We start from the raw sequence: 115,343 nt of genomic DNA, 5'->3' as shown, positions 1-115,343 counted from the left end.
GCCTTCAACGTGCCCTTCAAGCCACCATCCGTCCGGAACGCTAAAGCTTGGCACGCCGTTCAACGCAGCTTTCATGCCGCTGGTGCCGGAAGCTTCATGCGGACGTTCAGGCGTATTGAGCCACAGGTCCACACCGCTTGTAATGAGCGATGCCCATCGCATGTCATAGTTCTCCACGTAGACCGATGGGATGATATCTTTCAACGCTGTCATTGCCGTAACAACATGCCGAATCTGTTCCTTTCCCGTTTCGTCCTGCGGATGCGCCTTGCCGCCGTAAATAATCTGCAATGGTCCCACGTTGCGGGCAATCGATCTGAGGCGCTCCAGGTCAGAGAACAAGAGATCTGCGCGTTTGTAAGCGGTCGCACGGCGCGCGAACCCTAAAGTCAATACATTCGCATCAAGTTGGACACCTGTCGCACGCGCTACCTCTGCAATCAGCGCACTCTTCGCCTCAGCATGAGCATCATGGATTTCTTTCAAGGGGATGCCAATGGCGTAACGGAAATAAAGATTGTCGCGGCGCCATTCCGGAATGTGCCGGTCATAAAGCTCCTGAAATGGCAGCGAAGCCCATGTTCCGGCATGCACGCCATTGGTAATTGCGCGGATTGAATATTCGGGAAACATTCCGCGCGACACTTCACCATGCTGCATGGCCACGCCATTGATGTAATGGGAAAAACGCAACGCCAGGTCAGTCATGTTGAGGACTTCCCCGCTCAGGCAGCCCGCGCGTTCCAGGGTGGCCGTGCGCTCGTCACCCAGGACGCGGCGCACAAGGCCGTTGGAGAATTGGTCGTGTCCGGCAGGAACTGGAGTGTGCGTGGTGAAAACGCATTTCTTGCGGACAAAGGCAGTCTCTTCCGCAGAACTCTCCGCCGGGGAGCGCCCTGCCACATGCTCTTCCAACAGAGCAAGCGCCAGCAGTGCCGCGTGTCCTTCATTCATGTGATACGTCATCACGTGGTGATGTCCCAGTTGACGCAGCATTGCGATTCCGCCAATGCCAAGAACAACTTCCTGGCAGAGTCGATAGTGTTCATCGCCGCCATATAGGTGGTCCGTTAACGTTTGCATGAATGGAGGATTTTCCTGAAGCGCCGTATCCAGAAGATAGACAGGCACAGTGTGTCCGTTAAAACCGCGAACCGTATATTGCCACGCCCGTATTGCAATCGTTTGGCCTTCAACAACAATAGAGGCCCGTGCCTCAAGCGGCTGCAAAACTCTTTCAGGTGTCCAGATTGACGGCGCTTCAGACTGATTTCCCCGCGCATCCAGATGCTGCTCAAAGTAGCCCTTGCGATGCAGCAGCGTGACACCCGCCATCGGCAACCCCATATCAGCCGCGGAACGGAGCGTGTCACCAGCCAGAATTCCCAGTCCACCCGCATAGGTGGGCAAGCCTGCTTCCAGCGCGATCTCCATAGAAAAATATGCTGCGCCAATTGGATGAGAATTCATTTTTGATCTACGCCCTGATGCCATTCCGGGTTGATGGTCTCCGTTTACTCTGCACTCGGCAAACGAACCCAGAGCAAGCGCCCACCCCTAAACATGGGACAAATGGCCTGTAACGTCTGTGACTGCTGTCACCTTGCGTAAGTCTTTATGCGGAAGCGCTTGTATTGAGCAATAAGCAAAAGGAGATGTGCGGTTGGCCCGCTGATTCGAAGCGGCAAAGAGCATCGGTGGCCACAGGTCTTCTGTAGCCACCTGCTTGCACGTTGATGTTTAGGCTGCTTTGCCCTTTGATGAAGCGACCGGAGCTTTGTTCACGCCGATGGTGATCTGCTTAGGCTTGAATTCTTCCCGCTTTGCGAGAGTAATATTCAACAAGCCATTCTCAAAAGTGGCATTTACCTTCTCTGCGTCCACGGTGGCGGGCAGAGTGAAGGAGCGGGTGAATTTCCCGTAGCGCCGTTCAATCCTGTGGAAGTTTTCCTTCTTTTCTTCCTCCTTGAACTTGCGTTCACCAGCGATGGTAAGCACATTGTTCTCAAGGGTGATGTTCAGGTCTTCCTGCTTCACGCCCGGGATTTCCGCCTGCAGCGTGATGTTGTGGTCATCTTCAGAAATATCGACTGGTGGCAGGAAACTCTCTGGCGCCAGTTGTTGCTCAAGTCCAAAGTTTTCAAAGCCGCCAAATGGCTGATTAAAGAGCTGGTTCATCCGGTCTTGAAGTGAAGTCAACTCAAAAAACGGGTTTCTGCGAATAATATTTGACATGATGGTATCTCCTTTTCTATGAGAGCTGTTCCCTGATGGGTTGCGGTTAATTCTTTGAAAATACTTCTGAAATAACTTTAAAGGCTGAAGTGCCGGGGTAACTGTGATAAGGATCACGGAAGATTGTGATTCAGTTGTGCGGGTTGAACATTGCAAGACGAACGCGCTCTTCCCCCCTGAGGCCGCATTTACGCGGCTTCAGGGGAAGAAACAATTCGCGATCGCAAGGCCCTGAGCTTTAAGCGGCTTTATCGGCTTCTACGTTTACGCGATCAGCAATGGACGTAAGCAGATGATCGGCGTGTCCTTCTTCCTGGACAGTCTTATCAAGCAGCGCGGCCTGCTCTGCTCTGCCAAGAATTTCGGCCCAGCGGCGGACCGTTCCATAGGAAGCAATTTCATAATGCTCCACCCGCTGCGCGCCAGCGATCAATGCAACATCGCGGACCGTCAAGTCTGTTGCGTCCTTAATCATGTCCTCGGCTTCAGTGACCAGAGCTGAGAGCACTTTGCATTTAATTGGCTCCGCATCGCGAAGCTCCTGCCGGAGAATGTCTTGTAATCTGGTTACATGGACACGCGTTTCCTGAAGGTGGGATTGGAAAGCCTGCTTCAGTTGAACATCAGTCGCCTTCTCGATCATGGTTGGCAACGCGTCAATAATTTGTTGCTCGGTGGAAAGCAGCATGCGTAGCTGGTTGCGATAAAGATCTCTCAGGGAATCAAGGTTGGCAGAGAATAATTTCATGTTTTGCTCCTTATGGTAGATTTCAGTACTCAATCATCTGGTGTTTTTGCGTTAAGCCGCACGTTCCTGTTGTTCGGTCGGATCCAGTTTTACCTTGATCCAGCCACGTTCATGCCTGTCAAAAGCGTGGTAGGCATCAATCGCTGAGCTAATGGGTTCCACTTGTGTAAGAAATTGCTCAGGATGAATCACGCCGCTTCTTACCAGTTCGATCATGTCCGGCATGTAGCGGCGATGGTTGCAGTTGCCGGCTCTCAGCGTCAGGTTTTTTTCCATGATTTGTTCAATCGGAAAATCCTGAAGAGGCGCGGGGTAAACGCCAATCACTGAGACAGTCCCGGCTTTGGCGACCGATTCGATTGCCCATTTCAATGCCTGGCTGGGTGCGCCACCCGGCTGGAAGTCTTTGCCTTTCGGTGTTCCCTCTTCGGCAATTTTCTTCAGCTCCTGCTTGAATTCTTTTTGCGCTTTCTTGTCGGCGGCCGGCCCCTTCGTGGCGGTTGCCGCGTCCACTCCAACGGCATCAATCACGCGGTCTGGGCCGGAACCATTTGTAGCTTCTTTCAGCGCTTCAATGGGATTTTCTTTCTGGAAGTTAATGACCTCTGCGCCATGCGCTCGCGCCATTTCCAGACGCGCCTCGACACTATCGATAGCGAAGACCCGGCCTGCGCCAAGATGCTGTGCGCAGGTAATAGCAAATAATCCAACCGGGCCACATCCAAAAATCGCAACGATGTTGGAAGGTTTTATTTCCGCCATGACCGCAGCCATGTAAGAAGTCGGAAGAATGTCAGACATCAGAATGGCCTGGTCGTCAGAGATCTCTTCCGGAAGTTTTACCAGCACCGCTCCCGCGAATGGTATGCGCGCATACTCGGCTTGCAGTCCATTCAGACCACCGGCTTCATCCGGGCCGCCAAAAAAGACAGTGCCGGCATCAGGACCATTGGGATTGGCGACGTTGCATTGCGAATGATAGCCCGCCCGGCAATACACGCAGCTTCCACAGCCGACAGTTGACGGCACAACCACACGGTCGCCTTTGCGCAGATTCCTGACTGACTTGCCGACTTCTTCCACAATGCCTACTGCTTCATGCCCCAGGATTCGGCCTTCTTTCATACCTGGCGCCGTCCCGCGAATGAAATGCAGATCAGTGCCGCAGATTGCGCTGGATGTAATACGAATGATCGCGTCAGATTGTTTCTGCAACTTGGGTTCCGGAACAGTTTCCAGTGAAACTTTGCCGATTCCGCCAAAAACGACTGCTTTCATAAAATTATTTCCTCCGGCGCGCATCGGCGCTCCTAAAGCTTGCGGGCAGGGTGGCCTGATTTCTCTAAATGCTCAGAGGACTCTGCCTTAGCCCGCCCCAATTGATTGTGAATATAAATTCCTACGCCTTCTTGGTGTCCGGAAGCGGATGCAGGAATTAACGCGCTTCCTAGTGTAGGAATGCCGAACGTACTATCGGGTTGCCGCGTAAGGGGATTCTTCGAGTTTGCCTCACAGTCCAGCAGCGCGGGCCAGCAACACCGGGGTGAGTTAAAGATCTCCAGACATCCAAATGCCACCTGCGCTCGCCGCTCAACATCTGATTGAAATATCCGCCGAAAACCGGAGATAACATTGGCCCAAAAGAAGAGGCAAGGAATAGCAAACCCGACCCGGCTTGCCGCCTTAGATAAAGATAAGAAGGTGCAGGTGATCATTGAAACCCCGAAGGGCAGCCGCAATAAATATGCCTGGGACACAGACCAGCAGATATTCGCGTTGAGAAAAGTCCTGCCGGAAGGCATGGCGTTTCCGCACGACTTCGGCTTCATTCCTTCAACTGAAGGTGACGATGGAGATCCCATTGACGTACTGGTGCTAATGGACCAGCCGGTGTTTACCGGATGTCTGGTGAAGGCGCGTCTGATCGGAGTGATTGAGGGCAGGCAGACAGAAAAAGGAGTCAGAGCGCAATGACCGTCTCCTCGCGGTGGCCGAATCCAGCCACACGCATTCCAATATCAACTCAATCAATGACCTGAATAAGGATTTGCTAAAAGAGCTTGAAAAGTTTCTGGTGAACTATCACTCCAATGATGGAGCGGAATTTAAGGTGCTCGCGCGTAGAGGACCTGATGCGGCGGGGACATGTCTCAAAAGAGCAAGAGCTTAGGCGCAGCTTGCGCATTGGCTTTCGGCTAAAGCACTTCACTTCTGCTGCCCTGGTTCTGCTGAGCTGACAACAAAATGCGCTAGAGCCCGGGCCTCCTCCTCAACCTCGAATTTTAACGCGATCTTCACCAATCTATGGGATGTCTCCTGTCTAATGCATCTGCAGGAAGTTTGTGTTATAAGTCGCATGGTAAAGAAGGTCCACAGAAAAAGGAGAGAGCATTATGCGTTGGTTCGGCATTCGCGTTGCACTTCCGTTCTTATTGTTTGCAATGTTGCTGGTTGGGATTTCAGCCATGGCCGAAGGCGATCCTCACCAGGCCAAGCACGTTATCGTGATCATGCAGGAGAACCATTCGTTCGATAACTATTTCGGCGCGCTGGCCTACGCGCCTGGCAGCCCATACCACAGCCCCAGGCATGAAGACGGTGACGGACGCAACGGCGGTTGCCCTAAAGGTGATCACTCCTGTGTGGATGGCCTGAGCTGCCGTGTTGACGCAGCGGGCAATTTCACCTGCCGCAATGCCAACAAGGACGATGACGGCAGCACGGTGTTTGCTTTCCATGATTCGCGCCGCTGCGTGGCTCCCGATCTCGATCATGGTTGGGCAAGCACCCATCGCGAAGCCAACTTCAACCATCCCAATGACACTCTCTTCCAGTCGCTGATGGATGGCTTTGTGCTGATCAATGACAAGACGGAACAGATAGATAATGGCGTGGAAAATGCCACGGACGACCAGACCATGGCTTTTTATAACCAGAATGAAATTCCCTTCTATTACGATCTGGCGCAGAAATTCGCAGTGAACGATCGCTACTTCGCTCCGGTCCTCGGCCCCACGTTTCCGAATCGGTCTTATCTGATGGCGGCCACATCCTTTGGCCATCTCACTACGAGTGACAGTTTTCCGCTTCCGGGAAGCGGCGGCTACAAGCCCATCACCGGCACGATTTTTGATCTGATGGAAAAAAATGGCGTGACCTGGGCGGATTATTTCCAGGACGTTCCGCAGGGCGGCAGCTTCCGTCCGTTCCCCAGCCCCATTGATCCACACTTTCTGCCGCTGCCAGTCTTCTTAGGACAGATTGCGGGGTCGCCAGCGTTGCCGCCGTTACCGCAGGTTTCATTCGTCGATCCGAACCTGGGCGTGCTGGGCATCACCAAAGAAAATGACGAGCATCCGCCGACCGACATTCAGCGCGGACAGGCTTTTGTGTCCTTGGTTGTGAATGCGGTGCGCAACAGTCCGTTCTGGAAAGATACGATTATTCTTTTCACTTACGACGAGCACGGCGGATTCTATGACCACGTGCAGCCTCCTCGCGCGCGGCAGGGCCATGCTCCGAATCCTGATGGCATCAGCCCAGGGCAGTGCGCCGATCTATCTAATCCTCCGCTGAGCCTGCAACCGGGCAAAGGTGCGGAATGCTCAAGCAATTTGCTGAGCGCTACCGATACAACCACGAATGACGCCGCTGATTTGTGCCCGCAATTCGCTCTCGATCCTACCGGGCCATATCCGGCTGCATGCGCGAACTTTGATCAATATGGCGTTCGCGTGCCGTTTGTGGCAATCTCACCGTTTTCGAAACCAAGCTATGTTTCGCACACCGTGGGCGACCACACTTCAATTCTGGCGTTGATCGAAACCATCTTCATGACGCCGGCAGGCAGCACGCAAGATGATGATAAGGATGAGCCGGCACGTCCACATCTCACCAAGCGCGATCAGCATGCCAATACCTTGCAGGATATGTTTGACTTCAACACGTCGCCATCACTGAACACAACGATTGGCGTGGCGCTGCCGCCCGCGCAGGATTGCACGCCGACGAAGTAAGTTCCCCCTCCCTGGGATCGGGTCCGGCTTAGGCCGGGCCCTTTTTTTTCCGGCACCTTTTCGGGCTTAGTTTCAACAAATCTAAACTTCTCGTTCACAAGCCGTTAACAGTCGCAGCCTAGAATCGCTCCTGGCTTCTTTGTCGATCACAATTCGAGTTCCCAGGAGGCTTTATGCGAATTCCCACCGTCTACTTATTCATCAAGCAACTTGCCGCAAAGCTTGAAGAAAAACTTGCCGTTCGCATCCTGTGCTTGTTCGTTCGATAGCAGTTCCTGCCCAGCAGCAACTCGGGCAGCTAAAAGTAAGGCAATCAAACACTAACCTTCCATTCACATTCCTTTAAACAACGCGGGCTAGATTGGCCCGTGTCTTTAATTGATCGCTTCATCGACGCACAATTCACGACTCAGGATGGCCGCTACGGCATGATTTGAACAATTCGGCGAAGTAAGTTGGGGATTGCAATCATGATTGCCTCCTTGGCATGGCGATCCACGTGTCAGGATGGCCTGTTTCTTAGTGCAGGGCCAACGGCAATCGTTTCATTGTTTGGCGCCAACGGAATCAGGATTCAAGCCATCTCGCGCTGGGCGCCATCCGCAAAGGTGTTCCACGTCACAGCCAAGGCTTCCCTTAAGCATCCATCATTCGTAGAAAAGGTGGAGTGTGCCCATGAGCGCCGCGCAACTTGCCGCCATACAGCCGCGGATTAAGTCCCCATTTTTTGAAGGGCTTTCCCCGCTAGAGGTGGAGACCATCCTGAGTGCGGCCCGGGAGTGTCATTTTCGCGCTGGCGCGGTGATCGCATCGCAGGGCACTCCTGCCAACTCGGTGTTTCTGTTGGTCAGGGGAAGGGCGCGCTTTTTTATCCTCACGCCGGATGGCCACAAGATTCTGCTCATGTGGCTTCCTGTAGGTGAGATCATTGGCGGCGCGGCAATGCAGTGCCGTCCTTCTGACTACATCGTCAGCACTGAAACGGTAAAAGACAGCACCATGCTCATCTGGGACAGGCCAACCATCCGGCGGCTCGCCGTGCGCTACCCTCAGTTAGTTGAAAATGCATTGATCACAGCCTCGGAGTATCTGACCTTCTATGTCGCTACTCATGTGGCGCTCACCTGCCAGAACGCCCCGCAACGCCTTGCCGCGGTCTTATTCAACCTGGCCCAGGGTATTGGCCGCAAGCGCCCCCAAGGGATCGAACTGGACGTGACCAATGAAGAACTGGCGGAGGCCGCCAACGTCACGCATTTCACCGCCAGCCGCCTCATCAGCCAGTGGCACAGGCAAGGAGTTCTGGTAAAGACGCGTGGCAAGATTCTGCTGCACTCTCCGGCAAAGCTCCTCACCACCGCTTGATTGCCCAGTAGCAATGCAACGTGCTCGCGCGTCTGCCGAATCTTTTCTGGTTCGTCGACCCGGTGCCCTCGCCTGCGCTGGAACGCTCGCCGAATTTCATTGATTGCTCCATCGCAATCACGGACTTGCTCTCGCGCAACGACTCCATTAGCTAAATCTGCGAACCTTATTCAGGCCAATGTCACGCCGTCAACCAACGCGGGCATTCGTCCTGTTGGGAGTAAATTGTGTTATCAACCACTAAGGTCCTTGTTGTTGACGATTACGCGCCCTGGATGCACTTCGTCTCCATTGCGCTCGCGTTAAAACCGGAAATCAAGATCGTGGGTGAAGCGCCGGACGGGCTGACTGCGATCCAAAAAGTATTGGAACTTGAACCTGATGTCGTGGTCCTCGATATCGGTCTTCCTGATATCAGCGGAATCCAGGTAGCAAAGCAGATACTGGAACTCGCGCCAAAAACCCGCATACTGTTCCTCACGGAAAACACGTCGCCCGAGATTGTGCGCGCTGCGCTCCTTACCGGCGCTCAGGGCTACGTCGTAAAATCCTTTGCTGCGCGGGAGCTCATGCCTGCTCTGGAAGCTCTTTTGCTCGATTGCTATTTTGTCAGCGCCGCTGCCGCGGCTCCCAAGTTGGAGAATGGCCCGGTCTTCAAGCGCGTGAGCGACGCCTAAAACCAGTCGAAGCCGCCAAATGATTGAACCCACCCTGAACGCCGGCAAAGCCGGACGGGTGGGTTAGCGTCAAAAATAAAATCGTTCTTCTTTCAAGCGTCGCCACAATCTCACACAGCAACCGGCAACTCTTTCGCTCGGGCAACGGCCGCCAACTTTTCCGCCGTTGCCCGCACCCGATACAGCGGAACCGAATTTGTCGCCAGCCGCATTTTGTACGGCTGCTCGCCAGTCATGTAATCGCAATCCAGGCCATCCGCAAGAGACTGCCGGGTAATTTCAAAAATCAGCGCCAGCGCCGGCGAATGTTTCTTATACTCGGCTGCAAACCATCCCGTGTAAAACCGCCGACAAACTCGATCCCTCAGCGTCACCAATGCAGCAGCCATCCTACTGCCATTCTCCAGCGTGAAGACTTCAAACACGTCTGGCATAAGCCCTGCGGCGCTTACCAAAAACTCGGCCCGCTCAGGATCATGAAACAAACTTGCCTCGCCCTGCTGCGCTTTTGCGGCATAAATCGAACGCAGAAGCTGCGGATTGTCGCCATCATAGCGCCGCAACTCAAACCCCAGCCGTTCCATCCGACGAAGATTGCGCGCCAGGCGCGTGTGGCCTGCCGCAAACTCTTCCGGTGACACTTGACGGCAACTTACACCCGGCGCGGCCGCAAATGGCGTCATTTCCAACTCATCGGTCATGCCATCGAGTTCGCCTTCCCGCATGGCCACAATTTCCAGCCGACGCCCAACCTCGCCCAACGCTGCCAGCGCGGCCCGCAAGACCTCGTCATCTCCCCAATGCAGAAACGCCCGATAGTCAAACAGCTCTTCCCCCAGCAATCGGATTGATCCGTCGCTTTGGCGCAACACAGCAGGGACAATGGCCGCGCCGCGCTCAGACTCCGCGCAAACTACATACGGCTCTTCTCTTTCGGCAAACCGCGCCGCCGCCAGCAGATTCAACTCAAAGTTCTGGAACACCGTGTACCGGCCATCCGCACAGAGTTCCTCCCACAACGGACGAATCCGCAGCATCTCATCAGGTGTTCTGCAAACAGTGATTCTGAGGCTCTGAGTCATCTAAGATAAGACGCTGCAATGGGAGTACCGGGATGTGTGGGCATCAAGTGTTAACTTGGCTAGGGGCGTTGTTGTGAATATTAACAATTAGATGTCAAACGGGAGCGAACGATGTCACTTCTGAGGCGCGAAAAAAACATTGTTGCAGCTGTGATGTTGCTATGCGTTGTTGCTCCACGCCTCCAGGGTCAACGCGAGAAGGATCCACATCGCCCGCCCTGTTCCAGCGCCCCCTGCCAAAAGATCGAGACGTTTCTAAGGTCTAAGTTTTGCGGCGCTTCACCGTTCGGAAATGGCCCCAGGAACGGCTGTGATACTCGTTATGCAAAACCATTGCTGACCGGCGTCAACGTAACCGCCGCCTTCGACTGCGAAACCGACGTAACCACCGGCCGGCCGAAATGCCGCCAGCGCAGTGAGCCCTCGCCGGCAGTCAGAAGCGTTCTGCTACGGGAGATGCGGCGACTCGGCTTACCCGCCAGAGCGGAAAAAGACATCTACGTTACCGTATGGCAGCCGCCGTCCGGGAAATGGCTCCTTGCCGCGGCGGACTACGGCCAGGCAACTGGCAGTCAACTAGCGCTCTGTCAGGTCATTCTTGTCGTTAGTCCGGGCGGCCACGTCCAGGCGCTGCGAAAAGTTCCGTTCCAAAAAACTAGCGCTGACAAGCCCACCGTCACCACGTGGTTCCCCATGGGCATAGCCGATGCGGACGGCGACGGTCAATTGGAAATCATCCTGGAAGGCGATGCCTATGAGGACCATTGGCTCGAAGTGGACAAGATGCAGGGCGGGTCCTTCAGGAAAGTTTTTTCTGGCCTTGGCTATTACCTGTAGTTGCCACCGGATGTAAACAGTTCTTAAGGGCGGAATGCGTCAACGAAAGCGAAGGCCATGTTATGCCAACGATCACGAGGCTGTTTGGAGGCGATGTCGAAGCAACTGCAGACTTTCAAAGATGAGACCAATCAGCGCATACGCGGTGACATTTGAAGCAATAAACCAATACCACTTCACGCCGAAATGGAAGCTGAGGCTGATAGGAAGAATCGGACAGGTCAACCTTGCAAGTCCCCACAAGACTGGCTGCGGTGATATGGGAATGGCGAAGCTGAGAACCACCCAAACACCTGCGACGATAAGGCCTACTAACGCCCATAGACCGATTCTGCGCTGCATCATATCGCACCTCTCAATCAGCACAATGCTATGCCTTGATGGCCAGCCAAGGCAATTAGTTCGTCTGCTCCGTAAGTTCGCAATAACACGCGTTTACGTTCACGCTTCACCATGATCGACGATCGATCTAATCGGGATTGAGCTCACCCAACTCAATCCCAAAAATTCCCATTTCGGTCCTGTATTTTCAAATTTGTTGACTGCTAACCTGCCCACTCGGTACAATTTCTAATTGAAAATGAAATTGAATTTCATTTTCATAATTGAGCCTTAATCCTATGTTCTCCGCCCTGGTGGTTACATTGCGGGAAGGCGTGGAAGCCGCGTTAATCGTGGGCATCACGCTGGTTTATCTCTCCAAGATAGGCCGCCCTGACCTGCGCCGCACCGTCTATTATGCGCTGGTTGCGGCCCTGTTTGGCAGCATCGCCGGCGCGGTCGCGCTTTCTTACGCCCCCATCAACCAGGATAAGGTTGAAGGCTGGGTCATGCTGGTGGCCGCCGTTTTCGTCGTCAGCATGGTCATTTTCATGATGCGCACTGCCCGCAAACTGAAGGGCGAGATTGAAAACAAAGTCGGCTCACTGGCCGGCGAAGGCTCCAAATTGGGTCTGTTTGCTTTTGTCTTCCTCATGGTATTCCGTGAAGGCATAGAGACCGTTGCCATTCTCGCTGGCGTCTCACTCAATTCCACCGAGCTCATGAGCTTTCTGGGGACGCTCCTCGGCGTCGCGCTCGCCGTCGTTTTTGGCGTGATGTTCGTCAAGGGTAGCGTGCGCATCGACCTGCGGAAGTTTTTCAAGGTCACCACGGTGATTCTGTTCTTTGTAGCGGCCCAGCTCATCATCTCCGGCCTGCATGAGCTATCTGAGTCCGGCGTGATCTGGTCCAGCAAGCGTGAGATGGCGCTCATCGGCCCCATCGCGCGCAATGATTACTTCTTCCCTCTTACTATGCTGGCGCTGGTCGCCATGATGGTGCTGCTGGAATACCGCCGCCGCAGGCCGGAAGCCGCAGTCGGAGTCCAGCCTGCAACCAAAGCTGAAGAGCGCAAGCTCCAGTGGACAGCCCGCCGCGAACGCCTGTGGGCAGTACTGGTCTGCGTGACTGCGTTTGTCTTTATCACCACCATCACAGCTGAAGTGATTTACGCGGAAGGCCCACCGCCGCTCTCGCAAGCCACGGAAGTAACCTTCACCAACGGGAAAGTCACAATTTCCACCAAAGACCTGGCGCAGGGCGAGCTGCAGCGCTACGCCGCCAACGTCAACGGCACGCGCGTGCGCTTCCTGCTCTATCGCAAACCCGATAACAAAATTGTTTCAGTCTTTGACGCCTGCCAGATCTGCGGCGGCATCGGCTTTTATAAGGGCGCAACCGGGCTCATTTGCAAAAACTGTGCCGCGCCTATTAACCCGCAGAGCGTGGGGCAGCCGGGCGGATGCAATCCCATTCCGTTGCAATCAACTCAGGATGGCGACTCCGTTGTGATATCCATCACTGACTTGGCGCAGCAGACTGGACAATTCTCAAAGTAATGTTCCTGCGATTGTTGTTTGAATCATTCCGGAGGCAAAAGCGGCGCAAGAGCGTGGCGCTGCTGGCCATTGCGCTGGGCATGAGCATTGCCACGGCCATGATCGCCGTCGGAAACGATATCGGCGACAAAATTAATCAGGAACTGCGCACCCTCGGCGCTAATCTCGTCATCACTCCCATTGAAGACACGCTCGATGTAAACATTGGCGGCGTCAATCTTAAGCCCGCCAGTGAAGGCGCTTTCATCAACGAACAGGACCTCGTCAAGATCAAGGGCATCTTCTGGGGACACAACATCAAAGGATATGCGCCATTTCTCAACGCGCCGCAGAAAATCCAGACGCGCAATGGCGAAGTCAATGCCGAACTGATCGGGACATATTTCGCCCAGCCTCTGCGCTATGGCAAAGAAGAATTCACTACTGGTGTCCGTAGCGTGAATCCCTGGTGGAAAGTAGAAGGCGCGTGGCCGCAGGATTATGGCGATTTCCCTGAGGAGCTTCCGCCGGACGTTCTCGCCGGCAGCAAGCTGGCGCAACAAGCAGGCCTCGCTATCGGCGATCAGATTGAAATTGGCGGGCGCAAGCTGCGCATCAGTGGCATCCTGAATTCCGGTGGCGACGAAGATCAGGCCATCATTGCCCCGCTTCACCTCGCGCAAACAATTCTTCGCCAACCCAACGCAGTGCGCCGCGTGACCGTGAGCGCGCTCACCAAACCGGAAGATGCGTTTGCCCGCAAAGACCCGAGCAAGCTATCGCCACCTGACCTCGAACGCTGGAGTTGCTCGCCTTACGCCAACTCGATTGCTTACCAGCTTCGTGAAGTTCTGCCCAACGCGCGCGTGGAGCAAATCCGTCAGGTAGAGCAGAACCAGGGCAAAGTTCTTTCCCGCGTCTCCGGCCTCATGCTGCTGCTCACTCTGGCCGCATTGCTGGCTGCTGCGCTTGCGGTCTCGGCCGCGATGGCTGCCACAATCCTTGAGCGACGACAGGAAGTTGGTTTGATGAAGTCCCTGGGCGCGGGAAACTCCGCCGTAGCTTCCCTGTTTCTGACTGAAGCCGCATTTCTGGCCATCGCCGGCGGCATCATCGGCTTCATCGCTGGCGCAATTCTGGCCCATCGCATCGGGCAAAGCATTTTCGGCTCCGCCATTATCGTTCATCCTGTAGTACTGGCGGTGGTGCTCTTTGCGGCCGTGCTGGTTACATTCCTCGGCAGCGCTGGCGCGGTGCGCAAGGCCATGCAGTTTGATCCCGCAGTCGTCCTCAGAGGCGACGCATGATCCGCACTCAACTTCTTCTCCGCTTGCTTCTCAAAGCTGCCTGGGTACGCAAGGACCGTGCATTCACCGCGCTGGTCTCTGTCGCCGTGGTCGCCACCATCGCCACTGCGGCGCTTACAATTTATTCCGATCTCGAAAATAAGCTCAGCCGCGAGTTCCGCGGCTTTGGCGCGAACGTGATTGTCGCAAAAAATTCCGGCGCTTTGACTCCCAGCGAATTGGCCGATATGCGCACTATCGTCGGCAACGGCGGAGAAATCGTCCCCGTCGGCTACGCCATCGCCACAGAAGCCGCCAGCAAATCCAGAATCGTAGTCGGCGGCGCCGATGTGGCTAAGCTTCGCCACCTCAACTCATCATGGTCTTTCAGCAATGCAGGCCAAGGCAGCGCTCTTGTCGGGTCCCGCGTCGATGAGACCATCTCTCACGGCGCGGATATTGAACTCTCATTCGGCAAAAGCTCTGCCGTCATCAAGCCGGCAGGGTTCTTCCATTCCGGCTCAGACGACGACAGCCGCGTCTATATTTCTCTCGACGAGTTCGTGCGCCTGACCGGCGTTCAGCCCAACACAGCTCTTCTTCGTGTGGAAGGCAAGCCACGCGAAATCCAGAACACGATCAATAACCTGCGGACCGGGCTGCCAAAAGCCGAAGTGAAACCAGTCCGGCAGATCACTCAGGCCCAGACCGCCGTTGTCGGCAAGACCCGCTCCGTCGTGCTCGCGTCCTCAGCCGTGGTCGTGATATTGATCATGCTTTGCATGGTAGCTACGTTTACCGGCTCCGTGCTTGAGCGCCGCAAAGATTTTGCCGTCATGAAAGCGCTGGGAGCTTCCAACCGGACAGTCAATTTCCTGTTCGCCTCTGAATCTGCCCTGCTGGCGCTCACCGGCTCTATCGCGGGATACATTTTGGGCTGCGGCATCGCGTTCTGGATCGGCAAGGCCAATTTTGATGCCGCCATTCTGCCGCAACCGCTGCTCCTTGTTCCGGTTTTGCTGGGAAGCGTCTTGCTGGCGTTGATCGCGTCCACAGCTCCGCTAAGATTGTTGCAGCAGATACAGCCCGCAGGGATCCTGCGAGGAGAATAATGCCGATTGAACTCAAGAACGTGACCCGTGTGTACAAGAGCAACGTCGAAGTCCGCGCGCTCGATGATGTCTCACTATCGGTGGCCCCGGGTGAATGGCTTGCCGTGATGGGCCCTTCCGGCTCGGGCAAATCCACGCTTGTCAACCTCATGGGCTGCCTTGATCAGCCCACCACCGGCGAAATCTGGATTCACGGCACCAACATTTCCAAAATGACCCCGGCGGAGCTGAACCGCTTCCGCGCGGAAAAAATCGGCTTCATCTTCCAGCAATTTCACCTCATCCCGTATCTCACGGCCCTTGAAAACATCATGCTGGCGCAATACTTCCACAGCATGACGGACAAAGTCGAAGCCCTGTCCGCGCTTGATCACGTTGGCCTCAAGGACCGTGCCCACCATCTGCCTTCGCAGCTTTCAGGCGGTGAGCAGCAGCGCGTCTGTATTGCCCGCGCCTTGATCAACGATCCGCACATTATCCTGGCCGACGAGCCCACCGGCAACCTTGACGCCGTGAATGAAGAAATCGTGCTGCGCAAGTTGCGTGAAATGCATGCGCAAGGACGCACCATCATCATGGTCACGCATGATCCTGTTGTTGCCCGTCTGGCTGACCGCCGGCTGGAGCTGCACCACGGCAAAATCGCGGCGCAGGAAATCTTTGCGCTTGCGGACGAAGAGCAGTTCGATGAAGTTCTGGAAGAGCTCTGGGTGCTGGCGGAAAACGGTGAGCCCGCCGAACTAGGCCGCGTTGAAGTTGAAGGCGCGTTGCCCATGCGGCTGGCTTTGGAGCGGATGGAGAGCATGGGGCTGGTCGATCTTACGGAACACGCCCTGGAGCCGCATACGCACAAGCAGGTGCTCAATCGATGCCATGTGGCGTTCCGTCCGGCTACTGAACATACAGGCCACGGCGACCACATGATCATCTTTACGGAAAAAGGCCGCAAGCGGGCAGAAGACGTGATTCGCCGCCACCGCCTCGCGGAACGTCTCTTTACCCAGACGTTTCATGTGCACGACGAAAAAGAAGTCGCGGAAGAAGCCTGCAAGTTCGAGCACATTCTTTCTCCGGAAGCAACGGAGCGCATCTGTACGTTCCTGGGCCATCCCCGCACTTGCCCTCACGGCAGTCCGATTCCCGCAGGCGAGTGCTGCATTGCGGCAAAGACCGCAAGCAGCCAACAGTCGGTTATGGACACACCCGTAGCAAAATAAGACTGCAGATTTTTGCACCTGAATTTGCATTGTTTTGCACTTCGCGGCATTGATGCATTTATCCGAAGTTCAGCGCAACATTATGCAATCTTCGGGGTTAGTTCTGGCGAGAAGATCGTTGCGTCACGCGCTTTATCTTGATGGCTTCTCCATCAGCGTGTAACAATATGACATTCACCCAAAAATCCATTGCGGTTGATTGCAAACGGCCTTGCTGGCCCTTGCCCGCATCCGCTGTGTCTTTGGTGATGCTCGAATCTAAAAGTAGTAGAGGTGTAATTTGCGGTTTAGCGGTAAATCTTCGTCTGTACGTTTGTTTGCAGCGGTACTTGCAGTTGCTTTTTCGTTTCCACTAATCGGCCAGACCAATCCAACCAGTTCCATCAAACACGCAAATGTCGCCCTTCCCAGCGTTCACATCAAGAACTTTGGGCAGATCAATGAAAATTACTATCGTGGCGCGCAGCCTGAAGGCCAGGACTATAACGATCTCGCGGCGCTCGGTGTGAAAACGGTTATCAACCTCATCAATGATGAGAAAAGCGAGGAAGTAGCGACTGTGCAGCGGATGGGCATGAAGTATGTGCATATTCCGATGACAACCGGCACGCCGCCCACCCCAGACCAGATTAAGCAGTTTCTCTCCCTGGTGGAAGATCCTGCGAACCAACCGATTTTCGTCCACTGTGTGGGAGGAAAACATCGCACAGGCGTCATGACGGCGATCTATCGCATGACGGAAGATGGATGGAACTCAGATCAGGCATTCAAGGAAATGAAGCAGTACAAATTCGGAGCGGATTTCATGCACCCCGAATTCAAGAGCTTTGTTTATCACTATCAGCCCGACCACACTCGCACCGCAACCAATACGGTACCCACGAACACAAACGCTGCCCCCAATGGCAACGGAAACTCGCGTCCCATTGGCTCAGACGGCCCCTAACCATTTGAACGCTCTGCCGGCGGCACAATCTTTGCAGGATTGTGCCGCCAAAGCCCCTTTCGAGCCGCGAATTTATCGCAAAAGGAATATGAATCAAAAATCAGAATATGATTCGCATCTTTCGGTTTGATTTGCGGCCAGTTTCTTTGCGAATTCCAATTAAATTGACATTTACTATTGCTTTTCCTGGATTGCGTATCCACTGCGGCCCATTTGGAGCAATTACAAAGCGCTTGGATATATGGATGACCTTCAAGAGCAGCGGAGCAGACCCTTTCGTCCTCGCGCCCTGAGCATGGCAATAGTGAGAACATGGCGCGCCTGGCTCAGGGTTGGCGTGGGATGCCGACAGAGATGCCGCTTGCGGGTCCTTCCTTTGCGTCCTTAGCGCCCTTTGCGGTGAAAATGGCTTTGCTGAATGCTGACGGCTGAGTACTGAATGCGCCGAGCAAACCAAAAAGGAGAGGCAGGTTCTCCTCTCCTTCTCAAGTGTGTGGATAAACGCAGTATTAAAACAGTCGGAAATCCACCTCAAAATTCATGGCTACAGCTACGGGCGTTCCGTTCTTTTTCCCGGGCTCGAACAGCCAAGTCTTTACCCGTTCAACAGCTTTTTCATCCAGCCCCATACCCAAACCGCGGACGACCCTGATATTGCGCGGGCGTCCATCCGGACCAACCACCGCAGCCAGAACCACGGTGCCCTGATACTTTGCTCTGCGGGCTTCTTCCGTAAAGTCCGGCTCAGGCGTAAATTTTGCTACCGGCGCTGTCACTCCGATATCGCCCAGCTTGTAAGTGCCACCGCCAAAACCGCCACCCTGTCCCGGACCGTGTCCCGGGCCAGTGCCGGAGCCAATGCCATTGCTGGCGCCGGAACCGATGCCGCCGCCTGTACCGCTTCCATTGGAAGCTGGTCCAGTCACGCGGGCTGACATGGGATTACCGAGGTTCGGCATGTTTGGATTGTCTGGCAGTTTCACATTGGCCGGTGCTACCACGGTCGCTTCAACCGCTAGCTTCGGTTTGTTATTCAGGATCTCAACCGTTGGAGGCGCGATCTGCTCTGGCGCAACCTTGGGCAAGTGTCCTTTGCTTTCAAAAATCTTTGAAGCGTTACCGCCGCCACCGCCGCCCGCCAGGGCTTTAGGGGCTTCAACCGGCTTCATCACAGGTTGATAATCGGTAAGAGGCGGAGCAATCAGCGTGACATGCTCTTCCGGTTTCACCACGGTCGCGGAACGTCCGCCCCAGATGGAAACCGCGATTAATCCCGCGATTGCAAACGCGTGCAAAGTAAGCGACCCTGAAGTCGCTTTCTTGGGGCGGGCAGTACTCCAGATTTCGCCCACGTTCACAGGACGCGAAGTGATTCGGAGAGGCGGTAATTTTTCCGGGAATATCGCTTCCTTGACGTTCAGGAACAGAGACGTCAGCATCGACTGATGCATCTGCGGAAGGCCGTTGAGCTTGGGAACATCCTTACCGAAGAACTGATTGGGAACGATTACGTGATTCGCCATTGGTCCGACCCGAGAAACCTTTTCACTAGCTGATTGTGATCTGCTTACACTCATAGCAGATGAGGGATTCGCCGTGAGAGTTGCATTTCTCAGGTGAAGTTTCTGTGCCTCATCTTCGCCTGAATGCGGATTTGCCGTCGGCGAGGAATTTTCTTTGGGCAATTCCCTGTCCTCATGTTCCCTGGGATTCAAAGTGGGCGCGTAGTTCATTAGATTCATATTGTGCCCCAGGGTCTGTAAAGAATTGGTAAATTACGTCGAAACGTTCGTAACGTCAGGGCTAAACGGTGATTGGTCTTTCGCGTGGGCAGGCAACCCGTGACTTTGACTGTTTATAATGAACAATTAACCCATTGGGAGTAAAAATGCGGCCGCCGCTTGAACTTAAGAAGACCCTGAATCTTCCTAAAACCGAATTCTCCATGAAGGCGAACCTGCCTCAGAACGAGCCCAAATGGCTTGAGCGCTGGGAGAAGATGGATATTTATCGGAAGATCCGCGAGTCTCGCCGCGGCGCGCCGAGCTATGTGCTGCATGATGGGCCTCCTTATGCCAACGGCGCCATCCATGAAGGCCATGCTCTCAACAAGTGCCTGAAAGATTTTGTGGTGAAGTCAAAAACCATGGCCGGGTTCGATTCGCCCTACGTTCCCGGTTGGGATTGCCATGGTTTACCCATCGAAATCAAAGTAGATGAGAAGCTTGGCCGCAAGAAGCTGGAGATACCGGCCATCGCAGTCCGCCGAGAGTGCCGCGCATACGCAGAAAAGTTCCTCAATATCCAGCGCGAGCAATTCAAGCGTCTAGGCATTCTTGGCCGCTGGGACCAGCCCTACTCCACGATGTCAAAGCAATATGAGTCTGTCATCGTCCGACAGTTGTTTGACTTCATGGAAAACGGCGCGGTCTATAAAGGCCTGCGCCCGGTGTATTGGTGCATTCACGATAAGACCGCGCTCGCGGAAGCTGAGATCGAGTACTCGAACCACACAAGCCCCAGTGTGTGGGTGAAATACCGGCTCACCAGCGATCCGGCAAAGATTGATCCTGCCCTGGCGCGCAAAAAAGTTTCAACCATTATCTGGACGACGACTCCATGGACGCTTCCAGCTTCCATGGCCGTGGCGTTTCACCCCGATCTTGAATACGTGGCGCTGGAGCACAATGGCGAGCTCTACATCGTCGCAGATGCGCTGGCCAAAGCCACCATCGATGCGTGCAAGCTCGAAAGCGCTTCGATCGCAGCGCGCTTCGCTGGCCAGAAACTCGAGTACGCAACATTTGCCCATCCATTTCTGGATCGGACAATCCTTGGGGTGCTGGCCAACTACGTGACCACGGAACAAGGCACAGGTGCAGTGCACACAGCGCCTTCGCACGGCGCGGACGATTTCTACACCGGCACAAAGTACAAGCTTGATCAGCGCACCAACGTGGATGAAGCCGGCCATCTGCAAAATGGCTTGCCGGACTATGAAGGCAAGACGGTCTTTCAGGCCAACCAGCCGATCATCGAATTGCTGAAGTCGCGCGGCGTGCTCATGGCAGATGCCAGGATTGAGCACTCTTATCCGCATTGCTGGCGCTGCCATAATCCTGTGATCTTCCGCGCCACCGAACAGTGGTTCATCTCCATGGAAGCGCCGGTGGATGGCAGCACGTTGCGCCAGCGCTCGCTCGACGAGATCAAAAAAGTAAAGTGGATTCCGGCCTGGGGTGAAGAGCGTATCAGCAACATGATCGCCACGCGACCGGACTGGTGCATCTCCCGCCAGCGCGTATGGGGTGTGCCCATCGCTGTGTTTTTCTGTGACGGCTGCGGCAAGCTGCTGGAATCAAAAGAGTCGCACAGCGCGGTTGTCGAACTCTTCGCCCGCGAAGGCGCGGACGCATGGTACACGAAAGAAGCCAAGGACATTCTGCCCTCTGGGACCAAATGCCCCGGCTGCAGCGGCACGGCTTTCCGTAAAGAAACTGACATTATTGACGTATGGTTTGAATCAGGTTCCAGCCAGGCAGCAGTGCTGGGCCATGAGCCAGATCTGCCCTGGCCTGCCGACCTCTACCTTGAAGGCGGTGACCAGTATCGCGGCTGGTTTCACTCTTCCCTGCTCGTTGCCGTGGGCACCCGCGGCCACGCGCCTTATCGCGCTGTGGCCACTAATGGCTGGACGCTCGATCCCCAGGGCAAAGCCACGTCCAAGTCTCTGGGTAATGGGATCGATCCAATAGATATTGCCAAAAAGCTGGGCGGTGAGATCATCCGGCTGTGGGTGGCCTCCGTCGATTTTCAAGAGGACGTTACGGTTTCAGAAGACCTGATGAAGCAGGTCGCGGAAAATTACCGCAAGGTCCGCAACACGTTTAAGTACCTGCTCAGCAATTTGCCGGACTTTAATCCCGAGCAACATGCGGTCAAGTTTGACGACCTTCAAGCTCTCGACAAATACTGGCTGCTGCGCACTGCTGAACTGGCCGATCGCGTGCGCGGCTACTATGACAGGTTTGAGTTCCACCGCATCTATCATTTGGTGAACGAATTTGCCGTGGATCTGAGCACTGGCTTTATTGACGTGGTCAAAGACCGTCTTTATACCTCCGCTCCAAACTCGCAGGGGCGACGTTCCGCCCAGACGGCGACCTGGCGCATTGCGGAAGCACTGGTGCGGCTGGTGGCTCCTATCATGAGCTTTACCGCCGATGAAATATGGGGGTTCCTGCCCAATGTTTCCGGGCGATTAGAAAGTGTGCATCTGGCGCAGTTCCCCAAAGCTGAAGAGATCACCGGAACCGTAAGCAATCCCGCCAGCGGTCAGACTGTCTGGAAGGATTTTGAGACCTTAATGAAGGTTCGCGACGCTGCCTTGAAAGCCCTGGAAGTGGCCCGTCAGGAAAAAACCATCGGCAGCGCACTGGAGGCCGTAGTCACCATTTCCGGTCCTAGCGAGATTGTCCCGCTGTTGCAGCGCTATCGCAATGACCTGCGTTTTCTGCTGATTGTCTCTGGTGTTGAAGTAAAACCCGGCTCAGGCGGGAACGGGAGCACGCCTTTGCACGTATCTATACAGAAAGCTCCGGGACATAAGTGTGATCGCTGCTGGAATTACTCGACTCACGTGGGAGAAAATGATCGGTACCCCACGGTATGCGAACGCTGCAGCGCGGCGTTGGCGGAAATTGAAAAAGAATTGGTAAGTTGACGGGGCACCCTGAATCGAGGGGCAGCCATGAGCGTCTAATGGAGACAATGCGGAAGTACCACATCATGATTGCCGCTCTCATCGTCCTCTGTGACAGGATGACGAAGTGGCTGGTGTCGCAGAAAATCACTCTGCATGACAGCATTGACATTGTCCCCGGCATATTCCGTCTCACGCATGTTCAGAACCAGGGTGCGGCATTCGGCCTGTTCGCCGAATCACCGGCTGAATGGCGTGTGGCCATGCTCATCCTGTTTTCACTGGCGGCTCTGGCCGTGGTTTCTGCGCTGCTATGGAAGAATGGCAATGCCTTAAACACCACTGCCATCGCTCTTTCGCTGGTCTTTGGCGGAGCGCTGGGCAATCTGTGGGACCGCGTGACCAGCGGTCGCGTAATCGACTTTATTGATTTTTATCTTGGCTCGCATCACTGGCCGGCTTTCAATATTGCCGATAGCGCCATCGTGGTTGGAGCTCTTCTGCTGTTGAGTGAGATCTTTCTCACCCCGCAAGAGGAAAAAGCCCGGGAAGAGAAAGTGGCAACCCAGTAAGACAACACCATGCCTAAGCGCCCTCTGCTGATCGCACTTGCTGTGCTGCTGCTGGATCGGATTACCAAGTGGGCCATCGCGCAGACCATCCCTCTGGAAGACGCCATTAACATTATTCCTGGCTTATTTCGTCTGACTCACCTTGAAAATACCGGCGCTGCCTTCAGTCTCTTTGCCGATTCCCCGTCGCCTTTCCGCACAGCTTTACTGATCGCTTTCTCCGTGGCAGCTCTGGTGGTGATTTCTTTTCTGCTATGGAGAGACCGCAGCGTTTTCCACTCCGGTACTCTGGCGCTCTCTCTGATTCTGGGCGGGGCCGTTGGCAATCTCTGGGACCGGGTGTCTGACGGCAAGGTCACTGACTTTCTGGATTTCTACATCGGCGTTCACCACTGGCCGCCTTTCAACGTTGCCGATAGCGCCATTGTTGTAGGTGCGCTGCTGCTTTTCATGCGCATGCTGCGCAAGGACCACCACTCGCAAGCTGCAGGTTGAAAACTGCATCGCCCGATTCTGCTGCTCTCTCCTGAGCAGCGCCTATTTTCGTGAGCTGCTTCCTATCTTGAACATCTCTTTATAAATCCCATTCATCTTATCCAGCAATTACGCGGTTATTCCGCATACACGCATCGGGGAGCCACTTCAACATGTTGCACAAAAAGTTCTGGATTCTTGTCCTTTGTCTCGGGTTTATTTTTCCATTGATGTCGCACGCGCAATCGCGTGATCGTGATGTTGACAAGCGCGACCTTCAGGGAATCAGCCCGAAATACCATAAATATATTTTCTCCGTAGCTGGAGGCGCAGCCGTAGGCGCAGGTCTGGGGTTCATCCTGCCCGGAGAAAAGACGCCGCTAAAACTGATGATGATCGGCGGCGGAGGAGCCAGCACGTGGTTCCTGCACACTCACAAGGCGACTCTTGGCCCATTTCGTGACTGGGGCATGATCGCCTCCAACACCGCGCTAGGATCCGGAATCGGGTGGCTGGGCTGCAACTGCCATGACGGCTTGATCGGCGGCGCGCTTCTGGGCGGCGGCGGAACTGCGGTCTGGGAAGCGCTTAAAAATGATCGTCCTGCGCGCAACACATTTAACAGCGCCAAAAACAGCAGCTCGCAGAAGTAACTTTCCTCCACTGAACGAAAAGAGCGCAGGCCTGTGAAAGGCTTGTGCTCTTTTTGCGAAGATTCTCTTAATCTTTGCCTCTTTATCCAAATGCAGTAGCCCTACAAAGAAAATGACGAGGGACTTTCTTGCCCTGTAACCAATCCGCCTCTAACTCCTCTATTCATGATGAGGCACTACATTTTATATCCATCACGAAAAGGGAGATAAGTACATGAATTGGAAGAAGCATTTAGCAGTAGGCACCCTGGCATTGTTCTTCGCCATGAGTTCTTCTGTGTTCGCGCAAGACAAAGGCAAGAGCAACGCAGCCAGCAGCAAGCCTTCTGATCCGCAGATTGTTGGCGTTGTCACGGCTGCGGACCAGATCGACATCGATACGGCAAAGCTGGCGCTCAAAAAAACAAAGAACGATCAGGTCAAGCAATTTGCGCAGCAGATGATTGACGATCACACCAAGCTGCAGAACTCGGTCAATGATCTAGGCAAAAAGCTCAACGTAAAGCCCGCGCCAAGTGACATCAGCAAGTCACTCAAGACGGCTGCTGCGGCTGAGACGAAGAAACTGCAGGGACTGAAAGGCAAGGCCTTTGACACTGAATACATCAACCATGAGGTGGCATATCACCAGCAGGTGCTTGACGCTGCCGGGAATGTGCTGATCCCGAACGCGCAGAACGCCGAGTTGAAGTCAGCGTTGCAAGGTGCAGCCCCCCTGCTTCAGGGCCATCTGGATCACGCCAAGCAGTTGCAGTCATCGCTGGGTTCCAGCGGCGGCTCACACTAAACCCGTGACGCCTTTTTTAACAGCGTGGCGTGTGCGGCTGGGGATTGCAGTTCTGGTACTCCTCAGCGGATCATGCATCTCAGTCGCACACGCGCGCTTTGGCGTCTCTGCCGTGCGGGGAGCAGGTTTAGCTCTCATTCTCCAAGCCTCTGGAACTGCATCCCAGAACCAGCCTGCTCAAGGATCTTCGGCAAGTGGCCAAGTGATCATGAAAGGCATCCGCTTTCAGCCAGCGGAGCTTGCGGTTCATCCTGGTGAGACCGTCGAGTTTAAAAATCAAGACATCGTCGCTCACACCGTTACCGCCGATGATGGAAGCTTTGATTCAGGGCTGATTCAGCCCGGCAGCTCCTGGAAAATGACCGTTCAGAAGACCGGAACGCTTGCTTACCACTGCACGCCGCACCCAAATATGAAGGCAACCTTGGTCGCCTCAAGCGGCACTCCACTGAAGGAACAAAATGGTGCAGCACGCGGTCTTCCTGGTTTTAGACCACCTCGATCGCCACAGGAACTTCATCCTATACTTGTCAACTTTACCGCTGCATTGTTGCCGCTCGCGCTGCTCAGCGATCTCCTGGGTCGCTGGCTGAAACGCTCATCACTACACAGCGCAGCAGCATGGATGGTCTTGTACGCCGCGATTATTACTCCGCTTACCGGCGCTGCCGGATGGTGGTGGAAGATCAAGTCTGCCGGAACACTTCCGCCAGAGTTAATCAGAGTCCATCAGTGGCTGGGAACATCGCTGGCGCTGGTCTTTATCGCCCTTGCCGTTTGGCGATGGCGTCTTTACCGCCAAGATGCTGCTCCCACTTTGGCTTATCTGGCGTTGGCCTTGGTTGCTGTGCTCGCACTCGTATATCAGGGGAGCCTGGGTGGAGCAATGGTTTTTGGCCATTAGCAGCGAGCGACATCGTTGCTTGCTCAGTCTTTAATCTCGAATGCAGCGTAGTCAGTTGGGATAAACGGACGTCCAGCCCTTCGAATACAGCAACTTGTAAATCACCGCATTGCGCATGATGGCCTGCACGTAGTCACGCGTTTCAGTAAACGGAATTGACTCGACAAATTCTTCCACATCGGCAAAGTTCCCGTTTTTGCGCCAGTCATTCACCCGATCTATACCGGCGTTGTACGCAGCCAGCGCGTATTCCACCTGTCCATCGTAATGGTCAACAATGTGCCGGAAGTAGCGCGTGCCCAGACGAAGATTCGTGTCCGCCACCAGCAGTTGGTCGGAAGAAAAATGCCTGATCTTCATCTCCTTGGCCATTCCCTTGCCCACAGTGGGAAGCAACTGCATCAGTCCCATGGCGTTGGCAGGAGAAATGGCTCCAGGGTTGAACTCCGATTCCTGCCGGATCAAAGACGCAACCAGATGCGGATCTAGCCGGTTGGCAGTTGAGTCACGCTTCAACTCTTCCCAGAACGGCCGGGGAAATAAACTCTCCCACACAGGGCGGGGAATCTGCGGGATCTCCGCGGCAAAATAGCCGGGGACCGCTCGTTTGAGCGTCTCAATGGCGCGAATGTAGCTGCCCTGCTCGTTGAATATTTCCGCCACTGACTTGGCTTCCCACGGAGGCGATCCAGCGCTGGCCGCCTGCATCTCCGCCACAGCAAAGTCATAGAGAGCGGCGTTCGCCAAAAGCTGCGCTTTTTGCGCCCGAATGTTTTCTGCTGGTGTCTCCCAATCGTGTGAAGGCGCCATAGGGGGCGGCAGATTTTCCAGCACAGGCGGATCGGCAGACTCATCACCCATTTTAGGCAGGCGTTCGCGCGCTAAATTTGCATAGTAGTAATAGCGGTAATTCTCCGCGAGTTTTTGATAGTAAGCGCGGGCCAGCTTCTTGTCGCCCTCCTCCTCAGCCATCCGCCCGCGCCAATAAAGGGCATTGGGGACCTCGGCTGAACTGGGATACATGGAAAGCTGCTCTTCAAAAAGCCGTTTGGCCTCATCTTTCTTTCCCATGCGATAGGTAAGCCATGCGGTCTTCCAATGCGAGTACGGTGAGGTCTTCCCATTTTTTTGCCGCTGATAAATCTCAGCATAAAACGGCGTAGCTGTCTCGTAATCACGCCGCAACAGGTACATGTTGCCGGCTGACAACAGCGCGCTGCCCATCCATGTGCTTTCCGGGGCCAGTGTGCGCAATTGCCCGATGTAATCCCGGTTCTTCTGTCCATCGTCTTTGTCGCGCGCTATCTCAGCCAGAAAATAAAGTGTCTGGGCCTTTGCATCCACTGAGGCCGACTGGTTCTGCAAAATGCTTTCAAACAGATGCTGCGCGTCATCGCGCTTGTGGTTGCGGTAAAGCGCAGCGGCAAACTCCACCTGCATGTCAATCATTCGCTCGGGCGGCGCTTGTTCCACCAGCGGACTCAACTCATTCAGCGCATCCTGGTAGCGTCTACCCTTCGTCAGCAGCAAAACGCGACCGTGGCGCTGATCAAATGTTCCCTCAGGCTGAGTCTCGCCCAGATTGCGTAGTTCAATTGCCGCAGCATCGGCTTCCGCGCTCGTCGGCATTTCAAAATAGAGCTTGTGGAAGACATCGCTGGCTTTGGTCTTGTCTCCTGCAGCAAGATAAGCGCGCGCCAGAGTAATTTCGATATCGGCCTTCACCGGCTGGCGATGCTTTTCCAGAAACGCGGCCGCGCGATCAGGAGCGTTCGTCGCCATCAGCGCTGAAGCATACAGCATGGCCGCATCGTGCGACTGGAGCGAATCCGGATACTTCTCGTCAAATCCATCCAGAGTTTCCAGCACCGCAGCGCGATTATTCTCTCCCTGATAGGCCAGGGCCTGCATGTAGGCAAGATAGTCACCCAGCAACGGCTCCAGTAATTTAGTGCGGCCCCATGATGAACGCGCAGCCACATAATCCTTATCTAGATAGTGCGCATAGCCGACCACTATCCACGCCAGTGGGCCGGCATCATCCTTCGCATGTTTGCGGGCATACGCTTCCACACCCTGGTAAGCCTGCGGGGTACGGTTCTCAAGAAGCTGTTGCGCCATGGGGCGCAGATCAGCCGACGCTACGAACGCGCGCTTAATGTGTCCAAGCTTGCGCTTTGCCAACGCTTTTTTATGGGCGTCAGCCGCAGCTTTCTTCGACTTAGCGGACGATGACTTGGCGGACGAGGATTTCTTCTTGGATGCTTGTAGGGAAAAGCCCGCCGGAACTGACACCAGCAGTATGAGAAATATGGATAAGAGACGTCTGACCTGCACTGATTTCAACTTCGTTGAAAACTGGCACCCATGAGCGAAGCATCATTGTCCGCCAGAATTCTGATTAGTTCCTGTGTAAAGTAGTCGGCTGAAGCGACAGCGGACTCCGCATAACGCTTGTCGTAGGTGGACCGGCTCTTCTCAATGTCCACCTTCAGGCGCTCATACAAATCTTTGTGCTGCCGGCCTTCTTCAACCCTGGGTTGATTGTACAGCTTAATTTCCTCCACCAGTAGCTTGGCAAAGCGCCGCGCTTTCTTGTGTAATTCGTCCTCTTCACTTCCCGCAACAGTCGGCGCCGGCGTCGGAGCGCTTGCCGCCATGGCAACCGCAGTAGGCTGAGGTTGAGCAACGTCTTCCGCGACCGCCGATCCGCCAGCCTTGCGCAAAGCCGCCAGTTCAAGCCAGATGGCCGCAAAGCGCGTAAGGGCCTGAAGACCAGAAGAATCCAGCGTGCCGCCCGGGACTGTGCCGGCATCGGCATAAATCACGGCCGCAACTTTATCTTTCACTACCAGCGGCAATACCAGACATTGGCCGTCGGCTGGCCCTTTCATTGATTTAACAAACCCAGCATCAAACTCCTGCGCAGTTCCCGCCGCCGGATTGCGTGCCTGGATGGCCTTCCCTACCAGGCCGGATCCGGTCTGAATGCTCAATGTCTTGATAGCGTCGTTTTCTTCAAATCCGATTCCCTGCCACCCGCTGATCGCGGTACCTTTTACCACGAACAGCGCCACGCGTCCGGCAAATCGGGCCTCACCTTCCAACAGATGGCGCAGTATGTCCGCCTGCGATCCCGACTCATGGATGGCAGCCGCCGCGGCATTCAGCAGGTCACTGGGAGAAGCGCCCGGCGCGGGGGCCAGGGATTCAACGACCTCCACGGCGCGGCGCACGATCTCCGAGCGCAGCCGGGGCAGCGCTGCGTCAAGCACCTCAGCAACCGCCTCTTCAATGATGTTTTGGATTTCTGTCGGACGTGGCATTCCTGGCCGCGATTATAAGGGTTCCTGATTCAGTATCAACCCGTTGGATTACTGATGTCTACACCTCTGGCATCTTAGTCGTTACCGCGGTAAGCCTAAAGGGAAAATCTGGTCTCACCCCCAGTATCGGCGCGGCGGAAGGAAGCCCAACGCGGCTCTTATTCCACTACCAGCTTGGCCACCATATCGTCATGGTGGGGACCGCAGATAATTCCGCAAACGACCTTGTATTCGCCCTTGGGCGGATGATTGAGGGTCACAATTGCCGGCTTTCCGGAGCGCACCGGCTCTTTAATGCTCAAGCCAGGCACGTCAAAGCCATGCTGGACATCGGCCGAGGAAACTTCCAGTTCCGTTACCTGGCTGGCTTTTACATGGATGACGGCTGGTTCTATCGTGTATTTCTTCATCACGACCTGAATATGGGCGTCCGCGGCTATTCTTGGCTGGTTTCGGCAGCCCAGCGTCAGAACGGCTAAAGTTAAGGCAAATAAAGGAAGTAATCTTTTATTCATATTTGAAATGAGGGACAGATGTAACAAAAAGTTACGCCGCCAGTCTCATATAAGTCCTGAATTTATTTCGTCCAATGGCCCATTTGGGGCGCAGAACATAGTAAATTAAATTTTGAGTCGGAGCGGCATGGAAACCATCCAAAAGAAGGCAGAGGAAGGTATCACCAGTGAACTGGCGCTCGTCCAGGCGGCCAAGAAAGGCGATCTGGAGGCATTCAGTGAACTGGTTCGGCGGTATGACCGCAATGTCTTCCGGATAGCCCAGCACATCACGCATAACGAGGAAGATGCCCAGGACGTGGTCCAGGACGCTTTCCTTAAAGCGTATCAGAACCTTGAGCAGTTCCAGGGAAACTCCAAGTTTTATACCTGGCTGGTTCGGATCGCCGTAAATGAAGCGTTGATGCGGCTGCGCAAGCGGCGCAATGACCGGACTGTCTCGCTCGATGAAGACGTTGAAACGGAAGACGGGTCAATCCCGCGGGAAGTCGCGGACTGGAGCCCGAATCCGGAACAGCTTTACGGCACGTCAGAGTTGGGCGATATCCTGAAGAAGACGATTCAGGGGCTTTCGCCAGGGTTTAGAACGGTCTTCGTGTTACGCGATGTTGAAGGACTTTCCACGGAGGAGACAGCAGAAATGCTGAATTTGAGCGTACCTGCGGTAAAATCCCGATTATTACGGGCGCGCTTACAGCTCCGGGAACGTCTGTCCAGGTATTTTAAGAATAAAAAGGGCGGAGACGGCCAACAGTGAAATGCACTGAGTTCTTACAAGAGTTGACCGATTATCTTGACGGTAAGATCAGCGAGAACCTAAAAATCGAGCTCGATGAGCACCTTCATTGGTGCAAAGAATGCCACGTGGTCATGAATACGACCAAGAAAACCATCGAGATTTACCGCGATAATGAGCTTTATGAGCTTCCAGAAAGCCTCCGGACCCGCCTGCACGATGCCATTATGACGAAATGCCGCGGCAGCAAGTCCGGAAAGAAACCCACCACCTAGAGCATTTTCCATTCATTTTCATCAACTTACGCTGGAAACGTGTATTTATTACATGATCTGGTGATGAAAATTAATGCTCTTTAGATAACGAACCTTTTTCAGGTACTCCGAATCTAATGTAACAGTACGGCGAGACATGAACTAATGTGTACATTTGGACATGTCCTGTAGTACACTACTGCCTGAGTCGGCAAGTTAACGCTATCCATGGGAGACCCGTAGTTTGGGGGTGGTGAATTATGGCGAGTCTGCTCGATGTGCTTTTCGGTTGCAGCCACAAGAATTTCAGCTTTCCTATTACCAAACGGCCCGGCCAGCGGCTTTCACCCGCGGCGCAGCTTACCGGAACGTATGTGGCCTGCCTGGGCTGCGGTAAAGAGTTCCCGTACGATTGGCATGAAATGAAGGTGATTGATTCCATGCCGAAGAATTCAAAGGCTTTAGCTGCAAACGCCGCTGAGTCTTTCGCTGGGAAATAGGCCATATTTCCGTAAGTTTTGGGCCCGACCCTATATGAAGCTGCGGAAGCTCCCCATACCCTTCCGCCAGCATCCTCATAGGGCTTATGCCAAATCCGATTTTTCCGTTTTCCCTGTTTAGGGTCGCCCGTCTGTTCGAATGCAGGTTCTACCTGAAGTAACCACTATTGGTCCTTTCCAGCCACTTAATACTGTCATTCTGTACAGGTTTGTGTCATGATTCCATCCAAATTTGGAGGAATTCCATGAACGCTTCCGGTGGATCCAAAATGACTCGCGATTACGGGGTATTTCGACGGAGCCTCAATCGCCAGAATAATCGACTAACAGAATCGACCTGCAAGAATTGCCGCTCCTTTGTGGCTGCCAGTGTGCGCCCGGAACTGCTGGACTTCATTGAGAAGCTCCATTTCTGCATTATGCAAAGCCAGTTCTCCTCGACCCCGGCGATCTAGCTTACGCTGCAGGCCAGACAAGCTCTTATAAACCATTAAAACAGGCGGCCCGCAGGCCGCCTGTTAGCTTAAACGCTATAGCTGTTACTGGTCGCGACGCTTCAATGTTGGACGATCATCGTCCTTCTTGTCGCCGTCTTTTGAAGCTGTACTCTGTCCGCGACGCAGGCTCGGCTTATTGGGATTTGCGTTATCGTCCACTTTGTGGCGGTTTTCAATGGCCGCAAGGCGTGCCTTCATGTCATTGAATTCCGATGTGGTCTCAATGTACTGGTCTTTTGCCGGCAGAATCGTGGCAATCTCTTCCTGTGATTTGGTGATCCGGTCCGGAGTCTGCGGATGGTCGGTAAAGACCTTCGCCATTGATCCTGGTTTCTTCTTTTCCTGCGCCTGGATCTTTTCAAAGAAGTTCACAAACTCATTAGGATCGTAGCCTGCCTTGTACATGTACTGGATGCCCAGATAATCCGCTTCAGCCTCAAAGCCGCGGGAGAACTTGAGGAACGTCATGGGAATGCCAATCCCAGCCGCTTCCCTTGCCGCCAAACCAATGCCGCCGCCCACAAAGATCAGGGGCAGGCTGGCGTAATTGATGAACTGGTAACGCGTAAGCTGGCGGGTAGTGTGGCGAGCCGCTACGTGGGCAATCTCATGCGCCATCACGCCGGCCAGTTCAGCTTCATTATCGGCAGCCAGAATCAGGCCTGAATTTACGTAGAAAAAGCCGCCCGGCAGCGCCATGGCATTGATCACGTCAGAATCGACAACTTTGATTGTGAAAGGAACCTTTGCGTCTGAGTTCCGCACCAGGTTCTGGCCTACGCGATTGATATATTCATTGATCGTCGGATCGGTCACCAGCTTCAGGCTCGCTTCAATCTGCGTAGCATATTCCTTGCCCATGCGGATTTCGCTCTCGATTGAATACCAGTCCCATCCGGCGACTTTGCGATTGCCAATGGCATCCACGTCATCTTTGCCGCCGCTGTGCTTGTTTTTCGCGCTTTTCTTGTCCTTATCTTTATCTTTCTTGTCCTTCTTATCCTTGTCTTTATCTTTCTTGTCTTTTTTGTCCGCGTCCTTCTTCTTCTGGTCAGCCGCGGGCTGTTCCTGATCGGCTACAGGCTGCGTCTGGCTCTGGCCCTGATCAGCCACTGCGGGCTTTTGATCTACAGGCTGCGCCTGAGTTTGCCCAGCAGTGGTCGGCGTCTGATCGGCAGGCTGCGCCTGATTGCTGGAAGTCTGCGTCGTAGTTTTATCATTCTGGGCAAAAGCCGTTGAAGAGAGGCTGATACCAGCGACCAGCACTAACGCAAGCGATAGGGAACGGAATTTCATAAACACACTCCTGCCGAACGGGCCTTCTGGAGAGAACATCCTCATTATAGCGCCCGGACGAACCACACTGTAATAGTTTAGATTTCGCCCGTAGAAGATGCGATGCAAGAATCGTCAGGGTTGGTTACCTCACAAGAGGCGCCAAAAGGGGTAAAGTTTGGTAAAATCATGGCTGTCAGGCGCTTTCCGGTGCTCTGGACACCCATTTTCAGTATTTCAACCCGTTTCGCCCGCCACTCGCCCGATGCGTCCTGGTGGGCGGTAATCCGGACTTCCTGCCCTTTGATCAAGCAGTCAGAGTTGCACTTGTGCCGCTGGCTCGACGTCGGCACCTCTTCGCCGTACACAATTTCTGCGTGCGCCACTTCTACTCGCCGCAGCATCTGGTTCCGGCCTTCGACAAAGATCCAGCCCTTCACCGCAGGCTCGCTTGCCGGTGGATCAGCGATCTTGCCGCTGAAAGTTCCATCCACGGCAAAAGCAATGGGGCTCGATAGCAGCAATCCAAACCCGAGACTCACAAGCCAGAGGAGCAGCCTCATAATAAGTCTGATGCAGAGCTCCGCGGCGGCGTTCTCTGCTTAATCGTAATACTCAAGCCCAAGGTGGGTAATGAGCGGTTCGCCGCGCAGGTGGCGCAATGTGTTTTTCAGCTTCATCAGCTGGATAAAGAGATCATGTTCCGGATAAAGCCCCGGCACCGTCATCGGCGACTTGAGATAGAAGCTCAGCCACTCCTGCACACCTATACCTTTCAACGCTTCGCTGCGTTTGGCCAAATCGAGGAAAAGCACCAGATCAAGCACGATGGGCGCCGCCAGGATCGAATCACGGCATAGGAAATCGACCTTGATCTGCATGGGGTAGCCCAGCCAACCAAAAATGTCGATGTTGTCCCATCCTTCTTTATTGTCGCCACGCGGCGGGTAATAATTAATGCGGACCTTGTGGTGGATGTGCCCGTAAAGATCGGGGTATAGCTCCGGCTGAAGAATGCGGTCCAGCACAGAAAGCTTGGATTCCTCCTTGGTCTTGAATGAGCCCGGATCTTCCAGAACTTCCCCGTCGCGATTGCCTAGAATGTTCGTTGAAAACCAGCCGTTCATTCCGATCATGCGGGCCTTGAAACCCGGCGCCAGAATGGTCTTCATCAGCGTCTGGCCAGTTTTGAAGTCCTTGCCCGCGATTGGCGCATTGTTCGCCTTGGAAAGCTCCATCATCACCGGAATGTCCACAGTGAGATTCGGCGCGCCATTGGCAAACGGAACGCCTTCCATCAGCGCGGCATAGGCGTAAATCATCGACGGAGCAATATTGGGATCGTTCTCTTTCAGGCCGCGCTCAAAGGCGTCCAGCGATTCGTGGACCGCGCTCTGTTTGGTAAAAGTCTCCGTGGACGCACACCAGATCATCACCAGCCGGTCAGCCTTTGACTTCTTCTTGAAATCCTGAATATCCGCCCGCAACTGTTTTGCCAGCTCAAACTTGTTCTTACCTTTCTTCACATGTTTGCCGTCGAGCAGCTTCACATAATTGCGATCGAACACAGCCTTGCGCGGTTTGATGGACTTCATAAATGGCTTGATCTGGTTGAGCAGATCTTTTTCCAGCACACCGGCATTCATGGCGGCGGCGTAAGCATCTTCTTCAAAGATGTCCCAGGCGGTGAAAACCAGATCTTTCAGATTCGCCAGCGGAACAAACTTATTGATCTTGGGCGAGCGATTGTCCGTGCGCTTTCCCAGCCGGATGGTTCCCATCTGCGTAAGCGATCCAATGGGCTTGGCAATTCCCTTGCGAATGGCCTCAACGCCGGCGACAAACGTGGTGGCCACCGCACCCATGCCGACAATCATTATGCCCAGCTTGCCGCGGGCAGGAGCTATTTTGGTTGCAGTTGTTGTTTCAGCAGCAGAAGAAGCCATTAATTTACGGAACCGTCCTTGATGTGAGTGGAAACTTATTATCTTCTCGTATTGGAGGGTGTTTGTAAACTAGGGCTTCGGAAAAGATGTTGAGGGGGAAGGAGTGGATGGGACTTACCTTATCTGTAAGAAAGACTTGAAAATGTCCCATCCGTCGATCGCTGAATGTTTAATGCCTGTGTTGTGCAGCCGGATGTTGTTTGCGGGGGAATGGCCCATCTTTAGTGGGAAAAGGACCGTCTTTGCCAACAGCCATGGCCAAAAGGTCAAGGACGAGATCGGGTTTCTTCATGTCGCCGATTTGCTCCACCACGACTCTGTGCTCGCCTTCAGCATCCCGCACTACCACTTCTTTCACGGTATCTTCTGCATTAAAAGAAGTGAACTTTGAAAAAGGCGTAATCATTTCCAGCACTATGCCCGTCGGCTTGATATGCCAAAAGGCAAACTGCGGAGGGAAAATATCCAAAGGGCTTTGGGTGAAATGGACGGTATATCCGGATGTTACGTGTTCCTCTTGCGCCAAGATAAAAACTTGTCTGGCACCATCCGGAATGGGCACTTGCACAGCGCTGTAATAGGCGGAGCAAAGCTCAGGAACAGGTGGCTTTATGTCGCTCATTTGCATTATCTCCACAAGTAAATTTTTCAAATCAATTCCCATTAAGCTCGGCTGGCGAACCCTGGGTTATTTGGCTGCAGCAGACTTGGAGCAATTTTCCTTGACGTATTTTTCGCATTCTGCATGGCTTGCCGGTCCGAATACCTTGCTATAAATAGCCAACACCACGGCATCGGCGGGCCAGATGAAACACTTCGCCTTCCGCTGGGGCTCTCCTGTTAGAGCGTAGACGTTGTACTCGCGTGCTTCCTTGATTGGAACCGTCAATTCCTTCTGTTCATTGACGAAGATTTCCACTTCTTTGTGCGCTTCATCCACAAGATGCACCGTGGCATACCACGGGACTAACATTTCGAGGCAGGGGCCCGGTGACAGCTTGCGTTCAGAAATGAAAACCTGCGCCGCTCCAGGATCGACGAAGTACACCCGGTTCCCGCCTGGATATTTGTCGATCACATCGGCATAAATGCAGGTGTCGGCCAGTTGACCGGAAATATGAACCACCAGACGTCCATGAATTCGGTGCGCAGTCGCCTTCAGGTCATACATATTGTTCCTCCCATCCAAAGCAGGTAAATCCTGCTCTATCTGGGAAGAACGTGCTCTTCCTACATTTCCCTTTTGTGAAGCGGTATTTTCACGCTTCTGCCTTTACTCTTCCCTTCCAGTGCGACCATACGAACCACACTACCCCGGCCAGCAGCAGCAAAATAATCACCGCGTCCAAGCGGTGAAACCATTGCTTCAGTCGCGGATCTTTGTCCCAGTGCTCGCCCAGCTTCATGCCGATCCAGGCCAACACGAAGCACCACGGCCATGAGCCAATGAACGTGTAAATATGGAAGCGCAGACGCGGCATTCGGGCGACGCCTGCCGGCAGGGCGATAAACGTTCGGATCACAGGAAGCAGTCGGCCAATCAGCACGGCTACCGCGCCAAAGCGCTTGAAGAATCGATCGGCTAAATCCAACTCATGGCGGCCCATAAAAATATATGAGCCGTATCGCTCAATCAGCGGACGTCCGCCGTAATTGCCTATTTCATAGGCAATCACCGAACCAAGATTGCAGCCGATTGCGCCGGCCGTAGCGGCCAGCAAGAGGTTGAATTGCCCCTTATAAACCAGAAATCCGGCAAAGGGCATGATGATTTCTGAAGGCAGGGGAATACACGCAGACTCAATGGCCATCAGTAGCAACACGCCAAGATAACCAGCCTTGGAAATTACAGCGATGATGAACCCGGCTAGGGTAGCAATGATTTTTTCAAGCATTCAGTGGGATCTTTAAATTGTGAATCAGAAATCCTGTGAGTCCTGGGTGAAGGTATATCCCGGCAAGGTCATACCGGTATCGTCCTTGGTGATCTTCACGCGGATGGTTTCGGCGTCAGGAGCGCTGACCTTGGCGGGTCTCAACATGGCGTATTGGGTAAACAATTCGCCGTAAACTTTTGTGACAAGAAAGTTATCGCCGTTTTCGTCACTGCGCCAGACCTGCCCGGCTTGTACTGCTTTGACCATGAATTCCAGAGTAATAAGTGAGGCTCACATAGGTCAATGGCTGCGAACCACAATCAGCAATCAGCGCTCAGCAGTCAGCCAAAAAAGCAAGCCGCGAATCAACGCGAATTAAATTTAGAAATAACTTGCCGCGCATTAGCCGTCTTCGCTTGTTAAATTGAGACCCAATTACCTTCCTTTGATTCGTGTGCATTCGCGAAATTCGCGGCTAACTTTTTGATCTGCTTTCATCTGCGCGAATCTGCGCCTGCCTTTGTTTACTCCGGCAATTTGCCGCTGAACAACTCTTCTAACCCCGCAGCCGGGCAACGAACGCCCACATAGAACGTGCCGAACAAGGCATACACCGCACTGACCTCATCAAAGCGCATTTCGTAGATCAATTTTTTGAAGATCAACGGGTCATCTGCAAAAAGATCGACGCCCCACTCCCAGTCGTCAAAGCCAATCGATCCGGTAATAATTTGCCGGACCGTTCCGGCATAACGGCGACCGACCAACCCATGCTCTTCCATCTGGCGCTGGCGTTCCTCAATGGGCAGGCTGTACCAGTTTTTGTCCTCGCCGCGGCGGCGGTCCATGGGATAGAAGCAGATATAGCGGTTGGGCGGAATCTGCGGAAACAAACGCGGACGCATGGCCTCAGTCTGCCGCTTGATCGTCTCTTCGATTACCTCATTCCACTCCGGCGAATGCGGCACAGTTCCCTGCTCCCGCAAGGTGCGATACAGCTTGACGGAAGAGTCATATAAGCCAAGCTCCACCACGGACAGATAAGACGTGGTCTGCTCCAGGTAATCGCTCAGGCGCAGCCGCGATATGGCCAGTTCGGCGGCCTTGAGCTGATCAAAAGAGTTGCGGAAGTGCACCACCAGCAAATCGCCTTTGTGCCCCAGCAGGGAAAACACTGCTGTCTGGCCAGTAACGTCGTTTTCCATCTTCAGCAATGCTGCGGAAGCTTCTGCGGCAATCTCATGCTGCTGGGCCGGGCTCAGCTTGCGCCATTCCGCCCAGCGGATGCGAAACATCTGGTGCAGAACGCTTGAGCCTTCCAGCGTCAGCGGTACCGCATGCAGGTCACTGCTCGGGATTTTCATCTCTGCCTTTGTGGTGGTTGCCATCGTCTCCTCAGCCTTCTTTCCCATTGCCTATTGTGATTGTAAGCCCGCTGCTTTAGATTTTGTGTCATGCCCGTCGCAAAAACGTCCGCTGCAAAGATCTCCGGTGCCAAGTCTAAATCCGGGTTGAAACCGCTTGCTAAAGCCGCCAATCCCGCGAAAGCCGAGAAAATCAAAGCCTCCAAAGGCAGCTACTATCCGCTGGCCCCGGAACGGGTAAAAGACATTCTAAATCGGCTGGACCAGCGTTACCCCAACGTCCGTTGCGCCCTGCACCACAGCAGCGCTTGGGAACTGCTGGTTGCGACCATTCTCTCCGCTCAATGTACAGACGTGCGGGTGAATATGGTAACGCCGATGCTGTTTCAGAAATATCCCACGCCCCAGGCATTTGCCGCTCTCAAACCGGAGCAGCTTGAGCCTGACATACGATCAACCGGGTTCTTCCGCAACAAGTCCAAATCGATTGTCGGCGCAGCCAGAGGTGTAATTGAAGAATTCGGCGGCACGGTTCCTGACGATATGGACAAACTGCTCACCCTTCCCGGCGTAGCCCGCAAGACGGCAAATGTCGTGCTGGGATCATGGTTTGGAAAAGCCGTGGGCGTCGTGGTCGACACTCACGTTCATCGCATCTCTCGACGGCTTGAACTCACCAAGGCCGAAGATCCAAAAAACATTGAGCAAGACCTGATGAAGGTGATCCCGCAGCCAAGATGGATTGATTTTTCTCACCAGATCATCCATCACGGTCGCGCGCTGTGCATAGCTCGAAGGCCCAAGTGTGCCGAATGCCCGCTGGAAAATATCTGCCACGCCGCGGACAAGACGTGGTCGACAGTGGAGATACATAAGACGGCGAAACCGTAAAACCGTCAATCGACAGAATTCAAAAGCTCACCGCGGAGACGCGGAGACGCGGAGAAACAAACAGATGCGAAAGTTGTTGCTGCCGATTCCCTTTCTGAGCGTAGCGCTCGCCTTCAGCCAGGCTTCTTCTGTTCCGCCTGTCATCACCGATCCGGCACAGATCACGGCGAAACAAAAATTCGATATCCAGCCCTTCACCGTGGAAAAGCTCTACATGACCCACAACATCGGTGACAGTTCCTGGTCGCCTGACGACAAGCAGGTGGCGTTCGTCACCAACATCAGCGGGCGCAACAATATCTGGCTGGTCTCGGCTGAGAGCGGCTGGCCGACGCAGCTTACCGTGAGCAACCAGCGCCAGGCGAACATCGCGTGGTCGCCCAAAGGCCGCTGGATCGCCTACAACTCTGATTACGACGGCAACGAGCAGTGGGACCTCTTTCTAGTCTCTGTCAGCAACGGACAAGTGGTGAACCTCACCAACACACGAGAAGTTTCTGAAGAAGGGGCGGCGTGGTCGCCAGACGGCGAGAAGATTGCCTACAGCGTAAAGCCAAAGCGCTCCCCTAACTATGAGCTCGACACCATCGAAATTGACACCAAAAAAATTATCCACCTCACAGCCAATACTTCATCGCAATTCAGCAACGCGTCGCCGATCTGGTCGAAGGACGGGAAGTCGATCGTCTTTACCCAGCAGCGGGCCGACGGCAAAGATGCAAATATCTTCATCGTGAGCGCTGCGGGCGGCAAAGCAACAAATCTTACTCCGCATCAGGGAGAGAACAACTTCCTGGCGACAGACATCTCAAACGACGGCAAGACTCTGCTGATCACCTCTAACGCCGGCAACGGCTACCAGAACGCCGCGCTCCTGGACATAGCAACAAAGAAGATCTCCTGGCTCACAAATGACAAATGGGAGGTTACCTCGGGACACTTTTCGCGTGACGGCAAACGCGTCACCTGGATGGCGAACGTCGACGGCAATCAGGACATTTTCTTTTACGACCTGGCGGCAAAGCAGGCGCACGCGCTCCCGATCGCGAAGGGCATCAATTGGCTGGCGGGGGCGGAGAGCGCATTCAGCCATGATGGCGCGCGACTGCTCTATCGGCATGAAGGCGCCAATGCGCCGAACGATCTGTGGGCCTTCGATTTTGCCACCCAGAAGCCATTGCAGATCACGCATTCTCTTGTGGGCGGGCTCCGCAGCCAGGACTTGGTCGAGCCATTCCTGGTGCACTATCCCAGTAAGGACGGAAAGTGGCAAATCTCCGCCTTCGTTTACGTGCCCTACAATGCGGAGAGAAACGGCCAGAATGCCCTTGTCGTCGCCATCCACGGCGGTCCAGAGTCGCAGGTCATGAATTTCTTCAACCGCAACATTCAATACCTGGTAAACCAAGGATATTTCGTAATCGCGCCTAATTACCGGGGCTCAACCGGCTATGGCAAGGAGTTCCAGGATGCCGACCGCTTTGACATGGGTGGAGGCGATCTGGAAGATGTGATCGCTGCTGCCGAGTGGATGAAGAAGACCGGCTTCATCGATCCCAAAAAAATGGCTGTTGCCGGCGGCAGCTATGGCGGCTATCTCACCATGATGGCCGTCACCAAGGCGCCCGATCTCTGGGCCGCCGCCGTTCCTATTGTGCCTTTTGTGAACTGGTTTACCGAGATTGAGAACGAAGACGCGGCCCTGCGCGAATATGACATCTCCACCATGGGCGATCCGGTGAAGGACAAGGCGCGGTTGCAGGAACGCTCGCCCATCAACTTTGTCGACCGCATCAAAGCGCCGTTGCTGCTGCTGGCCGGCGGCAATGATCCGCGCTGCCCGCGCACCGAGGCTGAGCAGGTGGCCAGCGCGGTCAAGAAGCGCAATGGCATCGTCGAGTTGAAGGTTTATGAGAACGAAGGCCACGGCTTCGTGAAGGTGGAGAACCAGATCGATGCCTACACACGCCTTGCGGAATTTCTGAAGAAGTATGCGCCGCCGGCAAAGTGCGGCTGCAATCTTGAGTAATGTCGTTACGCGCCAACCCGCCGATAGGCCTGATCGACTCTAGGATGTTCAGCGCTTGAATCGGCGGGCTCAGCGCGCAAGCCGGCTTCGCCCGGAATTCAGCTGCCTTCCTTTGCGCCCTTTGCGACCTTCGCGGTGAAAGTTACTCGCTGGGGTGTGTAGTCAGCACATGCTTGGCGATCGCCAGAGCCAGGCCTTCCATCGTGTATTCCAGGGCTTCGATGTTCGGTTTGAAGCCTGCTTGGCGCAACGTATCGCTGGTTATCGGCCCAATCGACGCCAGCCAAATTTCACGGAGTCCGTGCCAATGGTCTTTTTCCAGCAGCGCCAGAAAATTTGTTGCCGTGGACGAACTGGTAAACGTCACAATGTCCGGACGTGAAGAGTCATTGGAAAAAAGACGATTGAGTTTTGCCTTTGCCGCCTTGGGCACGTGCGTCTCGTAGGCCTCGGCCACATCCACTTTTGCGCCGGCCTTTTTCAGTTCGATAGGCAGAACATCGCGAGCCACCTTGGCACGCACCAGCAAAACCCGCTTCCCCTCCGTCTTGTCCTTGAGCGCTTCCACCACGGCCTCGGCCACGTATCTGTCTGGCATCACGGCAACTTTCAAACCTTGCTTTTCGATTTCCCGCTCCGTCGCCGGCCCAATGGCCGCCACCTGAAGATGTGCCAGCTTTGTGTGTGCAATTCGCAGTTTTTTCAGCCGCGCGAATAATACTTCTACGCCGTTCACGCTGGTAAGAATCAGCCAGTCATATTTGGCGATATTTTTCAGTGCAGCATCCAAAGCTTTGTAACTGCTCGGCGGCTTGATTTCGATGGTAGGAATTTCAATCACCTCTGCGCCCATTTCGCGCAAAGGTCCGGCCAACCCGCCGGATTGCTTGCTGGCGCGCGTAGTTAGAATCCGCCAGCCGCTGAGCGGCTCCTCTTTATTCGCGCTCACTGATTTCTTCACGCTCGTAGCTGATTTATTTGTGCTCATGGCTGCTTCGGCACTTCAACTTCCTGGGCGTACACATCGTTCAAGATCTTGTCACCACCGCGCCACAGCAGCGTTTGCGCTGTTTCGCGGCCCAGTTTCACGCCATCGGTACCTGCGGCTTCTTCACGTAAAATCTCGCTTCCGTCCGGCCGCCCCACCATGGCGCGTAAAAACAGACGGTCACCTCTCTTCTCAGCATACGCCCCTATAGGCACCTGGCACCCGCCGCCAAGCGATCCCAGCAGCGCACGCTCGCAATCGATGGCCGCATGCGTATCGGCGTCGTTCAGAAAAGCCAGCAGCGTTTTGGTCTGCTGATCCCCACGCCGAATCTCAATTGCCAGCGCGCCTTGTCCCACAGCGGGACACATCACGTCGGCTGAGATGCGCGAGCGCACATGCGTTTCCAGCCCCAGACGGAGCACGCCCGCCGCTGCCAGGATAATCGCGTCATACTCGCCGGACTCAAGCTTCCGGAGCCGCGTGTCCACGTTGCCGCGCAGAGGAAAGACTTCCAGATCCGGACGTACCGACTTCAACTGACACTGCCGCCGCAAACTACTCGTCCCGACTTTCGCGCCCTGCGGCAGTTCTTCCAGGCTGGAAAACTTTACGGAGATGAACGCATCGCGCGGGTCTTCCCGCTTCATGATCGCCGCCAACTCAAACTCCTGCGCCAGGTCCGTAGGTACATCTTTCAGACTGTGCACTGCCAGATCGACGCGATGGTCGTGCAGCGCTTCTTCAATCTCCTTGGTAAACATCCCCTTAGTGCCGACCTGGGCCAGCGCCACGCTGGTGATCTTGTCGCCGGTGGTCTTGATGACCTCAATCTCAACGGTGTGGCCTTTAGCGCGCAGCAGAGCCGCCACATGGTTCGCCTGCCACAACGCCAGCTGCGATCCTCGCGAGCCTATTCGAAGTTTTGCCATTTACTCTTTCGGTTTCCCAGTATTCAAATTGAACAGCCGCCGGATCATCTCATGGATGGTAGCAGCCTCGGGGTGATCGGTGGACGATTTAAGCGTGGTAATAGGCGTATGCAGCAGTTTATTGATGATGCCGCGCGTCATTGCCTCGATGGCCGCTTCCTGCTCCGGAGTGATCGTGCCCAGCTTACCGCGAATGCGATCAATCTCTGCCTGGCGGATGGTTTCGCAGTATTCCTGGAGGGAAAGAATCGTCGGCACCACGGCCAGCGACTTCATGCGCGAAGCAAATCGATCCACCTCAAGTTCAATGATCTTTTCCGCCCGCTCGGCTTCTTTCTTGCGTTCACTGGCATTGTCTGAAGCTACCGACTGCAGATCATCCACGTCATACACAAACATTCCGTCCAGCTTGTTCATGTCCGGATGCACGTTGCGAGGGACGGCAATATCGATAAAAAACATTGGCCGGTTGCGGCGGCCTTTCAGCAGGCGCTCGCCATGTTCGCGGCGAAAGATCGGCTCAGGAGCGCCGGTTGAAGTCAAAATGATGTCAGCGCTGTCTGAGGTTTCGTGCAACTGATCGAAAGAAACGGCCCGGCCACCAAATTCCTCTGCCAGTTCCACTGCTCGATCATAAGTGCGGTTGCTTACGATAATGTTCTTTGCACCGTGAGCGATCAGGTGTCGCGCAGCGAGTTCAGCCATCTTGCCTGCGCCCACCAGAAAGACTGTCTTGTCTTCCAGCGAACCGAAAATCTTTTCCGCCAGCTGCACCGCGACAGACGCAATGGAAACGCTGGAGCTGCCGATTGAAGTCTCTGAGCGCACGCGCTTAGCCACGGCAAAGGCGCGTGAGAGCAGCGCGTCCAGCCCGGAATGTATCGCCCCCATCCCGCGCGCCAGAGCATAGGCTTCTTTAACCTGGCCCAGAATCTGCGGCTCGCCCACCACCATGGAGTCAAGGCTGGAGGCGACGCGGAATACGTGGCGCACCGCTTCGCGCTGCTCAAATTCATAGATATGAGAATTGAGCGCCATGGGACTCACTCCAAAATAGCTGCCCAGAAATCCGCGCAGATCGGCGCCTTGCTTGGTGCTGGTAACCACCTCAACGCGGTTGCATGTGGAAAGCACCATGCCTTCATCCACGCCGGGCTGCTGCACAAGACTGCGGATGGCGTCGGGCAACTGCGCTTCTGGCACAGCCAGCCGCTCACGCACCTCAAGCGGAGCGCTGTTGTGGTTCACGCCGATGACATGAAAGTTCATGGAGCGATAAACCTATGTGTCTGGCTGAAATTATTTGCCGCCCAAGCCAGTACAGCCGCGCCAAAGGCGAATGTCGCCAGGTACGCAGCACGCCGGCCGCGCCATCCCGCGTTCCAGCGCGTGTACAGCAGGACCATATAGATGACCCACATCAGGCCGGACAACAAAATTTTGGGATCGGCGAAGTATCTGCTGCCAAAGCGCGCTTCCGCCAGGATCGAGCCCGCGATTAGCCCCAGCGTCATGAACGGGAAGCCCCAGATCAGGCATTTGAAGCCGATTTCGTCGATTGTGGCCAGCGCAGGCAGGCGCGACCAGAATCCTTTCATCCCGGCCTTTGTTTTCAAGTTGCGCTCCTGGAGCAGATACAAAATGCTGGCAACAAAGCTGAAGAACAGCGCCGAGTATCCAATAAGAATCAAAGCGACGTGGATGTAAATCCATTGCGTGCTTACGAAAAGTGGAGCGGAAGGCTCGGTGGGCTCGGCGTAAGACGAAGCAGAAAAAGTGAGCCAGAAAACCAGCGGAAACACGGCCAGCCCCGGTGACGTGGCGCGGAAACGGGCATACACGACAAAGAAAAATACCATCAGCACGAACGCCAGCAACGATTCCAGTCCATGCATGGAAGTTGGCGCCCAGGTGCCGCTGGACATGGCATTTTCCACGATGGAGACAAAATGAAACACCATTCCCAGCCCCACCGCGGGCAGGGTGATTCGGGTCAGGACTTTCCTGCCGCCCCAGAATGACGCCAAGGCGTAAAGCAGGCCCACCCCGTACAGACTCAGGGCCACGCGTAACCAGAACAACGGAAGCATAAGTTATTGCAAATTATAGCCGCGAGTGCCTGTAGCACATGTGATAAAACGCACAAAGGTACCTCCAGAACGCATGTCGGGCAGCATAAAACTCAGGATTTACGCTGATCGTATAGGGTTTCCACCCTACTTCCCTTTGTGGTCAAGACCTTGGCGTGGGAATGGAGGCTTGCGGTCGCTTTTGGTGCGGGGATTTGAGCACGCAGCGCCCGACCTTGACATTAATAATCAGACGCTGCCTAGAGACGCTCATCAGGACGGCTTTTGCCGAAGTTCCGTCAACTTGTTCTGCTGTGCTTCTGAAAGCAAATTCTTGATGTGGATCAGCAGAGATATCTGGGCCTTTTTGATATCGCGTTCGCGGTTCAAGACCTGGTCCATCTGGGCCATGACCGCCGCCTCGTCCACAGGACGCGCCTTCAACAATTTGACCAGCTTTTCCGCTTCAGACTGCATGTCCCATTGCATGTCCAGGAATTTGGTTTGGGCCTTCTGGATGGCCTCTTTCATGGCCTTGGATTGACCTTCATCCAGATTGATTTCCTGGCGATACTTCATGACCAGTTCGGGCGGATAAAGAGCTTGAGCAATGGGATCATCTGCCGGCTTCTGCCCCCAGCCTGCTGCGCTCAAAACAAACAATGCGAACAACAATCTGTAGAATTTCAAAGAGATCCTCCTTCTCTAGTGCAAAGCCTTTTTCCTGACTTGCGAATGCCCGTCCGCGGCGGAAGTCGCCGCGGTGTAGCCCTGCCATTTACCGATTTCCGGCACGGTCTGCAGAATTTCGCGTCCGGGTGTTTCCAACAGAAAATCCGTAGGCGCTTTCCATTCGGTAATCTCGACCATTGAGACTTCATTCCTATTCGTCCGTTCAGAGCGAAGCAAAAGAATCGCTATTACAACGATCAGCGCACAACCAGCGGCAGCGAACCAGAAACTTTTGCTCCGTTGCATACGGCTTCTGCCGCCCCATAGCGATGCGAATGCAGGAATGTGCTGCTGCTCTTGCTCACGAAGGCTGACGAAGCGCTTGCGCAAGGCAGCATTTTGCAAGTTGGTGTCCGGCGGCGCTTTGTCGCCACGATCATCGTTAGGAAGACTCTGGTCCCCGTTCATCGCATTTCCTCTTTACTCAGCAGGCTGCGAAGCCTGGTTTTGCCCCGTTCAAAATGTATGCGCGCCGTTCCCAGGGAAATGTTCAAAACCTTCGCAGCCTCCTGAATCGTTAAATCCTGATAAAAGACCAGGTGCAAGACCTCACGCTGTCGCGCGGGTAACTTCATCAGCACGCGAAGCAGCGCATGGTTTTCTTCCGAACTGCTCAGCGCTTCATCGGGCGCAGGATGCAGCATCGAAGCCGGTTGCTGTCCCATCCAGCGCCCCAACAGTAACTCGCGTGCCCACCGCCTACGACGCTGTTCCCAAGCCGTCCGGCGAACCACGGAGAAAAACCAAGTCCGCAAGGTTGCACGTCCTTCAAAGCGCGCTCCGCCCTCCAGCACTTTGAGGTAGGCGGCCTGCAAAACTTCTTCCGCCTCATCTCTCCGGTGGTCGCAACACCACAGCGCCCAGCCAAAGCTCGCCGGATGAAGCCGCTCAAGTTCATCGTGGAGTTCGTTTTTATCCATGCTGATTGAGCAGCAAGCTACTAAATTGCCCCGAGCCCTGCTCGAGGTTCACTGTATGAGTGCATTGAGAAGTCCGGTTATATGACACTGCGGGAAGAATATTAGCAACGCGCTATTCGCTCTGCGGAGCTAACGGATCGAGAGTTTCCGGTATTTTTCCGCCGCCGACTCCGACGATATGTGGGTGTAATACACCTCTTTCAGGAAGTACGGCTTGGCCTTGGCGCCAATAATAGGCAGGATCTCGATGTGCCAGTGGTAGTCCTCGTCGACGGTTTTCCAGTATTGCAGTATGTTCGATTTCTGATATGTGTTTGGCACCGTGTGCAGCACCAGATAAAACGATTCAGAAACGCTCATTACCCGCTGCAGTGTTCGGCGGATTAATCCGGCCAGTTCGTTCAGATGGGCCGACTTGGACGTGATTGACCGCTCAAAGGACGATTCATGCTTGCGTGGCATGATCCAGATCTCATACGGCACGCGGGATGCGAACGGACACATTGAAACAAAGTGGTTCAGGGCCTCCACGATCCTGATGGGATTGCGCAATTCCTGTCCCAGCGTGTCACAGAAAACGCAGCGCTCTTTTTCCAAGTAATAATCGCGGGAAGCTCGCAGCTCATACAACACCCGACGCGGAACAAACGTGGTCGCTGTCAGTTCGGAAACAGGGTGGTCGAACTCCTGACTCGCGGCAGGCCCATGGTTCTTGAACATAGTCACATACTTAAACCGGAGATCGCCTTTCAGGTCCTGTATGCGCTGGGCGGTCAGCAGCAGGAATTGGGAAATTTCAGCGTCCGATGATTGCCACAGCTCAATATCGTGCCGGATGCTCTGCACCAGCACCTCATGCGCGCCAACCGTGTTCATGGCGTCATAGATGCCTTCCGCATGGCGATGCGGCTCTCCTTCAATGCGGTAGAGGGGCGCTGGATGCACCATGGCTGAGATTGGGCCGCCAAGCTCGTTGCCATTCAACGTAGCAATCACCTGCGGCGCGTTCTGCGCTCCAGGACAAAAGGGACAATAGCCGGGCTGGGCTGGACGCTCCACGTCATCGCCCACGATGACCCAGGAGCGTGTAATCGGATCTTTGCGCAATTCCATGCTACATCTAGGAAAACAGAGGTTGGCAATCGCGGTCAATAGACGATTGCATATTGACCAAAATCGATCTGTGCGTGTACTAAAGAATGTGATGCCAGAATGTGATGACCATGACCGATAAACAACTTGTGCTGGCGCTTAAAGCTGTTGCCGATCCTGCCCGGGTGAAAATACTTCGGCTGCTGAAGCAAAAGGGCCAATGCTCCATTGGAAAAGGCGTGGGGATGTGCGCTTGCGACGTGCAGGACCACGTGACACTCTCACAGCCAACGATTTCTCACCACATGTCAATCCTGCGGAAAGCCGGGCTGGTGCAAGCTGAAAAGCACGGCTTGTGGATGTGGTATCGGAGAAACGAGAAGTCGCTCAAAGAGCTAGCGCACGCAGTGAGCGCCGAGTTGTAAAACACAAAGGACACGAAGGATCACAAAGGTGTTGCTCCTGCTTTCCTTCGTGTTTCTTCGTGTCCTTGTGGTTAAAGATTTTTTTATCGCACTACCGACGCAAACATCGGCGACTGCATCAACTGCTGGAAGTTCTTGTCATCGGCTTTGAATTTCACCACCAGCTTATTGGTATCGCTGTCCACGGTGGTACCGTCAATCGCCGCTTTTTCCGTGGGGCTGGCGTCCATTTTCTTGAACAGAATGCCGGCCTTCAGGACGGACGAAAGAGTTGATGCGGTCACGTTATCAGAGGTAAGAACATTCAGGTTGAAGTCCACGCCATGATCAAAGTCGATGGTGTAGCGCGAGCCCAGAAGCTTCTTCTTCATGGTATCGAATTCACCGAGTTCGGCGGCGCTGCCCAGGGCTGATTTCAACATCGTCTCAGTCCCGGCGGCATCCAGCACGCTCCAGACTGTCCCGGCCTCAACGTTCGGAATCAAATCAGTGATCTCGCGATTGGCGTTCAAGCTCTGGCTGGAATTGTCGCGGGCATCCAGCGCGGCCTTCACCGCGGCAATGTCGCCAAACAACATGGTCCAGTCATCCAGAAAGGTCATCTGCATCCCGCCCGCCACGGGATAAATCATGGAGCCGTTCTTCTTTGTGCCCTTGATTTTCTGGTTCGTGATCTTGAGCATCAGCTTTTTGCGCGGGAACTGGCCCTGCGCAATGCCGATCATCTGCAAGCCCTGGTCTTTCATCCGGAAAGAGGCCAGCGTGATCTGGTCAATGTCCTTATCGGGGTTCACGCCGATATCTTTCAGCGCATCTTCAAACTGCTTCATGTTCGGCGGAAGCAGCTTGGCCTTCATGTCCATGGCCGTGTCAGAGTTTTTCATGCGCCGGTAATCGACGTTGATGATCTGCTGGACTTCAATGGGGATCACCGTTCGCGCGGCCGTACCAAGTGAAGCAGCAAAGGCAGTAAGTCCGCTCGACAAGAAGGCGAGCGTGATAACAAGAGTGCGTTTCATAATCATATTTTAGTCCGGTTTTGCTTAATCTGATGCGTTCAGGTGCAGCTCAGGATGCTAATTTCCCATTACTTAAGGTATTCACCTCTGGAGCTCCACTACTCTTGAACGTATCTCATCGGCAAAATCGGCATCTTTTAATGACCCCAGATTGATTTCCACGTTGGCTAAGGCCCCAACAATGGCCGCGCTGGCCAGAGTGGACGCCACGGTAAGATCAGAAGCCATGTTTGGACTGGTAATGGGCTTCAGCGTCTCAATGATGTCTTTGACTTCGCGTGCTCTTTGCGCTGTATCCATCGGCACGGTGGTTGCGCCCTTCATGGCTGTTTCGATTAGTGCGTCACCGTCGTTGGACGTCTTGGCCAGCTTGTAAGCGGCCAAAACTTTGTTGTAGCTCTCAGCATCGGCATCGATGAGGGCTTTCAATTCTTCACGGAGCTGCGCCAGCCGAGCCAGCGCCGCGCTCAACTGCGGTTCATATTGCACGTATGCTTTCTTCGTTCGCGACATTCCAGCGACCATGCTGCCGAGCGCGGCCGCCATGGCAGCCACAGACGCCGCGGCGCTGCCTCCTCCGGGAGTTGCCGTGGGCGCAGCAAGCTGTTCGATGAACGGCTCGACTCCGGCTCGAATGCCTCCCACAGCCATTTTGCCGCTGGTCACCGCCGCAAGCCGGTTTTCCAGGATCATGGATGAATCAAAATTTTCTACCTGCAAAAACCATTCGGCTGCCTGCTCCAATGCTTTCTTGGGGATCAAACCAACGATCTCACTGCTGAGCGGCTGCACGCCGTACCGCTCCGCTTCACGCTTTACAAATTCAAAGACCCGGGCGATGGGCGTTTGCTCAAAGTCGGTCAGGTTCATGGAAACCTGGGCGAGCCCGCGCACTTCGAATCCCGCGCCTTTTACATAACGCAGTCCACCGGAAGAATAACGCACGGCCTTGGCGATCTTTTTGGCGATATCAACGTCTTTGGTGTTGAGAAAAACGTTATAAGCAATCAGGGCTTTGCGCGCACCAACGACCGTCGCTCCTGCCGTGGGATGGCAGCGCGGATCGCCAAAATCCGGACAGCGCGCAGGGTTGACGAGGATGTCTTCACGCAGGCCTTCAAACTGGCCGCGACGAATATTTTCCAAATTCTGGCGATCTGGATTTGTGGCAGCAGATTCATAGAGATACACAGGAATTTTAAAGCGTTTCCATATCTCTTCTCCGACCTTGCGGGCAATGGCGACGCAGTCTTCTATGGTAACGCCTTCAATGGGGATAAACGGGATCACGTCCGACGCACCGATGCGCGGATGAGCGCCCTGGTGCTTGGTGAGATCGATGAGTTCGGACGCTTTGCCGACGCCACGAATCGCGGCCTCAGCAATGGCTTCACGATCACCCACAATGGTGATCACGCAGCGGTTGTGGTCGGAATCCATCTCGCGGTCCAGCAGCGAGACGCCGGGAATTTTCATGGCTTCGACAATGGCATCAACGACGCTCTTATCACGGCCTTCAGAGAAATTAGGAACACATTCAACCAGTGTGGACATAACTGGCAAGAATAAAGCCAGCCCAGTGGCAGCGCAACTGGACACGACCAGGAGCACGCCGCTAAGCGTTATTATTTCTACGCTTCGGGCGGTAACGCCAAAAGGACCACGCAGAGATGATTGGAACGGCTGTGAAAGCGAACCTGAAAGACATTCTGGCATTGCGCGCTTTGTATCTACAGGAGACGAATTTCCAGATCAGATACAACGCGGTCCTTGAACGCGGGTGGAGCGATTCTTATCTGCTGAGAATCGAGGGCAAAGACGCCGGTTACGGCTCCATCAAGGGGCAGGAAAGAAACGACCGCGACACGATATTCGAGTTCTATGTGGTTCCGCCGTTCAGAAAGCAGGCCAGCCTGCTATTCCAGGAACTTATCTCTGCATCACGCGCCAGATATATCGAATGCCAGAGCAATGATCATTTGTTGTCCACAATGCTGTATGCGTTCTCCCAGGACATACGCTCGGACGTCGTGTTGTTCGAGCCGCATTCGGTGACGGAATACACAATTCCAGACTCCATAGTCCGACCCTCGCGTCCTGACGATCAGATTTTTGAACACACGGTAGAACCAACTGGAGACTATGTGCTTGAGGTAAAGGGAGAAATCGTGGCCACAGGCGGATTCATGCTCCACTACAACCCTCCATTTGCCGATCTTTATATGGAAGTGAGGAAGGATTGCCGCAGGCGGGGTTACGGAACTTTTATCCTGCAGGAGTTGCAGAAAGCATGTTATCTGGCTGGAAGAGTTCCCGCCGCCCGCTGCCAGATCAAGAATGTTGCTTCACGCGCAGCTCTGAGGAAAGCCGGCTTAAAAGTGTGTGGATTTATGCAGATCGGCAACATCAAGCACCCATCATGATGGCCCGCATCACCTCTGACTGCTTCTGATCGCTGGGGAACGAGGACAGGAATTAATGCGGCCGCATTCGCAAAGCTGGTTTCAATAGTTCCTTAGGCTCTGCCCCGCATCTTGGCCCACCACCAGCGCACGCCCACCAGCAGAAATCGCCAGTCGTGGAAGAACTCAGGCTCTTTGTGCTCAAAAGCGTGGCCAATGAACTGCAGTAGCCACCCGAAAACGAAGAGTCCGGCGGCAAGCATCCAGAGCGGATGATAAAAAATGGCCGCCACGCCCAGCGCCAGTGACAGCACGATCAGCGGTATGCCAAGGCTATGGCAAAACCGGTTGACTGGATGCGTGTGACTGCTTGCGTATTGTGCGATCCACTGTTCGCTGCTGCGTCCACCAAGCATGGGCGGATTATAGCCCAACACTCCTACTGTGGCGTCAGCAGAAAAACCCGCGTCGGGCCAGCATGGACGTGGCTATCCGCCGAGACTTCCTGATGTTTGCTCACCTTGGGACTCTTGATGCCGAAAGCGACGATCTGGCCTTTTTCATTGATGGAAAAAGCCCCAATCAGCACAACATCACCCGGAAGATTGGTGACAGATTCATTCAGGTCAATCAGCCCATTGTGGCTGGTCCAAAGGAAAGCGCGGGTCCCCATGGAGCTTGCGATTTCGCCCACTACCTGGCCTGCGTTATTGATGTCGAAAGCTTCGCTGTAAATTGCGCCGGACTCTTCACTCAAGGGCTGCATTCCGGCAGCGCTGGTCCAGACGAAAGCGCGAACGCCTCCGCTGCCCTCGGAAGCGCCCACAACCATACCGCTGTCATTGATATGGTCAGCGTGGCTGCTGGTATCGCCTGAAAGGAGACCAAGGTCCTGCATGGCGCCGTTTTGCCATAGAAAAGCATGCGGACCGGAGCTGGTGTCTGAGACGCCGACAACCGCGCCAAGGTTGTTGATCCCACGCGCTTCACTCGTCGCGCCGCCAAGCGTGCCCAGATCCTGAATGTTGCCGCCCGACCACAGAGTTGCATGTCCGCCGGAACTGCCCACGATCTGGCCTTGATTGTTGATGGCAAGCGCTGAACTGGCATTTGCGCCCGGCAAAGTTCCAAGATCGGCAAGCCCGCGGACAAGAGTCCAGGAAAATGCGTGCGTGCTGGTTGAAGTATTTGATGTGCCCACAACCATGCCGGAGTCATTGATAGCATAGGCCGCGCTGTAGTCGCCTCCGGGCAGTGTGCCCAGATCGCGAATGCCGCCCTGCTTCTGCCAGAAAAATGCGTGCGTCTCCGCACCGTGCGGATTCCCGGAAGCACCCACGGCCTGACCAGAATCGTTCACGCCGTGTATGCGCGCACTGCCGGCGTGAAGAGTGCCCAGGTCAGTGGCGGTATAGGTCTGCGCTGCCGCGCTGGGCACGAGACAAGTAGCCAGGAAAGCAACGATGGCAGCGATTGTCAGCAATTTGGTCTTCAGGCCGCTTTTCATTGTGTCTCTCCTAGAACCCGGTAAATGTGAGCGACGTGGTTGCACCGCTCGAAACCGACGCAGTCTTGCTCTGCGTGGTAAAGCCGCTCTTGGCGACTGTAACCGTGTACGTGCCCACTGGAATCCAGTTCGTCGTAAATAAGCCTGTGGAACTGCTGGATCCGGAAACAGTGTTTGCAATCACGCCTCCCTTGATCGTAATTGTTGCACCGCTGACCGCTGCCCCGCTGGACGTGACAACTTTCACTGAGAGCTTTCCTCCAGTTGCTATTGGAACGTTGAGAGTGCTGGTTGCGCCTCCAGTCACACTGACGGAGAGCGTATGCGCCAAGTAGCCCGTCTTGACGGCGGTGATCTTCTGCGTCCCGGCAGTCACATTTGTCAGCGTGTAAATCCCGCTCGTGTTGCTTGTGGTTGACCCGCCGCTCCAGCTTACCGTGGCCCCTGTAACAATCGCACCGCTAGAAGCATTGGTGATCTTGCCGGTGACTGTTCCTTTCGCCGTAGCGGCCGTAAGCGTGAAATTCGCCGCGCTGGTTTTGCCGCCGGCAACAGTTACACTTTGCGTCACGCTCTGGAAACCGCTGGCCGAAGCCACCAACTGAACTGTTCCAACTGGAACGCCGGTTAAAGTGTAATTTCCGTTAGCGTCGGTTGTTGTGGTGCCTCCGCCAAATCCAACCGAAGCGCCCGCAACCGCCGCTCCTGTGGAACTTTTCACGCTTCCAGCAATTGCTCCGCTACTTGAAACCAGCGTGATCGCCGGAGCAGCGGTTGTGGCAGCGGCCACCACCGTAACGACGGCTGATCCTGGCTGATAGCCGGTAAGCGAAGCTTGGATTGTCGTCTGTCCCGCCGGAAGATTGTTCAGCGCGTAATTGCCGTCTTCGCCGCTGGTCGTGCTCAGCCCCGCCGCCGAAACGGTCGCCCCCGAAAGCGCTGCGCCATTGCCATCCACCACTGAGCCTGTCACATTGCCGGGGTTGATGGGCTGGATTTGCAGAGTTTCTGCCTGCGTGCTTTGACCCGCCGTGACCGTTACGCTTTCTGAAGCACTTTGATATCCGGCTAGCGCCGCTGTCACCGTCGATGTTCCGCCGGGAACCTGCAGCGTGTAACCACCGTCAGCGCCTGTGATAGCGCCATTGCCACCGGAAGAAACGGACGCGCCTGCAATTGGCGCGCCTGCTGTGTTCGTAACTTTTCCCGTAATAGTTCCTACTGCAGTCGCTGTTGCAGAAACTTGAATGATGCTGCCGACGGAAGGCACACCCGAGCCGTTCAGGATAAACAGCATGTAATATCCGGGTGTCGCCAGGTTTGCGTTGGCCGGCATCGTGACGTTAAGTCCTGTGCTGGTCTTGGTAAAGCTCAGAGTCTGGAATCCCTGGCTCATGCTGTTGGTGTGCGTGACTGAAGCCTGGCGCAGCAATGTAACTTTGCTGATGGAGGCAACATCCGGTGTGCCGATGAAAATCGTCTGTCCATAACCTGCGCTGACGGGAGCAGACGCAATGTTGGGCCGCGCGCCGGCAAATAAATACGGAGGTGAAAACAGCTGGGCGTTTGGACCGCCCACATTGCCGCCAGCAGAGAGCACGCGACCATCGGCCAGCAGCAGAGCCGTTGAATGATAACCGCGATAAACAGCGATGCTGGCCATTACGGTAAATTGACCCGTGGCAGGGTCCCACATTTCCGTGGGCAGCACCGGTGAGGTGGAAGTATCGAACCCGCTTGCGCTGCTTCCGCCAACGATAAAAACTTTTCCGTCCGGCAGGATCACCGCATTGTGCTGCCGCCGCGGATAATGCATGCTGCCGGTATATTTCCAGACCGGGGTCGTGGCATTTAAGTCAATTATTTCCGATGTCGCCGTCGGGGGATTAGCCCCGCCGATGATCGCCACTTTTCCCGGGGCATACATCACCGCGGGACCATAATCGCGCGACGCGCCAAAGTTCGTTACAGCAACGTTGCTCCATGCGCCCGTCCCAGATGTGTTTAGATAGCGGCTTTGCCGGCTGGGCCCGGCATTGAAAACCTTGCCGTTTGGCGCCACCAGCATATTGGGATACAGCGGCTGAGAGAGTTGAGCGGTCGTCAAGTTTCGCCACGTTTTGGTGGCAAATTGAAAGACCTGAGGAAGTGCGTCCACATTGGTGTTCGAATTGATGTCGCCGGATACCACCAGCACGTCTCCATTCGGCAAGGTCGTCGTCGTGGGATACCAGCGCCCTGTGTTCATGTCCGGGAGAGACGTGAATCCATTTGTCGCTGGATCAAAGATCACCGCATGCGAATATCCCGTGTAGTCCGCAACGTGACCGCCGGCAATAAATACACGTCCGTCAGCGAGTGTGGTGTGGCCGGCACAGAAAAGCGCGTAGGAAGAAGATGCAGTCGCAGTAAACGTATTGCTCACCGGGTCCCAGATATTTGGGTGCAGCGATTCCGCGTAATAAGAAACAAAAAAGACCCGTCCATCCGGCATCAATGTGGCGTGAACGGCTCTGGTGGGCCAGTTGGCAACCGCCGACCATTGGCCTTGGGTGGAAGCTTGGGCGTTACTGCGTACAGCTACTGCTACAACGAACAGAAGTAGTATGACGAAGGCGGACGCCCCTCTACGAACAAGGGAGCTTGAGTGGCGCACAATGTTCTATACGATTCAGCAACATTGAGCGGGGTTGTGCGATTTACCCGCATGAATGCTGGCTTAACACAAATTTATATTTTCTTCTTAGCAGGGCGTAGCTTGGCTAAGACGGTTCTTATAGGAAAAGAATTTGCACTTCCCGTCTGGGACGAATTGCACTCTTCATCTTCCCTTAGGCTCCAGCCGATCATGGAACTTTGAGGCAAGCCGCTCGGCTGCGTCCACCAGATTGTTCTCTTTGCCTTTTTCCTTCATGGCGAACTTCACGCTTTCAGTGGCAGCCCACAAAGGGCGCTTGTTGCGTGAGTCAAAAACCATCATTTTCACCTCGGTTGGCGAAATGTCTTTTCGTGTTGAGCTGGACTTTTCCTCTTGCCCAGTCTCCGGTGAGACCTTGGACGAACTTGAAACCTGGACGCCCGAGTCTCCCGTAGAGGAAATTTCAATGATCAGGTCGGCTTTGTCCGGCGTCTCGACGAAAGTGAACCTCTCCCATCCCTCCATCGTGGACCTGATCACATCCAGAGGAATCCTGCTCCCATGCGTCCGGCTGATGAAGACGTTCTTGGCCGCCGCCAGCCGCATGGAAGGCGTTTCAATAAGCGGCTTCTTCTCCGTTGGCGGCTGCTGAGCGCTCGAGTGCGCTCGACCAGCCATCGCAATCATAAAGACCACACTCAAAATTGTCCCCGAGCACCTGACCCGCATCTCTGCCTCCGCGTCTTTGACTTTAAGCGGATTGGCGGCGTAAGGCAACAGTTCAGCCCGCTCTGGTCGTCCTCAGCGCAATCTCGGGTCTGAGATTACAATAACTTTTTATGGCTGACCGTCTTTATCTTAGTATCTGGTTTCCCAGCTTTCAGGAGCCGGAGATGCTTCCCCGGCTGCTTTCCGTGCTTAGGCAGTTTCCTTTCTCCGCCGAGCGTTCTGGCATTGGCTATCTTGCAGTGCGCAGTGTCTCCTGGGAAGAGCCCATTGTCTTTGAGCAGACGTTTGACGACCGCGCCACTCCCGAACAAAGTCTGGCTCTGACGGCCGATTTTCTGCATGAAGATAACGCTTATGAATTGGACGTGGTATGGGACCTTTGGGTGCCGACGAAAGAAGGCGATCTGGATGAAACCTGGATATTGAAGCCGCAAACGGTAAAGTTCATCGCCTTTGGCACGGAGTTTGAAGAAGGCACGTTTCAGGAAAACGGCCACATACAGGTCGACTTCGGCCTGGACGCTCCTTTCCTGTTTGAGGAAGCGGACTATACCAGCGTCCTGGAGCAGCGCATCAAGGCCAATGTCCAAAAGCTGGTCGCCTTCACCAGCGCAGTAGAGAAAAATTGCGGCATCAGCGGCCGTGTGTTGTGGTCAGAATCAGAAGACAATCTCGCCCAAAAGCTGATTGAACGGCTGCAAAGGGTTCAATGACGGCTTCTTATCCCGAGCGCAGCGAGGGATCTCTATGTGACCAAACTCTTCCACAAGAAATATTGCCCTAAGAACTAGTCACAATCCGATAACCCATGCACATCAACTTGGCAATAGGGTTCCCTCGCTGCGCTCGGGATTTCACAAAACTATTTCGTCCTTCCGCCTTCTGTCTTCAACTCTTCCGCAGCCGCTGCCTGTGCTGCCGCCAGCCGCGCAGTGAGCACGCGATACGGCGAGCAGGAAACATAGTTCAAGCCGATCTTGTGGCAGAACTCCACCGACGCTGGATCGCCGCCATGTTCGCCGCAGATTCCGATCTTCAGGTTCGACCGCGTCTTGCGTCCCTTCTTCACGGCAATCTGCATCAACTCGCCCACGCCTTCCTGGTCGATGGTGGCAAATGGATCGCTCTTCAGTATCCCGCGCTCAATGTAAGCTGGCAGGAACTTGCTGATGTCGTCGCGCGAGAATCCGTAAGCCGTCTGCGTAAGATCGTTCGTGCCAAAGCTGAAGAACTCAGCGTCGGAAGCAATCTGATCGGCCACCGAGCATGCGCGCGGCAATTCAATCATGGTGCCAACAAGGTACTCCACGCGCGTTCCCTTCTCTTTAAAGACCTGCTCAGCCACTTGGCGGATGATGGCGCTCTGGTTCTCCATCTCCTTCATCATGCCGACCAGCGGAATCATGACCTCAGGAAATACTTTTACGCCCGCTTTGGACACATTCACGGCGGCCTCAAAAATCGCGCGTGCCTGCATCTCTGAAATTTCCGGATAGGTAATGCCCAGGCGGCAGCCACGATGTCCCAGCATCGGATTCAACTCATGCAATTCTTCCACGCGGCGCAGCAGTTCTCGCGCTTCCTTCAGTCGCGGCGAGTTCGCATCTTTGATTTCCAGCTGCGCAATCTCCACCATCAGCTCTTCACGGCGAGGCAGGAATTCATGCAGCGGCGGATCCAGCAGGCGGATGGTGACCGGGAATCCGTCCATGGCTTTGAAAACGCCTTCAAAATCTTCGCGCTGCATCGGCAGCAGTTTGGCGATTTCCGCTTTACGTGCCGCCTCGGTGCGCGCCAGAATCATGTTCCGCATGTGTCCAATGCGGTCTTCGGCAAAGAACATGTGCTCCGTGCGGCATAGGCCAATGCCTTCCGCGCCAAAGCTGCGGGCGGCAATCGCGTCACGCGGGATATCGGCATTCGCACGCACGCCCAGCTTGCGGAACGGCTCTGACCACTTCAGCAGCGTTTGCAGGTCCGGATCATCCGGCTTGGCCGGGACAGTGCCAAGCTGCCCTTTGATTACGCGGCCCGTCGTGCCATCCATGGAAATCCAGTCGCCTTCCTTGAAGATGAGATCGCCCACGCGCATCGTCTTCTTCTTTTCGTCCACTTCAATCTCACCCGCGCCCGCCACGCAGCATTTGCCCATGCCGCGCGTGACCACGGCAGCATGGCTCGTCATGCCTCCGCGCGAGGTCAAAATTCCGGCAGCTACTTCCATGCCATGAATGTCTTCCGGCGTAGTTTCCCCGCGCACCAGGATCACAGGATTTTTCTGTGCTCCAGTACCGGCCGCTGTAACTGCGTCATTCGCGGTGAACACGATCCGCCCCACGGCCGCTCCCGGCGATGCCGGCAGGCCCTTGGCAATCACTTCTACATCGCCGCCGCTTTCATCGAGCTTAGGCACAAGGAAGTCATAGAGCTGATTTGGTTCCACCCGGAAAATTGCTTCTTCCGGCTTGATCAGTCCTTCCTTCACCATGTCCAGCGCCAAACGGACGGCGGCGCGTCCAGTGCGCTTGCCGTTGCGCGTCTGCAACATATACAAGCGGCCTTCCTGGATGGTGAATTCAAAATCCTGCATATCGCGATAATGTTTTTCCAGGCGCGTGGTGATATCGCGGAGCTGGTCATAAACCTGCGGCATGATCTTCTGCAATTCGCTGATGTGTACCGGAGTGCGCACGCCGGAAACCACGTCTTCACCCTGCGCGTTCATCAGGAACTCACCGTAAAACTCTTTGTCGCCGTTCGCCGGATTGCGGGTAAAGCCCACGCCCGTTCCGCTCGTCTCTCCCAGATTGCCGAACACCATGGCCTGGACGTTGACGGCCGTTCCCAGATCGTCAGAAATATTGTTGATGCGGCGATACACCTTGGCGCGATCGTTGTTCCATGACCGGAACACCGCGTCCCGTGCGCCCACGAGCTGATCCACCGGATTCTGTGGGAAATCTTTCTTTGTGTGCTTGCGAACAACCTCTTTATATTGCGCAATCACCTCTTGAAGGTTGACCGCCGTGAGTTCCGTATCCAGCTTCACGCCGCGTTTGTGTTTTTGTCCGTCAAACACTTCTTCAAATTCATGCTTGGGGATATCCAGCACAACGTTGCCGTACATCTGGATCAGGCGGCGGTAGGAATCATATGCAAAGCGATCATTGCCGCTCTTGCGCGCCAGCGCCTTCACGCTTTCATCGTTCAGCCCCAGGTTCAGGATCGTATCCATCATGCCGGGCATGGAAAACTTTGCGCCCGACCTCACGCTCACCAGCAGCGGATTCTCGCCCGCGCCCAGCTTCTGCTTCTGCAACTCTTCCAGCCGGGCCAGCGCATCTTTCATCTGCCGCTCCAGCGCATCGGACGTCTTGCTGGTCCTCATGAACTCACGACACGCCTCCGTCTGAATGGTAAAGCCCGGAGGCACAGGCAGCCCGGCGTTGGTCATTTCCGCCAGGCCGGCGCCCTTTCCGCCAAGTTCTTCTTTCATCTTGCCGTTGCCTTCAGCCTTGCCGGCGCCAAAGAAGAATACGTATTGGGTTCCCTGTTGCGGTTGTGAAGCTGCCTTGGTCTCTGGTTTGGAAAGGGGGGTAACGCTCATTTGGCCTGTCTCCATTGAAGTGAAATGCAAGTGGTAAAGCTTGTACTGCAAGACCGGGTCTCGCGCCCGGTTCTTATCTATTATTTTACTAGTCCCATGACCATGGTGCGAGTAGCGCATTGTGAAGGTTCTGAAAACACTTCTTCCTCGTTACTCCGTTTGCGATCGCTTTTGCGATTCGATCAGGTTCCAGGCAATCAACATTTTCCTTCTTCCATGGCGATCGGCAATTTCCTCTTCCACCATGCCGTATTCCACGACCGAAATACTTCCTTCACGACTCGCCATCCCGAGCCAGAGCCATAAATCTTGATTACCGCAGACTCACCCTTCTGTCGCGAACGGCGAGGGATCGGCTCCGCTGGTCTTCAGGGCTGTCGACGATCACATCTGATCTGCGCTAAATCAGCGGCTGGGTTCAATGCCAAAATGTACTTTCTGGTAAACACTCCAGCCTCCCCTACCCCCTCCCCATTCATCCCACCTGATCCCAGTTTGGCGTAGGTTTCATCCCAAGTCGCTCCCCGGACGCGATCCCAGGCGCCCGCCAGCATTCCCACTGCTCCTTTTTACTGTTTGATAAACAGTTATCGTAGCCCAGATTTGCCGCTCAGTACAGCGCGAAATAGTACAGGGGTGGACGGGATTCCATCTGTGAGCTGCGCGTTTCAGCCTTCGTGTGTAACAAACGCACGAGCGAACAACTCACTGCCTGAGAGTCGGGCGCCCATCGCCCCTGAAGCGATTCGGTGCGCCCCGGACAGACGCATGCGGGAAGATCTTGTCCGCATCAATCTGCAAGTCGATGGGTTGAAGAAGCGCTAACTGTTTAAGCTGCTTGCTTGGTCGTCTTGCCGACCTCGGTTTCCATTTTCTTCACGAGCGTTGCCAAGAACTTTCCTGCCTGCAGCCGGAGTTCTTCGGCTCCTCGTACGCCTTCGGTCTGGGCCAGGACCTCGGTCGTGGCTTCGAACACGGAGAGATCACGGTCCAGAATGGGGTGTTCTCCTATCCATTTCACGATTTCGCCGGTTACAGGATTGATCTTGTAGGCGCCGGCGCCCGTCACAACCCATATGCTGTCGTTGCTGGTTAAAACAAATTTCGCTGCGCGGGGAACATTGAGCGGTGGTGTGGGCATAATAAATTCCTCCTGCCCGCCTGGAGCATCGGTCGCCCGGATTTTTGGGTGGATCGGCGCACCCAGCGGACATTCTCAAGTTAACAGGGGCGTAAAGAAACTTACTGTGACCCGGCTCACCTGCGCTTGTGATGGTTGCGTCCCGCCTTACTTCTTCTCCGTCACAATCTCTGAAAAATCGGCGATGCTGGAAAATTCATTGACCAGTGTTTGCAGAAGTCCCAGCCGCTGCGCGCGCAGATTCTCATCCTCAACCATGACCATTACTTTGTCGAAGAATGCGTCGACGGGCTGACGCAGGCGGGAAATCTCATGCAAGGCCAACTCATATTGCCGCGAAGCGCTCAAGTCTTTTACTTTTCTTGCGACTCCAGGAACGGCATCGGCAAGCTTCTTCTCTTCGTCATCCTTCAGCGCTGAAGGATTGAATGGAGTAGCAATCCTCGTCTTTTTCTCCGCCGCCTGCCGCAAAATGTTCTTCATGCGCTTGAACGCCACTGAGATCGATTCGAAGTCGCTCGACGGGCGTACTTTTGCCACAGCTTGAGCCCGTGCTACCGCATCCACTACGTCATCGGCCCCCGCAGCCAGCGTTGCATTCACCACGTCATAAGCCAGACCCAGCACATCGCGAAGATAGAATTCCAGGCGCTCACGGAAAAAGCCACTCACGGCATCAACGTAAGCTTGGCCACTCAAAGTGAACTTCTTCTCCGCCTCGCTCCCCTGATATCCGTTGCGCGCATCCGCCAAGATTTGCGCAAGATTCAACGGCAGCTTGTGCTCGACAATCGTCTTCACAATTCCATTCGCCTGCCGCCGCAACGCAAAGGGATCCTTCGACCCCGACGGAACCAGCCCCAGCGCAAACATCCCTGCAATGCTGTCCGCCTTATCGGCAATGGAGAGAACTGCACCTTCCAGCGTTCGCGGCGCGGAGTCTTCAGTCGATTCAGGCTTGTACTGATCATAGATTGCGATGGCGACGCTCTCCGGCAATCCCTGGGCCTTCGCATACAGACCGCCCACAATACCCTGCAACTCAGTAAATTCCTTCACCAGCTCCGCTGTCAGATCGGTCTTGGCCAGCCGCGCGGCCTGTTGCACCGCGCCCTTATCAACTTTCTGTCCGGACTCTTCCAGAGTGGCGCACAATTTAGCGGCCAGTGCAGCCATGCGATCAGCCTTTGCGGCGTAGCTTCCCAGGTCTTTCTGGAACGTGACCGCCTTCAGCATCTCTACACGATTTGCCAGCGGTGTCTTCTGGTCGGTATCCCAGAAAAACCGCGCATCATTGAATCTTGCCCGCAAGACTCGCTCATTGCCGTGTCGTATTAGTCCATCCGGATCGCCATCCGTATTCAACACCGCCAGAAAATGTGGGGCCAATTTCCCAGCAGCGTCTTCCACAGCAAAATATTTCTGATGATCGCGCATCACTGTCACCAGCACTTCTTCCGGCAAGGACAGATATTCTTTATCAAAACTTCCCAGAATCGCTGAAGGCCACTCCGTCAGGTTCACAACAGTCTTCAGCAGCTCCGCATCTTCACGCCAGCGAGCGCCGGGGACCGTACGTGTGGCGGCGTCCAGAGCTTTGCGGATCTTGTATTCGCGATCGGCGCTTAATGCCGTGACGTGCGCTTGCTGCATAGTGGCGACATATTGCGAAGGCGAAGCAATAGGAACCTGCGCCGGGCCGAGAATCCGATGTCCGCGCGACTGACTGCCCGCCTTGATGCCTGCAAACTCCAGTGGAATAATCTCGCCATCGAGCATTGCGACAATCCAGCGCACCGGCCGCACAAACCGCTCTGGCTTGCCTGCCCTCCAGTACATATTCTTGGGCCAGTAAATCGAGGCGATTTCCTTTGGCAGAAGTTCAGCCAGAATTTGGGCGGCTGGCTTGCCCTTGTTCGTCACCGACGCGGTCAGATACTCGCCCTTCGGCGTCGTCACTTTCTGTAGTTGCGATACATCGACTCCGGCTTTCTTGGCAAAGGCATGTGCCGCCGGAGTGGGCTGGCCGTCCTTATATGCGACTTTTGTCGCAGGCCCGGTAAGCTGCTCCTGCACATCCGGCTGGGTGGCAGGAATGCCGGACGCAATGAACGCCAGCCGACGCGGAGTTTCCGAGCGTTTGATCCCTTGATGTGGAAGCGCGCTTTTTGCCAGTAGTTCCTCGACGCGCTTCTGTAATTCCTGGCTGGCGTCTTGAATCATCCTTGCGGGAATTTCTTCCGTGCCGATCTCCAGCAGAAAGTCAGGCATTAGGCCGCCCCTCCCTTCTGGAGCTTCCCTGCCTCAGCGCCCACATTCTGTTGCGCAACGTATGCTTTCGCCAGTCCCACCGCGAGCTGCCGGATACGGGCGATCACTCCAACTCTTTCTGTGACTGAGATTGCCCCGCGGGCATCGAGCAGATTAAAAAGATGCGAACATTTCAGGCACAGCTCGTAAGCGGCGAGAAGAGGAAAACGTTGTTTCGCATCGACCGTCGCAGCCTTGTCCGCCAGCAACGCGTTGAACTGATTGATCAGCGTTTGCGACTCGCTCTCATACATCTCAAAATGCTTCCACGTTTTTTCAACATCGGCCTTCTCAAAGTTGCTTACCGACATCTGCAACTCATCCTGATACCGCACGTCACGATACTTCACCTCCGAGCCGCTTTGTGGGTCGCGCGCCCAGACAATGTCATAAATGCTGTCCACATCCTGCAGAAATGCCGCGATGCGCTCCAGCCCGTATGTCAGCTCGGCGCAGATGGGATCAAGATCAATCCCGCCGCACTGCTGGAAATACGTGAACTGCGTGATCTCCAGCCCGTCGAGCATCACCTGCCAGCCGACACCCCACGCCGCCAGCGTTGGCGCTTCCCAGTTGTCCTCTTCAAATTTGATGTCGTGTTTGCGCAGGTCAATGCCAATCGCTTTGAGCGATTCCAGGTAAAGCTCCTGCACATTTTCCGGCGGCGGCTTCAAAATCACCTGAAGCTGCATGTGCTTATAAAGACGATTCGGATTGTCGCCATAACGCCCGTCAGCCGGGCGGCGCGAAGGCTGCACATACGCCACCTTGTAGGGCTTGGGCCCCAGCACGCGCAGGAATGTTTCCGGCGCCATGGTTCCCGCGCCCACTTCAATGTCATATGGCTGCTGCAACACGCAGCCGCGCTCCGCCCAGAAGTTCTGCAGGCGAAGTATAAGTTCCTGGTATGTAAGGGCTGCGGCGTTAGACATGCGAAACTACTAATTTATCAGATCATCCGGACCAGTTGAGGCTCTACGCTTCCGGGCTGCACTTCCTTCTTCCAAATGGCCGCTGGCAATGCCTGCGGTAATATTGGGACTTGCCTTTCACTCTTGCTCATCCTGCCGCAGTCATACCTCTGCGGAGATATCTGGTGCTTTCGGCTTTGGTAGTCGGAAGCGTGGCCCCTGACTTCCGCTACTTTCTCAACCTGGCTCCCCGCAGCCACTTCGGCCACAGTTTCAAAGGGATCTTTATTGTTTGTCTTCCTGTAGGTCTGGCTGTGCTCTGGGTTTTTCAACAGATAATGAAGCTGCCGCTGATCAGCCTGGCTCCCAATTCCCATCAGCAACGGCTGGTCCCGCTGGCAAAACCGTTTCGCTGGGGCGGTGTGCGACGGTTCGGCCTGATCGTCGCCTCACTGCTGCTGGGAGGAATCTTACATCTCGTATGGGACGCTTTCACGCACGACAATGGTCTTGTCGTGCGCAACGTCCCTGACATGCGCATTCCGCTGGAAGAATTTGGCACCCACCGCCCTCTCTACAACGTGCTTCAGCATGGAAGCACGCTGCTGGGCTTGGCCCTTCTCGTCTTTTGGTATTGGCGATGGTTCAAACGCACACCGCCCCAGCCCGTACCGTTGTACCTGCAAATGAGCGCCCGGGCAAAGCGATGGATCGCCGGCTCGATTCTGGCTCTCTCAGCTTCTCTCGCAGCCGTTTATGCCTACTTCTACTCCTACCACATCTCGTCTTTTGGTCTGTTTGTGGGCGCGTTTGTCGTCGTCTGCATGTCTCTGCTCTATATCCTGGCGCTAGGCTTTAGTCTCTGGTGGCACCGAATGGACTCTCACTCGGCTACCAGTCATTGAACTCCGTCCGATTATCCGGATCAGGGTGCGCCCATTCTTTCCCGTGACGTTGCCGCAACTCTCTCTGTTCCGATGCCAGAAGCTTCCAGTTGTGAATTGTGTCCATCTGCTGCAGTACACGCACAAAAGGCGCCTGTTGGCCTTTACTTTTTTCCATGCGCATTTCGCTCACCTCAGCCAGTCCGCCCCGGAAGTCGTCACGCCCATGGCCAAGATAGAGTTCCGTTCCGATGTAAATCACATCTCCCTGCCGCAGTTCCGGCACGCGACCTACCGCGCAGGCGTCTTGAATTTCGCGGAAGCGGGTTTCGCTGGCGCGGGCAGCTTCGATAGTCGGGAAAGAACAGCCAGTTTCAGTACATTGATGTGTCTCGTTCATAATTTTGGGCACTCAGTATTCAGCCAGATCTTTACCGCAAAGGGCGCGAAGAACGCAAAGGAAAGAAGAGACCCTGATTCCTCGTTTCTTGTAATCTTTGTTCCTTTGATCTCTTTGGGACCATTGCGTCCTTTGCAGTAAAATTTTCCGCTGGTTGCTGAGTGCTAGATTTTCTCCAGCATCGCCGCCGTCACCAGCTTTTTCTCAATATGCCGCTCGATCCGCTGGGCCAGAAAGCGGCGAAGATCGGCGCCACGGCTGCGCGTCCAGGGATCGCTTTTCAGACGGTTCAATGGAGCGCGAAACATCTCTGTGGCTTGCGCGCGTGAATCGGCGGAAATTTCCGTGCTGGCCAGCCGTTTATCATCCTGGCATAGCAAGCCATCGGCCAGCGGATGAAAATATGCCTTGCTTCCGTTCAGCACCGCGCCGCACATCACGCAGGCGTGCAAGTCCGGGAGCAGGCCGATCAGGCGGACGATCCACAGATCGAAATACGTCAGCGGCATCCAGATCGAATCCGCCTTCAGATGATGGACGACGGCCAGCGTCAGCCGGAAGATATCGTCATTGGGCTCGCGGTCGGGCAGTAGTTGATCGATCACTTCCGCCACGTAACTCAACGCCACCAGCCGCGGATAAGTAACCTCGGTCGCCAGCGGTGAAGAAACAATGTCGCAGGAATCCAGCCGTACCAGCTCCTGTTTTTCTTTTTCCTCCCAGTGCGCGATCACATGGGTCAGCGGCTCCAGCGCGCCGCCAAAACGCCGCTTTGACCGCTTGGCCGCCTTGGCTACACCCCGAATCTTACCTTCCGCGCGAGTGAAGAACGTCACCAACAGGTCCGCTTCATGGAACGGATAGGTGCGCAGAATCAGGGCTTCAGATTGCCGTGGCATATTTTCCAGAATGAAAATCTATTATCGCCGATTCAGCATGCATTTCCCTGAATCAACGCTGTTCGTCTCAGAATGATGCCGATTCGCACACAGCTTCGTCTAACGCTACATGAGCCGCGATTCATTCATCGGAATAGTTGTTCTCTTCTTTTGTTTCGCAATTCCCGTTCAAGCTCAGCAAGCTACTGAAGCCTGCCCTTTCACGCCGATTCCCGCTCCCACCGGTCCGTTCCCGGTTGGCACGTTCATTCTGCCAATCCAGAAGCTGCACAGCACTGACTCATCGCGACGCGTTCAATTCTGGTATCCGGCGCAGGCATCGGCGAAAGCAGAGCTGGTTGATTATGTGCCGGACGCTAAAGCACTCGCCGTCTTTCGCGCGGAAAAATTCCTGGACCAACCGGATTGTGTCTTTGATAACTGGGCAAAGTTAAAGAGTGCCGCCACGGACCGGCCTAAACCGGCACACACGGGGAAGAAGTTTCCCTTTGTCATCATCTCTCCCGGGGCCGGCATGCCGCGTAACGTCTATACGATTTACGCACAACAATTGGCCAGCGACGGCTTTGTGACCGCAGCCGTGGACTATGGCGCTTATGGTTTTCTGGTGAGCGGCGACAAACAACTGGAAGAAGGCCCTAAAGAGGCCAACGAACAGAACTTTGGAACTGTGGCTGAAGATTGGGCGGCCCATATCACGGAATTGCTGGATGAAATATCGGGCAAGGCGCCAGCTGACAAGTTTGAGCGTGAGATATCCGGGATCATCGACTTGAAACGAATCGCCGCCATTGGCCATTCCCTAGGCGGTGAGGCATCCCTCTTTGTCTGCGCCAGAGACTCGCGCGTCCATGCGTGCGTTGATGCTGACGGCGGGCTGGATGGCAGTAAACTGGCAGCTTCAGGCATCAAGAGCTCAGCGCTGGTCCTTCACAGTCACCCCTTATATAGCGATGCAGATCTGGCGAAGCGACATCGCACTCGGCAGGAATTCGAGAAGATCGGGAAAAAGACTTTGGCGGATACGCAGGCGCTCTTTGCTCAAGCCGGTGGAGACGCTTGGGTGATTTCCATCAGCGGAACTGGGCATTTAAGTTTTAGTGATGCTCCTTACACCATGCCCAACACAATCTCCCGGTTTGGCGGGACGATCATCGAGCCCGCGCGTCTTTTTGCAATCGTGACTCACCTGCTGGAAAGTTATCTGCGGCATGAGTTTGATCCAGGCAAGGCTTTCCGTGCGGATGAGTTTCCAGAACTCACACTTCAGGTCTCAAGAACGGACAAAAAATAATGTGCTTTGGCCAGGGATGCCTCATCCCTCGGCATGGCAACTGACGTAAAAACGCGCAGCCATGGCGGCTGCGCGTTAGGAAACTCTGATCAGCTGTTAGCGGCCAAAGTACTTGGCGTTCTTCTCTGCGTACTCTTTCCATTTTTCCGGCAGATCGTCGAGCGCAAAAATGGCGGACACCGGGCACACCGGAACGCACGCGCCGCAGTCAATACATTCCACCGGATCAATGAACAGCATGTTGGAACCCTCAAACTGCGGTTCGTCCTTTTTGGGGTGGATACAATCCACCGGACATGCATCCACGCAGGCCGCGTCCTTGGTCCCGATGCAAGGCTCTGCAATCACATATGCCATAAAAGTAAAGGTCTCCGTATCTCAATGAGCTGTGTGGGTCAACCTGAGATTTTAACAGCTATTGCGGACGGCGCAAACTTTTCTGCTGAATGGCCGCCCTGATGCGTTGAAGCGCAACTGTCTTCGTCTGAATGGCGATACGGCGTGACTCTGGTTCGGCAAGATGCGATACTGTTACTAGAACCTCCCCCAAAAACTTGTCTGTCTGAATGCACGGCTTTTACAGTTGTTTTCTGCAATCCGTGGAAAAATATCCGGACCACATTGCGCTCGAATTGCAGCGCTCGTCCGGCAAGGTAGAAAGTCTCACCTACGCGGAGCTGCGCCGGATGGGCGAATCTGTAGGCCGATGGCTGCGTGAATCGGGCATGTCAGACGGCGTGCGCTGCGCCATCATGGCGCAAAACAGCCCGCTCTGGGTGGCTGCCTATTTGGGCGTCATGTCTGCAGGGGCCGCTGCCGTGCCGCTGGATACTGCGTTCAACGCGCATCAAGTCAACAAGCTGCTCTGGGATTCCGGAAGCGCCATCATCTTTACTGACTCTGAGCATCTTCCCGTGGTGGAAAAAGCCGTGGAAGAAACGCTGGTGCGGATCGTGATGATTGATGGCTCCGGCGAAGGCCGCTATTCCAACCTGACCGGAATGTTTGCCGCCGGGCCCGGCGATTTCCGTCCTGCGCGAATCTTTGACACCGACAATGCCGTGATCCTCTACACCTCCGGCACCACGAGCGATCCTAAAGGCGTTACCTTGACGCACAGGAATCTTCTGGCGGAAGCCAACGGTATTTTCAGCGCGGTCCAAGTCACGCCGAACGACGCTATCCTTGGCGTGCTCCCTCTCTTTCACGCTCTGGCCCAGGTCGCCAACCTGCTGATGCCCTTCGTTGTCGGCGCAAAAATCGTTTATCTGGAAACGCTGAACACCACGGAACTGCTGCGCGCGCTGAGCGAACGTCGAATAACCTTGTTCTGCTGCGTCCCACAATTCTTTTACCTGATTCATGAGCGAGTCATGCAGCAGGTGAAAGCCCGGTCTGCGCCGGCCCGTCTGGCGTTCCGCGCGATGATGGCGATTTCTGCGGCGGGCAACAAAATTGGTTTGAATCCAGGCAAATTATTTTTCCGGCATGTACACAAACAGCTTGGACCGCAACTCCGCTTCTTCATTACCGGCGGCTCGGCCTTTGATCCCAAAGTCGGGCGCGACATGGAAAAGATGGGATTCAAAATGTTGCAAGCCTACGGCCTCACCGAAACCTGCGGTGGCGCCACCGTCACGCCTCCCAAAGCCAGAGTCATGGGATCAGTGGGCCGGCCGTTGAAGGGCGTGCAGGTAAAAGTTATCGATCCGCAACCAGCGGAAGGCCTGCGCTATCCCGTTGGCGAGATTGCCATCAGCGGCGACATCATCATGAAAGGCTATTACAACCGCGCGGAAGCCACGGCGGAAACTCTCCGCGGCGGCTGGCTCTACAGCGGCGACCTGGGCTACCAGGATGAGCGCGGCAATCTGTTCATTACCGGCCGCAAGAAAGAAATCATCGTTCTGAGCTCGGGCAAAAATATCTATCCTGAGGAACTGGAAGCGCAGTACATGCGGTCGCCTTTCATCAAGGAGATCTGCGTCATGGGGCTGGTGAATCGCCCGGGCGAACCGTTCTCAGAGCGACTGCATGCTGTGATTGTTCCCAACTTTGACGTGCTGCGCGAACGCAAGATCGTGAACACGCGTGAGGTGATCCGCTTTGACGTGGAAAACCTTTCCATGGAACTGCCCAGCACCAAGCGGATTCTGAGCTTCGATCTCTGGTCTGATCCTCTGCCGCGCACTACCACACGCAAGCTGAAGCGCTTTGAAATCCAGCGGCGGGTGCTGGCCGGTGAACGCGGCGGAACCGGCAATGTCGGCGCGGTTGCTGAAGAGCCTACAGGCGAGGAAGCCGCGTGGCTGGCTTCATCGGAAGTTCAAAAAGCGATGGAAGTGATACGCAGCGCCAGCAAAGCGGAGCGGGCGGTACTTCCCTCTTCCAACCTCGAACTCGATCTGGGCTTCGATTCCATGGAACGAGTGGAACTGGTAGTGGCGCTGGAGCGCGAGATGAATGCTCAGCTCGATGAAAAAGCGATTGCCCAGGTTTATACCGTCCGCGAGTTGGTGGATGCGGTGCTTCAAGCGCGCGGCGGGGCATCAGCCACGGCTTCGACCCGCGCATCGGCTCCCGGCTGGGACGCGGTGCTCAGCGTCGATCCGGAAGATCCCAAAGTGCTGGCCGCCCTGAACACCAGCCGCCTTTTTACATTCCTGTGGTTCGTTCTGGGAAAATTTGTAGCGACGATCACGCGCGTCTTCTTTGGTCTGGAAGTGATTGGCAAAGAGAAGTTGCCGAAGAATGGCCCATTCATCCTTTCTCCCAACCACCAGAGTTTTCTCGATGGGCCAGTAGTTGCCAGCCAGATTCCGTGGCGACTTTTCAAGAATATGTTTTATGTGGGCACCAGTGAGATCTTTGGCCAGGGCGTGTTTCATTATTTAGGCCGCACGTTCAGGCTTGTACCTGTCGATCCTGACTCCAATCTGGTGAACGCCATGCGCGCCGGAGCCTATGGACTCAAGCAGGGCCAGAACCTGGCGCTTTATCCTGAAGGCGAGCGGTCTGTGGATGGCACACCCAAGAAATTCAAAAAGGGGGCGGCGATCCTTTCGGCAAATTTGAAGGTACCAATTTATCCGGTCGCGCTGGAAGGATTCTATGAAGCGTGGCCGCGCAGCAAGCGCTTTCCCCGGCTGGCAAAGCTGCGTGTGCAATTTGGCGATCCCATCATTCCACCGGAGACAATGGCCAATCCGGAAGAGACGTATAAGCAAATTACTGAAGAACTTCGCAGCCGCGTGACCGAAATGTGGGAGCAAATGCGGCATAAACCGGAAAAAGTGGAAGCGGCGGTCGCGGGTGATTGAAAGAAAGATTAGCAAATAGCAATTGGCATTACCCTCATCTGAAAAGAACTCGAATCGATTCGCGAGCCGATCATCATTCTAAATGACATCAACCACCAAACTTTACCGTCCTGTCGGACAAGGCGAGCTTGATTTGGTCGCGGCCAGTGGATTCAAATCCTTCCCTCCCCGCCTTCCCGAACAACCAATCTTCTATCCGGTTTTGACGAAGGAATACGCTGAGCAGATTGCTCGCGACTGGAATACAAGAGACGAGCGTTCCGGATTTGTAGGTTACGTCCTGGAGTTCGATGTTGAGAGCAAATATCTTGAGCATTTCGAGATTCGAAAGGCAGGAAGCAGCCAGCACCTGGAATACTGGATACCCGCTGGGGAACTGGAGGAATTCAATCGGAACATCCACGGAGAAATTCGAATCATCGCAAAATTTCTGGCGCTTAAGGCAAACTGCAACTAAGAATTTCTCCTGAGAAGCTGTGCTCGGGTTTCCCGGAATGGGAAAGCCTTCGGCAGATGCTCAGAAATTTCTAATCCGCCGCAATGGCGGGTTGCTACAATCCGAGCGATGGAGCCGGGCCCAGTTCGGCTTCCTGTCGGGCCCGAATAACTGGTTCCCCAAAAGGAGATCACATGTTTTCACGCTCGATTCTAAAAATGTTCCTTTTTGCCACCATCCTGCTGGCGGCGGTGGCCAGCGCAACCGCAGCTGCTCCTCCCAATGAAGAGCCTCAGAGTTCAGTGGGATCGATTCACACTTACCTGATGCCGGACCTCTCGCTGAAGAGTGCTTTCACCATGCCCGTGCTGCCGTCGGGAGCGGGGTTCCGCAAAACCTGTAGATGTAGTTGCGGCACTGCTCCGTGTGCGAATGATGCTGACTGCGGTGGCGGCGTTGGCAGCTGCTCCGCCTTCATCAGCTGCTGCGCCAAGGGCGATGAGGCGTTATCGTTCTCCGGCGCGGACAAGTCTTCGCGCAAGAGTGAGCTGCCTGCATCTAAATCAAGCTGCAATTAGTAAGTCTTTTCAAGGGCTCTGCTCCGGCGGAATCCATTTCCGCCGGAGATTTGTTTCTACGATGTCTTTGGCCTGGGCGGCGGAGGCGGCACGGAAAAATCATTTGTCCGCGTGCCGGCGGCGAGCAATTCCGGAAGGATTGCGCTCTTCTCGGGAATCAGGGTAACCCGCGCCTTGCTTTCAATTATCTTTTGGACTTCCAGTATCTCAAACATTGCCGCTTCTACTTCAGGGTCGGCCGCAACCTGTTTCAGCGCATCACCAACAATGCTGGGGCGAATGGCCGCAGCCTTGGCGAATTCCACCGCCGCCTGCCGCTCCGCCGTGCTGGTGATGATGCTGACCTGGTTCGCGCCATCCTGTTTGATGGATGAAGTAACCTGGCGCAGCCGGTTCACAACTTTCTCTTCAATCTGCGCGATCATCTGCGCGTCGCGGAAATGTACCTTGCGAATGTACACAGAACCCAGTTTGTAGCCCCATTCATGGGATTGCGGTGAAACCTCATTACGCACCGTCAGGCTCATGGCGTGGCGGGTTTCCAGCATGTCAGCCAGTTTCATGTTGCTGAGGCAGCGGACCGTGGAGTTGCCAACGTTGGCGGAAAGCGATCCGCGCGGGTCAGCGTTCTTGAACAGGAAGGCCACAGGATCGCTGATGAACATTTCATACCAGATGCCAATGCCCATGGGCGCGCCTTCTTCAGAGTTCACCGGCTGGCTGCGTTGATATTGCTGGTCAATGCGCATGTCCAGAACGTAGAGACGGCCCAGCCACCGGACAATCGGAGCTTTCAAGCCCAGTTTCAAAAGCAGAATATGCAGCCCCGGCTCATTGATGATCGCCGCCACTTTCCCAAACAGGACATACACATGGCAACTACCCTCTTCGACCGTGGTGTAGATCCCGAACATCCGCAGCAGTGCAAGGAAGAGAGGAACCAGGATAAGACTGCCAACGAATGCGGCGAGAGCGGCAATGAGAAAAGGAATCATCGTTTTGTCTCCTGTACCACCTGCTGGGCCTGGCTAAAAAGTCCGAGCCGGACACTGCGCACATACGCGCCCAAAGTGCCTTCGCCGGCGCGTTTCAACTCTGACAGCTGACCGGCCAGCGAAACCAGCGGCTGCACTTCCGCCTGGGCTTTCAAGGTTTCGATTTCGGCAGCGCGTTTGGAGAGTTCAATCCTTTGATCGGCCGCGGCCTGAGCAAGACTGATGTCTGAGGAAACCATATTGTGGGCGGTGTTGATGGCAGCCAGCGCGGACTCTACATCGGTCGGGGGATCAATGCCGGTGATCAGTGAAGCCTCAAGCACAATGCCATAACGCGCGTCTGAAGAACTGCACTCGCGGACCATGTGCTCATTCAGATCACGCAGGTTCTTCCGCAAGTCATTGATGGAAATACCGGCGCCGCGGGCAGCTTCCGGAACGCTGGGATCGGCCGGCGCTTCGAAGGTTGCGATGCGCTCACGCAGCACCGATATGAAGTAGCCCATCACATGCGCGATGGGGAATTTGACACCGAAGAGATAAGCGTAGAGATTGCGTTCTGAAACGCGATAGCGAATCTGTCCCGTCAATCCTGTATTCAACTGGTCTTTGGTGACTGCCTCCACCACGGTGCCGCCCTGATTCGCTGAGGGTGTTTCTGGATCATAGGCCATGCTCACCGTTTGCGTGGCAATGGATACTTTGTGGATCTTCTGCCACGGCAACTTAAAATACGGGCCGCCGGGCATGATCACGCGTACCTGGGGATATTTGTAGCGCTGCTTTTCTTCGTCATTCAGGGGATCGCTGATGGGATCAGCGGTGGTAAACGCCCCGGGAATGCGGTCGGCGCGGCCGAAGCTGGTTTTTACGGCGCGTTCATTCTGGTTGACGGTGTAAATTCCGCCGGCGATACAACGTAACAAAAACCATAAGACAAAGCCGAACACTATTCCGGCAAGGATGGACATACACGTCCCTCTTCAATTTATTTGTGGGGAAAGCCGCAACATTGTACAACGGGACCATAGACGGCGCTTCCCTTTTTCCGCCGCGCTGTTGCGTAAGGTTCATCTTTGTGGACTAATTGCTTCGACTTGCCGGATGTAGCTCGTGCTGTCGAACTTCTTTGAAGTGCTGTTGAAGGACATGTAGCGGATCTTGCCAAAGATTGGACGTTCAAACCACGGGCGATCATGCTTGCCGACAATCGCCCACGCGATTCCTGCGTAGCCGTTAGGATCGCGCCCGTCAAGCTCATATTTGTCGTTCAGGTAGACCGCCATCTGGAAGGCTTGCGCTGGAGTCTTGCTCCACTCGAGAATTTTCTTGGCCCAGTACATGCGCATATAGTTGTGCATGAAGCCGGTCTTTACCATCTGCATCTGTGCCGCGTTCCAAAGCGGATCATGCGTCTGCGCATCTTCCAGTTGGCGCTCGCTATAGATTTTGCGCGGATCGCCCGCATGCTCCGCCAAGCTCTTATGCGCCCATGCCGTGCCGGATTCAAAATTGTCGTAGTCCAGGTTGAATCGCACAAAGTTAATCGCCAGTTCGCGGCGGACAATCAGCTGTTCCAGATAGGCTTCTTTTGCCGCCCTGGGCGCGTTAGCTTTCTGGACCGCCAGCGCAATCGTGTGCGGGCCAATGTGTCCAAAATGGAGATAGGCGGAAAGACGGCTGGTGCCATCGCGCTCCGGCTTGTTGCGATCAACCGGATAATTTGTCAGGTCATTCTTGATGAATCTCTTGAGCCGCTTGAGCGCCTGATCTGTCCCTCCAACAATGCCGCTTACCGGCTGGACTGAACGATCCAGCTTCCATCCCTCAGTGATGTCTATATCCGGCTTAAGCGATTTCAACCGGCGCGGCGGTATCCAGGCGACTTTAGCGCGTGTGTTCCCTACCGGCTGCAAAAACTCCGGCAACAGCCGCCGGATGACCGGACGAGCCGTGTAAGCGCCATACTGCTCTTTCATCAGCAGCTTTGAGGGAACAATCACATCGGCATCTACGGTCCAGAACGGAACACGCAGATATTCGATCACTTTTGCGCGCCAATGTTCTGGTTCGCGCATAGGATTCTCGTCTCCCACTACCAGAGCCGGACGAACCTCGGCACAAAATTCCAGCAGATGATGATCGGGATAGCGGCGGAGTACGAAACCAATCCCACGCTTTTTCAGTCCTTCGGCAATCGCTAGGATTCCCTGATTGAGAAAACAATAATGCCGCAGATTGGCGTGAGGATAAAACGGCACCGGAGCAAAAAAGACAACGCATGGTTTGCCCAGCGTATTTGCGGCCTGCACTGCGACCTCTAGAGCAGGATTATCGAGCGCCCGCTGCGCCCGCTGCATCCAGTAGACAACGCATTTGCCGTCGGGATCGGGAGCGCCGGCGCGACCGAGTGTCACGTGCGGATCAGAAACCAGACGGTTGATTTCATCCATCTTCAACAAGTATCACAAAAGCGCAAAGGAGCAGAACTGATCCGAATTGGCCTGACATTGCCCAATGGAAATTGTTTTTTATACTACAAACAAATAGCCCTGTTTCCCAAAATCTAATCGGCCCCTTTTTGTTTGACATTAGCCGTTGACTGTAGCTGTTTTGCTTCAGCGTTGTTATCGCAGAACGTGACCAACCAATAAAATCTACTTCAAACAAAGAAATAAACACTCCTGACGGTTGCCGCAAACTAGAAACATGTACTTCTCAAGTATTACCACCTAAGGTACATATGACATTTAATTCTTGATAATATACAAATGAATAACCTATAAACAGCCATCTTTAACTAGACGTTTGCTATCGCTGACTATCGGTCATACAACGCTAGAAAAGTGTTTGGTTTTAAGACTTCCCAAAAAAAGGTGGAGCGCACTGTGTATAATGCATTTCGAGCTTTTTTCTTTGTTGTATCAATGACTTTGCTTACCAATATCGCGTGGGCGCAATCTTGCCTCAGCAGTTGCACCAAGCAAGCGGCTGCGTGCTTCGGTTCCAGTGAAATAAACCGCGAACTATGCCTGGGAGAGGGCAATTTTGACGACGTTTGCGATCTCCAGTCTGCCATACAGGATACTATCTGTTCAGGGAACCTGGCTGACTGCGTTAACGGCTGCCAGCCGCCGCCAGTCCTTGCAACACACTTCAATACGGCTGAAGCGTGGACCACTAACCCATATTTCGGTTCTCACGGAACATTCTTTGCAGACGTGGACGGAGATGGCAAGGCGGATGCCATCGTAGTCAATGATGATAATGTGGTGGTGCGACGTTCTAACGGCACGAGCTTTGGACCGAACGAATTCTGGACCACTAACCCATTTTTCGGTTCGCGCGGTACATTTTTTGCGGACGTGGATGGAGATGGCAAGGCGGATGCCATCGTAGTCAATGATGGTACTGATGGGACTGTGGTCGTGCGCCGTTCTACCGGCTCGAGCTTTGGACCGAACGAATTCTGGACCACTAACCCATATTTCGGTTCGCGCGGTACATTTTTTGCGGATGTGGATGGAGATGGCAAGGCGGATGCCATCGTAGTCAATGATGGCACTGATGGGACTGTGGTCGTACGCCGTTCTACCGGCACAAGATTTTCCCTGAATGAATCATTTACTACAGACCCGTTTTTTGGTTCGATTGGTACTTTTTTCGCTGATGTAGATGGCGACGGTATGGCGGATGCTATTGCTGTCAACAGTGACAATATAGTTGTGCGCCGTTCTAACGGTATGAGCTTTGGACCGAACGAATTCTGGACTACCGACCCTTATTTCGGTTCAGTAGGGACGTTCTTTGCGGATGTCGACCACGATGGGAGAGCGGATGCCATTGCGGTCAATAGTTCGGGAGTCTTGGTCCGTCGTGCAATACACTAACAAGTGAAAGCGCTCTAGAGAAAGATCAAGGACTCTGCAGTGGAAACAAGCAAATGTCCCCGGCCTTCCGGGGACATTTGCGCGCCATTCGTCATTGCGCCGGTCGCAACCTGTCTCCAATTAAGGGGCGTGACTCTTGGCCCTCAATATTGACGATGCGCTGACCCCAGCCCGCTTAGCCGCGTCCATTCTTTGACTGAGGCTTTCTTACGGGCTGCAAAAATCCATCATTATATTCCGCGCAGCAAAATGTTCTTTATACCCGCATAGGCCCGCAATAGGGCGTATGATCGGTTTATCACTCATGACAACTTCTGCAAAGAGCAAAACGCGGATTTGCCCCGTCTGTCAAGGCTCCGGGCTAAAGGACGGGATGCGGTGCAATGCTTGTGACGGCAAGGGCGAGATTCCGCAACCTCCGCCTCCCAAAACTGAATAATCCTATCCGGTTCGGAATTGCCGCTGACCTAAAATCAAGTGGCATGTCGAGTAGAATGATTCATGGTAACTACTTCCATCCGTCTGCTGGCCCTGGATATTGACGGCACGTTAACCGATCCGAATTTCCAAGTGCCTTCGCGCAATATAGTCGCCTTGCGCGCGGCGCATGAAGCCGGTATAGAGATCATTCTGGCCACCGGACGCCGCCATGACTACGCCCTGCCAATCGCTAAGGAGCTCGGTTTCCCTATATGGCTGATCAGCTCCAATGGCGCCTTGATCCGTTCCAGCAGCAATGAGACGTTTTTTACCGATCGTCTGCCCGCAAGAACCGCCAGGGAACTCATTCAATATATGGACGAATTTCGCGGGCACGCAGTGCTGACGTTTGATCGCCCCGCCAACGTGCCCGGCAACGATTCATTGGTTTTGGAAAGCGCCGACGAGCTGAATAACACCGTTTCGCGCTGGCTGCAGGTAAATCGGCCTTATATCAAGTTTGTATCGCCGCTGGAAGATGCCCTGACGGAGGATCCTTTGCAGGCCATGTATTGCGGCCGGGTCTTGGTGATGGAGAAGCTGCAGCAAAAGCTGAGCCAGGCTGATTTCCTGAATCAGATCACCGTCCTGAAGACTCAATATGACCATCGCAATCTCTGCATTCTGGATATCCTGAACCGGGAATGCTCCAAGGGTCACGCTTTAAAGCGGTGGGCTGAGGAGCGCGGGATCAGCAGAGAGCAGATTATGGCCATTGGCGACAACCATAATGATCTGGAAATGCTTGAATTTGCAGGAGTTGCGGTTGTGATGGGAAATGCATCCAATGAACTGAAGCAGAACGGCTGGAAGGTGACCGGCAGCAACGAGGAAAGCGGCGTGGCCCAGGCCGTAGAAGAGATTTTGGGGCTGGCTTTCAGCAGCTAATTAGGCGACAATAGACATCTTGCGGTTAACATGAGATTTTCAAGATTATTAACAGTTACAGTGCTCCTGATAGTGGCTCAAATGTCCGCCCGGGCGGGCCAGATCGCCAATCTGCGGAACGGATTTTCCATCCATTTTGACCACAAAGAGCAAAGCGCCAACTCCACCCGTCTTTTTACGGCCACCGGATACCTAGACATTGCCAACGATCAGATTACGTCGTTTGAAGAGGATGAAACTCCTGTCCTTCCGGAACCGTCGGCCGCTGCGGCCCCCGCCCCATCAATATCAGCGGAGAGCGTAGCCACGATCAAGACCGCTTCTGCCAAGCCAGTAGTCAATATGCCTTTGCCAACGCCACTAGTCTTGCAGCCAGTGTCGATGAGCAAAATGACGCCTCCGCCCAGATTAGTTCTTGACCTGGACCAGGTGGTGCGCGAAGCCAGCACCAAGAATCGGCTCGACCCTGATTTTGTGAGCAGCGTGATCAAGGCGGAAAGCAATTTCAAGACCCACGCGGTATCGAGAAAAGGCGCTCTGGGGTTGATGCAGCTCATGCCATCTACCGCCGCACAACTCGGATTGTCTGATCCGTTTGACCCGCGGGCCAATGTGGAAGCAGGCGCTGCCCACCTGAGCGCGCTGCTGGACCGCTATCACAACGATCCTATTAAGGCGCTGGCTGCCTACAACGCCGGAGCGCATCGGGTAAAGCAATACAACGGTGTACCTCCATATCGCGAAACGCGCGACTACATCAACAAAATTGTTCGCGACTTCAATGCCAAAAAACGCGCCCAGATGAAAGCGGCTGGCGTAGTGAAGGTATCGAATTCCGGCAAATCCGCGAGTCCCAGGGCTGTCAAGAAGCCAGGATCGCAGCAGGCCAGCGTGGCCAAATCCACAAATCCGGCATAAGCATCAAAGAGATAGAGCTGTAAAAGCGTCCTGCCCGCAGGGCGCTTTTTTGTATGATCATTAAGCCCGACGTAAATACATGAGTAAAAAAAGATTTCTAATCAGCGCGCTGGTGCTGGTTGTGCTGGCCGGTCTGGTCTATCTACAGGTGAGGGCCTGGAAGAAATTTGACTGGCACCGCTTCTGGGTGGCGACCCACAACACGAATAAGTTTTATCTGGTGGCCGGCGTGGCGCTTGTCTATGCCGACTATATTCTGCGCGCCATGCGCTGGAAGATTATGCTGCGTCCGGTGTGTCCTGAGGCCAAGACGTCTGATTTAGTGGCGCCCACCATGATCGGCTTTGCCGGGCTGGCGCTGCTGGGAAGACCAGGAGAATTTATCCGTCCCTACCTGATCTCACGCAAAGTGAATTTGAGCATGGCGTCTCAACTGGCGGTGTGGACCGTGGAACGCATTTTCGATATGGGCGCTTTCGCCCTGATCATGGCCATCAATATCCTGTGGTCAAGGGACACTCTCAGCCGGCTTCCTGGATTTGCCAATTCCGCGCGCCGGCATCTGCTGGGCCATGAGATTTCATCCTTCACGTACTTTGAAATGTTTGCCTTGGCATTGCTGGCTGGAGTGTGCTTTGTGGCCCTTGTGGCATTCCGTGTAAGGAAAAATCCCGCTACCGCCGCAAGTGTCTTTGTGCGGCTGTTCGGGCGAATGTCGCCCAAATTGGGCCATGCGATAGGCAAACGCGTACTGGCTTTTGGCGAAGGGCTTAACACGGTAAAGGACATGAAATCTTTCTTTCAGTTATCCGGGTTATCTATTGTGATTTGGCTGATTATTGGCTTTGCCTATCTTGCCGTTACGCACGCTTATTCCATTCACCGGCTGTCGCAGATGACGCTTTCCAGCGTCTTCCTGCTCACTGCGGCCAGCGTTGTGGGTGGAGTCTTACAGCTTCCCGTTGTCGGCGGCGGTTCACAACTGGCGACGATAGGAATGCTCCGCGGGGTTTTCAATCTTTCACCTGAGCTGGCCACCAGCTGCGGCATCATGCTCTGGCTGGTGACGTTTATGTCCGTCAGCCCAGTCGGACTCTCTTTGGCGCGGTCAGAGCATGTGTCGATCACACAGATGGAAGAGGCGAGCATCAAGGAAGAAGAGAAATTTCTGGAACAAGACTAGGCAATCGGGGCATCCGGTAATCCGGAAATCGGGTCATCGGAAAGCAAACCTTACCAGCGACAGGCAATTGCCAGACTTGCCAAGATTGCCAAAAATCGCCGAGATTAAAAATCCAATCCTTGCGTCATTTTTGCCGATCAGAGTCATCCGTGTTCATGCGTGGTAAGGTGTTGCTCTACGGATCACCCGATGTCCCGATCACCAGATCTCCCGATCTCGTTCTGCCTGTTACAATCTTAGTCATCACACCCCATTGAGAGTTCTGGTTAAGACACGATGAAATGTCCGTTTTGCGGGTTCGAAAATGACAAAGTGGTGGACTCGCGCGAGAGCAAAGAAGGCGAATCGATTCGCCGCCGCCGCGAATGCCTGAAGTGTGAAAAACGCTTCACCACCTACGAGCGCATCGACGAAATCCCTTACATGGTAGTGAAGAAAGATGGCCGCCGCGAGAAATTTGAGCGGCAGAAGATCCTGGCCGGACTGCTGCGGGCCTGTGAAAAACGGCCTATCTCCATGGGCAAAATGGAACAGATTGTGAATGAAGTGGAGCAATATGTGATCGACTCACCGGAGCGTGAGCGCACCGCCAGCGAACTGGGCGAGCAGATCATGAACAGCCTCAAGCAGATCGATAAAGTTGCTTACATACGCTTCGCGTCGGTCTATCGCGACTTTAAGGATGTGGGCGAATTCCACTCTGAGCTGGAGTCGCTGCTCAACAACAAAGAAGACAAAGCCAAACCGGTCAAGGCCAAAAGCAACGCAAAATAGGAGATCATGGGACACAAAGTCACGCTGATTCCGGGAGATGGCATCGGCCCTGAAGTTACGAACGCGACCGTGCGCATTGTGGATGCGTCCGGGGTAAAGATTCAATGGGAACGGTTTGCCGCGGGCGCCGAGGCATACGCCAAGTTCGGCGAATACATTCCCAAAGAGCTCACACATTCCATTGAGAGCACCGGGCTGGGGCTGAAAGGGCCGGTCACCACGCCGATCGGCGGCGGCTTTTCCAGCATCAACGTGGCGCTGCGCAAGCAGTTTGAGCTGTTCGCCAACTTCCGTCCTATCCGCAACCTGCCATCTCTGCCTACGCGCTATCCCAGCGTTGACCTGGCCATCTGCCGTGAAAATACAGAAGGCCAGTATTCGGGAATCGAGCATGAAGTGGTGCCGGGCGTAGTGGAATCGCTAAAGATCATTACGGAGAAGGCTTCCACGCGGATCGCGCGGTTTGCCTTCGAGTATGCGCGGCGGGAAAAACGCAAGCGCATCCATGCTATCCACAAAGCCAACATCATGAAGATGAGTGATGGATTGTTCCTGCGCTGCTGCCGGGATGTGGCCAAGGAGTATCCGGAAATCACGTACGGCGAGCACATCATCGACAATACCTGCATGCAACTGGTGATGAACCCATACCAGTATGACGTGCTGGTGATGGAAAACCTGTACGGCGACATCATTTCCGATTTGTGCGCGGCCTTTGTCGGCGGGTTGGGACTGGTTCCGGGAGCGAATATCGGCACCAGGTGCGCAATCTTTGAAGCCGTGCATGGCTCGGCGCCGGACATTGCCAGCAAAGACATTGCTAATCCGACGGCCGTGTTGCAGTCGGCCGTGCTGATGCTGCGTCACATGGGAGAAGTGGAGGCCGCGGACAAAGTCCACGCGGCGCTGGAAAAGACGTATAAAGAAAAACTTCACCTCACGCGCGACGTGGGCGGGATGGCAGGCACCAGCGAATTCGCTGACGCCGTGATTGCCAACATGGAACATGTGGCTGTGGCGACAGGCGATTGAAAGCCTTACCGCTGATGACACTGATCCAACGCAGTGCAGGAGGCGAACAAATGTTTATTTCTTACCGGTGGGGGTTTGTTTCTGAGCGTAATGGGGAGGAAATGGGGAGGAATGGAATAAGTTATTTGTTTTCAGCACTGCGAAATGGGGACACATGGGGAGGAATCGGATAAGTCCTTTAGAAATGGGGACCAAGGGAGGGGTAGGGGTATCCCAGCATCCCCAGTTTCGGGAGGAGGGAATTCTGAGCAAAAAGGAAAAAATGAGAGCCATTTGTGTGCGTTCATTGGTACCCGTCGCTGTACTGGCGGCATTTTTGCCGCTGGGATGCAGCAAATCTCAACCCTCATCGGAGCAGCCGGCAGCTGCGCCCAAGGCGGCCACGATCACTGTCGATCCCTCTACTTCAGGCACAGTTAGTGGTGTAGTGAGCCTCAAGGGCCAGCCGCCGAAGATGAAGCCACTGGACATGACGGCCGATCCGGGCTGTCCGACGGGGCCACAGCCGGCAGAAGTTGTAGTAGCGAAGGATGGCAAGCTGGCGAACGTTTTTGTCTATGTGAAAGAGGGCTTGCCGCAAGGCAACTTTGCTGTCCCGACCGAGCCCGTGGTGCTTGATCAGAGAGGTTGCCGTTACAACCCGCACATCCTCGGCATCATGGCAGGCCAGCCGCTGAAGATCACCAACACTGATACGGCCGACCACAACATCCACGATATGCCGAGCAATAACCCGCCGTTCAATGAATCTCAGATGCCCACAGACAAGCCGGTCGTCAAGAAGTTCCCTAACGCGGAGATGATGATTCCTGTGCAGTGCAACCAGCACCCTTGGATGAGAGCTTACATCAATGTCATGTCCAATCCATATTTTGCGGTGAGCGGGCCAGACGGGAGCTTTGAGATCAAGAACCTGCCTCCGGGGGAATACACCATTGCCGCAGTGCACGAACGATTTGGCGAGCAGACAATGAAGGTGAAAGTCGGGCCGAAGGAGAGCGCGAAGGCGGCGTTTGTTTATCCGGCGGCACAGTGAGGGAAATTGTTAAATGGGTAAATGAGGAAATGCCTCTTTCCAGTCAAAAGATTTGTTGCGATAGCGATCCCTCGCTACGCTCGGAGTTTTAGGCAATGTTAAAATAATTAGTACTCTCAGGGAGCAGTTCTGACCTCTTCCACGTATAACGCCGCTCATCATCGCTTTACCGTGTTTGTTGCCGCGCTGGCTTTCCTGCTGATCGTTGCAGGCGGGCTCGTGACCAGCAACAACGCCGGACTGGCCGTCCCCGACTGGCCGACGAGCTTTGGCCATTTGTTCAAGATCCCAAAGATGATCGGCGGAGTAAAGTTTGAGCACACACACCGCATGATCGCCGAATTTGTCGGGTTGCTGACGATCATTGTGGCGATATGGACGTGGCGCGTGGACAAGCGCCGCTGGATGCGCGGCCTGACGATCGGCGCCGTACTGGGCGTAATTTTCCAGGGCATCCTGGGTGGCCTGACAGTCCTGAATTTTCTACCTCCGGCGATCTCAACGGCCCATGCGACCGTGGGGCAGACGATGTTTTGTGTCCTGGCCGTGATTGCGGTTTTTACCAGCCGGAGCTGGCTGGATGAACCAGCGGAAAAAATCACCCGCAAAGATGCCGGGCCTCTATTGCGGCATTGCTGGATGCTGATCGGATTTTTGTATTTGCAACTGATTCTGGGTGCGGCCTTTCGCCATGTGTGGACCAAGTGGGGCCCCATGGGATCGAACCACTGGCCGACACACAAAATAGTTCATGCGTTACTTTATCCTCACATCCTGAACGCCTTGCTGGTGACAGGATTGTTGCTGTACGTAAGTTTGCGGGCAATGACCAAACACGGGAACATCCCGCAGCTGCGGCGTCCCGCTCTTTGGCTGCTGCTGCTCTTGATTGGGCAGCTTATGCTGGGTGTAAGCGCGTACGTGGTTCGCGTTGTCCAAGGCGTAAATGAAGCGCAGCCAACCATGACACTGGTCGCGGTAACCGTGGCTCATTTAGCGGTGGGAGCGCTGATTCTGGCGCTTGCCATGGTGTTGACCATTCAGGCTTACCGTCACAGCGGCGATCCGGCAACGGTGATCCCATTCGACCGGCAGCGTGAGGTCGCAACGGCATGAGCAGCATTCCGCAGAGGCTGGAACAAGAGACGTCCGTTGCGCAGGCGGCTTCCACTGCTCCGGTGGTGCTGAAAAAGAATTCGCTGGTCGGCGATTACCTACAGCTATTCAAAGTACGTGTGACTTCGCTGATCGTGATGACGGCCTGGGCCGGCTATTACATGGGCGCAGCCAAAAGCGGCGTTTCGTCGCTGACGTGGACTCTGTTCAACGCGCTGGTAGGAGTCGGCGTAACGTGCGCTGGCTCGGCGGCCTTGAATGAAGTCCTGGAGCACAAGATTGACGCGCTGATGCGCCGCACGCGCAATCGTCCGTTGCCTGCAGGCAGAATGAGCCTCGCTAACGGCCTAACCGCCGGAATACTGGCAACGGTGCTGGGCCCGCTTTATCTTTCGCTGACGACAAACGTTTTGACCGGCCTGCTGGCGTTTGGCACCGCAGTGACGTATCTGGCTTTCTATACGCCGTTGAAACGTATTTCGCCGATCTCTACTTTTGTCGGCGCGTTCCCAGGGGCGATGCCGCCGCTACTTGGCTGGACGGCTGTCCGCGGAAAACTGGAAATTGAAGCGGTCTTTCTCTTCCTGATTGTGTTCTTCTGGCAGTTCCCGCATTTCCAGGCCATCGCGTGGATGTATCGCGAAGACTACGAAGCAGCCGGCATCAAGATGCTGCCTGTGGTCGATAAAGCCGGACATAGCGTGATCCGCCAGATGTTTACCTATTGTTCAACGCTGATTTCCGTGAGCCTGGTTCCGGCGCTGCTGCGGATGACCGGCAGGATTTACCTATTCGGCGCACTGGTGCTGGGGGTGGGATTTCTCTGGTTTGTCTTCCGGCTCGCGCGGACCAAGCTCCCGACAACGTCTCCTGATTCACGGCTCTTTGCCCGCCAGCTTTTGCAAGCCAGCGTGATCTACCTGCCGCTGCTTTTTGCCTTGATGATGCTGAACGTGGTGCATTCATAAATTATGGCGACTGCCTTACAGGAAGAGACTTTTACGAGATCTAAAGAAAACACTTCTGCCGTGATTCGCGTGGAAGATATACGCCACAGTTATGGCAAGCGCACGGCGCTTAAAGGCATTTCATTTGACGTGGCGGCGGGCGAAATTTTTGGCCTGCTTGGCCCCAACGGCAGCGGCAAGACGACACTCTTCAGGATTCTTTCCACTCTCATGCTGCCCAGCAGCGGCCGCGCACTGGTTTCTGGTTTCGACTCGACCAAGCAAGCCGACGAAGTTCGCCGGCGCATCGGCGTGGTCTTCCAGTCCAAATCTGTCGATCTGAAGCTAACTGCGGCAGAGAACCTCTGGCATCAGGGGCATCTCTACGGGCTGCGCGGTGCGAACTTAAAGTCACGCATTCAGGAAATGCTGGAACGTGTTGCTCTGGCTGATCGCGCCAAAGATAAAGTTGAAACCTTTTCCGGCGGGATGCAGCGCCGCGTCGAGTTAGCAAAAGGGCTCATGCATCGGCCAAGCGTGCTGTTACTGGACGAGCCAACGACCGGGCTCGATCCGGGCGCGCGTCGCGATCTTTGGATTTATTTGGACGAGTTGAGGAGCCGGGAAAAAGTTTCGATCATTGTGACCACGCACCTGATGGAAGAAGCCGAGCACTGTGACCGTCTGGCGATCGTGAATCTGGGCGAGATTGTTGCCTTGGGAACGCCGGAAGAATTGCGCAGCCAGATCGGCGGGGATGTAGTGATGTTAGAGGCCGCAGACCCGGCGGCACTTGCGCAACGGATTCAGGAGCGGTTCAAGATCGCCACTACGGCACTTGACGGGAAAGTGCGGCTGGAAATCCAAGATGGATTGAAGTTTGTAACCGCCGTGGCGGAAGCCATGCCGGGGGCAATCCAGTCAGTTTCCATCAGCAAGCCCACGCTGGACGATGTGTTCATCAGCCGCACGGGACACAGATTCTGGACGGAGCAAGAGCAGGACTCCGAAAAAGCAAACCTTACCACTGATAAACACGGATCACACTAACCGGAAAAGAACGGCGGGAATTGAGACAGTCGAGATGAATTCAGAAATCATGACATCAGCGGAAGTGGCACCGGCCAGCCTGGCACTGCCCAGGGTAAATCCTTTGCTGCCTGCATTCACGCTGTGGTGGCGGGAAGTAGTCCGCTTTTATCGCCAGCCGGCGCGCGTGGTGGGCGTGGTGGTTTCGCCACTTTTATTCTGGGTGGTGATCGGCGCTGGATTTGGCACGTCACTGCAAAAGGGCGCCACCGGCACGGGAAACTTCCTGAATTATTTCTTTCCTGGCGCGCTGATGATGATCGTGCTTTTCACTTCCATCTTCACCATGATGTCCGTGATTGAAGATCGCAATGAAGGCTTTCTGCTTTCCGTGATGGTTGCACCAGTGCATCGGTCAGGGATAGTGCTGGGCAAAGTACTGGGCGGAACAACGCTTTCCACCATCCAGGGATTGCTGTTTCTGATATTTGCACCTTTCATTGGACTGAAAATTGGCATTGAGCAATTCCTGATTGTGGTGCTGGTCACGTTCCTGGTGGCCTTTTCGCTTACCGCGCTCGGATTCGTAATAGCGTGGCGGATGGAATCGTCACAAGGTTTTCACGCAATCATCAATCTGTTCCTTATTCCTCTGTGGATGCTTTCCGGAGCGCTGTTCCCTGTCAGCGGAGCGTCGGGCTGGATCCAGTGGTTGATGCGCATCAACCCGCTTACCTACGGCATGGACGCGTTGCTGCTCACGCTCTTCCCCGCAACAACACACGCGACAACGCTGACCTTGTGGCCTTCCATCGGCGTGCTGTCCCTTTTTGCCGGAATTGTATTTGTGGCTGGATTTATGGTCGCCAACAAGAGGCGCACGCTCCCGGCAGCCTGAGACACATGACCGACTACAGCCTCTTCCCCGCCCTGAATGCCACGCTCAACGGCGCCAGCGCTGTCTTGATCACCACGGGACGGGCATTGATCGCGCGGCGTCAAATCAAGTTGCATCGGGCATGCATGATTGCCGCGTTTGCCACGTCGAGCGTCTTCCTCGTCAGCTATCTTTATTATCACGCGCACGTAGGTTCAGTGCATTTCCCCGGACAGGGATGGGTGAAGCCCGTCTATTTCACGATCCTGATTTCGCACACGATTCTGGCTATGGCCGTGGTTCCGCTGGTGGTGATGTCTCTTACATACGGCTTGAAGTCGCGGTTTGACCGCCACCGCAGAATCTCGCGATGGACATTTCCTGTCTGGCTCTATGTCTCCGTTACCGGAGTGATTGTTTATGTGATGCTCTACCAGATTTATGGCGGACACGCGTGAGGTTGGTCTAGAATAGCGCCTGTTTTGTTTGCTGCCACCTTTAAGAGATCGCGTCCCGCTGATATATTTACCAACATTCGCAAAAAGGAAAACTTCTTTTTATGGCAAAGAGCGTAAACAAAGTGATTCTGGTCGGAAATCTGGGAAAAGATCCGGAAGTTAAATTCACGCCCAGCGGCGTCCCCGTGGCCAAGTTCAGCCTGGCAACCAATGAACGTTATAAAGACAAAGCCGGCGAATGGCAGGACCGCACGGAATGGCACAACATTGTGGCCTGGCAACGCCTGGCGGAGATCGTGGGCGAGTACGTGAAAAAAGGATCCAAGATCTATATTGAAGGGCGGCTGCAAACATCGAGCTGGGAAGACAAGCAGAGCGGAGAAAAGAAATACCGCACTGAGATAGTTGCCAGCGATCTGGTACTGCTGGGTGGGCGCGGAGAGGGCGGCGGAGACCATGAAGGGCGTTCATCGCGCGGGGCAGCTGCATCATTTGATCAACGCAGCTCGCATTCTGACGAGCACGCCCCGGCGTCCGCTGAGATTACGGATGAAGACATCCCTTTTTAGTAGAAGTCAGCTCTAAAGTAGGCCCGGCTACGACGAATTTCTCGGAAAACTGCAGATCAATATTGCTGACGGAAGCTCAGTATTCGGGCGAGCCGTGCGTGGCAATGATCTATGTTTTGCCTCGGACGCGCTATCTATAACTTGTCGTTGGGCTTATGCTCCATATTTGGGTTTGTGCTGAATCGATTTTCGATCTTCTAACGTCGTCCAAATCCACCTTGCCGTTCTTTGTTAGTCGATGATGACATTTTTTGTCACTTTCTGCTAGAATTAGCTTCTGAAACCCCATACAGCCTTGTGCGTGACCTTACCAAGGCTATATGTGTCAATGGTTTAAGGACATATCTCAACAGCTACCGCCGGTTGGCGAACAACCTGCATGTATAACCAGCAAATTCGCGGGTTCGATTTGCCAGTGAATGCTTTCAAATCTGCCAACGACTGAATTCCAGAGGAAGAGAGATTCTAAAATGCGCAAACAAAAGGGTTTTTCATTAATTGAGTTGCTGATCGTGGTTGCGATCATTCTGATCATTGCCGCCATCGCAATTCCGAACCTGCTGCGTGCCCGTATTTCGGCCAATGATTCGGCTGCAGCCGCCACCATCCGCACCATCAACACCGCTGAAGTGACATATTCAACAACCTATGTCTCTGCTGGCTATGCCAATACTTTCACAAAGCTGGGTCCCGACGCCGCAGGCTGCGTAGCCCCAACTGCTGCCAACGCTTGCCTGGTCGATAACGTTCTCGGTTGCGCGGCCAACAACCCGTGCCCCAAGGGCGGATACAATTATTTCCTGACAGCTGCCGTGGTTGGCCCGCCGGTAGCCGATTACACCACCAGCGCAGGCCCTCTTGGCAACTCAACCGGCAGCAGAAACTACTGCTCCAATCCAGACGCGGTTGTCCGCTTCAACTCATCGACCACGGTCCTGGCTGCACCTGCAACATTGGCACAGTGTGCGACAGTCGGCGCTGCTCCCAACACGACCGCGGGACAGTACATGGCATTGCAGTAATAACAGCAAGTTTTCGGCAAGTACCTGGGGGAGGGTACAAGCCAAAGAGAAAAGGAGATGGCGATTGCCATCTCCTTTTTTCTTTGGCAGACAGACCCCAATCTGAGAGGACTTGTTCGCACTGCGATAGAATGTCAATTTTTTGACAAATTTTGTCATCATCTGGGGAGCTTTACTTTTCTTGACGAAATCTGGCCCCTTAAAGTTCCGTTATGTATCGAGTAATCAATGGCTTAAAAGATTTTTTAAATGTAAGGAACGTTCCCCCCAATGGCCAGTCAGATGCTGCATAAAGACTTGGGTGCCGGATTAGGGATAAAAGTCCGGCAGAGTCGTTCAAAATAAAGGTTTTTGTTAAAAGTTGAACAGGAGACGTTTAATGCGCAAACAAAAGGGTTTCTCGCTCATCGAGCTGCTGATCGTGGTTGCGATCATTCTGATCATTGCCGCCATCGCAATTCCTAACCTGCTGCGTGCCCGTATTTCAGCCAATGATTCGGCTGCGGCCGCCACCATCCGCACCATCAACACCGCCGAAGTGACATATTCAACAACCTATGTCTCTGCTGGCTATGCCGACACTTTCACAAAGCTGGGTCCCGACGCCGCAGGCTGCGTAGCCCCAACTGCTACCAACGCTTGCCTGGTCGATAACGTTCTCGGTTGCGCGGCTAACAACCCGTGCCCCAAGGGCGGATACAACTACTTCCTGACAGCCGCTGTTGTTGGACCTCCGGTAGCCGATTACACCACCAGCGCAGGCCCGCTTGGCAACTCAACTGGCAGCAGAAACTACTGCTCCAATCCTGATGCGGTTGTGCGGTTTAACTCGTCAACCACGGTCTTGGCTGCACCTGCAACGTTGGCCCAGTGCGCGACGTTAGGCGTTGCCCCCAACACGACCGCGGGACAGTACATGGCATTGCAGTAATAACAGCAAGTTTTCGGCAAGTACCTGGGGGAGGGTATAAGCCAGAAAAGAAGAGGCGCAGCGTGAGCTGCGCCTCTTTCATTTTTCATCTGCAGTTGAGTGTGATGTTCTTGGACAAATTTTGTCACTACCGGTAAGGGAATGGTTGCGCATTCAACATTTTTTAAGATATATCTATATGAAAATAAAAGCCTTAACTATTCTCTCGTAGAGGGGCTACAGTGGCATTGAAAATGCACTTATTCAAGGTAGATCTCAGGTTTCTTCGCGAATTCGAAGCATTGCAAGGCTATAAACTTATGAACGCAAAAAAAATTAAAGACAGCAACGGATTTTCGCTTATCGAGCTCCTGATCGTTGTTGCGATCATTCTGATCATCGCCGCGATCGCTGTTCCCAATCTTCTTCGATCGCGAATGGCGGCCAATCAGGCAGCCGCTGTGGCGACCCTGCGGAACATCAACAACTCACAAGCAACCTACATCTCCACTTTCAGCTCAGTCGGCTATGCGGACACATTTTTAAAATTGGGCCCCGGCACCCCGTGCGATTCCACGCACGCCTGCCTGGTTGATGAGATTATCGGTTGTGCAGCGCAGCCCTGCGGGAAAAGTGGATACAACTATTTCATCGCGTCAACCTCCGCTGCCCCGCCGATTGTTGATTATCGGACAACGGCAAGCCCCATCAGTTGGGCCGGTTCCGGCTTGGAAAATTATTGCAGTATGAATGACGGGGTCCTGCGAAAAGAACTTGCGCCAACTGCCAGCCTTGCAGCCGTCGTTTCCGTGGCTGATTGTTCTGACGCAACCAAATACGTAGCTGTGCAGTAAGCTCATCTCAGGAAGATCGGCTTGCTAAGCGCCAAAAAAGTGCAATAGAATTAGCTTCACATATCCTTTGACTGACATGTTTGCCATAGAAATTCAGGGCCTCTCGAAAGACTACGCTGTTGGCTTCTGGAAAAAACAATTGCGGCCCGCGTTGAAGCCGCTCAACCTTGCCGTAAAAAGTGGCGAGACTTTCGGCTTTTTGGGACCTAACGGCGCCGGCAAAACCACGACCCTGAAACTGCTGATGAGTATCATCTCCCCCACGTCTGGTACAGCCACCATTCTGGGCAAAAGCTTCCTGGATCCTGAAGTCAAGCGCCGGATCGGTTTTCTTCCGGAGCAACCCTACTTTTATGATTATCTGAGCGCCCATGAGCTGCTGGATTACTACGCGCGACTCTCCGGAGTCTCTCTGGAAACGCGCAAGCAAAAGATAGACAGCCTTCTGGATCGCGTGGGACTGGGTGATGTGGGCAACCGCCAATTGCGCAAGTTCTCAAAAGGCATGCTGCAGCGCGTAGGCATTGCGCAGGCAATTATTCATGATCCGGAAGTGGTCTTTCTCGATGAGCCCATGTCCGGGCTCGATCCGCTGGGCCGCCATGAAGTACGGGAATTGATTCAAGGCCTGAAGGACGAGGGCAAGACGATTTTCTTCTCCACCCATATCCTTTCCGATGCCGAGGCCCTTTGTGACCGTGTCGCGGTGATCCATAAGGGCGAGTTGCGCGGTATCGGGGCCATCAACGAGATAAGGACCAGCGTCGCTGGCAAGTCCGAGGTCATCTGGGACGGCGCACATGCGCTTTCCGCGGTCTCGGGTTCCCTGATTGAATCGCATGTCACGGGCGAAACCGTACGTGGGATTGTCCGCAGTGAGGATGTTGATTCTCTGCTGGAACAACTACGACGAGTGAGGGCAAGGCTTATTTCCGTTACTCCGTTGCACGGCACCCTGGAAGAATATTTTCTCGCTCGGACGGCGGAACAGGAGAAAGTCATTTCATGATTTCCCGCCTGACTGCCATTACGCTAAATACGTTTCGTGAAGCCGTTCGCGACCGGGTCCTCTATAACCTGATTCTTTTTGTCCTGCTTCTCGTGGCAAGCGCGCCCCTCTTCGGCCAGATCTCCATCGGCATGGAGAGACTGATTTTGGTCAACGTGGGTCTAAGCTCCATTTCCCTGTTTGGAGTAATCATCGCCATTTTTATCGGTATCGGCCTAGTATCGAAGGAGATCGAGAAAAAGACGCTCTATACGATTCTTTCCCGCCCGGTGCGGCGCTGGGAATTCATTGTGGGCAAGTACCTGGGCCTCATCATGACGCTGGTTGTGAATACCGCACTCATGACAGCGGGCTTCTACATTGCCTTGGCGATCACCAACGGTTTGCACAAGACCGATTCCCTGCTTCTGGTAGCTATTTATTTCACGGTTCTTGAGTTCCTGATCGTGACCGCCCTTACGATCCTGTTTTCCACTTTCTCGTCGCCCATATTTTCCGCCATCTTTGCTTTTGCTCTCTTCGTGATTGGGACCTTTGCTGAAGACCTTAAGAATTTCGCCGCGATTTCAACAGGCGCCGCCAAATTACTGGCCACTGCTGCCGCTTATGTCATGCCCAATTTCGCGTCGCTCAACGTGATTGCGCAAGCCGCCCATGACCAGGGCGTCGGCGGGCGTCTTATCTTATTCAACACGCTTTATGCCATGCTTTACTCCGCGTCGGCTGTAGCCGCAGCGGTGCTGATTTTTGAACGGCGTAACTTGAAATGAAATCGAATCGCCTGGCAACCTCGTTCTCCGCTGTGCTGCTGGTGGTGCTCTTCGCCGGTACGGTCCTGTGCCGGTCACAAGTGGAGAAACTTCGAGGGAAAGAAGTAACGCTGGAAGAAGTGCTGTACATGCCTTCCGGCAAATCGGTCAAACGCCTGAGCCTGGGCTACTCCAGCTTGCTTGCCGATATTTACTGGACACGCGCGGTCCAATATTTCGGCAACAAATCAAACCAACACTCCATGCGCTATGACTTGCTCTATCCGCTATTGGATATCACCACGGATCTTGATCCGCACCTGATCGTCAGTTATGAATTTGGTTCCCTGTTTTTAAGCCAGCCCCCTCCGGAAGGAGCAGGCCAGCCAGAAAAAGCAGTGGCCCTGGTAAAAAAAGGCATCCGTGAAAATCCTTCTTACTGGCGCCTCTATTTCACTCTGGGATTCATTCACTATCTTGACCGGCGAGATTACAAAGCAGCCTCTGAGGCCTTTTTTGAGGGATCAGAGGTTCCAGGAGCGCTGCCCTGGATGAAAGTGATGGCAGCCAGAATGGCAGAGCATGGTGATGATCGCAGCACCGCAGTTTATCTCTGGAAGGCGGTCTATGACACCAGCATTGACCCGCAGGTGAAAGAAACTGCCGTCCAGCATCTTACGTCCTTGCGCGCAGAGGCCGATATTGAGGAATTGGAAAAGAGAGTATCAATCTACAAGGAGCGGACCGGCGTTCTGCCTTCTCGATGGTTGGATATGGTGCGTGCCGGTCTGCTGCCTGGCTTGCCTCAGGACCCCAATGGCGCTGAATATAAGCTCCTGCCCGACGGGACGGTTGACGTGCAGGATCCAGCCAAATACCGCTTTATTGATCGCAACAGAAACAAATAATTTCCTGTGGCGTCTGGCCTGAATCTAACCTTTATGAGGATTTCATGAAATTGCGGCACTCAATCCCGGCATTGCTGCTCTTTCTTCTTAGCGGACTGCATGTGCAAAGCCAGACGGCGAGCGTGGGTGCAACAGCCCATGCCGTGGATGAACATTACAATCACCTGAAAACCTTTAGGGCATCATTTACTGAAACTTATCAGGGTGACGGCATCTCCCGCACGGAAAGCGGCACGCTATGGCTCAAAAAGCCCTCCCGCATGCGCTGGGAATATCATGTGCCCCGGGAAAAGCTGTTTCTCATCGACTCCCAGACGGCGTATTTCTATGTAACTGGGGATCGACAAGCCAAAAAGACGCCAGCCAAAAACCTGGATGACCTCCGTTCACCCTTGCGCTATCTTTTGGGCAAAACCAAGCTGGAAAAGGAGCTGGAAGGCCTCTCTCTGGCCCCAGACCTTACTCCCTTGCAGCCAGGCGACGTCGTCATGCGTGGCATTCCCAAAATCATGAAGGACCGAGTCTCGGAGGTGGTGCTTGAGATTTCTCCTGCCCACCAGATTCACCGCATCGTGATTCACGGGGTTGATAGCACCATCACAGATTTCCGCTTCTCTCAGATCGAGGAAAATATGCCCGTCCAGGACAGCCTTTTTCGGTTCACCCCACCCCCGGGGGTGGATACAATTGAAGACAGTCAGGTAATCCAATAAATCACTATCTGATTACCTTAGATAGCCGAAGAATTAGTAAAATTAATCAGCAAAATGCGCAATAATGGGGGTTCCCCCCATTCTAATAAATAGAGTTAACAATCCGTAGAATGCTAGACTTGTGTAAGGGAGCCGGAGCTTCCCCCGTATTCTCATTCCATGGCTGAATTTCTGGTTAAAATGGCGGACGAGCGCGGCCACGTGCTCCAGCAGGTTGAAAGTGGCGTCTCTGAACAGGAGATTAGGGAGCGCTTTGTCCAGCAGGGCTTCATGGTCTACTCAGTCAAGACCCGGCGTGGACTGCTGCCCGTGGGCGGAGGCGCCCGCAAGAAGATCCTGAAAGCCGATCAGTTTGTCATTTTTAACCAGCAATTTCTAACCCTGATCAAGGCCGGACTGCCAATCCTTAAGTCCCTTAATATCCTGAGCAAGAGGCAAAAGAACCCACGATTTAAGGCCATCCTGGATAATGTCCAGGAACGGGTAAAAAGCGGTGAGCTTCTGTCACAGGCCTTTGAAGCGCAGGGAGCGACCTCAAAGATCTATACGACCACATTGTTGGCGGGCGAACGAAGCGGCAATCTTGAAGAAGTTCTGGCCCGTTATATCGCTTTTCAGCGCATTACTGTCTCTTTCCGCAAGAAATTGATCGCCTCGCTCTGGTATCCAGCGCTCTTGATTTGTGCCTTGACAGTGATGCTGACGTTCCTGATGACTTACGTCGTACCCCAGTTTGCCGATCTTTACAGCTCACTGAACGCCAAGTTGCCGGCAATCACAGTGTTCATGCTGAGCGTTGGACGAGGCATCCAGAATTATTACTACATCATCCTCGCCGCATTGGTGGGATTGGTCGTCATCATTGCGCTTTTCGTCCGCTCAGACAAGGGCTCTAAGTGGCTGGACGCATTGCGCTACCGCTTGCCACTGTTTGGCGAAATCTGGATGAAGTACCAGATTGCCATGTTCTCCAGAACGCTTTCCACCCTGCTGACAGGCGGATTGCCGCTGGTGCCATCGCTGGAAACGGCCAGCCAATCCATCAACAGCTTCAAGATTTCCAGCAACGTGGGCTACGCTTCCAATCGTGTGCGTGAAGGCCGTTCACTGTCTTTCAGCCTGGAAGAGACGAAGTTTTTTCCTGACCTGGCCATTGAGATGATCGAGGTCGGAGAATCCACCGGCGCGCTGCCGGCCATGCTGAACTCAGTGTCAGAGTTCTATGAAGAAGACGTGCAGAATTCCCTTTCCACGGCCATGCAGTTGGTTGAGCCAGTCATTTTAATTTTCATGGGCATTACGGTTGCAGTTGTGCTCCTCTCGCTGTATCTGCCTATCTTTTCATTGGGAGCAACGGCACACCCGTAGGATGTTATGGACCGAAAGAATTTGACAGTTATGGAAACCGCTTCACCGATCAACGGACTGGTAGAGGGCACTGAGCAAAAGGCCCGCGACATGGCCGCGCGCTATCGCTGCGAGTTCGTGGACCTGCGTGATTACCACCTGGACGCGGAGCTTTTCAAGACAGTCCCGGTGGACCTGATGTTCCGCTATAACTTTGTTCCGCTGGAACAGAATGAGAGCACGCTTTCCATCGCCATCGCCGATCCCAGCAAGCTGATGATGATTGATGAAATCGGCCTGCTGTTGAACCGGCGCATCAAGACTAAGGTAGCCACGCTGGTCCAGATCAGCGAGATTCTCAAAAAAACTGAGCAGTCACAGCGCGTTCTGGAAGAAGCCAGCGAAGGTTTTGTACTCGACGTTGTCCGCGACGACGAGGGTAGCGGCGATGAGAACATTACCATTGACCGTATCACCGGCACGGCGGAAGCCGACGTTAGCCCGATCATCCGGCTGGTAGACACCACAATTTTCACCGCACTGCAAAAGCGGGCCAGTGACATTCACGTTGAGACTGAAAGTGACTCCGTCGTCGTCAAATATCGAATTGACGGCGTGCTCACGCCGGCCATGCAGCCGATGGCAAAGGAACATCATTCCACAATCATTACCCGTATCAAGGTCATGAGCGAGCTGGATATCGCGGAACGCCGCGTCCCGCAGGACGGACGTTTCCGGGTGAAGTACAGTGGACGCCTGATCGATTTCCGCGTTTCCATCATGCCGACCATTCACGGCGAAAATGCCGTGCTCCGCGTGCTGGACAAAGAATCGATGAGCGAAAAGTTCCGCAACCTGGTGTTGGACGTTGTGGGCTTTGACGAAGAAGACCTGCGCAAGTTCCGGCGCTATATTCTGGAGCCCTACGGCATGGTGCTGGTGACCGGACCAACCGGCAGCGGTAAGACAACAACGCTCTATGCCGCGCTGAATGAAATCAAGACCGATGAAGACAAGATCATCACGATTGAAGATCCGGTGGAATACCAGATCCATGGCATCACGCAGATTCCAGTGAATGAGAAGAAGGGCCTTACTTTTGCCCGCGGTCTGCGGTCCATCCTGCGCCATGATCCTGACAAGATCATGGTGGGCGAAATCCGCGATACGGAAACCGCGCAAATCGCCATCCAATCCGCGCTCACCGGCCACCTGGTATTTACCACGGTACACGCCAATAACGTGGTCGACGTGTTGGGGCGGTTCCTGAACATGGGAGTGGAACCATACAACTTTGTTTCAGCGTTAAACTGCGTCCTGGCGCAACGGCTGGTGCGAATGATTTGCCTTCACTGCAAAGCGCCGGTACGTTATTCGGATACGGAGTTGGAAAACTTTGGCCTCTCGCCGAAAGAATGGCGCGACGTGACGTTCTACGATGGCCCTGGATGCATTGAATGCGGCGGCACCGGCTATCACGGACGAACCGCGATCCATGAACTGCTGGATCTCTCTGATCGTATCCGTGAACTGATTCTCGAGAAGCGGCCGTCATCGGAAATTCGCAAAGCCGCGCATGAAGAAGGAATGAAGTTTCTGCGCGATTCAGCGCTGGCGCGCGTCAGGACCGGCGTTACTACGATGAAGGAAATTAATAAGGTCACTTTCATCGAGACTACGAGATAAAAATGGCAGCTTCGCAACAAAAAACGGTACGGCCACGGCTGGCGTGTGAAATCACCTCGGAAGGGGTAATCGCCGCGCGCGCTTCCGAAAAAACATTGAAGCTGGAGGTGTTTACCTCAAGGCGCTTCAATGAAGGCACGATTGCTCCTGGGTTGAACATTCCGAACATCCTCAATCCTGAGGCGTTGCGCACCGCTTTGACCGGCGCACTGGGCGCGGTAGCGGGAAAGTCAAGAGACGTAATCGTGGTGTTGCCGGACGTGGCAATCCGCATGATGCTCCTGGATTTTGATTCCCTGCCCACCAAGCGCGATGAGATCGAGCCTGTCGTTCGGTTTCGCCTCAAGAAATCGCTCCCCTTTGACGTGGACCAGGCAACGCTTTCTTACGATATAACTCGCGCCAATGGAACTATCAGAGTAGCAGCTGCTGTGGCTCCGCGAGAAATCATTGACGAATATGAGAAAGCCTTCCGCGATATTGGATATGAGCCCGGTGTGGTGCTGCCATCTTCAATTGCGGCGCTTGGGCTGGTGGAGGGCGAGCGTCCCACGCTGGTGTTGAAGGTTGACCCAATGAACATTACCATCACGGCGGTTGAGCGGCAGGAGTTGCGGCTGGTGCGTACACTGGACAATCCACATGGCGGCACTTTTTCCGCGACAGAGCTCTCAGAAGCTGTGTTGCCCTCCATCGTTTTTTTTGAAGATACCTTTGCCGCACATATTGAAAAGATCTATGTGGGCGGGCCGGCCCCGCTGGACGAACTTGGCCCATTGCTCCATCAACAGACGGGCGCGCAGGTCCAGGAATTGGCGCCACAACTTGCCGTTGAGCAGAACCTGAGCGGCGAGCATGTTTCGCCTACGACAATGGCGGGAATTGTGGGGGCTTTGCTGGGATAATGCGCCTCAATATCAATCTCGCAACTCAGAAATATGAAGACGTACGGCAGTTTTACGTGCGTTGGAGCGTGGCCATTGGAGTATCAGCCGTGCTCATGCTCCTACTCATCGGATTTGCATGGAGAAATTTCCATAATTCGTCACAGTCTGGCCAGCGAATCAGGCAATTACAGGCTGAGATTGCCGATCTGCAAAAACAACGTGCTGCCGCGGAGGCAATCTCAAATCTGCCGGAAAATCATGACGTTACCGAGCAAAAAAATTACTGGAACAGGCAGATCAACCGCCGCCAGCTTTCCTGGACGCAGCTATTCAACGATCTCCAGAGAATCATGCCGGCCCGCGCCTTCCTGAGTTCTGTCCATCCGGAAGTAACAATGGACAATCGCCTTAAGCTGACGCTGGTTGTGATGGGCGATACTCACGAGAACGGACTAGAACTCGAGAAGAAGATGGAAAAGTCAGAGCGCTTTCGCAGTCCGCAAATTACCAGCGAAACCATGCAAAAGCAGGCCAAGACTGAAGCGCAGCTTTTCAAGTTCGACATTGTGACTTATTACTCTCCCGCGGTAACTCCCCCAGCGCGAACCGGCAACAGGGAGGGCTTGTAAATGAATCATCTGGAAAAAATGCGGAAGCAATTTACGACGATACTTGCCGTCCTTGGCGCGGTAGATTTGTTGCTCGTGATTTACCTGTTGCTGCCCGGATCCAGCCCTTCTGCGCGAGCGGCGCAGGAAGCTAGTTTGCGGGAACAGAAACAGGCGCTGACCCGCGAAGTGACTCCGCTGATTGGAATCGACAAGAAACTGGCGCAAACCCGGGTGGACGTAAAGAAGTTCTATGAAGAGAAAGTGCCCAGCCAGTTTTCCCAGATATCCCAGCACCTGGAAAAACTGATGAAGGATGCCGGCGTAACCACTGCTGGAATCCGCTATGGCCAGGACCGGACCGGAAGCGCTGAAAAGAATGAACTGCCGGACGTGCAGCGCGTGAACATTGAGACGACTGTGACCGGCGAGTACGCAAAAGTTGCGAAGTTTATCAATGCCATGGAGCAGGACAGGCTCGTGTTTATCATTGATCAAATATCGCTCAACAGCCAGGAAGGCGGAGTGGTATCGCTGCAGGTAAAATTTGAGACATTCCTGAAAGAAAGCTAATAGCGGCCACGGGCCGCGAACGTTTATAGCCAGAGGAGAAGGACCTTACGTGAAGATAGGCGCGGAAAATAAAAAGGAAGTGCGATGGATGATCGCACTGCTGGCGATCCTGCTGCTGGTTGGCATTTATAACTTTGTCGACTTCGGCACAAGTTCCGCCAACTCTCCCGCGCCTGCTCCCGTACCCGCAAGTTCCACGCAAACAACAACGCAGGCGACCAAAAAATCCACGAGCCCGGCGCAATTAATTGACAACACGCTTGATCCCAGATTGCGTCTCGACATCCTGGCCGCCAGCCAAAGCAAAAAGTACGAAGCCGGAGGCAGAAACATTTTCCGGATGGAAGAATTGAAGCCGATCACACCTCCTATCGCTTCGGTGAGACAGCCCTATGGGCCGGAGATGCCGCCAACGCCGACGCCGACACCTCCTCCGCCGCCGATTCCGCTCAAGTTTTACGGCTTTGCCAGCAAGGGCAACGAACCAAAGAGGATCTTTCTTGCTGACGAAGGTGAAGTATTCGTCGCCCGGCAAGGTGACATCGTGGAGAGAAAATACAAGGTCATTCAAATCAACAACACCAGCGTTATCATTGAGGATATGCTGAACAGCAATCGCCAGACAATCCCGGTAACCGCGAAGTAGCTTGCGAGAATTTTAATATGCGTTGTATGAAATTAGGCCGAACCCACTCAAAAGAATCCGGCTACGTGTTACTGGCCTTAATGCTCACAATGACGCTGATGTTGATCGCGTTGTCCGTGGAAGCGCCGAGGATCGCGCAGCAGATCAAGCGCGACAAAGAAGAAGAGATGATCCATCGCGGCAAAGATTACGCCACCGCGGTAAAGCGATTTGTCCACAAAAATGGCGGCCGCTATCCTGTTTCCGTTGAGCAACTGGAGAACACCAATCACGTTCGTTTCCTGCGCAAAAAATATGTAGACCCCATGACCGGCGACTCCGACTGGAAAATGGTGCACGTGGGTGAGGCACAGATCAACATCCCCGCGCCGCAAAACCAGACAGGCACCTTGCCCACGTCTTCCCTTACGCAAAGTTCACAATCAAACAATTCAAATACCGCGGGTGGCGGAACAACGAATAGCGGAGGAACAGCAAACACTGGCGGGACTGGTGGCAGCGGGTCTTCCGGATTCAATGGAACCCTCGTGACTTCAAACATCGGTAATGGTCCGACGGTAGGCGGGGGCCAGATCATGGGCGTTGCCAGTGTCAGCAAGAAACAAGGGATCAAAGAATTCAACGATAAGGACCATTACGACGAGTGGTACTTCGTCTATGATCTGCGGCTGGAGCAGAGCGGCGGTAGCGGCGTAACCGTGGCTGCGCCTCGGGCAGGAGGAAATGCGACAGGAAGCTCCGGTGCTCCTAAAAATCCAGACGCACAGCCCACCCCCGTGCAGACTCCAGCTCCTACACCACCGCAGAACTAAAAAGGCAAAAGCCTCGTCATTGCGACGAGGCTTTAATCTCTCAGGAAGAAAATCTTTGCTACACGTTGAAGGAAGAACCACAGCCGCAGGTGCTCTTCACGTTCGGATTCTCAAACTTGAAGCCTGAAGCTTCCAGGGTTTCCACAAAGTCCACGACGCAGCCATTCAGATACATGGCCGAGGTCGCATCCACATAAACTTTCAGGTCGTCAAAGGTATAGACCTTATCCATGACGCCGGGCGCGTTCTCAAAAGACATGGAGTAAGAGAAGCCGGAGCAGCCGCCGCCCACAACGCCGATACGCAAACCTGCCGGCACTGGATTCTGCTGGCCCATGATCTCCTTAACCTTGGTTACTGCCGTTGGAGTCAAATTAACCGGCAATTTGGGAGTGGTTTCTACGTTTGGAGTCGTTGTGGTAGCCATTTATGGTCTCCTTTGGCGCTGGCTGCAAGCCCTATTATACACGGGTTCACTGCTGATTCTATTAGGCTTCTAGTGCTTAGATGAACCAAAGCATTTACGGGTCGCACCATTTTTCTGTCTGCCCAGCTTCTTTCCCCGCTCAGCCGCCACCCTTAACCATTCACTGCCAGTTCCCTCACCCATCTACTCACGAAAATACTGGATTTTTCCGCCTCGGGCAGGCTTATAATGCCCGTAAAGGTTCCACCTACACCCTCGCCGCGACCCGCGGTTGCGGCCTCTCTGTAAGCGGAATCGGCCAAAAATCCAAGGTGGTGTTCTTATGATGACGCCTCTCCTCATTCTTTGGGCCGGTTTAACAGTCGTGCTGATCGTACTTCTGATCTATCGCAGCACCCTTTCCATGCACGAAGATGATCAATTGTTCCTGGGAAATTCTGAAGCTCACATGGCCAAAGAGCAACAGGACCTGATCGTGAAAATGAACAGGATTGAACCCTGGGTCAAAGTGTGTGGCGCGGGCTCTGCCTTGTTGTTTTTCCTGATCGCGGGAATAATGCTTTACTCGCGTTTCAACATTTAGCGCGGCACAGGCCCACATTCACGCGCAATAGGCTAAGTTTGTGTGTCTATTGGCAGGCTGGACCACGGACAAACGACGTTAGTGTTTCCTCAGATGCTGCATGCCGCAAGGGCGGCCTGTTCCACTGGCAATTCCAGTGAGATGCGTGCGCCATGCGGCTCCAGGTTTTCCGCATGGATCTCTCCACCGTGTTCCTTTACGATGCCGTAACAGATGCTTAGCCCCAAACCCGTGCCTTTGCCAACAGGTTTAGTGGTATAGAAGGGGTCAAAAACGCGGTTCAAGTCTGCAAAACCATACCCATTGTCGTCAAAGCAAAGTATTACACGGCCATTGCTGCAGCTTGCCTCAATCCTGATTCGCTTTTTGGCGTTTCCTTCCAGCGCGTCGATTGAATTATTCAGCAGGTTTAACAGTATCTGTTTGAACTGGTCTTCATCCAGCGCCACGTGCGGCAGGCCAGGCTCAATCTGGACCTCAACCTCTATGTTGTGATTATGCAAATGGTACTCGCGCAGAGCCAGAACGTCCTGCAATAGCACCTCAAGATTTGCCGATTTCCTGGCCAGAGTGTTCTGGCGGGCGAAGCGCAGCAGGTTTTCAATGATTCGCTTCATGCGTTGGGCTTCACGCAACATTTTGTCCAGTTTCTGCCGCGCCGGACCTTCAGGAACCTCGTCGCTGATAAGCTCCGTGTAACCCACGATGGATGTCAGCGGATTGTTCAATTCATGGGCGACGCCTGCAACAAGCTGGCCAATCGCCGCCAGTTTTTCCGCACGCGCTAATTGGCGGTGCAAAGCGGCGTTGTCCACCGTCACCGCAAGATCGCCGGCGAGCAATTCGATTTTGGTCAGCTCCTCGGCATTTACACGCGTGACTTCCCGTGGATCGCTCAGACCAATGCATCCCACATGCACACCGCGCATGGAACGCAGCGGCACCAGTATCTGGTTTCCTTTCGTCCAATGTGGGGAAGGTTCAAAGCTGGTGGAACTGGGCACCTGGCCGTATTTTTCCATCTGCTCGGGCCGCAGGATAACCGATCTCTCACCGAATTTCTCGCCTATGGTGCATGCTTCCACCATGTCATCAAATTTCCAAACCTCATTGCACTTGTGCTCGATAAGGGTTTTCGCATCGCCTTCATAACCAGCGTGTCCGGCGGCAAACAGGTTTCTGCCATCATTGCTGAGAATAATTACAACCCGATCAAAGGTGGTAGTTTCCCTGATGGCGGCGGCAATTTCATTGCAGACTGAATTCACCTCCACCCCAGTCAGAAGTCTTGAAGTTATGCCGGCAAATTTCTGCAGCTGATGGTTCAGTTTCTGCTCGCGCCGTCCGGCGGATCGCAGGAACTCTGATTTGTCTTCCAGAAGCGTGAGGATCATTCCAAAAGCGACGAAAAACTTAGGAGTGTTCCAGAGCTCGGGATTTATCTTGAGCGTGGGCGCCCACACATACATCATTTGCCCAAGGGGAAAGACGGCGCCCCAAAGCAGAAAGCCGCCGACACTGGTGACCACGCCCGGTGACCAGCGAGGATAGCGCCTGAAAAACAGGAATCCAGGGAAAGCAAAGGCCAGAGTAAGAATGGCGAGAAACCCAAAGGCAAAGTGCCCCTGCCATGCCCGCACCATCGCCACTGTCCCGGTGATAGCAACAATCGGCGCCCACAGAAAAAATGTGGTAACCACCTTGCGTCGCAGGACAACGAACAACGGCGTTCCGTAAAAAATAATGACAGCGCAGGAAATGTAAAGCCATCGCCAGTTGCGTTGGTATGCCAGACCAGCGGTATAAGCCAGTGCAGGCACGCCGGTCAAGGTAAGGAGACAAAGGGTCAGCCATGCGTCTTCGAAAAAAGACGTCAGAGAAGCAACAAAGTAAAGTGCGGAAAGCTGAAGGCTGCCAAGATCGATCATGAACGTCAAGGGCGTCCAAGTGCCGTCAGCAGGCTCAAATATCTGGACAAAGAAATGGACAAAAATGAGCGCCCATGCCGCGATCCACAGATGAAGCCGGGGCGATTTAACGTGGCGGCGCAGCGCCACAAAAATGCCCACCATGACGGCCAATACCAGGATCGTGGGGAGCTTGTCGAACAAGACGGCCATTTTCGCAATTTTCCAGTCTCAGAAAAGCCAAATTTACCATGACCATAGCAGGAAACTGCGGTTAAAGGCCACACCTTGGTAACCAGAGTAACTCCCCTTCAGAATGAATGCTTTGTTCCATTTTGGGAAAACTACTTTTGACCCGATCCACCGCAGCCGCTATACTGCGAACACCCCCAATAACCGCGCCAAATCCCCATAATGCGCGCAAAGGGCGATTAGCTCAGCTGGTTAGAGCGCCTGCCTTACAAGCAGGAGGTCCACGGTTCGAGTCCGTGATCGCCCACCATTCGAATCAACAGCTTGCCCACAAAATACGCTCACACGGAAGGTATCGGGCAGAGATGATCCTGAAGTAGTTGAGAGAAATCCATTGCTCGACAGTAGCGGCCAATTAATGAAATATATCGGACACTACTTCATTATCGCAGCCTAGCTGTCCGTCGACTCCTGATTTCAAACAAGTCAATCCTGACTTGTGCCTTTCGCACCCGTATAACCCGTTGAAGACAATCGCATTTCAACTTTGGAACGTCACGAGCGAGTCCCTCATCTGAAATCCTTGTCCCCAACCGTGCGGCTTTTGAAAGCGAATTTTTGTTTTTTCTGTAGATAGATTGAAATAAGTTTTATTTTTCCTATACATCGAGCGGGCCGGCAACTGACGGGCTTGACACCGCTACGTACACATCAACAACTGCTATTTCTGAGATCAGCGATTTGTTGATCGATTACAACCAGCCTCTCGACAGGGACAGATTTTTTTGGTGGTAAGTTTCCTCACGTTGTTGGAGGGAACATGCACAACACGTTAGCGTAAAATCCCGGACGCAAAAAAAGCTGCCGGGTGGAACCCAGCAGCTAATAGCTATTACGAGTCTTTATTTTGCGTTGATGACGACCGCGGCTGAGTTGTTGGCAGGGTTCGTGTCTGTTCCGTCGAATGTTGCAGAGCCGGTAAACGGCAGCGAACCGGCTGCGGCTACGGTGAAGTTCAAGGTCACCTGCATTGTTTGGCTTCCAGCAAGGCTAGCCAAACTGCAAGAGACGGTTCCGCCCGCCGTTCCCGGCGCCGGTCCGGTGCAGGTAACTCCCAGGCTTCCGCTGACCGAGCTGTAGATCACTCCGCTGGGCAGAGTTGCGGCGAACACTACGTTGTTGGCCACAGTAGTCTGATTATTCCTGACCTGCCAGTTGATGAAATCGGCAGTGTTGACGCTCGGTCCACCGTTTGCCGGTGAACCGGTAACCTGGATGTCAGTTGTCGTCGTTGGGGCAGCGATCACAGTAGTAATGGAAGCGCTGTTGTTGGCCGGTGTGGGGTCAGTCAATGCGGTGCCAGTCGCATCGAAGGCCTGAACACTGGCTGAGTCGGTGATCTGCGCCGTGACGTTGAGCGTGATGGTCACTTTGGCAACCACGCTAACGTCGAGCGCTCCGAGATTGCAGTTGATCAGAGTGCCGCCTGCTGTGCAAACGCCCTGGCTTGTACTTACCGATACGAAGGTCGCGCCCGATATGGGAAGCGTATTGCTGAGCACCACGGCCGGCGCGGGTCCGGCTCCGGTGTTGGTGACCGCGAGCGTGTAAATGACATTCGATCCGGTCGGGACAGAAGTGGCTCCGGTAATGGCGAGACTAAGATCGGGTAGTCCTGCCGAAACTGAAGGTGTCACGCCGTTGGAGAGCGCCGAATCCGGCCCTGAGCCGATTCCGTTGGTTGCATGAACAATAAATGTGTAGGTGGTCCCGTTCGTAAGTCCGGCGACCACCGCACTGGTTGCCGGTGCCGCCACCGTGACCGGTGTTCCAGTTGCAATTCCTCCAACCAGAGCGGTCACTGTGTAAGACGTAATTGGCGATCCACCATCGTCCGCTGGAGCGGTCCAGGAAACGCCGGCTTGCGCGTTTCCGGCGTTTGCGGTTACCGCAGTAGGCGCGCCAGGAACCGTGATGGCGTGTGGCGTTACCGAATTACTCGGCAGCGAGAATGGGCTTACGCCGATATCATTGGCCGCGCTGACTTCGAATTGATACGTAACGCCATTGATGAGTCCCGTAATCAATGCACTGGTGGGTGGAACTGTGCTGCCTGCGGGCGGCGCGACAATAACGTCGGGAACTGTGATTCCATTCGAGGCGAAGGAATTATGCACCGTGTAACTGGTAACAGCGCCTCCGCCTGAGAGTTCCGTCCAGCTTACTGTAGCCTGCCCATCGCTCGCAGTTGCCTTAACATTAATAGGAGTCGAAGGAGCGACAGGCCCTGGAGTGAGCACAACCTGGAACAATCTTCCGTTCCCCGGCGTGACTCCATTGCTGGGATCATCCGCCACGAACAGGATTGGATTGGCCGGATCAACAGTATCCAGCGCCAGAGCGCTGATGAATGAGAAGTCCGCGCCACCATAGTTTGTAGTGGTCTGGGCATTACTCAGCCCGATCGCCACATTGGCTATCTGGGTCACGGTCGTGCCGTCAGAGAAAAATAGATTGTTTCCGTTCAGAGACGTACCCTGTTGATCGCTGATCATTAGCGAAGCGCCGGCGGTTACCGGCAAAACGCTGGTTCCCGTGCAGCCATTGTTTGCAATTTTGCATTGGTCTGCATCCGGGATCTCGTAGGCAGAGATCGTATCGACGCCGAACAAGGTGTGACCCATCCATCCGAGAGCCAAGTTACGCTTATTGCTGGGGATGTTGGCAACACTCTGAACGTCGCTGCAGGGAACGGTCTGTCGGTCCGGCGCGGGTACGCGGACAATGTTCCCGTTCTTCCTGAAGCCGATATACATGGCGGCATCAGGTCCAAGCGCTAGACTATCCGGCTGATTTCCGAAAATCCCGCAGTTCACTGCTACGGCAGTGATGCCAAGCTGGTCAATCGATCCCTGTCCGTTATCACCCGCGGAAAGATAATGCAGGCTCACCAGGCCCAGTTTGCCGGTATCCGCCGTGTACAGAAGGCTGTTTTCAGGATCAAACGTCAGGATGCTTGGCCGGACCTGAGATACGAGACAAGTAGCCAGGTTAATTGAGTGAGCACCAGGCGTGTCGATATCGGGATCAATGCGGCACAGTCCCAAAGCAGCATCGGTTACCCAGACGTGCCGGACGGAATTACCGGTCGTTGGATTGATCGCCGTCCCACTCAGGACTTGAGCGCCCGTGGGAGCCGTTAAGCCGGTTCCAAAAAGGTTCGTGCTTGTGGTTTGCGCGTTAGCACCAGCCATGTTAATTACGAAAACGTTAAGAAGAAAAACGGCAATGAGTGCTGCAAGGGTTCTTTTGCCGTTTGAGAAGATCCTGAACTGCCAACTGGAGTCAAATACGGGGGTGTTTGTCATCACAAAATTGGGTCCCATTTCTCCGGAAGTATCTTTGGTCGATCTATCTATGCGCCTCGAGCCTGCTCGGACAATATTTCTCTCAATTGAACGCGAGCCTATCATTTCTCAATACATATCGCAATACGATGTATTGTTTGCAGTTCGCGGACACAACAGCGGCACCGTCCGGCAAAGGTTGCTTAGTTCATATCGACGGCCGAGATGAGTTCTCGCCGCCGCTGTTTCACAGCAGAATCACAATGTATCTTGTGGCCGATTTCTTGAACCCAAGCTCAGGAATGAGCATGGCGCCCGCAAAGCCGGGTTAGAGAAGCAGGATTCGTAAGGTCGTCCAGACAATAGGTCGGGCGGCTATTGACGGTGGCAATCAGACTGTAACCAACGCGGCACCCGCATTGGTTGTCACTGCCAGACCCTCGGAACAACTATCTAGATAGAGTAAACTTTTGCACTTTAGATATAGGGGAACATTAAAAATCTTAAGAATTTTTTGATGCAGTGTACTTTTGACGTAATGAGTCGCGACTCAGAGTACATGCCGGTGGATCCGATCTAGTCCTTACGACCTACTATTAATCATGACGTGACCTTATCGTTCGCGCCTTGAATCGTCTTTCCCAATTTGGAGCACGGTCATTCCTACGGGTTTGCAGCATATCTGTATCACGCTGCCGCATCGTTCTCCATGCTCTCAGCACTGCTAAGTGTAAAATCAGTCTCTTTCTTCAGCTTCTCTTGTGCGTGCAGAGGCCGACGGCAAACGGCACATTGCGTCAGCATGGGCGCCAGGATTTCCCGCAATTTGCGTCGCGCGCGTCGCAGACGGCTCATTGCGTTGGCCTCGGTGATACCGAGTTTGCGCGCGGTCTCGGCGATACCTGACCCGCCTGCACCGGCGAGTTCCCAAACTTTACGGTAGTTGTCTCGCAAGCTCGCGACTGCATGCAGCAGCGCCTGCTGCATTTCCACCTCTTCCACTGACGCCAGCGGACCGGGGCGTGGATCGGCGGGCACGGCACATGCGCATGAACCCTCGTCTTCATCGCCTTGACGGTCAAGCGGCTCGAACAGATGCTTCCGGTTCTTGCGCAGCCGCGTGCGCGCGGCGTTGCGCGCGATTTGCAGGACCCAGTGACCAAAGGAATCGGTTGACTGGATGCTTTTCAAATGCAGCATCACCTTTAATGCTGTGTCCTGGATCACGTCTTCTGCTTCGGCATGATCGCGCAGGATAGCCAGAGCAAGTGACTTGATGCGGGGAAGATGTGGCGCCAGAAGATCTGGCAGCAAATCCGTTTCGCCGGACTGTATCCGGCGGATAAGTTCAACTTCTAAAAGAACGGTGGGGCAATTCTCCTGAACGGCTGGAAACACTTCACCTGCGAAACCCATGGTTAAATACATCCCTACTTCTGGCCCCGCGCTGGCCATTGACTCGAAAGAGTCACCTTCTATTGGATAGCGTGTGGGAAGCCTATCACAAAGCAAATATCGTGTCACGATATATATTTGTTTTGTTTTATTTTTGAAAACGCTCGTCGAACTCAGCTTTGGTAAACGGACTTTCCGTTCTAAATCTTTTTTGATATTCCCGAGCGCTGTAATTGTCCGTAACACCAGCCTAGGAATGATTTTGTGGGGTCATCGGGGGAAGGCAGGTGACCCAATGTGAGTTGCCGCTGAGTCTTGTTCTCTGTACGCCACAATCAACACAACGGTGAGATCCTCACCGATCAACATCTGGATTCACAGGCGATGACTAGACAGTCTTCTGGCACGACTGTTGTTTACTGTCGAGTTGTCTTTACCCAAGTGCGATGAGCTAGGCGCCGGACGACGGAAATCCGGTTGCCAGCTCTCAACCTCGCCGCATCATTCGATCTCAATTGATCGCGGTGGTCTACAGGAGTGCAGCCACAATGAGTATCTTCTATCTTCCAAAGAATGCATCGAAAGCCCGCGTGCGAGAAGCAGAGAATGCGCGCAAGAACCGGGCTGAGATCATGAAAGCTTATTCCCAAGGCAAGGTCTCGCGTCGAGACCTGATGAAATGGGGACTATTTACCACGGCTGGCATGATGGCGCCGATCAGTGGTCTGAGCCCTTTTGTAGCATACGCCAGCGGCGGGAGTGGGGGATCCAGCAGCATTCCCACGGGCATGCCGGCTAGTCCTCTCTTTGGCGTTCAGGCATTCACCACGCCCATGCCACGCTTTGACGTAATTTCACGCAACCCGCTAAGTTCGCTGAATCCTGTGCCGACTGCGGAAGCCAATCAAACCCAGCAGCCGCTGAATCCCGCACTCGTTGGCGGCCAGACTGGATTGACTGGTCCCATTGAAGGGCGACCACCAGGAGCAATCTGGGCACATCAGCAGTTCGACAAATTTCCGCCGCAGGTTGCCGCGGAAATGACGCAGTTAGGTGCAACTACCAATACGGTTTACAACCCAGGAGTCGCTTCCAATCTTAATTCCGGCATTAATCCCACCGCCAATATACCGCTGAAATTCCATCCTGGGATGCCCACGCAAGATGCAAACTCCGTTTGGACGTTTAACGGAACAATTCCTCCCAAGCTCGTGCAAGGCCGTTACGGCGAGCCCATCTTGTTCCGTCACCACAACGGCCTGCCGTTCGATATAACCCAAAACAATGGCTTTGGCCGAAACACGATTTCCACTCACGAGCACAACGGCCACCACGGAGCAGAGAATGACGGTTTTACGGGAGCGTATTTCTTCCCGGGCCAGTTCTATGATTACCACTGGCCCATCGTTCTTGCCGGCATCTTCAGCGTGAACACTGATGCTACGGATCCCATGGCCAGCAGTCCCGCCGATAACGGTGGACTGAACAAGGTGCCGGGGGACTGGCATGAAACCATGTCAACGCACTGGTTCCACGATCACATGTTCAGCTTCACATCGCAGAACGTCTACAAAGGCAACGCGGCCATGTTCAATATTTACAGCGGCCTTGATCGCGGAGACGAAACGGTCAACGACGGTGTGAATCTGCGGTTGCCCAGCGGCTCTGCGAACGGCAAAGGCTGGGGGAACCTGGACTATGACGTCAACCTCATGCTTGCCGATAAAGCCTGGGACAGCAATGGACAGCTGTTCATGGATATTTTCCAGTTTGATGGCTTTCTGGGCGATGCCATGACAGTCAATTTGACCTACAAGCCGTATTTCGAAGTGGAACGGCGCAAGTATCGTTTCCGCATCCTGAACGCCAGCGTTTCCCGGTTCTTCAAGATCTGCCTGAGTGATGGTTCCACATTCATGCAGATCGCGAATGACGGAAACCTGCTGCCCCATCCTGTGCAGCTCACCGCGCTCGACGAACAAGGTATTGCCGAGCGCTATGACATTGTGATTGATTTCTCGCGCTACGGCGTCGGGAGCAAGGTATGGTTTGTGAACCTTTGCGAGCATCAGGATGGCAAGAAGCCCGCACAAGATCGCACGCTTGCTGACGCGCTGGCCGGGAAGTCTTCTGATCCCTGCGTCGGCAAGTTCATGGAATTCCGGATCGTGCGTGATCCGGCAGTGCCTGACCAGAGCCAGGTGCCTGCCACGATGATCCCGAACCCTGACCTCTCGAACATCCCGATTGCGCGCGAGCGGACGTTCGTGTTCGGCAGTGGAGCATCGCAGAATCAAAGCGATCCAATTACTTCCTTTATCACTGGCGCGGGTGGCCAGACCGGACCATGGGGCATTGCGACCGACGGCGGCAAAATGCTCAATGCAGACTTCGGCCGGCTCTCTGCCGCGCCTAAATTCGGCACACGAGAAGTGTGGCACCTGGTCAACGGCGGTGGTGGATGGGATCACCCGATTCACATCCACTTTGAAGAAGGCCAGATCCTCTCACGAACCGTGGCGGGCGTACCTGTGACGGTACCCGACTGGGAACTGGGACGCAAAGACGTGTATCGGCTGCGTCCCAACGGCAGCGTAACGCTCACCATGCAGTTCCGTGATTGGGGCGGCATGTTCATGGAGCACTGCCACAACACCGTGCACGAGGACAACGCCATGTTGCTGCGATGGGAACTGGATGACAGCGGAGCGCCTTTCTTGCGTCCCCTGCCCACGCCCGTCCCGCATCCGACCGGCGTGACCTTCCAAACCCCCGATGAGGTGCTGCCAACAGCGTATTAACACGCTTGGCGCCGAATGAAAGCGAGCCGCCCTGGCCCAAACCAGGGCGGGGCGGCTCGCAATTTTCCTACTCAGGAGCAATTCATGTTTCACCCAAAATTCCGTATGGGGCTTTCCTTGGCCGCCCTCTTGTCTTTTGCGGCCCTGATTTTCATCTTTCGCTCGCCCGCGGCAAAAGCGTTCGACAACGCCCATTGGGGAGCCAATTACTTCCCCAATACCGAACTGGTCACTCAGGATGGCAAGAAGGTGAAGTTCTATGATGATCTTGTTCGCGGAAAGATCGTAGTCATCGACCTTATTTATACCCACTGCGTGGACTCATGCCCGCTGGAGACCGCCAGGCTGGCGCAGGTGCAAAAATTGCTTGGCGATGCTGTGGGCAAGCAGATTTTTTTCTACTCCATAAGCATTGATCCGCAGCATGATACTCCCGCGGTACTCAGAGAGTACGCGGAAAAGTATCACGCCGGCCCGGGCTGGCTGTTCCTGACGGGGAAAAAAGAGGATATTGACCAGCTGAGCAAGAAAATCGGGCTCTACACCGATCCTGATCCGAATGATCGTGATGGCCATAGCCCTAGCGTATTGATCGGCAGCGAACCCACAGGGCAATGGATGCGAAATGGCGCCACTGACAACCCGCGCTTCCTGGCCACGCTGATTGGTGACTGGCTGAACAACTGGAAATACTCCGCTACCCAGAAGCAGACAACTTCCGCTGATCTAAAGCCCGTCAAGCTGAATCCAGGCCAGTACGTCTTCTCCACCCATTGCGCCGCCTGCCATACGGTTGGACATGGCGTCAAGATTGGCCCCGATCTTCTTGGAGTGACAACCGCACGAAACCGTGACTGGCTGAAGCGCTTTATTCAGGAGCCCGACAAAGTAATTGCCGAAAAGGACCCTACTGCTCTGGCTCTATTCAGGCAGTACAAGCAGGTACGCATGCCTAACCTCAGGCTCGCCGACGGAGACGTTATGGCGATTCTCAAATTCCTTCAGGAAGAAAGCGCGACCCGTCGGGAGACACAATCACAACATCAGGGTACCGAAGGTTTGCGCCGGCAGGTTGCCGACAGGAATCGCTAGCGGATTCCTTCCACAGAATGGCCTCCATCGCGCGTCTTGGTGGCACGCAAAATTTAAGAGTTTCAACGAACTGGCTCACAGGACTTCCGTATGCAAGTTGCGCTCTCCAAAAGAACGGAGCGCCGCTTTCATAATCGCCGGCATCTATGCCGCGATTGTTCCTGTGAAGCCAACAACGGAGCACGAGGATGAGAATGTCTTCACACAAATATTATCGGGCGCTGCGAATCGCAGTGTTAGCCATTACTACGATTTTCGCACTCGGTTATTACGGTCATGTGCGGGCCCAAAGCACTGCAACACCTCCGAAAGTAGTTCCTATCCGGCCTCTCGCGGCCCTAAGTACGGTTCCCATCCCTGATGTTCCGGGATTGAGCGACTATGTTGCGGATAAAGCCGCCGCCATTGAATTGGGCAAATCACTTTTCTGGGACATGCAGGCCGGCAGCGACGGCATGACTGCATGCGCCTCATGCCATTTCAATGCGGGCGCTGACAGCCGCGCAGTGAATGAGGTGGACCCCGGAATCAGGGCGGGGGAGACCACTTTCCAGATGGGGGTGCATCTGAACGGTGCAATTTATCCCAATTACAAATTGAATCCTGGAACTGCGGGCGCCGGATTCGGCGGATACCATGACGGTGATTTCCCTCTGCACAAGCAAGGCAACGTCGACACCCGCAACAATCCCATTTCTGATGTGAATGACATTGTGGGCTCACAAGGACAGTTTTCCCAGGCGTTTGACAGCGTCCGCTTGTTCAACGGAACTGAAAACACTACGGTGACTTCTGACTCGATCTTCTTCTACCCAGACCCCACAGACCCCACCAAGAAAATCGACACCCGGCAGGTAGAGCCGCGCAATACGCCCAGCGTGATCAATGCCATTTTCAACTATCGCAGCTTTTGGGACGGTCGCGCCCAGAATACTTGTAACGGCGCCAACCCGTTTGGCGAACGCGATACAACGTCACATTTCTTCGCGGCGAGCACTACATCCGCGCCGCTCACGCCCACCCTGGTACGGCTCCAGAACTCTTCCCTGTGTTCGCAGGCTCTGGGGCCGCCAGGAGCGTCGTTTGAAATGTCGGCTGCAAATCGCAATTTCCGCGACATAGGGCGGAAGATGCTAACGGTGGATCCTTTGTCGGGTAATGTCCCTCTTGCGCTCTCGAACCAAAAGGTAAAGACCTCTGACAGCAAACTCGGCAAGGACAGCAGCAATACCGGCCTGGGACTTGATACCGGCTACGAGACACTGATCAAAACCGCGTTCCAGCCGAAATGGTGGCAATCGCGACTGCAGGTTTGCGTTTCCGACAGCGGCACGGAAACCATTATTGATCCTGACCTGAACCAGAACTGTCCCTCTGACGTGGCGAAGAAGCCGTATTCGCAAATGGAATACAACTTCTCTCTGTTCTGGGGCATTGCCATCCAGCTTTATGAAAGCACGCTGGTTGCAAACCAGACTCCGCTGGACCAGTACCTCAGCCAGCAGCAAACATACGTGCTGCAAGGCGACAGCCTGAAAAATTTCTACACCATCCAGCTGCCCGCCGGCGTTGATCCCATGACCATTTCTGTTGTAGAGCTCAACCCGACTCTGGATGCCAGTGACCAGGAGGTATTCGGGTTCGACGATGGCGCAGGACAGGTGAGCGGCGTGGGGATCACCAGCGGAACGATCAACTATTCAACGGGAACGGTGTCGATCCAGTTCGACGTGCCACCGCCAGCTGCTTATCCAATCAACATCAGTTACTCGGTCGGCTCTCTTCCGCTTACGCAGGGACAACTGCACGGGCTCCTGCTCTTCCAGACCAAGGGCCGCTGCATCACCTGCCACGGTGGGCCGGAACTCTCGAACGCCTCAGTTGCAAATGTCTCCACCATGCCGCTGGAGCGCATGGTCATGGGCGATTTCAATGTGCGCGTCTATGACAATGGGTTCTACAACATAGGAGTGCGTCCCGGGGTCGAAGACATAGGTCTGGCTGATGTGGACGGTGTTGTCGGACAGCCGCTTTCGCAATCCGAAATGCAGCGCGAGCGCGTCTGCAACGATGCCACATACTCCGTGATGGTGCCCGGCCGGCCCGGAGACGGCATCACTGCGGCGCCCCTGAGCTGCTATGACGATGTTGCACAAAAGGGGTTTCTCAAAACGCCCATGCTGCGGGACATAGCTCTCACCGCTCCCTACTTCCACAACGGCGGACAGCTGACGCTTGAGCAGGTGGTGGAGTTCTACAACCGCGGCGGAGATTTTCCGGATGGCTTCGACCAGATTCCGCTGATCGATCCCAACATTGTTCCCCTCGGCCTCACGATGCAGGAGAAGACGGACCTTGTGGACTTCCTCCGCAATGCGCTCACGGATCCGCGAGTAGTGAATCAGTCGGCTCCTTTTGATCACCCAGAGTTGTTTGTGCCGAATGGGCACCCGCCGGATCCGAATACCGGCTACCCGGTACAGAACGATGCCAAAAACCCGGGGCGAGCAACCGATCAGTTGCTGGATATTCCTGCCACCGGGGCGACTGGCGGGACAGCGATACCAACATTCTTACAAAACCTGCAGGCGCATTGAGTGGATTCATAGTTCCACTCAGCACGCCCCAGGAGCAACCAAAATCTCGCAAATATCAACGGATGGGACGGTACGAACAATTGAAAACGAAACGATTTGGTACTTCCGGATTACTCACATTAGCAATCACGCTGCTGATGTTGACCGCAATCGCTGCATCAGCGCAAACAC

Annotated in this window: 107 protein-coding genes and 1 tRNA gene (1 of these 108 only partly in view); 62 read left to right on the top strand and 46 right to left on the bottom strand. The window is 54.4% G+C overall.

Going from position 1 to position 115,343, the window contains the following annotated elements; genetic code table 11:
- From glgP to LAO76_13415, 4 genes are all read right to left on the bottom strand, one after another.
- Positions 1-1,470 carry the 5' portion of an alpha-glucan family phosphorylase gene (gene glgP / locus LAO76_13430; protein ID MBZ5491927.1) on the bottom strand. Its footprint begins 279 nt before the window's first position, so the window shows 1,470 of its 1,749 coding nt (coding positions 1-1,470); the start codon lies at positions 1,468-1,470; its stop codon lies off the left edge, out of view.
- 270 nt (positions 1,471-1,740) lie between these two features.
- The gene (locus LAO76_13425; protein ID MBZ5491926.1) at positions 1,741-2,235 is read right to left on the bottom strand and encodes an Hsp20/alpha crystallin family protein; all 495 of its coding nucleotides are present in this window, start codon (positions 2,233-2,235) and stop codon (positions 1,741-1,743) included.
- 238 nt (positions 2,236-2,473) lie between these two features.
- Positions 2,474-2,983, bottom strand: a complete 510-nt coding sequence (locus tag LAO76_13420) for a DUF892 family protein (GenBank protein ID MBZ5491925.1) — start codon at positions 2,981-2,983, stop codon at positions 2,474-2,476.
- A 51-nt stretch (positions 2,984-3,034) separates the two neighbouring features.
- Positions 3,035-4,261, bottom strand: a complete 1,227-nt coding sequence (locus tag LAO76_13415) for a glutathione-dependent formaldehyde dehydrogenase (protein MBZ5491924.1) — start codon at positions 4,259-4,261, stop codon at positions 3,035-3,037.
- A gap of 423 nt (positions 4,262-4,684) precedes the next feature.
- Between LAO76_13415 and LAO76_13410 the strand changes: the two genes are divergently transcribed.
- From LAO76_13410 to LAO76_13390, 5 genes are all read left to right on the top strand, one after another.
- A complete protein-coding gene (locus LAO76_13410; GenBank protein ID MBZ5491923.1) occupies positions 4,685-4,957 on the top strand; it encodes an inorganic diphosphatase in 273 nt (90 codons plus the stop codon).
- Positions 4,958-4,970: 13 nt separating this feature from the next.
- The gene (locus tag LAO76_13405) at positions 4,971-5,153 is read left to right on the top strand and encodes a hypothetical protein (protein MBZ5491922.1); all 183 of its coding nucleotides are present in this window, start codon (positions 4,971-4,973) and stop codon (positions 5,151-5,153) included.
- Between the two features lie 223 nt (positions 5,154-5,376).
- Entirely contained in the window at positions 5,377-6,999 is a 1,623-nt protein-coding gene (locus LAO76_13400; GenBank protein MBZ5491921.1) for a hypothetical protein, read from the top strand.
- 675 nt (positions 7,000-7,674) lie between these two features.
- Positions 7,675-8,364: a Crp/Fnr family transcriptional regulator gene (locus LAO76_13395; protein ID MBZ5491920.1), complete on the top strand. Its 690-nt coding sequence runs from the start codon at positions 7,675-7,677 to the stop codon at positions 8,362-8,364.
- A gap of 227 nt (positions 8,365-8,591) precedes the next feature.
- Positions 8,592-9,041 carry a response regulator transcription factor gene (locus LAO76_13390; GenBank protein MBZ5491919.1) on the top strand — a complete coding sequence of 150 codons (450 nt, stop codon included), beginning with the start codon at positions 8,592-8,594 and terminating at the stop codon, positions 9,039-9,041.
- 110 nt (positions 9,042-9,151) lie between these two features.
- On the opposite strand, the gene LAO76_13385 is transcribed toward LAO76_13390, so the two are convergent.
- Entirely contained in the window at positions 9,152-10,078 is a 927-nt protein-coding gene (locus LAO76_13385) for a GNAT family N-acetyltransferase (protein MBZ5491918.1), read from the bottom strand.
- Between the two features lie 501 nt (positions 10,079-10,579).
- Between LAO76_13385 and LAO76_13380 the strand changes: the two genes are divergently transcribed.
- From LAO76_13380 to LAO76_13355, 6 genes are all read left to right on the top strand, one after another.
- Positions 10,580-10,960: a hypothetical protein gene (locus tag LAO76_13380; GenBank protein MBZ5491917.1), complete on the top strand. Its 381-nt coding sequence runs from the start codon at positions 10,580-10,582 to the stop codon at positions 10,958-10,960.
- A gap of 620 nt (positions 10,961-11,580) precedes the next feature.
- Positions 11,581-12,840, top strand: a complete 1,260-nt coding sequence (locus LAO76_13375) for a Fe-S-containing protein (protein MBZ5491916.1) — start codon at positions 11,581-11,583, stop codon at positions 12,838-12,840.
- Positions 12,840-14,126 carry an ABC transporter permease gene (locus LAO76_13370; protein MBZ5491915.1) on the top strand — a complete coding sequence of 429 codons (1,287 nt, stop codon included), beginning with the start codon at positions 12,840-12,842 and terminating at the stop codon, positions 14,124-14,126. The genes LAO76_13375 and LAO76_13370 overlap by 1 nt, the downstream gene beginning before the upstream one ends.
- Positions 14,123-15,217 carry an FtsX-like permease family protein gene (locus LAO76_13365; protein ID MBZ5491914.1) on the top strand — a complete coding sequence of 365 codons (1,095 nt, stop codon included), beginning with the start codon at positions 14,123-14,125 and terminating at the stop codon, positions 15,215-15,217. Before LAO76_13370 ends, LAO76_13365 begins: the two co-directional genes overlap by 4 nt.
- The gene (locus LAO76_13360; protein MBZ5491913.1) at positions 15,217-16,434 is read left to right on the top strand and encodes an ATP-binding cassette domain-containing protein; all 1,218 of its coding nucleotides are present in this window, start codon (positions 15,217-15,219) and stop codon (positions 16,432-16,434) included. The genes LAO76_13365 and LAO76_13360 overlap by 1 nt, the downstream gene beginning before the upstream one ends.
- 280 nt (positions 16,435-16,714) lie before the next feature.
- The gene (locus LAO76_13355) at positions 16,715-17,380 is read left to right on the top strand and encodes a dual specificity protein phosphatase family protein (GenBank protein MBZ5491912.1); all 666 of its coding nucleotides are present in this window, start codon (positions 16,715-16,717) and stop codon (positions 17,378-17,380) included.
- 509 nt (positions 17,381-17,889) lie between these two features.
- On the opposite strand, the gene LAO76_13350 is transcribed toward LAO76_13355, so the two are convergent.
- Positions 17,890-18,903, bottom strand: a complete 1,014-nt coding sequence (locus LAO76_13350; GenBank protein MBZ5491911.1) for a TonB family protein — start codon at positions 18,901-18,903, stop codon at positions 17,890-17,892.
- Between the two features lie 365 nt (positions 18,904-19,268).
- Here LAO76_13350 and ileS point away from each other — a divergent pair, with 365 nt between their 5' ends.
- The 6 genes from ileS (at position 19,269) to LAO76_13320 (ending at position 25,472) form a co-directional block, all read left to right on the top strand.
- Positions 19,269-22,103, top strand: coding sequence for an isoleucine--tRNA ligase (gene ileS, locus LAO76_13345; protein MBZ5491910.1), 2,835 nt, complete (start codon positions 19,269-19,271; stop codon positions 22,101-22,103).
- A gap of 38 nt (positions 22,104-22,141) precedes the next feature.
- A complete protein-coding gene (gene lspA / locus LAO76_13340; GenBank protein MBZ5491909.1) occupies positions 22,142-22,654 on the top strand; it encodes a signal peptidase II in 513 nt (170 codons plus the stop codon).
- 9 nt (positions 22,655-22,663) lie between these two features.
- Positions 22,664-23,149, top strand: a complete 486-nt coding sequence (lspA, locus tag LAO76_13335) for a signal peptidase II (GenBank protein MBZ5491908.1) — start codon at positions 22,664-22,666, stop codon at positions 23,147-23,149.
- Positions 23,150-23,301: 152 nt separating this feature from the next.
- Positions 23,302-23,781 (top strand): hypothetical protein, encoded by a 480-nt coding sequence (locus LAO76_13330; GenBank protein ID MBZ5491907.1) that lies wholly within the window; start codon positions 23,302-23,304, stop codon positions 23,779-23,781.
- Between the two features lie 265 nt (positions 23,782-24,046).
- Complete coding sequence (locus tag LAO76_13325) at positions 24,047-24,568, top strand: DUF4142 domain-containing protein (protein MBZ5491906.1); 522 nt, start codon at positions 24,047-24,049, stop codon at positions 24,566-24,568.
- A 202-nt stretch (positions 24,569-24,770) separates the two neighbouring features.
- A complete protein-coding gene (locus tag LAO76_13320) occupies positions 24,771-25,472 on the top strand; it encodes a cupredoxin family copper-binding protein (protein ID MBZ5491905.1) in 702 nt (233 codons plus the stop codon).
- Positions 25,473-25,523: 51 nt separating this feature from the next.
- On the opposite strand, the gene LAO76_13315 is transcribed toward LAO76_13320, so the two are convergent.
- The 3 genes from LAO76_13315 to LAO76_13305 all read right to left on the bottom strand — a co-directional run bounded on the left by LAO76_13315 (position 25,524) and on the right by LAO76_13305 (position 29,313).
- Complete coding sequence (locus LAO76_13315) at positions 25,524-27,656, bottom strand: transglycosylase SLT domain-containing protein (protein MBZ5491904.1); 2,133 nt, start codon at positions 27,654-27,656, stop codon at positions 25,524-25,526.
- 158 nt (positions 27,657-27,814) lie between these two features.
- Complete coding sequence (locus LAO76_13310) at positions 27,815-28,798, bottom strand: hypothetical protein (protein MBZ5491903.1); 984 nt, start codon at positions 28,796-28,798, stop codon at positions 27,815-27,817.
- A gap of 158 nt (positions 28,799-28,956) precedes the next feature.
- Complete coding sequence (locus LAO76_13305; GenBank protein MBZ5491902.1) at positions 28,957-29,313, bottom strand: cupredoxin domain-containing protein; 357 nt, start codon at positions 29,311-29,313, stop codon at positions 28,957-28,959.
- Positions 29,314-29,440: 127 nt separating this feature from the next.
- Between LAO76_13305 and LAO76_13300 the strand changes: the two genes are divergently transcribed.
- The 3 genes from LAO76_13300 to LAO76_13290 all read left to right on the top strand — a co-directional run bounded on the left by LAO76_13300 (position 29,441) and on the right by LAO76_13290 (position 30,803).
- Positions 29,441-30,070: a sigma-70 family RNA polymerase sigma factor gene (locus tag LAO76_13300; protein ID MBZ5491901.1), complete on the top strand. Its 630-nt coding sequence runs from the start codon at positions 29,441-29,443 to the stop codon at positions 30,068-30,070.
- Positions 30,067-30,324: a zf-HC2 domain-containing protein gene (locus LAO76_13295; GenBank protein ID MBZ5491900.1), complete on the top strand. Its 258-nt coding sequence runs from the start codon at positions 30,067-30,069 to the stop codon at positions 30,322-30,324. The genes LAO76_13300 and LAO76_13295 overlap by 4 nt, the downstream gene beginning before the upstream one ends.
- A 239-nt stretch (positions 30,325-30,563) precedes the next feature.
- Positions 30,564-30,803, top strand: coding sequence for a hypothetical protein (locus LAO76_13290; GenBank protein MBZ5491899.1), 240 nt, complete (start codon positions 30,564-30,566; stop codon positions 30,801-30,803).
- A gap of 539 nt (positions 30,804-31,342) precedes the next feature.
- Here LAO76_13290 and LAO76_13285 read toward each other — a convergent pair.
- The 8 genes from LAO76_13285 to LAO76_13250 form a co-directional block, all read right to left on the bottom strand.
- Positions 31,343-32,596 (bottom strand): M48 family metalloprotease, encoded by a 1,254-nt coding sequence (locus LAO76_13285; protein MBZ5491898.1) that lies wholly within the window; start codon positions 32,594-32,596, stop codon positions 31,343-31,345.
- Positions 32,597-32,673: 77 nt separating this feature from the next.
- Positions 32,674-33,138 carry a hypothetical protein gene (locus tag LAO76_13280; GenBank protein ID MBZ5491897.1) on the bottom strand — a complete coding sequence of 155 codons (465 nt, stop codon included), beginning with the start codon at positions 33,136-33,138 and terminating at the stop codon, positions 32,674-32,676.
- Positions 33,139-33,177: 39 nt separating this feature from the next.
- Positions 33,178-34,521 (bottom strand): inositol-3-phosphate synthase, encoded by a 1,344-nt coding sequence (locus LAO76_13275; GenBank protein MBZ5491896.1) that lies wholly within the window; start codon positions 34,519-34,521, stop codon positions 33,178-33,180.
- Positions 34,522-34,690: 169 nt separating this feature from the next.
- The gene (locus LAO76_13270) at positions 34,691-35,185 is read right to left on the bottom strand and encodes a hypothetical protein (GenBank protein ID MBZ5491895.1); all 495 of its coding nucleotides are present in this window, start codon (positions 35,183-35,185) and stop codon (positions 34,691-34,693) included.
- A 24-nt stretch (positions 35,186-35,209) separates the two neighbouring features.
- The gene (locus LAO76_13265) at positions 35,210-35,692 is read right to left on the bottom strand and encodes a hypothetical protein (GenBank protein MBZ5491894.1); all 483 of its coding nucleotides are present in this window, start codon (positions 35,690-35,692) and stop codon (positions 35,210-35,212) included.
- Positions 35,693-35,780: 88 nt separating this feature from the next.
- Positions 35,781-36,416, bottom strand: a complete 636-nt coding sequence (locus tag LAO76_13260) for a DedA family protein (protein MBZ5491893.1) — start codon at positions 36,414-36,416, stop codon at positions 35,781-35,783.
- Positions 36,417-36,440: 24 nt separating this feature from the next.
- Positions 36,441-36,665, bottom strand: coding sequence for a hypothetical protein (locus LAO76_13255; GenBank protein MBZ5491892.1), 225 nt, complete (start codon positions 36,663-36,665; stop codon positions 36,441-36,443).
- 257 nt (positions 36,666-36,922) lie between these two features.
- Positions 36,923-37,762: a heme-dependent peroxidase gene (locus tag LAO76_13250; GenBank protein ID MBZ5491891.1), complete on the bottom strand. Its 840-nt coding sequence runs from the start codon at positions 37,760-37,762 to the stop codon at positions 36,923-36,925.
- 90 nt (positions 37,763-37,852) lie between these two features.
- Between LAO76_13250 and nth the strand changes: the two genes are divergently transcribed.
- Both nth and LAO76_13240 read left to right on the top strand, forming a co-directional pair.
- Complete coding sequence (gene nth / locus LAO76_13245) at positions 37,853-38,653, top strand: endonuclease III (protein MBZ5491890.1); 801 nt, start codon at positions 37,853-37,855, stop codon at positions 38,651-38,653.
- Between the two features lie 64 nt (positions 38,654-38,717).
- Entirely contained in the window at positions 38,718-40,682 is a 1,965-nt protein-coding gene (locus LAO76_13240) for a S9 family peptidase (GenBank protein ID MBZ5491889.1), read from the top strand.
- 142 nt (positions 40,683-40,824) lie between these two features.
- Here LAO76_13240 and LAO76_13235 read toward each other — a convergent pair whose 3' ends face one another.
- The 8 genes from LAO76_13235 to LAO76_13200 all read right to left on the bottom strand — a co-directional run bounded on the left by LAO76_13235 (position 40,825) and on the right by LAO76_13200 (position 47,436).
- Positions 40,825-41,670: a uroporphyrinogen-III synthase gene (locus LAO76_13235; protein ID MBZ5491888.1), complete on the bottom strand. Its 846-nt coding sequence runs from the start codon at positions 41,668-41,670 to the stop codon at positions 40,825-40,827.
- Complete coding sequence (hemC, locus tag LAO76_13230) at positions 41,667-42,602, bottom strand: hydroxymethylbilane synthase (protein MBZ5491887.1); 936 nt, start codon at positions 42,600-42,602, stop codon at positions 41,667-41,669. Before hemC ends, LAO76_13235 begins: the two co-directional genes overlap by 4 nt.
- Positions 42,603-43,871: a glutamyl-tRNA reductase gene (gene hemA, locus LAO76_13225; protein MBZ5491886.1), complete on the bottom strand. Its 1,269-nt coding sequence runs from the start codon at positions 43,869-43,871 to the stop codon at positions 42,603-42,605. It lies immediately after the preceding gene.
- Positions 43,868-44,692: a cytochrome c biogenesis protein gene (locus tag LAO76_13220; protein MBZ5491885.1), complete on the bottom strand. Its 825-nt coding sequence runs from the start codon at positions 44,690-44,692 to the stop codon at positions 43,868-43,870. Before LAO76_13220 ends, hemA begins: the two co-directional genes overlap by 4 nt.
- 252 nt (positions 44,693-44,944) lie before the next feature.
- Complete coding sequence (locus LAO76_13215) at positions 44,945-45,361, bottom strand: periplasmic heavy metal sensor (protein MBZ5491884.1); 417 nt, start codon at positions 45,359-45,361, stop codon at positions 44,945-44,947.
- A 15-nt stretch (positions 45,362-45,376) separates the two neighbouring features.
- Positions 45,377-45,811, bottom strand: a complete 435-nt coding sequence (locus tag LAO76_13210; GenBank protein ID MBZ5491883.1) for a hypothetical protein — start codon at positions 45,809-45,811, stop codon at positions 45,377-45,379.
- Entirely contained in the window at positions 45,808-46,323 is a 516-nt protein-coding gene (locus tag LAO76_13205) for an RNA polymerase sigma factor (GenBank protein MBZ5491882.1), read from the bottom strand. The genes LAO76_13210 and LAO76_13205 overlap by 4 nt, the downstream gene beginning before the upstream one ends.
- Before the next feature lie 129 nt (positions 46,324-46,452).
- Positions 46,453-47,436 carry a hypothetical protein gene (locus LAO76_13200; protein ID MBZ5491881.1) on the bottom strand — a complete coding sequence of 328 codons (984 nt, stop codon included), beginning with the start codon at positions 47,434-47,436 and terminating at the stop codon, positions 46,453-46,455.
- Between the two features lie 110 nt (positions 47,437-47,546).
- Between LAO76_13200 and LAO76_13195 the strand changes: the two genes are divergently transcribed.
- Positions 47,547-47,840: a metalloregulator ArsR/SmtB family transcription factor gene (locus LAO76_13195; GenBank protein ID MBZ5491880.1), complete on the top strand. Its 294-nt coding sequence runs from the start codon at positions 47,547-47,549 to the stop codon at positions 47,838-47,840.
- Between the two features lie 83 nt (positions 47,841-47,923).
- Here LAO76_13195 and LAO76_13190 read toward each other — a convergent pair whose 3' ends face one another.
- Both LAO76_13190 and ftcD read right to left on the bottom strand, forming a co-directional pair.
- Complete coding sequence (locus LAO76_13190) at positions 47,924-48,859, bottom strand: hypothetical protein (GenBank protein ID MBZ5491879.1); 936 nt, start codon at positions 48,857-48,859, stop codon at positions 47,924-47,926.
- A gap of 81 nt (positions 48,860-48,940) precedes the next feature.
- Positions 48,941-50,413, bottom strand: a complete 1,473-nt coding sequence (gene ftcD, locus LAO76_13185; protein ID MBZ5491878.1) for a glutamate formimidoyltransferase — start codon at positions 50,411-50,413, stop codon at positions 48,941-48,943.
- 116 nt (positions 50,414-50,529) lie between these two features.
- Between ftcD and LAO76_13180 the strand changes: the two genes are divergently transcribed.
- The gene (locus LAO76_13180) at positions 50,530-51,282 is read left to right on the top strand and encodes an N-acetyltransferase (protein ID MBZ5491877.1); all 753 of its coding nucleotides are present in this window, start codon (positions 50,530-50,532) and stop codon (positions 51,280-51,282) included.
- A 92-nt stretch (positions 51,283-51,374) separates the two neighbouring features.
- Here the strand turns inward: LAO76_13180 and LAO76_13175 are convergent, their stop codons facing one another.
- The 4 genes from LAO76_13175 to LAO76_13160 form a co-directional block, all read right to left on the bottom strand.
- Entirely contained in the window at positions 51,375-51,677 is a 303-nt protein-coding gene (locus LAO76_13175) for a DUF962 domain-containing protein (GenBank protein ID MBZ5491876.1), read from the bottom strand.
- Positions 51,678-51,700: 23 nt separating this feature from the next.
- Positions 51,701-52,768, bottom strand: coding sequence for an HAF repeat-containing protein (locus tag LAO76_13170; GenBank protein MBZ5491875.1), 1,068 nt, complete (start codon positions 52,766-52,768; stop codon positions 51,701-51,703).
- A gap of 10 nt (positions 52,769-52,778) precedes the next feature.
- Positions 52,779-55,262 carry a carboxypeptidase regulatory-like domain-containing protein gene (locus tag LAO76_13165; protein ID MBZ5491874.1) on the bottom strand — a complete coding sequence of 828 codons (2,484 nt, stop codon included), beginning with the start codon at positions 55,260-55,262 and terminating at the stop codon, positions 52,779-52,781.
- A 327-nt stretch (positions 55,263-55,589) separates the two neighbouring features.
- Complete coding sequence (locus tag LAO76_13160; protein ID MBZ5491873.1) at positions 55,590-56,108, bottom strand: hypothetical protein; 519 nt, start codon at positions 56,106-56,108, stop codon at positions 55,590-55,592.
- Positions 56,109-56,245: 137 nt separating this feature from the next.
- On the opposite strand from LAO76_13160, the gene LAO76_13155 reads away from it, so the two are divergent.
- On the top strand, positions 56,246-56,848 hold the full coding sequence (locus LAO76_13155; protein ID MBZ5491872.1) for a hypothetical protein: 603 nt from the start codon (positions 56,246-56,248) through the stop codon (positions 56,846-56,848).
- Between the two features lie 149 nt (positions 56,849-56,997).
- Here LAO76_13155 and ppdK read toward each other — a convergent pair whose 3' ends face one another.
- The 5 genes from ppdK to LAO76_13130 all read right to left on the bottom strand — a co-directional run bounded on the left by ppdK (position 56,998) and on the right by LAO76_13130 (position 64,125).
- Positions 56,998-59,742, bottom strand: coding sequence for a pyruvate, phosphate dikinase (gene ppdK, locus LAO76_13150; GenBank protein ID MBZ5491871.1), 2,745 nt, complete (start codon positions 59,740-59,742; stop codon positions 56,998-57,000).
- 150 nt (positions 59,743-59,892) lie between these two features.
- Positions 59,893-60,030 carry a hypothetical protein gene (locus LAO76_13145; protein MBZ5491870.1) on the bottom strand — a complete coding sequence of 46 codons (138 nt, stop codon included), beginning with the start codon at positions 60,028-60,030 and terminating at the stop codon, positions 59,893-59,895.
- Between the two features lie 541 nt (positions 60,031-60,571).
- Complete coding sequence (locus tag LAO76_13140; GenBank protein ID MBZ5491869.1) at positions 60,572-60,883, bottom strand: hypothetical protein; 312 nt, start codon at positions 60,881-60,883, stop codon at positions 60,572-60,574.
- A gap of 147 nt (positions 60,884-61,030) precedes the next feature.
- Positions 61,031-63,154, bottom strand: coding sequence for a glycine--tRNA ligase subunit beta (gene glyS, locus LAO76_13135; GenBank protein ID MBZ5491868.1), 2,124 nt, complete (start codon positions 63,152-63,154; stop codon positions 61,031-61,033).
- A complete protein-coding gene (locus LAO76_13130) occupies positions 63,154-64,125 on the bottom strand; it encodes a glycine--tRNA ligase subunit alpha (GenBank protein ID MBZ5491867.1) in 972 nt (323 codons plus the stop codon). The genes glyS and LAO76_13130 overlap by 1 nt, the downstream gene beginning before the upstream one ends.
- Before the next feature lie 110 nt (positions 64,126-64,235).
- On the opposite strand from LAO76_13130, the gene LAO76_13125 reads away from it, so the two are divergent.
- Positions 64,236-65,009 (top strand): DUF4184 family protein, encoded by a 774-nt coding sequence (locus LAO76_13125; protein MBZ5491866.1) that lies wholly within the window; start codon positions 64,236-64,238, stop codon positions 65,007-65,009.
- On the opposite strand, the gene LAO76_13120 is transcribed toward LAO76_13125, so the two are convergent.
- Positions 64,996-65,388 carry a hypothetical protein gene (locus tag LAO76_13120; GenBank protein MBZ5491865.1) on the bottom strand — a complete coding sequence of 131 codons (393 nt, stop codon included), beginning with the start codon at positions 65,386-65,388 and terminating at the stop codon, positions 64,996-64,998. The two genes, LAO76_13125 and LAO76_13120, sit on opposite strands and share 14 nt — an antisense overlap.
- A gap of 164 nt (positions 65,389-65,552) precedes the next feature.
- A complete protein-coding gene (recO, locus tag LAO76_13115) occupies positions 65,553-66,287 on the bottom strand; it encodes a DNA repair protein RecO (GenBank protein MBZ5491864.1) in 735 nt (244 codons plus the stop codon).
- A 109-nt stretch (positions 66,288-66,396) separates the two neighbouring features.
- Between recO and LAO76_13110 the strand changes: the two genes are divergently transcribed.
- The gene (locus LAO76_13110; GenBank protein ID MBZ5491863.1) at positions 66,397-67,581 is read left to right on the top strand and encodes a hypothetical protein; all 1,185 of its coding nucleotides are present in this window, start codon (positions 66,397-66,399) and stop codon (positions 67,579-67,581) included.
- 96 nt (positions 67,582-67,677) lie between these two features.
- Here LAO76_13110 and LAO76_13105 read toward each other — a convergent pair whose 3' ends face one another.
- Positions 67,678-67,938 carry a ferredoxin family protein gene (locus LAO76_13105; protein MBZ5491862.1) on the bottom strand — a complete coding sequence of 87 codons (261 nt, stop codon included), beginning with the start codon at positions 67,936-67,938 and terminating at the stop codon, positions 67,678-67,680.
- Between the two features lie 209 nt (positions 67,939-68,147).
- Here LAO76_13105 and LAO76_13100 point away from each other — a divergent pair, with 209 nt between their 5' ends.
- From LAO76_13100 to LAO76_13090, 3 genes are all read left to right on the top strand, one after another.
- Complete coding sequence (locus LAO76_13100; protein ID MBZ5491861.1) at positions 68,148-70,901, top strand: AMP-binding protein; 2,754 nt, start codon at positions 68,148-68,150, stop codon at positions 70,899-70,901.
- Between the two features lie 82 nt (positions 70,902-70,983).
- The gene (locus tag LAO76_13095; protein MBZ5491860.1) at positions 70,984-71,358 is read left to right on the top strand and encodes a hypothetical protein; all 375 of its coding nucleotides are present in this window, start codon (positions 70,984-70,986) and stop codon (positions 71,356-71,358) included.
- 173 nt (positions 71,359-71,531) lie between these two features.
- Positions 71,532-71,915, top strand: a complete 384-nt coding sequence (locus tag LAO76_13090; GenBank protein MBZ5491859.1) for a hypothetical protein — start codon at positions 71,532-71,534, stop codon at positions 71,913-71,915.
- A gap of 56 nt (positions 71,916-71,971) precedes the next feature.
- Here the strand turns inward: LAO76_13090 and LAO76_13085 are convergent, their stop codons facing one another.
- The 3 genes from LAO76_13085 to LAO76_13075 form a co-directional block, all read right to left on the bottom strand.
- Positions 71,972-72,910 carry an SPFH/Band 7/PHB domain protein gene (locus tag LAO76_13085; GenBank protein MBZ5491858.1) on the bottom strand — a complete coding sequence of 313 codons (939 nt, stop codon included), beginning with the start codon at positions 72,908-72,910 and terminating at the stop codon, positions 71,972-71,974.
- Positions 72,907-73,881: an SPFH domain-containing protein gene (locus LAO76_13080; protein MBZ5491857.1), complete on the bottom strand. Its 975-nt coding sequence runs from the start codon at positions 73,879-73,881 to the stop codon at positions 72,907-72,909. Before LAO76_13080 ends, LAO76_13085 begins: the two co-directional genes overlap by 4 nt.
- 99 nt (positions 73,882-73,980) lie before the next feature.
- The gene (locus tag LAO76_13075) at positions 73,981-75,363 is read right to left on the bottom strand and encodes a deoxyribodipyrimidine photo-lyase (protein MBZ5491856.1); all 1,383 of its coding nucleotides are present in this window, start codon (positions 75,361-75,363) and stop codon (positions 73,981-73,983) included.
- A gap of 435 nt (positions 75,364-75,798) precedes the next feature.
- Between LAO76_13075 and LAO76_13070 the strand changes: the two genes are divergently transcribed.
- From LAO76_13070 to LAO76_12940, 27 genes are all read left to right on the top strand, one after another.
- A complete protein-coding gene (locus tag LAO76_13070; GenBank protein MBZ5491855.1) occupies positions 75,799-76,800 on the top strand; it encodes a VCBS repeat-containing protein in 1,002 nt (333 codons plus the stop codon).
- A 501-nt stretch (positions 76,801-77,301) separates the two neighbouring features.
- Positions 77,302-78,168 (top strand): Cof-type HAD-IIB family hydrolase, encoded by an 867-nt coding sequence (locus LAO76_13065; GenBank protein ID MBZ5491854.1) that lies wholly within the window; start codon positions 77,302-77,304, stop codon positions 78,166-78,168.
- 81 nt (positions 78,169-78,249) lie between these two features.
- On the top strand, positions 78,250-79,086 hold the full coding sequence (locus LAO76_13060; GenBank protein ID MBZ5491853.1) for a lytic transglycosylase domain-containing protein: 837 nt from the start codon (positions 78,250-78,252) through the stop codon (positions 79,084-79,086).
- 79 nt (positions 79,087-79,165) lie between these two features.
- A complete protein-coding gene (locus LAO76_13055) occupies positions 79,166-80,269 on the top strand; it encodes a flippase-like domain-containing protein (GenBank protein ID MBZ5491852.1) in 1,104 nt (367 codons plus the stop codon).
- Positions 80,270-80,545: 276 nt separating this feature from the next.
- Positions 80,546-81,043: a transcriptional regulator NrdR gene (nrdR, locus tag LAO76_13050; protein ID MBZ5491851.1), complete on the top strand. Its 498-nt coding sequence runs from the start codon at positions 80,546-80,548 to the stop codon at positions 81,041-81,043.
- Between the two features lie 6 nt (positions 81,044-81,049).
- A complete protein-coding gene (locus tag LAO76_13045; GenBank protein MBZ5491850.1) occupies positions 81,050-82,075 on the top strand; it encodes an isocitrate dehydrogenase (NAD(+)) in 1,026 nt (341 codons plus the stop codon).
- Between the two features lie 277 nt (positions 82,076-82,352).
- On the top strand, positions 82,353-83,111 hold the full coding sequence (locus LAO76_13040; protein ID MBZ5491849.1) for a hypothetical protein: 759 nt from the start codon (positions 82,353-82,355) through the stop codon (positions 83,109-83,111).
- 171 nt (positions 83,112-83,282) lie between these two features.
- Positions 83,283-84,227, top strand: a complete 945-nt coding sequence (locus LAO76_13035; GenBank protein MBZ5491848.1) for a COX15/CtaA family protein — start codon at positions 83,283-83,285, stop codon at positions 84,225-84,227.
- On the top strand, positions 84,224-85,195 hold the full coding sequence (gene cyoE, locus LAO76_13030) for a heme o synthase (GenBank protein ID MBZ5491847.1): 972 nt from the start codon (positions 84,224-84,226) through the stop codon (positions 85,193-85,195). Before LAO76_13035 ends, cyoE begins: the two co-directional genes overlap by 4 nt.
- A 3-nt stretch (positions 85,196-85,198) precedes the next feature.
- A complete protein-coding gene (locus LAO76_13025; protein MBZ5491846.1) occupies positions 85,199-86,224 on the top strand; it encodes an ATP-binding cassette domain-containing protein in 1,026 nt (341 codons plus the stop codon).
- Between the two features lie 49 nt (positions 86,225-86,273).
- On the top strand, positions 86,274-87,101 hold the full coding sequence (locus LAO76_13020) for an ABC transporter permease (GenBank protein ID MBZ5491845.1): 828 nt from the start codon (positions 86,274-86,276) through the stop codon (positions 87,099-87,101).
- Positions 87,102-87,106: 5 nt separating this feature from the next.
- The gene (locus LAO76_13015) at positions 87,107-87,538 is read left to right on the top strand and encodes a DUF420 domain-containing protein (protein MBZ5491844.1); all 432 of its coding nucleotides are present in this window, start codon (positions 87,107-87,109) and stop codon (positions 87,536-87,538) included.
- A gap of 101 nt (positions 87,539-87,639) precedes the next feature.
- Positions 87,640-88,107, top strand: a complete 468-nt coding sequence (locus LAO76_13010) for a single-stranded DNA-binding protein (GenBank protein MBZ5491843.1) — start codon at positions 87,640-87,642, stop codon at positions 88,105-88,107.
- 470 nt (positions 88,108-88,577) lie between these two features.
- Positions 88,578-89,129 carry a prepilin-type N-terminal cleavage/methylation domain-containing protein gene (locus LAO76_13005; GenBank protein MBZ5491842.1) on the top strand — a complete coding sequence of 184 codons (552 nt, stop codon included), beginning with the start codon at positions 88,578-88,580 and terminating at the stop codon, positions 89,127-89,129.
- A gap of 379 nt (positions 89,130-89,508) precedes the next feature.
- Positions 89,509-90,060 (top strand): prepilin-type N-terminal cleavage/methylation domain-containing protein, encoded by a 552-nt coding sequence (locus tag LAO76_13000; protein ID MBZ5491841.1) that lies wholly within the window; start codon positions 89,509-89,511, stop codon positions 90,058-90,060.
- Between the two features lie 314 nt (positions 90,061-90,374).
- Positions 90,375-90,893, top strand: coding sequence for a prepilin-type N-terminal cleavage/methylation domain-containing protein (locus LAO76_12995; protein MBZ5491840.1), 519 nt, complete (start codon positions 90,375-90,377; stop codon positions 90,891-90,893).
- A 76-nt stretch (positions 90,894-90,969) separates the two neighbouring features.
- Positions 90,970-91,902, top strand: coding sequence for an ABC transporter ATP-binding protein (locus tag LAO76_12990; GenBank protein MBZ5491839.1), 933 nt, complete (start codon positions 90,970-90,972; stop codon positions 91,900-91,902).
- Positions 91,899-92,672, top strand: coding sequence for an ABC transporter permease (locus LAO76_12985; protein MBZ5491838.1), 774 nt, complete (start codon positions 91,899-91,901; stop codon positions 92,670-92,672). The genes LAO76_12990 and LAO76_12985 overlap by 4 nt, the downstream gene beginning before the upstream one ends.
- The gene (locus LAO76_12980) at positions 92,669-93,559 is read left to right on the top strand and encodes a hypothetical protein (GenBank protein MBZ5491837.1); all 891 of its coding nucleotides are present in this window, start codon (positions 92,669-92,671) and stop codon (positions 93,557-93,559) included. The genes LAO76_12985 and LAO76_12980 overlap by 4 nt, the downstream gene beginning before the upstream one ends.
- A 44-nt stretch (positions 93,560-93,603) precedes the next feature.
- Positions 93,604-94,272, top strand: coding sequence for an outer membrane lipoprotein carrier protein LolA (locus tag LAO76_12975; GenBank protein ID MBZ5491836.1), 669 nt, complete (start codon positions 93,604-93,606; stop codon positions 94,270-94,272).
- A gap of 159 nt (positions 94,273-94,431) precedes the next feature.
- Positions 94,432-95,640 carry a type II secretion system F family protein gene (locus LAO76_12970; protein ID MBZ5491835.1) on the top strand — a complete coding sequence of 403 codons (1,209 nt, stop codon included), beginning with the start codon at positions 94,432-94,434 and terminating at the stop codon, positions 95,638-95,640.
- Positions 95,641-95,670: 30 nt separating this feature from the next.
- A complete protein-coding gene (locus LAO76_12965) occupies positions 95,671-97,305 on the top strand; it encodes a GspE/PulE family protein (protein ID MBZ5491834.1) in 1,635 nt (544 codons plus the stop codon).
- Between the two features lie 2 nt (positions 97,306-97,307).
- Positions 97,308-98,210 carry a hypothetical protein gene (locus tag LAO76_12960; GenBank protein MBZ5491833.1) on the top strand — a complete coding sequence of 301 codons (903 nt, stop codon included), beginning with the start codon at positions 97,308-97,310 and terminating at the stop codon, positions 98,208-98,210.
- Complete coding sequence (locus LAO76_12955) at positions 98,210-98,821, top strand: hypothetical protein (GenBank protein ID MBZ5491832.1); 612 nt, start codon at positions 98,210-98,212, stop codon at positions 98,819-98,821. Before LAO76_12960 ends, LAO76_12955 begins: the two co-directional genes overlap by 1 nt.
- Positions 98,822-99,373 carry a hypothetical protein gene (locus LAO76_12950; protein ID MBZ5491831.1) on the top strand — a complete coding sequence of 184 codons (552 nt, stop codon included), beginning with the start codon at positions 98,822-98,824 and terminating at the stop codon, positions 99,371-99,373.
- 49 nt (positions 99,374-99,422) lie between these two features.
- On the top strand, positions 99,423-100,019 hold the full coding sequence (locus tag LAO76_12945) for a hypothetical protein (GenBank protein MBZ5491830.1): 597 nt from the start codon (positions 99,423-99,425) through the stop codon (positions 100,017-100,019).
- Between the two features lie 26 nt (positions 100,020-100,045).
- Positions 100,046-100,831, top strand: a complete 786-nt coding sequence (locus LAO76_12940; GenBank protein MBZ5491829.1) for a hypothetical protein — start codon at positions 100,046-100,048, stop codon at positions 100,829-100,831.
- 58 nt (positions 100,832-100,889) lie between these two features.
- Here LAO76_12940 and LAO76_12935 read toward each other — a convergent pair whose 3' ends face one another.
- The gene (locus LAO76_12935; protein MBZ5491828.1) at positions 100,890-101,258 is read right to left on the bottom strand and encodes an iron-sulfur cluster assembly accessory protein; all 369 of its coding nucleotides are present in this window, start codon (positions 101,256-101,258) and stop codon (positions 100,890-100,892) included.
- A 322-nt stretch (positions 101,259-101,580) separates the two neighbouring features.
- On the opposite strand from LAO76_12935, the gene LAO76_12930 reads away from it, so the two are divergent.
- Complete coding sequence (locus LAO76_12930) at positions 101,581-101,841, top strand: hypothetical protein (protein MBZ5491827.1); 261 nt, start codon at positions 101,581-101,583, stop codon at positions 101,839-101,841.
- An 89-nt stretch (positions 101,842-101,930) separates the two neighbouring features.
- On the opposite strand, the gene LAO76_12925 is transcribed toward LAO76_12930, so the two are convergent.
- Entirely contained in the window at positions 101,931-103,961 is a 2,031-nt protein-coding gene (locus LAO76_12925; protein MBZ5491826.1) for a hypothetical protein, read from the bottom strand.
- A 212-nt stretch (positions 103,962-104,173) separates the two neighbouring features.
- On the opposite strand from LAO76_12925, the gene LAO76_12920 reads away from it, so the two are divergent.
- A tRNA-Val gene (locus LAO76_12920) sits at positions 104,174-104,250 on the top strand.
- 592 nt (positions 104,251-104,842) lie between these two features.
- Here the strand turns inward: LAO76_12920 and LAO76_12915 are convergent.
- Both LAO76_12915 and LAO76_12910 read right to left on the bottom strand, forming a co-directional pair.
- Positions 104,843-107,194, bottom strand: coding sequence for a fibronectin type III domain-containing protein (locus LAO76_12915; protein ID MBZ5491825.1), 2,352 nt, complete (start codon positions 107,192-107,194; stop codon positions 104,843-104,845).
- A gap of 780 nt (positions 107,195-107,974) precedes the next feature.
- Entirely contained in the window at positions 107,975-108,715 is a 741-nt protein-coding gene (locus LAO76_12910) for an RNA polymerase sigma factor (protein MBZ5491824.1), read from the bottom strand.
- 515 nt (positions 108,716-109,230) lie between these two features.
- Between LAO76_12910 and LAO76_12905 the strand changes: the two genes are divergently transcribed.
- From LAO76_12905 to LAO76_12895, 3 genes are all read left to right on the top strand, one after another.
- Complete coding sequence (locus tag LAO76_12905) at positions 109,231-111,483, top strand: multicopper oxidase domain-containing protein (protein ID MBZ5491823.1); 2,253 nt, start codon at positions 109,231-109,233, stop codon at positions 111,481-111,483.
- Positions 111,484-111,567: 84 nt separating this feature from the next.
- On the top strand, positions 111,568-112,575 hold the full coding sequence (locus tag LAO76_12900) for an SCO family protein (protein MBZ5491822.1): 1,008 nt from the start codon (positions 111,568-111,570) through the stop codon (positions 112,573-112,575).
- A 194-nt stretch (positions 112,576-112,769) separates the two neighbouring features.
- On the top strand, positions 112,770-115,172 hold the full coding sequence (locus LAO76_12895) for a hypothetical protein (protein ID MBZ5491821.1): 2,403 nt from the start codon (positions 112,770-112,772) through the stop codon (positions 115,170-115,172).
- Positions 115,173-115,343: the final 171 nt, after the last annotated feature.

Source organism: Terriglobia bacterium, from assembly GCA_020072645.1.
Lineage (GTDB): Bacteria > Acidobacteriota > Terriglobia > Terriglobales > Acidobacteriaceae > Angelobacter.
This window is presented reverse-complemented; position numbering and strand designations above follow the sequence as displayed.

Coding starts and splice junctions, on each gene's coding strand:
- glyS (MBZ5491868.1), bottom strand. CDS start 63,154: ATGCCTGACTTTCTGCTGGAGATCGGCACGGAAGAAATTCCCGCAAGG.
- LAO76_13325 (MBZ5491906.1), top strand. CDS start 24,047: ATGAGTTCTTCTGTGTTCGCGCAAGACAAAGGCAAGAGCAACGCAGCC.
- LAO76_13190 (MBZ5491879.1), bottom strand. CDS start 48,859: ATGAAACGCACTCTTGTTATCACGCTCGCCTTCTTGTCGAGCGGACTT.
- LAO76_12910 (MBZ5491824.1), bottom strand. CDS start 108,715: ATGTATTTAACCATGGGTTTCGCAGGTGAAGTGTTTCCAGCCGTTCAG.
- LAO76_12935 (MBZ5491828.1), bottom strand. CDS start 101,258: ATGGCTACCACAACGACTCCAAACGTAGAAACCACTCCCAAATTGCCG.
- LAO76_13420 (MBZ5491925.1), bottom strand. CDS start 2,983: ATGAAATTATTCTCTGCCAACCTTGATTCCCTGAGAGATCTTTATCGC.
- LAO76_13280 (MBZ5491897.1), bottom strand. CDS start 33,138: ATGAGGCTGCTCCTCTGGCTTGTGAGTCTCGGGTTTGGATTGCTGCTA.
- LAO76_13080 (MBZ5491857.1), bottom strand. CDS start 73,881: ATGTCCATCCTTGCCGGAATAGTGTTCGGCTTTGTCTTATGGTTTTTG.
- LAO76_13010 (MBZ5491843.1), top strand. CDS start 87,640: ATGGCAAAGAGCGTAAACAAAGTGATTCTGGTCGGAAATCTGGGAAAA.
- LAO76_13105 (MBZ5491862.1), bottom strand. CDS start 67,938: ATGGCATATGTGATTGCAGAGCCTTGCATCGGGACCAAGGACGCGGCC.
- LAO76_13005 (MBZ5491842.1), top strand. CDS start 88,578: ATGCGCAAACAAAAGGGTTTTTCATTAATTGAGTTGCTGATCGTGGTT.
- LAO76_13300 (MBZ5491901.1), top strand. CDS start 29,441: ATGGAAACCATCCAAAAGAAGGCAGAGGAAGGTATCACCAGTGAACTG.
- LAO76_13270 (MBZ5491895.1), bottom strand. CDS start 35,185: ATGGGAATTGATTTGAAAAATTTACTTGTGGAGATAATGCAAATGAGC.
- LAO76_13220 (MBZ5491885.1), bottom strand. CDS start 44,692: ATGCTTCCGTTGTTCTGGTTACGCGTGGCCCTGAGTCTGTACGGGGTG.
- LAO76_13110 (MBZ5491863.1), top strand. CDS start 66,397: ATGAGCCGCGATTCATTCATCGGAATAGTTGTTCTCTTCTTTTGTTTC.
- LAO76_13350 (MBZ5491911.1), bottom strand. CDS start 18,903: ATGGCGAATCACGTAATCGTTCCCAATCAGTTCTTCGGTAAGGATGTT.
- LAO76_13055 (MBZ5491852.1), top strand. CDS start 79,166: ATGAGTAAAAAAAGATTTCTAATCAGCGCGCTGGTGCTGGTTGTGCTG.
- LAO76_12950 (MBZ5491831.1), top strand. CDS start 98,822: ATGAATCATCTGGAAAAAATGCGGAAGCAATTTACGACGATACTTGCC.
- LAO76_12915 (MBZ5491825.1), bottom strand. CDS start 107,194: ATGGCTGGTGCTAACGCGCAAACCACAAGCACGAACCTTTTTGGAACC.
- LAO76_13155 (MBZ5491872.1), top strand. CDS start 56,246: ATGGCTGACCGTCTTTATCTTAGTATCTGGTTTCCCAGCTTTCAGGAG.
- LAO76_13015 (MBZ5491844.1), top strand. CDS start 87,107: ATGACCGACTACAGCCTCTTCCCCGCCCTGAATGCCACGCTCAACGGC.
- LAO76_13290 (MBZ5491899.1), top strand. CDS start 30,564: ATGGCGAGTCTGCTCGATGTGCTTTTCGGTTGCAGCCACAAGAATTTC.
- LAO76_13025 (MBZ5491846.1), top strand. CDS start 85,199: ATGGCGACTGCCTTACAGGAAGAGACTTTTACGAGATCTAAAGAAAAC.
- LAO76_13260 (MBZ5491893.1), bottom strand. CDS start 36,416: ATGCTTGAAAAAATCATTGCTACCCTAGCCGGGTTCATCATCGCTGTA.
- ftcD (MBZ5491878.1), bottom strand. CDS start 50,413: ATGTCCACACTGGTTGAATGTGTTCCTAATTTCTCTGAAGGCCGTGAT.
- LAO76_13130 (MBZ5491867.1), bottom strand. CDS start 64,125: ATGTCTAACGCCGCAGCCCTTACATACCAGGAACTTATACTTCGCCTG.
- LAO76_13250 (MBZ5491891.1), bottom strand. CDS start 37,762: ATGAAAATCCCGAGCAGTGACCTGCATGCGGTACCGCTGACGCTGGAA.
- LAO76_12990 (MBZ5491839.1), top strand. CDS start 90,970: ATGTTTGCCATAGAAATTCAGGGCCTCTCGAAAGACTACGCTGTTGGC.
- ppdK (MBZ5491871.1), bottom strand. CDS start 59,742: ATGAGCGTTACCCCCCTTTCCAAACCAGAGACCAAGGCAGCTTCACAA.
- LAO76_12985 (MBZ5491838.1), top strand. CDS start 91,899: ATGATTTCCCGCCTGACTGCCATTACGCTAAATACGTTTCGTGAAGCC.
- LAO76_13175 (MBZ5491876.1), bottom strand. CDS start 51,677: ATGCTTGGTGGACGCAGCAGCGAACAGTGGATCGCACAATACGCAAGC.
- ileS (MBZ5491910.1), top strand. CDS start 19,269: ATGCGGCCGCCGCTTGAACTTAAGAAGACCCTGAATCTTCCTAAAACC.
- LAO76_13120 (MBZ5491865.1), bottom strand. CDS start 65,388: ATGAACGAGACACATCAATGTACTGAAACTGGCTGTTCTTTCCCGACT.
- LAO76_12905 (MBZ5491823.1), top strand. CDS start 109,231: ATGAGTATCTTCTATCTTCCAAAGAATGCATCGAAAGCCCGCGTGCGA.
- hemA (MBZ5491886.1), bottom strand. CDS start 43,871: ATGAACTTTCATGTCATCGGCGTGAACCACAACAGCGCTCCGCTTGAG.
- LAO76_12895 (MBZ5491821.1), top strand. CDS start 112,770: ATGTCTTCACACAAATATTATCGGGCGCTGCGAATCGCAGTGTTAGCC.
- LAO76_13170 (MBZ5491875.1), bottom strand. CDS start 52,768: ATGAAAAGCGGCCTGAAGACCAAATTGCTGACAATCGCTGCCATCGTT.
- LAO76_13240 (MBZ5491889.1), top strand. CDS start 38,718: ATGCGAAAGTTGTTGCTGCCGATTCCCTTTCTGAGCGTAGCGCTCGCC.
- recO (MBZ5491864.1), bottom strand. CDS start 66,287: ATGCCACGGCAATCTGAAGCCCTGATTCTGCGCACCTATCCGTTCCAT.
- LAO76_12965 (MBZ5491834.1), top strand. CDS start 95,671: ATGGAAACCGCTTCACCGATCAACGGACTGGTAGAGGGCACTGAGCAA.
- LAO76_13180 (MBZ5491877.1), top strand. CDS start 50,530: ATGATTGGAACGGCTGTGAAAGCGAACCTGAAAGACATTCTGGCATTG.
- LAO76_13400 (MBZ5491921.1), top strand. CDS start 5,377: ATGCGTTGGTTCGGCATTCGCGTTGCACTTCCGTTCTTATTGTTTGCA.
- LAO76_13140 (MBZ5491869.1), bottom strand. CDS start 60,883: ATGCCCACACCACCGCTCAATGTTCCCCGCGCAGCGAAATTTGTTTTA.
- LAO76_13330 (MBZ5491907.1), top strand. CDS start 23,302: ATGTTGCACAAAAAGTTCTGGATTCTTGTCCTTTGTCTCGGGTTTATT.
- LAO76_13370 (MBZ5491915.1), top strand. CDS start 12,840: ATGTTCCTGCGATTGTTGTTTGAATCATTCCGGAGGCAAAAGCGGCGC.
- LAO76_13275 (MBZ5491896.1), bottom strand. CDS start 34,521: ATGGCTTCTTCTGCTGCTGAAACAACAACTGCAACCAAAATAGCTCCT.
- LAO76_13360 (MBZ5491913.1), top strand. CDS start 15,217: ATGCCGATTGAACTCAAGAACGTGACCCGTGTGTACAAGAGCAACGTC.
- LAO76_12900 (MBZ5491822.1), top strand. CDS start 111,568: ATGTTTCACCCAAAATTCCGTATGGGGCTTTCCTTGGCCGCCCTCTTG.
- LAO76_12980 (MBZ5491837.1), top strand. CDS start 92,669: ATGAAATCGAATCGCCTGGCAACCTCGTTCTCCGCTGTGCTGCTGGTG.
- LAO76_12975 (MBZ5491836.1), top strand. CDS start 93,604: ATGAAATTGCGGCACTCAATCCCGGCATTGCTGCTCTTTCTTCTTAGC.
- LAO76_13265 (MBZ5491894.1), bottom strand. CDS start 35,692: ATGTATGACCTGAAGGCGACTGCGCACCGAATTCATGGACGTCTGGTG.
- LAO76_12960 (MBZ5491833.1), top strand. CDS start 97,308: ATGGCAGCTTCGCAACAAAAAACGGTACGGCCACGGCTGGCGTGTGAA.
- nrdR (MBZ5491851.1), top strand. CDS start 80,546: ATGAAATGTCCGTTTTGCGGGTTCGAAAATGACAAAGTGGTGGACTCG.
- LAO76_12930 (MBZ5491827.1), top strand. CDS start 101,581: ATGATGACGCCTCTCCTCATTCTTTGGGCCGGTTTAACAGTCGTGCTG.
- LAO76_12955 (MBZ5491832.1), top strand. CDS start 98,210: ATGCGCCTCAATATCAATCTCGCAACTCAGAAATATGAAGACGTACGG.
- LAO76_13305 (MBZ5491902.1), bottom strand. CDS start 29,313: ATGAATAAAAGATTACTTCCTTTATTTGCCTTAACTTTAGCCGTTCTG.
- nth (MBZ5491890.1), top strand. CDS start 37,853: ATGCCCGTCGCAAAAACGTCCGCTGCAAAGATCTCCGGTGCCAAGTCT.
- LAO76_13145 (MBZ5491870.1), bottom strand. CDS start 60,030: ATGGCGAGTCGTGAAGGAAGTATTTCGGTCGTGGAATACGGCATGGTG.
- LAO76_13060 (MBZ5491853.1), top strand. CDS start 78,250: ATGTCCGCCCGGGCGGGCCAGATCGCCAATCTGCGGAACGGATTTTCC.
- LAO76_13385 (MBZ5491918.1), bottom strand. CDS start 10,078: ATGCTGCGGATTCGTCCGTTGTGGGAGGAACTCTGTGCGGATGGCCGG.
- LAO76_13415 (MBZ5491924.1), bottom strand. CDS start 4,261: ATGAAAGCAGTCGTTTTTGGCGGAATCGGCAAAGTTTCACTGGAAACT.
- LAO76_13065 (MBZ5491854.1), top strand. CDS start 77,302: ATGGTAACTACTTCCATCCGTCTGCTGGCCCTGGATATTGACGGCACG.
- LAO76_13205 (MBZ5491882.1), bottom strand. CDS start 46,323: ATGGATAAAAACGAACTCCACGATGAACTTGAGCGGCTTCATCCGGCG.
- LAO76_13090 (MBZ5491859.1), top strand. CDS start 71,532: ATGTTTTCACGCTCGATTCTAAAAATGTTCCTTTTTGCCACCATCCTG.
- LAO76_13045 (MBZ5491850.1), top strand. CDS start 81,050: ATGGGACACAAAGTCACGCTGATTCCGGGAGATGGCATCGGCCCTGAA.
- LAO76_13425 (MBZ5491926.1), bottom strand. CDS start 2,235: ATGTCAAATATTATTCGCAGAAACCCGTTTTTTGAGTTGACTTCACTT.
- LAO76_13210 (MBZ5491883.1), bottom strand. CDS start 45,811: ATGAACGGGGACCAGAGTCTTCCTAACGATGATCGTGGCGACAAAGCG.
- LAO76_13395 (MBZ5491920.1), top strand. CDS start 7,675: ATGAGCGCCGCGCAACTTGCCGCCATACAGCCGCGGATTAAGTCCCCA.
- LAO76_12970 (MBZ5491835.1), top strand. CDS start 94,432: ATGGCTGAATTTCTGGTTAAAATGGCGGACGAGCGCGGCCACGTGCTC.
- LAO76_13100 (MBZ5491861.1), top strand. CDS start 68,148: ATGCACGGCTTTTACAGTTGTTTTCTGCAATCCGTGGAAAAATATCCG.
- lspA (MBZ5491908.1), top strand. CDS start 22,664: ATGCCTAAGCGCCCTCTGCTGATCGCACTTGCTGTGCTGCTGCTGGAT.
- LAO76_13075 (MBZ5491856.1), bottom strand. CDS start 75,363: ATGGATGAAATCAACCGTCTGGTTTCTGATCCGCACGTGACACTCGGT.
- LAO76_13380 (MBZ5491917.1), top strand. CDS start 10,580: ATGCGGCGACTCGGCTTACCCGCCAGAGCGGAAAAAGACATCTACGTT.
- LAO76_13365 (MBZ5491914.1), top strand. CDS start 14,123: ATGATCCGCACTCAACTTCTTCTCCGCTTGCTTCTCAAAGCTGCCTGG.
- LAO76_13310 (MBZ5491903.1), bottom strand. CDS start 28,798: ATGCCACGTCCGACAGAAATCCAAAACATCATTGAAGAGGCGGTTGCT.
- LAO76_12940 (MBZ5491829.1), top strand. CDS start 100,046: ATGAAATTAGGCCGAACCCACTCAAAAGAATCCGGCTACGTGTTACTG.
- LAO76_12925 (MBZ5491826.1), bottom strand. CDS start 103,961: ATGGCCGTCTTGTTCGACAAGCTCCCCACGATCCTGGTATTGGCCGTC.
- LAO76_13095 (MBZ5491860.1), top strand. CDS start 70,984: ATGACATCAACCACCAAACTTTACCGTCCTGTCGGACAAGGCGAGCTT.
- LAO76_13165 (MBZ5491874.1), bottom strand. CDS start 55,262: ATGCCGGATGGACGGGTCTTTTTTGTTTCTTATTACGCGGAATCGCTG.
- LAO76_13000 (MBZ5491841.1), top strand. CDS start 89,509: ATGCGCAAACAAAAGGGTTTCTCGCTCATCGAGCTGCTGATCGTGGTT.
- LAO76_13020 (MBZ5491845.1), top strand. CDS start 86,274: ATGACATCAGCGGAAGTGGCACCGGCCAGCCTGGCACTGCCCAGGGTA.
- LAO76_13085 (MBZ5491858.1), bottom strand. CDS start 72,910: ATGATTCCTTTTCTCATTGCCGCTCTCGCCGCATTCGTTGGCAGTCTT.
- LAO76_13255 (MBZ5491892.1), bottom strand. CDS start 36,665: ATGGTCAAAGCAGTACAAGCCGGGCAGGTCTGGCGCAGTGACGAAAAC.
- cyoE (MBZ5491847.1), top strand. CDS start 84,224: ATGAGCAGCATTCCGCAGAGGCTGGAACAAGAGACGTCCGTTGCGCAG.
- LAO76_13285 (MBZ5491898.1), bottom strand. CDS start 32,596: ATGAAATTCCGTTCCCTATCGCTTGCGTTAGTGCTGGTCGCTGGTATC.
- lspA (MBZ5491909.1), top strand. CDS start 22,142: ATGGAGACAATGCGGAAGTACCACATCATGATTGCCGCTCTCATCGTC.
- LAO76_13375 (MBZ5491916.1), top strand. CDS start 11,581: ATGTTCTCCGCCCTGGTGGTTACATTGCGGGAAGGCGTGGAAGCCGCG.
- LAO76_13200 (MBZ5491881.1), bottom strand. CDS start 47,436: ATGGAATTGCGCAAAGATCCGATTACACGCTCCTGGGTCATCGTGGGC.
- LAO76_13195 (MBZ5491880.1), top strand. CDS start 47,547: ATGACCGATAAACAACTTGTGCTGGCGCTTAAAGCTGTTGCCGATCCT.
- hemC (MBZ5491887.1), bottom strand. CDS start 42,602: ATGGCAAAACTTCGAATAGGCTCGCGAGGATCGCAGCTGGCGTTGTGG.
- LAO76_13235 (MBZ5491888.1), bottom strand. CDS start 41,670: ATGAGCACAAATAAATCAGCTACGAGCGTGAAGAAATCAGTGAGCGCG.